Origin of the sequence: Kitasatospora sp. NPDC057904 (assembly GCF_042887925.1) — a bacterium.
Taxonomy (GTDB): Bacteria; Actinomycetota; Actinomycetes; order Streptomycetales; family Streptomycetaceae; genus Kitasatospora.
The window spans coordinates 1-87,945 of the sequence record NZ_JBHVOL010000010.1 but is presented as its reverse complement, the minus strand read 5'-3'; the positions used below and the strand labels follow the sequence as shown (position 1 = coordinate 87,945).

Genomic DNA, 87,945 nt, shown 5'->3' with positions numbered 1-87,945 from the left:
TGAGTGGAGGCGCCCGCACAGGAAGTCGGCCAATTCGACCTCCCACGCACCCTGCACACCCACCCCAACCGGCGGCCGCGCGCACGCAAGCCAGCAGGCACAGCCACGCAGGCCAACAGTTGGAAGCAACACGGTCGGAAAGCGGATCCTGCCGGACACAGGAAGTCGAGCCAACCGACTTCCTGTGTCCGGCGGTTGGGAGCTGGGCGAATCGACGCGGCACCGCTAGCGGCCGGGTGACGCGCGGAAGATCGGGCCCGTCGACTCCTCGTGCCCGGCCGTTGAGGGGGCAGGCGAAGCAACGCAGCACCACCTGGGGCAGGGGCACGCAGGAAGTCGAGCCCGCCGACTTCTCGCGCCCGGCGATAAGGGGCCCATGAGCGGAGCGCTGACGAAAGGTCGGCCTCATCGACTTTTCGTCAGAGCGTGCAGAGTAGGTGGAACCGACACCGCCGGACGCGGAGCCGTTGGCGAGGTGGGACGCAGGAAGTCGGGCACGTCGACTTCTCACGCCCGGCGATAAGGGCACGGGCGAAGCGACGCGGGGCCGGCTGGGGCTGAGGCGCGTAGGAAGTCGAGGCGGCCGACTTCTCACGCCTGGTGATATGGGGGCGGACGAAACGACGCGGGGCCGGCTGGGGCTGAGGCGCGTAGGAAGTCGAGGCGGCCGACTTCTCGTGCCCGGCCATAAGGGCACGGGTGAAGCGACGTGGGGCCGGCTGGGGCTGCGGCGTGGGCGATGTTTTGCGGGTGGGGTGTCCATTGGGTGGGCGGGGGTGGCCGGGGTGGGGGTGGTCGGGTTGGGTGGGCGGTATGGGTGATGGGCGGCGGTGGGTGGTGTTGGTCGTCGGGATGGTGGCGATGGCCTCGGGGTGTGCGTTCCAGTTCGGGTTGCCGTACCTCATTCCGGCCTTGCGGGCGGGCGGGTTGTCCCTGGGGCAGGCGGGGTTGGTGGCGGCCTGTCCCACCATCGGGTTGGTGTTGACGCTCGCGGCCTGGGGTGCGGCGGCGGACCGCTGGGGGGAGCGGTGGGTGCTGGCGTCGGGGCTCGGGGTGGGGGGCCTGGTGCTGCTGGGGGCGTCGGCGGTGCACGGGACGGTCGGGTTGGCGGTGTGCTTCCTGGTCGCGGGGGCGGCCGGGGCGTCGGCGCACGCGTCGAGCGGGCGGTTGATCCTCGGGTGGTTCCCGGCGCGGGAGCGCGGGTTGGCGATGGGGCTGCGGCAGACGTCGCTGCCGTTGGGAGTCGCGCTGGCGGCCCTCCTGCTGCCACCGTTGGCCGCACACGGACGGTCCTTGGCGCTGGCGGTGCTCGGCGCGTTGAGCGTGGCCGCGGCACTGCTGGTCGTCGTGCTGGTGCGGGACCCGGCGCGGCTCGGGGGCGGCTCCGGGGAGAAGCGCGGGAACCCGTACCGGACGCCGGTGTTGTGGCGGCTGCACGGTGCGGCGACCCTGCTGGTCGTGCCGCAGTTCACGGTGTCCGTGTTCGCGTTCGTGTTCCTGGTGGAGGAGCGCGGCTGGTCGCCGTCGACGGCCGGTCCGGTGCTGGCGGGTGTGCAGGTGGCGGGGGCCGGGGCGCGGTTGGCGGCCGGGTGGTGGTCGGACCGGGCGGGGAGCCGGACGGTGCCGATGCGGCGTCTGGCGCTGACGGCGGCCGGCGTACTGGCGGTGCTGGCGGCGGGGGCGTTCGCGCGCTCGGCGGCGGCGACGGTGGCGTTGATGGCCGCGGGCGTGGTGACGGTGTCGACGAACGGGCTGTCGTTCACGGCGGTGGCCGAGTACGCGGGCGGTTCGTGGGCGGGCCGCGCGCTGGGGGTGCACACGACGGTGCAGAACGCGGTGGCGGCGGGCGTCGCTCCGACGGCCGGTGCGTTGATCGGCGTGACGGGCTACGCGTGGGCGTACGCGGCGGTGGTGGCGTTCCCGCTGGTCGCGGCGCTGGTGGTGCCGGGGCCGGACTCCTTGCGCGGGACGGCACTTGACCTCAAGGGCGCTTGAGCTCATCGAATGGTCGCATCCGATCCGTCGATGCGACGGGCGAGAGGCGAGAGGTCAGGTCATGACGAACGACGTGCTGGTGGTGGGGTCCGTCCCGGAGGACGTGCGGCGGGCCGCGACCGGGGTGGTGAAGGCGCTGGAGCGGGCGTTCAACGAGAAGGACGGGGACGCGCTGGCCGCGCAGTTCGCGCGGCGGACGTCGTGGTCGAACGCCCGCGGCCTGCGGCTGGACGACCGCGCGTCGATCGCCGAGTTCAGCGGGCCCGCGCTGAAGGGGTTCCTCGCGGACTTCTACGCGCGCTACGACGTCGTCAAGCTGCTGGAGATCGCGCCCGACGTCATCGCGGTGAACGTCGCCCAGCAGCCGACCGACCGGGCGGGCAACCCGGTCGACGGCGTGCGCGGGGCGACGCTCTACATCGTCGCGCGGCAGGACGAAGGCTGGCGGATCGTCGCCGGCCAGAACACGGCCGTCGAGCCGCCCGCCGCCGAGCCGCCCGCCAGCAACTGACGTGAGGCGCCAGGGCCCCGACCGGGAGGACCAACCCGGCCGGGGCCCCGACGTGTTGTGTGGACGGTCTCCATACTGTTGCGGAACTCCCCTCCGAATGTTGATAGAAGGCGTCGCTACGCGCATGGACGTGCCCTGACCTGCCCGCTTTTGGAGTTCGCTACGGTACGGCTGGGTTTCCTTTGCTCCCGATCTCGTTGACCCGCTTTCAGCGGCTCTGCTTTGCTTCGGGCCACCCTTTCGGCCCCATGAACCGCCGGCGCACCCCACACCTCCGCGCCGGCGGCAGAGAGGAACCCTCACGATGGGCATGTCCCCCACCTCCAGAGTCCTGACCGGCCTCTCCTCGCTGGTGCTGGCCGCCGCCGGCTTCGCCGGTGCCGCACCCGCGCAGGCGGACCAGCCCGGCAGCGAGTTCGCCGGGCACACCCACCCGTACCGGCACGGCGTCGTCCCCACCAAGGAGGCCGGCGCCGCCGCGGCCGGGAAGCGCACGTCGAACCTCAACTACGGCGGCGGTGTCGACGGCATCGGCGTCACCACCGGCGCTCCCAGGGTGTACCTGGTCTTCTGGGGCTCCCAGTGGGGCACCCAGGGCACCGACGCCAACGGCTACACCACGCTCTCGGGTGACCCGAGCGGCATCGCCGTCCGCGCGCAGCAGTTGTTCAAGGGCCTGGGCACGAACAACGAGACCTGGTCCGGCGTCATGACGCAGTACTGCGAGGGCATCACCAAGGGCGCGACCTCCTGCCCGTCCACCGCCGCCCACGTCGGCTACCCGACCGGCGGCGCGCTGGCCGGCGTCTGGGTCGACCCGTCGGCCGCCGCCCCGGGCCAGGCCACCGGCAACCAGATCGCCAACGAGGCGATCAAGGCCGCCGGGCACTTCGGCAACACCACCGGTGCGGCCAACCGCAACGTCCAGTACGTGGTGCTCTCCCCCACCGGCACCCACCCGGACGGCTTCAACACCACCTCCGGCAGCTTCTGCGCCTGGCACGACTGGAACGGCGACTCCACCCTGAGCGGCGGCGCGGCCTCCTCCCCGTACGGCGACATCGCGTTCACCAACGACCCGTACGTCACCGACATGGGCACCTCGTGCGGCCAGAACTACGTCAACACCGGCACCGCGGGCCTGCTGGACGGCGTGACGATGGTGTACGGCCACGAGTACTCCGAGACCATCACCGACCAGAACCCGGCCGGCGGCTGGACCGACTCGTCCGGCTCCGAGAACGCCGACAAGTGCGCCTGGAAGGGCACCGGCGGCGTGGGCGGCGCGCAGAACGTGACGCTCGCGACGGGCTCGTTCGCGATGCAGGGCACCTGGGCGAACGACTACAACGGCGGCGCGGGCGGCTGCGAGATCTCGCACCCGGTCGTTCCCTGAACTGTCCGGGCACCCGTCCGGGCACCCGTCCGGGCAACCATCCGGGCAACCGTCTGAGCACCACGTGAGAACCATCTGAAGGCCGCCGGAAAACAGGCGCCGGGGCGGGCAGTGCGGGCCCGCCCCGGCGCTTTGCCGTGCCCGGGGGGATAGGGGCGCGGAGCCGCCGTCGGGACCTACGGTGCGACGAGGCCGAACTCGTAGGCCTGGATGACCAGGTGGACCCGGTCGCGGGCGTCGAGTTTGGCGAAGAGCCGGGCGACGTGCGCCTTCGCCGTGGCCACGCTGATGACGAGTTCCGCGGCGATCTCGGCGTTCGACAGCCCCCGCCCGACCAGCGTGAGCACCTCGCGTTCGCGTTCGGTGACGATCGAGGCGACGGGCCGGCGCGGGGTCGGCGCGGACTGCGGGCGGGCGGCGAACTCGCCGATCAGACGGCGGGTGACGCTCGGCGCGATGAGGGCGTCCCCGGCGGCGACGACGCGGATGCCGTCGAGGATGGTCTCCAGGGCGAGGTCCTTGACGAGGAACCCGCTCGCGCCGGCGCGCAGCGCGCCGTACACGTAGTCGTCGTCGTCGAAGGTGGTGAGGACGAGCACGTGGGTGTCCACGCCGGGGTCGGCGGCGATGCGGCGGGTGGCCTCGATGCCGTCGACGCCGGGCATGCGGATGTCCATGACGGCGACGTCCGGGCGCAGCCGGGTGACGAGGTCGACGGCCTCGGCGCCGTCGCCGGCCTCGCCGACGACCTCCAGGTCGGGGGTGTCGGCGATGAGCACGCGCAGGCCGGTGCGGATGAGCGGCTGGTCGTCGACCAGGACGACTCGGATCACGGTCCCACCTCCAGGGGGAAGTCCGCGGGGAGCGGTAGTCGGGCGGCGACGCGGAAGCCGCCTTCGGGGCGCGGGCCGGCGCTGAACTCGCCGTTCAGCAGGCTGACCCGTTCGCGCATGCCGGCGATGCCGTAGCCGGTGCCGGATCCGCGCCCCGGGCCCGAGCCGTGGCCCGGGCCGGCTCCGGAGCCGCCGCCCGCGCCGGCACCGACGCCCAGGTCGACGACGGTGACCTCGACCTCGTCCGGGCGGTGGTCGACGGTGACGTGGCAGTCCCTCGTCCCGGAGTGCTTGACCACGTTGGTCACCGCCTCCTGGACGATCCGGAAGGCGGCGAGGTCGACGTCGGCGGGCAGGTGGCGCGGCTCGCCGGTGCGGGTGAGTGCGACGCGGACGCCGGCGACCGCGGTGTTCGCCACGAGCCGGTCCAACTCGGCCAGTCCGGGCGCGACTTCGAGCGGCGCGGACTCGCCCTCGCCCTGCCGCAGCGCGCCGAGCATGCGGCGCAGTCCGGCGAGGGTCTCGCGGCTGGTGGCCTCGATGGCATCGAGCGCGTTGCGGGTCTCGGCGGGCTGGGTGTCCATGACGCGGCGGCCCATGCCGGCCTGGATCGCGATGATGCCGATGTTGTGGGCGACCATGTCGTGCAACTCGCGGGCGATGCGCAACCGTTCGGCGGTGACGGCCTGTTCGGTGGCGCGCCCGCGCAGGGCTTCGGTGTGGCGGCGGCTCTGGTGGATCGTGTTGCCGACGAGCCAGGCGATGGCAACGGTCGCGCCGATGCCGCCGTAGGCCATCGGGTTGACGGGGTAGCCGTTGAGGGCGCCCCAGAGGAACAGTCCGAGGAGCATGGCGAGCGGCATCCCGGCGGCGCAGAGGGAGACGAGCCGGGTGCGGGTGGCGGCGCAGTAGCCGACGACGGCGTCGGCGATCAGGAACTGGAGGACGGTCGTCTCGGGGACCTTCCACATGCCGAGCGAGAAGAGGCCGCCCGCGAGCGCCACCGCGATGGCGGCGAGCGGCAGGCGCACCAGCAGCGCGGCGACGGACGTGGTGACGACCGCCGTGACGACGAGCGGCATGTCCTCGGGGTTGCCGTCATAGGTGAGGAGGTGGCGCAGTTCGTCGGCGCGCGTGAAGAACCGGAAGACGACGACGGCCGCCCAGAACGCCGCCACCCACACGCCCGGGGGCAGGCGCCGGAGCAGCGGCGGGCGGGCTTCGATGATCATCGCCCGATCGTATCGATCATCCGTGCGCCGCACAGTGGCCCACGGGCCTAATCCCCGGGGCCACTGCACCGGTCGCGCGGTGTGTCCCGTGGGCCGCGCGGTGTGTCCCGTCGCCCGATGCCCGTGCACGGCTCCGACCGGCACCGTTGTCCCCGTGATCGAGATCGAGCGACTCAACAAGCGGTACGGCGACAAGCTCGCCGTCGACGACCTGTCCTTCACCGTCCGGCCGGGCACCGTCACCGGCTTCCTCGGCCCCAACGGCGCCGGCAAGTCCACCACCCTCAGGATGGTCCTGGGGCTCAACACGCCCACCGGCGGCACCGTCACCGTCGACGGCGTCCCGTTCGCCGGGCGCCCGCGCGGCCTGCGGCACGTCGGCGCCCTGCTGGACGCGCAGGACGTGCACGGCGGGCGCAGCGCCCGGGCGCACCTCGCGGCGCTGGCCCGCAGCAACCGGATCCCGCTCGGGCGGGTGGACGAGGTGCTGGCGGAGGTCGGGCTCGGCAAGGCCGCCGGGCGCCGGATCGGCGGGTACTCGCTGGGCATGAAGCAGCGGCTGGGCATCGCCGGCGCGCTGCTGGGCGATCCGCCGGTGCTGCTCTTCGACGAGCCGCTCAACGGGCTGGACCCGGAGGGCGTGCTGTGGGTGCGCGGGCTGTTCCGGCGGCTCGCGGAGGAGGGGCGGACGGTCTTCGTCTCCAGCCACATGATGGCCGAGATGGAGCACACCGCCGACCGGCTGATCGTGATCGGCCGGGGCCGGCTGATCGCCGACGAGAGCCTCGCGGACTTCTCGGCCCGGCACGCGGTGGCGGGCGTGGCCGTGCGGACGCCCGAACTCGCCTCACTGGTACCGGTCTTGACGGACGCGGGCGCCGAGGTGCGGCGCGAAGGCCCGGAGGCCGGCCTGGTGACCGGCCTGCCCGCCGCCCGGATCGGCGAACTGGCCCTGCGGCACGGCGTGGTGCTGCACGAGCTCGCCCCCCGTACGTCCTCCCTGGAGTCGGCGTTCATGTCCCTGACCGCCGACAGCGTCGAGTACCTGGCCGGAGATGCCCGATGAGTACCGTGACCGTTCAGCCCGCAGCCCCGCTCCAGCCCGCGGCGCCGCTTCACCCCGAGGCGCCGCTGCACCGCTTCACCGACCTGCTCGCCGCCGAGTGGATCAAGCTCCGCTCGCTGCGGTCCACCTACTGGGTGCTCGCGCTGGCCTCGCTGGTGGCGATCGCGGTCAACATCAACGCCGTCCACACCGACCTGACGTACATCGACCACCCGCCCGCGCGGATGCCCGGCATGCCGCCGTACCGGTACGACCCGCTGTACCACGGGCTCGGCAGCATTTCGAGCGCGCTGATGGCCGTCGCGGCGGGCAGCCTCGGGGCGATCACCGTCTTCGGCGAGTACACCACCGGGCTGATCCGCACCACGTTCGCCGCCGTGCCCGACCGGCGCGGGGTGATCGGCGCCAAGGTGCTGCTGATCGGCGGGATCACCACGCTCGCCGGGGCGGTGGTGTCGGTGGTCTCCTTCTTCGCCACCAACGCGATGCTGGCCTCCCGGCACGTCGGGCTGTCCATCACCGACGACGGCTGCCTGCGGGCGGTCCTCGGGTACGCGGCGATCGTGCCGGTCTGCGCGCTGATCGGGATGGCGCTGGGGGCGCTGCTGCGGCACGCGACCGCGTCGATCGTCTCGCTGGTGATGCTGCTGTTCATCCTGCCGATGATGTTCGGCGGGGACCGCTACCGGTGGCTCAAGGAGATCGGCACCCACCTGCCGCTGGCCACCGTGCAGCGGCTCGCCATCAACCCGAACTCGACGACCACGATGGGGAAGTACGCGCCGAGCGTGCTGGACTCGTGGATCACCATGGGGGTGTGGGGCGTGGCCGCGGTGGCGGTGACGGTCGTCCTGGTACGGCGGCGGGACGTGTGAGGACGGGCCGGGGCGGCGGGACCCGCGGAGGTCAGTCCGCTCCCAGGCGGCGGGCGATCGCGGCCGGCAGCGGGTACGGGCGCTCGGGCGGCAGCAGGCGCTCGGCCTGTGCCGCCCGGCCGGCCCGGACCAGGTCGGCGATCCGGTGCACCCGCGGCGTGAGGTCCGTGAGGCCGACCACCCACTCGTCGGCGAACGTCCGGATCAGCGAACGGCCCACCCCCACCTGGATGCTGTAGTGGTTGAGCGCTCCCCCGCGCAGCGTCCGCTCCGGGTCCCACTGGACGTGCACGGCCGCATCCGCGACCTCGTCCGGGTGCGCCGTCGTCAGGACCGCCCGGGCCAGGGCCTCCTCCCAGCCCTCGCGGGTGATCCGGACCGCCAGCACCCGCGTCTGGCCGGGCTTGCGGGCCCAGTTGCTGCGGTGCATGAGCCAGCGGAACGACGGCTTGATCCAGGTCATCCGCCGGAACGAGAACGGCGCCACGAACCGGCCCGCCGCGAGCGCCGGGTCGGCGACGGCGGGGGCGTACGCCTGGTAGAGGACGATCGTCCGCTCGTCGTGGTCGGCCCGGATCCCGTACAGCGCGGTCATGCCGACGCACGTTGCCAGGAGGGGCGGGCGGCGGCAACGGGATTTGCGGGCTCCCGGGCCTCAGCCTGCGGCGGGCTCCACGACGCCGGCACTGACGGCGGCATCGGCGGCGGCACCGGCTGAGGCATCGGCGGAGGCCTTGGCGGAGGCATCGGCGGAGGCCTTGGTGCGGAACGCGGCCAGCGTCTCCGCGCTCACGCCGCAGGCCGGGAGGAAGGCGGCGGCGCCGCCGTGGCGGGTGCGGACCAGGTCGAGGAACACGGCCATCGCCTCGGCCGGGGCCTGCAGCAGCGGGGCCGGGATGTGCAGGTCGGGCCGCTCGTTGAGGGCGGTGCGGTGGCGGTCGGCGAGACCGGCGAAGATCTGCGGCAGCGCGTCGGCGGTGCGGACGTAGTCGGCGACGATGAGCTCGGCCGGGACGCCCAGCAGGTCGAGCAGCAGCGCGGTGAGCAGCCCGGTGCGGTCCTTGCCGGCCGCGCAGTGCAGCAGGACGGCGCCCGGACGGGCCGCGGCCTCGACGGCGGCGGCGACGGCGGCCGGGGCGGACTCGGCCATCAGCACGTAGAAGTCGCCGAGGTCGGCGGCGGTGGTCATGGTGCGCAAGCGCTCGGCGAGGCCGTCGGTGGCCGGGTTCACCGGGGCCGCGACGACGGCTATCCCGGCGGACTCGGCGGCGGCCCAGTCGGCCGGGTCGGTCTCGGAGCCGTCGCGCAGGTCGACGATGGTGCGGATGTCGCAGGCCCGCAGCTGCTCGACGGTGGCGGCGTCGGCGGCCGGGAACGGCTGGGCGGAGCGGTAGAGCACACCGGGGCGCACCCGCAGGCCCTCGGGGTCGCCGAGGACGGCGGAGTCGCGGAAGTTGACCAGGGACATGCGCGGCCTATGCCTTTCGAGAGGACATCTAGACATCTAGATGTGTCGTCCAGATGTCTAACCGCTCCGGGGGGTCGCGGGCAAGCCGCCATCCCCCGGGGCTACCTTCCATGGCACCGCTCCGGGGCCGGATCGTCGAGCCGGGGCCCGCGCCGGACGGGAATCGTCGGGCCGGGAGCTTCGTAGGATCGTGCCCGTGGCGACCAACCCTCCCAGCACCCCCCTCTACCGCCGCCTGGCGCGACAGCTCCAGGAGCGGATCGACGCCGGCGCGTACCCGGCGGGCGCCCGGCTGCCCAGCGAACCGGAGCTGAGCGCCGAGTTCGGTGTGAACCGGCTCACCGTCCGGCAGGCGGTGGCGGAGCTGGAGCGCGCGGCCGTCGTCGAGATCCGGCGCGGGGTCGGCACGTTCGTCCGGCCGCCGGCGGTGCGCGTCTCGATCACGGTGGACCCGCGCAGCCAGCGGTTCGACCTCGGGAGCGTGCACAGCGCGCTGCCGGGCGCCCCGGAGGGCGGGGACGGGGAGTTCGTGCTGGGCGCGCGGCCGGTGGCCGGCTCGGCGGAGGACGAGGAGGCCGCCCGGCAGCTGGGCCGCGGGCCGGGCGAGCTGTCCCGCGTCGACACGGTGATCCGCCTCGGCGGGCGGGCCCGGGCGGCGTGCAGCTACTGGGTGCCGTTCGGGCCGCTGCCCGCGGAGCTCGTCCGGCCCGGCCGGCCCGGCAACCTGGTGCTCGACCTCGCCCGCGCCGCCGGGGTCGAGCTGGAGTACGACTGGCGGGCGTTCGGCGCGATCGGCGCCGACCTCGCCGACGCCGAACTCCTCGGCGTCCCGGCGGGCACGCCGCTGCTCGTGCGCGAGGGCGTCAGCTGCACCCCGGACGGCGCCCCGGCGCTGTACGTGCGGCGGCGGATCGACGGCAGCAGCGCGCGCTTCGTCCTGCACTTCCGCGAGCCGCTGGGAGCGGAGCCGGGCGACTCGGCGGCGGGCGGGCCTGGGACGGGTGGGCCTGGGCCTGGCGACTCGGCGGCGGGCGGGCCCGAGCCGGACGGGCCTGGGCCCGGCGACTCGGCGGCGGGCAGGCCTGGGCCGGACGGGCCGTAGCGGTCCTGCTAGGGTTCCGCGCCGGTAGCGGCACGAACGAAGAGCGGGGCGGAACACGATGACGGCGGGGAACGAACCCGGACCCGACCCCGGCATACCCGCCGAACTGGCCACCGCCTGCACGGACTTGCTCGCCCAGGTCGCCCGCACCGGCCGGCTCCCGCGCCGCGCCGAACTGGAGCACCTGCGCACCCTCGGCGAGCACTGCGCCGAAGCCGGCTACGGCCTGCGCGAGGTGGTCGCCCACGGCCTGGCCGCCACCCGCCGGGCCTGGCACACCCTGCCGGACGTCACCGCCGCGAGCGGCGTCGGCGACCTGCGACGCACCGGCGACGCCGTCCTCGCCGCGACCGAGGCCGCCCTCGCCGCCCTCGGCGAGGGCCACGAACGCGCCCAGCGCATGGCGGTGCGCCAGGAGGAGTCCGCACGGCGGGAGTTCATCGACGACCTGCTGCACGGCCGCACCGACCTCGGCGCCCTCGCCGAACGCGCCGACCGCTTCGGCCTGCGGCTCGCCAGCGCCTACGCCGTCGCGGTGGCCGCCGTCGACGGGCCCGCGGCGGACGCGCACCACGTGCACCACCTGGTGAGCCGGGTCGAACGGGAACTGGTCGGGCGCTTCGGCGAACGGGGCGTCCTGCTGACCGGCAAGGACGGTCGGCTGGTGTGCATCGCCCCGGACAGCGAACGCGTGGTGCTGGAGGCGTTCACCGAACTGGCTCTGCGCCCCGGCACCGGCTACCGCCCGGTCCGGCGGGTGGCGACGGGCCGCCGCCACTCGGGCGCGAGCGGGGTGCTGCGCAGCTACGAGGAGGCACTGGGGGCACTCGACTACGCGGAGCGGCTCGCCCTCCCCGCACGGCAGTTGAAGGCGGAGGAGCTGCTCGTCTTCCCGGTGCTGATGCGCGACCGCGCGGCCATGGCGGACCTCGTACGGACGGTCCTGGGCCCGCTGACGGAGGCGAGGGGCGGGGCCCGCCCGCTGCTGGACACGATCGTGGTCCAGTCGGAGACGGCCTACGTCAACGCGGAGGCCGCCCGCCGCCTGGGCCTGAGCGTCCGGACCCTGGGCTACCGCCTGGAGCGGATCAAGGCCCTGACCGGCTACGACCCGTCCGACGCCCTCCAGCGCTTCACGCTGGAGACGGCGGCCATGGGGGCCCGGCTCCTGAACTGGCCGGAGCAGCCGCTGTAGCGACGCCGGCCGGCGGGCGCGCATGAACGCGGGCGGGCGTGCTTGGGCACACGCGCGTTTCCGGGTGTCAAAGGGGCGTCAAGATTGCCGGGTCCTGGCAATGTGCGGAGGGCCTCCGCACTGTCACGATCTCCGTGGCGCCGAGGTGTGCGGTGCCACCGGAACGCGCTCGGGGGCGCGGCCCACGACGGGGGGACGTCGCGGCCGCGGCGGGCTGTCCGGTGGTGCGGGCGGCCCGGTGCCAACGGTCGTCGCCGGGTTCGGACCGACGGCCGTGGGCCGGCGCCCGACAGGGGGTGGCGCCGGCCGCAGTGGGGGTGCCGGGCACCGTGCCGGGGGGGCACGAGCCGGTGGGCACCCCGGGGGGTATGCCGGTCACGTCGGTCACGGTGTCGGGGGACACGGTGCCGACGCGACCGGCCGCCGCGCGCCGCAGCGGCCCCGAAGCCCGTCCCGCCCCCGGAGAGCCGGTCCCCTAACCGCAGCCGAACACGTCGTCCACCAGTTCCAGCCACAGGTCGAGCCTCGGCGCCACGTTCTTGAACATGTGCTTCGCACCCCGCCGCCGCTCGTAGGACACCACCAGCAGGTGGGCCACACGCTCCGTTTCGGCCGGGAGCTGACCGTGGATGATCTCCGTCCAGCGCGGCGAGTTCCGCCCCCCGTCGTGCAGCGTTGCGCGCGGCAGCATCCGGCAGGCGCCCCAGATCACCAGTTCGGGCGCGTACTCGAGCAGCTTGTAGTGGCCCGTGCTGTGGCGCTTCCGGAGCCGGGCGAGCGCTTTCTGCGCCTCCCTCCGCGCCTCGACGGCCCGTTGGACGCTGATCGCGTGCACGTCCTCGTGCACGATGCTCCGGTAGGCGTCGCTGCCGAGGTCCGACCAGAGCGCGTCCAGGCCCTCGTCGGTCTGCAGCCGATTGCTCAGCCGGGGGCTCGACCCGCGGGAGAGCGCCGCCAGGGACCTGAACACGTCCGCGATCGTGAAGCCCACCGGGTGCGGCCCGGACACGACACCCCGGCGGGTGTCGAAATAGCTCCCCTCTGCCGCAAATTCCTACCGCACGGCCCGGAGGTGCGGGCAACTGCCCAGATTGTCCTGCGGAACGGCCGGACTGACGCACCGGTCCGCCGTGTCGCACAGGTCCCGGGTCCGCCGGCGGTCCTCACCGGTGACCACGACCACCCACAGCACGGCCTTGACCAGTTCCGGCGGCGGCAACTCGCGGGCGACGTGGGCCATAATCACCAGCCGCTGGAACCCGTCGTAGCACTCCAGCCCCGAAACCCAGAGCCGGCCGCCCCCGCGCACCCGGTCGGCCTCCCACTGGAGGCTCTCCGCTCCGAGGACGATCGGTCCGCCGACGAGGCCGAAGTCCTGCGGACGCCGGCGGAGCATCTCGGCGAGCGCCTGGTTCCCGGGGCTCTCCGGCAGGTAGCCGCGCCTGCTGCGCAACGCGATCGCCGCGTCCGGCATGGCCGCCAAGGCGGCCAGGGCGATCGCGTCGACCTGCACGAGCCAGCGATCACCGAGCGGTACGGCGTGGAGCACCGGAAGGACATGCCGATTGGCCGACGGGCGGGTGTCGGCCTTCCGTGAGATTCCTTGCCAAGCATCAAGCGGTGCAGCGTAGTTGTTCATGGCTGGTTCAACGCAGGGTGGGCCCGCGGGTTGCGGAGCCCGGGGCGGGACCGGCTCCGCGCGTCCCGCCTTCCGGGCGTCTTCCCCACCCCCGCCGGATGGAGCCCTGCCGAGGCGGCCTGCCGGTCGCGGCGCCGCCGGCACGGCCGACGTCAGTCCACCTCATGGCCGCCCCGGGCCTTCCCTGCACGTCCCGCAGCACGACACCCTGGTCTTCACCGGGCACTGCGCAATCTCGAAGATGGGCGAGGCGATGGAGCTCATCACGGCGTGGCTGCGGAAGACGATGGTCGGCTGATCATCTCGTCGCAACGAATTCGCACGACTTCGAACGAACGAGCCCCGCGCGTGGCGCGCGAGTCCGCGCCTCACGTGCGGGGCTAGCTTGTCTGCATGATCGCTCAGGAACCCGATCTCGCCGGGTTGCGCCGGGTCTACGGGCGTACGGGCAGCCGGCTGTTCTACAGCCGGGTGGCGCGCAACGCCCGGCACTGGGGGTGGACCGAGCCCGGGCAGTCGAAGTGGCGCCTGTGGCGGGCGCAGCGGCAGCTGGAGGACGTGCTCGGCCGCAGGCTCGCGCTCCCGCCGGGCGCCGAGGTGCTGGACGCGGGCGCCGGGGCGGGCGTGGTGGCGCGGGCGATGGCGGTGCGGTTCGGGCTCGCGGTCACCGGCGTCGACCTGCTGGACTTCCACGTCGACGAGGCGAACCGGCTGAGCGCCCGCGCGGGACTGTCCGACCGCACCACCTTCTCGTGCGGCGACTTCCACCGACTCCCGTTCCGCGACGGCACGTTCGACGGCGCGTACTCGATGGAGACGCTCGTCCACTCCTACGACCCGCCGCGCGCCCTCGCCGAGCTCCACCGGGTGCTGCGCCCGGGCGGGCGGCTGGTGCTGCTCGGTCCGATGAGCACCGTCCCGTTGAACGAAATGGCGCCGGACGCACGGGCGTTGCTCGAACCCTACCTGGACGCGATGGTGATGACGGGCGCCAAGGTCTACCACGCCCGCAACCTCCCGCACCTGCTCGCCGAGGCAGGGTTCGAGGTCGAGGAGGCACTGGACGCGACGCCGTACTACGCGCCGACGACGGAGGCCGTGTACGCGTACTTCCGGCTGCCCTGGGCGGTGCTGCGCCGGTTCGGCGATCCGGCGCGCTGGCTCAACCTCCGTTCCACGGTGGAGATGTACGCCGTGCGGGCATACGTCGCCTGGTACGTCCACACCGCCGTCAAGCCGAATGCCGTCAAGCCGCTCTCCCCCGCTTCCGCCGCCGAGCCCCCGAGGTGAACCGCATGACGAACGCCGCCCCACTGCCGTACCCGAGCGGCTGGTTCTGCGTCGGCCTCGCCCGGGACGTCCCGCCCGGCCGGGTGCGGACGGCCCGCCTGATGGGCGAGGACGTGGTGCTGTACCGCACCCGGCGCGGCACGCTGCGCGCGGTGGGCCCGCACTGCCCGCACCTGGGCGCGCACTTCGGGGCGGGCGGGACCGTCCGGGGCGAGGACCTGGTCTGCCCGTTCCACGGCTTCGCGTTCGGGCCGGACGGCTCGTGCACGGGCGCACCGGACGGCACCCGGCTGCGGGCGGGCCTGACGCACAACCACCTCGCCGAGCGGGACGGCATCCTGTACGTCTGGCGGGGGATCGCCGACGAACCGCCCACGTGGGAACTCCCACCGCCGGTCGGGGCGGTGCCGCTCGCGTGGTGGCGCGGGGAGGTGCTGTCGCACCCGCAGGAGGTGGCGGAGAACAGCGTCGACTTCCGGCACACCGCCGTCCTGCACGGCCTGGACACCCGGGAGACCGCCCCGCCGGAGATCGCCGGCCCGCTGTTCACCGTCCACCAGCGCACGACCACCCGCTTCCCCGGCCTCGGCGCGGTCAGCCTGGAGCAGCCGGTCACGCTGGCCGGACTCGGCTCGATCCAGGTGGTGGCGGAACTGCCGGGACTGGGCCGCCGGCTGCGGGTGTGGGTGCTGTCCACACCGGTCGCGCCGTGGCGGACGGCGGTGCTGATCGCCGTGGCGGTCGGCCGGCCGGCACCGGGGGTGCCGGGGGCGCCGAGGGTGCCGGGGCTGCCGGGGCTGCCCGGGCTGCCCGGGGTGCTCGCCTCGGCGGCGGACCGGGCGGCGGACCGGGCGGCGGCGTGGGTGGCGCTGCGGGGCACCGTGCGCGTCGTCAAGCAGGACCGCCCGGTGCTCGCCCACAAGCGCTACCTGGCGCAGCCGCGCCTGGTCCCCGGGGAACGCTCGATCGGGCTGCTCCGGCGCTGGGCGCGCCAGTTCTACGGCGAGGAGATCGGCGGAGCGGTCCGGCCCGAGCCGTTCGCCGACGGGGCGCCGACGGAGGGGGCGCTGGCGGACTGACGGGTCGACGGACCAGCGCCTCCGCCGCTCAGCTCCGCGCCGCCTTCCCGTCCGCCGCGAGCGCGACCAGGCCCTTGTCCGTCGGCCCGTAGACCCTTCCGCCGCCCGCCCAGAACGGCACCAGGGCGGTCGTCTCGGTGCTCGGCGTGAAGTCGAAACTCCACCGGGCGTCGCCGGTGTCCGGGTCGAGCGCCCACACCTGTCCGTGCGCCCACACGTACACGTTGCCGTCCGCGCAGAACACCTCGATCCGGTTGACCGAGCCGATCGGCAGCGACCCCGACCAACGGACCGCGCCGCTCTTCGCGTCGAAGGCCTGCACGACCACCGCCGGTCCCTCGAACTGCGACGCGGCCGCGTAGACGGCGGTGCCGTCCGGACTCGCCGCCGCGGCCTGGAAGACCGGCCGGCCGGGCGACTGCCACGCCACCGCGCCGCCCTCCGGGTCGAGGGCGTAGAGGTGGTCGGTGAGGAACAGGAACCGGCCGCCGGCCGAAGCGTGCGGGCCGTCGGAGAAGGCGGGGAGGGTGGTGAGCGAGGTGATCGTGGTCCCGGCTCCGGGGGCGGGCTGCTCCCACACCGTCTTCCCGGCGGCGGTGGTGTCGAGCGCGGTCAGCTTGGAGATCGTGCGGTCGGCGGTGGCAGTGTTGTACAGCACGCGGGTGCCGGAGGACGGCACCAGGAGCCGCCCGTACACCGGCTGGGTGTGGGGGTAGGTGGTCTCCCAGCGGACCGCCTGCGTCGCCGGGTCGATCGCCTGGACGAAGGTGGCCTGCTGGTACTGCGGCGGCGCCGGCGGGGCGACATGGGTGACGGTCCCGTCCCCGTGGACGTACAGGACCCCGTCGAGCAGGCCCGCGAGGGAGACGTTCGTGAGGCCGACGGCCTTCCGGGTGATCGACCAGGCGACGGTGCCGGTGGCGAGGTCGACGGCCTTGATCGCGTAGTTGAGGTTGAGGGGGTCGGTCAGGCTCACGAACCCGCCGGCGTAGGCCTTGCCGCCACCGACCACCAACGCGCCGGAACCGAGCCCGGTCCACGAACGGGCCATCTGGTTCGACAGCGGGCCCCAGAGGGGACGGCCGGACTGGTCGAAGGCGCGGACGCCGGTCATCCCGGCGACCAGGACGGTGCCGCCCTCGCCGGCCAACTGGATCGCGGGCTCGTCGAGTTGGGCGGTCCAGAGGGGAGTGGCGGCGGTCTTGGTGTCGATCGGGCGGGTGAGGTCGGTGGGGGCGGGGCGTCCGGGGGCGGCGGTCGAGGGCTTCGCTCCGTCGCCGGAGGCCCGGTCCGAGGAGGACGGGAGCGCGTAGTACAGCGCGGCGCCGCCCCCGGCCAACGCCACGGCTCCCCCGGCCAGGCCCAGGAGGAGCTTGCGGCGGGAGGGCCTGGGCTGATCGGTCGGCCCGCCCGGCTCGTGGGCTGGTTGGGGCTGCGGCGGTGCGGCGGGCGGCGCCGCGGGCGGTGCGAAAGGGGGCGCCGCGGGCGGCGCCGCGGGCGGTGGCGGGACGGACGGCGCGAGCACAGCCGCCGCCCGCTCGATCTGCGTCACCAACGACGGGTGCAGCCAAGGACCTTGGGCCACCGCCCCCGCACCGCCCTGCGCGAGCGCGGCCACGACCTGCTCCGGCGTCGGACGGTCCGCCGGCTCCTTCGCCAGGCAGGCCGCGATCAGCAGCCGCAGCCCGCCGGGCACCGCCGACAGGTCGGGCTCCTCGCCCGCCACCTTCTGCAGCACCGCCAGCGGGTGCCCGCCGTCGAACGGCCCGCGCCCGCCGGAGGCCGCGTACACCAGCGTCGCGCCGAGCGAGAACACGTCGCTCGCCGGGCCCGCCGTCCGGCCCAGCGCCTGCTCCGGGGACATGTACGCGGGCGTGCCGAAGATCGCGCCCTCGGCGGTGAGCGCGGTGCCGTCGGCCGCCCGCGCGATGCCGAAGTCGATGACGTGCGGGCCGTCCAGCGCCAGCAGGACGTTGCTCGGCTTGAGGTCGCGGTGGGTGAGCCGGGCCGCGTGGATGGCGCGCAGCTCCTCGGCGATCCCGGCCGCGACGATGCGCAGCACGTGCTCGGGGAACGGCCCGACCAGCATCACCGCCTCGTCCAGGCCGATGCCCGGCACGAAGGCGGTCGCCAGCCACGGGACGGGCCCGTCCGGGTCGGCGTCCACGACCGGCGCGGTGAACGCCGACGACGCGGCGCGCGCGGCGGCGACCTCGCGCCGGAACCGGGCGCGGAAGCCCTGGTCCCCGGCGAGTTCGGGTCGCACCACCTTGACGGCGACCGTCCGTCCGCCCGCCGACCGGCCCAGGTACACGACGCCCATGCCGCCCGCCCCGAGCCGGCCGAGCAGCGCGTACGGGCCGATCCTGGGCGGGTCGGCGGGGTCCAGCTGCCGCATCATCGGGTTCCGTTCGGTTCGGGGGCGGGGGCGGGTTCAGGGGCGGGGGCGGGTTCAGGGGCGGGGTGGTCGTGCACGGTCGTGCTCACGCTCCGTTCGCGTGCAGGGCGGTCACCGTGGACGTGCTCGGGTCGGACACGCACAGCCGCCCGTCGCCGGCCGTCCAGGCCAGGGTGGTCGGGTCCTTGCCCTTCAACCCCGAGTACTTCCAGCGGGGTTTGCCGTCCGCCGGGTCGAGCGCCCACAGGACGGTGTCCGGGCCCATCCGGTAGAGGTTGCCGTCGGCGAGCAGGAGGCGGGCGCCCAGGTACGCGGCGTCCGGCGGGTCGGGCGGCAGCGGGGTGCGGTGGCGGGGGCGGCCGTTGCCGGTGTCGAGGGCGGCGACCGAGACGCCTCCGTCCGCGTCCTTCATCAGGCAGTGCACCGTGCCGCCGTCCGCCGAGGCCGCGAAGCCGTCGCCGCGCAGGGAGGCGCCGATGACGCCGTCCGTCGTCCACGTCGGGTTGCCGGTGGCCGGGTCGAGGGCGGTCAGGGTGCCCCGGACGGCGTCGGGCACGAGGTAGTGGCCGCCGGCGGCGGTCAGGCCGAGGGAGGGCATCCTCCGCTCCCACGCGACCTCGCCCTTGGCGTCCAGCATCTTCAGGGTGTCCTGGGTGCTCAGCGCCGCGTGGTCGTCGCCGGGCAGGAGCGCGAGTTCGAGCAGCTGCGCCTGGTCGCCGTGGAGCCAGGCGGTACGGCGGCCGGCCAGGTCCACCGCCCACACGTGGAAGCCGGTGTCCGCGATCCCCCGGTCCGCGCCGTCGCCGAGGCCGATCAGGTAGGCCCGGCCGGCGCGGACCCCGGCGAACAGCAGCTCGCCCACGGCGTGCGGGTGGTCCTGCTGGAGCCGCCAGTCGACCGAACCGTCGGCCGGGTTCACGCTCACCAGCTCGCTCCTCGGCGCGGCTCCGACCATCGCCATTCCGACGGTGTAGAGGCGGTCGCCGCCCAGGGCCGAGAAGTTCCGGGGCATGCCGCCCATCGCGTAGCCGGCGTCCGCCGTCCACTTGGTGTGCCCGGCGTCGTCCACGCCCCAGATGTGGCCGAGCCCGATGCAGGCCGTCACGCCGGGGGCGGAGAGGAGCTGGGGGCAGGCGGACGGCAGGTTCACCTTCCAGGCGAGGGACGCCTCGGGGACGGAGGCGACGGCGGGGCGGGTGGTCGTGGCGCCCGTGGTGGCGGCGGCTCCGGGCGGCGCGTGGACGTCGCGGACGTCCTGCTCGTGGACGTCCTGCTCGCGGAGGAGAGCGACGGTGGTGGCCGCGCCCGCTGCGGTGAGCACGCCGCCGCCGATGGCCAGCAGGACGCGACGGCGCGGGAGCCGGCGACGCGGGGGTTGGCGGGGTGGGGCGTCGGCCGGGGGCGGCGTGTATGCCGGGGGCGGGTATGCCGGCGGCGGGTATGCCGGTGACTCCGGTGGCTCCGGGGACTCCGGTCTCTCCGATGGCTCGGGTGCCGCGGTGAGGACGCCCCGCATCGCGAGCACGTCCGCCGTGACGGCCTGCGGGAGCCAGCCGCCCGCCGTGTCGGGACGGCCGATCCGCTCGACCAGCTCGACGAGCTGCCGCGGGGCCGGCCGGTGCACCGGGTTCCTCGCGAGGCAGGCGCCCACCAGGTACCGGAGGCCGTCCGGCAGACCGCTCAGGTCCGGCTCGGTGTTGACCACGCGGAACAGCACGGCCGCAGCGGCACCCTCGCCGAACAGGTGCCGTCCGAGTGCCGCGTACGCGACCGTCGACCCGAGCGCGAACACGTCGCTCGCCGGGGCGAGCGGCTCGCCCAGCGCCTGCTCCGGCGACATGTACGGCGCCGAACCGATCACCGAACCGGTCGTCGTCAGCCCGGTGCCGTCGGCGGCGCGCGAGATGCCGAAGTCGATGACGTGCGGACCGTCCAGCGCCAGCAGCACGTTGCCGGGCTTGAGGTCCCGGTGGATCAGCCCGGCACGGTGCACCTCGTGCAAGGCCTCGGCGAGCCCGGCGGCCAGCGTGCGGACCGTCCCCTCGGGTAACGGGCCGTGCCGCGCCACGGCCTCCTGCAGCGGGACGCCCACGACGAAGGCCGTGGCCATCCAGGGGGTGACGGCCTCCGGGTCGGCGTCGACGACGGGCGCGGTGAACGCCCCCGACACCCGGCGCGCCGCCGCGACCTCCTGCCGGAACCGCGCGCGGAAGCCCGGGTCCCCGGCCAGCTCCGGCCGCACGACCTTGACGGCCACGGTCCGCCCACCGGCCGACCGGCCCAGGTACACGGCCCCCATGCCACCGGCCCCGAGCCGTCCGACCAATGCGTACGGCCCGACCTGTCGCGGATCCGCAGGCCCGAGTTGCTCCACCGTCTCCCCCTCCCCGCGAGCCCTCAAAGGCTAGGGCCAACCGCGGTGCGGTGACAGTGGATCATCCGGGTTTTATCGACCCGGCACTGCCCGGCACCCACCCCGGTGGCGGAGCCGCCAAACTCTCCCACACCGGATCCACCACCCCCGGCACCGCCCGCCCGGCCGCCCACCAGAGCCGCACCAACTCGGCATAGATCGGCACCCCGGCGACGTCCCGCAGAATCGTTTCCTCGCCCAGCGACGCAACACAATCACTCACGCCCCGCCCAACGCCCCCACCCCACCGGAGACACGCCCCCACCACCCCTTCACCCCGAATCCCCACCCCACTTCGCACAGAAAGTCGACCCAGCCGACTTCCTGTGCGCCCACCCCCAACCGCCCTCCCCTACAACGCCCTACGAGCCACCCCTGCACAGGAAGTCGGCGAGCTCGACTTCCCGTGCGCTCACGCGAGGGCCAACCGGAGCCGCCGCGCTCGCACAGAAAGTCGGCGAGCCCGACTTCTCACGCACCACTCACTCACTCGGAGACCCCACCCCACACGCCACCCACCAGCCGACACACAGAAAGTCGACGTGGCCGACTTCTTGCACGCTCACCCTCGAAATCCACCTCAAGCCCGCACACGAGGTCGACCAACCCGACTTCTCACACACCCACTCACTCACTCGAAACTCCACCCTGCACACCACCCAGCAGCCAATACGCGAGAAGTCGGCAGGCCCGACTTCTCGCGTGGGCTGCACAAGAGTTGGGGCGTTGGGATTGGTGCGTCAAAAGTCGGGTCGGCCGACTTCCCATGCGGGTTGGGTGCGCCGCCCGTACAAGCCAGCGGGCGAGGAAGGCGCCAGCTGCGTACAGGAAGTCGAGCAGACCGACTTCCCACGCGGGACCGGCGCGAGGGGCGGTGGGTGCCAAGGAATCACTAGCGCTGGTTCGTCGGCGGCGTGAGGGATGACGCCGCCAACGCCGGCCGGCGAGCCTCGCGCAAGAGGCGGTCGGCGGGCGAGCGCGCAGGAAGTCGAGCAGACCGACTTCTCGTGCGGGGTCAGCCGGTGCCTGGCGTCCGGCTCAGTGCACCCCCAAAGCACAGGGATCGCCGCTGCATAGGAAGTCGGGCGGGCCGACTTCTCACGTAGGTGCTGGCATGCGAAGAGTAGCGCCGTCAGATGGTGCGTTAGCGAACGATGTGGACGCCGATGCGCAAAGAGTCGGGCGGGCCGACTCCTCGCGCAGGCGCTGCAACGCGACGAGCAGCACCGGCGGCCGCCGCGTGCGGGTGCACGAAGGGGTCGCCAATGCACAGGAAGTCGAGCTGGCCGACTTCTCGTGCGCAGCTCGATGGGCGAAATAGCGCAGGGGGCGGCGGTGCACAGGAAGTCGGGCTGGCCGACTACCTGCGCGTGGCCGCCGGGTGGGGCGGCGATGCTCAGGAAGTCAGGCGGGCCGACTTCCCGCGCGGGTGCTGGGGCGCGACGAGCAGCACCGGCGGGCGCCGCGCGCGGGTGCACGAAGGGGGCGGCGGTGCACAGGAAGTCGGACGGGCCGACTTCCCGCGCGGGCGCTGCGGCGCGACGAGCAGCACCGGCGGGCGCCGCGCGCGGGTGCACGAAGGGGTCGCCGATGCGCAGGAAGTCGAGCTGGCCGACTACCTGCGCGTGGCCGCCGGGTGGGGCGGCGATGCTCAGGAAGTCAGGCGGGCCGACTTCTCGCGCGGGTGCTGGGGTGCGACGAGTAGCGCCGACGGGCGCCGCGCGCGGGTGCACGAAGGGGTCGCCGATGCGCAGGAAGTCGGGCTGGGCGACTACCTGTGCGTGGTCGGTGGGTGGGGCGGCGATGTGCAGGACGTCGGGTGGGGTGAGGTGGGGTTAGGGCTTGGAGCGGGCGGCGGCGAGGAGGGCTGGGACGGTGGCCAGCTTTACGCGGGGGCGGCCTTCGGCTTCGCCTCGGGTCCGTTCGGCGCGGTCCACGGCTCGTAGTTCCTTCAGGCCCACCGTGTCGGGGCGCCGGGAGCGGATGAGGTGGTCGAGGTCCTTGCGGGTGGCGGCCGGGGTGGGGAGGGTGCGGGCGGTGGCGTCGTCGAGGAGGGCGTCGACGGTTTCGCGGGCGCAGGCGCGGTTGGCGCCGATGCCGCCGGACGGGCCGCGTTTGGCCCAGCCGACGACGTAGGTGCCGGGGAGGCCGTCGACGCGGCCGCCGTGGTGGGCGACGGTCTCCGTCGTCTCGTCGAACGGGAGGCCGGGGATCGGGACGCCCCGGTGGCCGATGGAGCGCACGACCAGGCCGGCCCGGATCACCTCCTGCTCCCCCGTGGCCCGCCGGACCGCGACCCCCGTCACTCCCCCGTCGTCCCCGGTCAGAGCCGTGGGGGTGGAAAAGAAGCGGAGCACCAAGCGGCGAGCCCCCTCGGGCTCCGCCGAGCCGTCGAAGCGCACCAGCGGCAGCCCGTCCAGCAGAGGCGCGGGGGCGGACCCGGACGAGTCCACCACCACCTCCACCCCCGGCAGTTGGCGCAGCGCGAGGAACTCCGACCGCGTCCACGCCGCCTCCGCCGGCCCGCGCCGCGCGAGCAGGACGACCTCCCGCACCCGGCTGCCGCGCAGGGCGGCGAGCGCGTGGTCGGCGATGTCGGTGGTGGCGAGCCGGTCGGGGTCGGTGAGCAGGATGCGCGCGATGTCGACGGCGACGTTCCCGTTGCCGATCACGACGACCCGACCGCACGAGGACGAGGACAGCGTCACCGCGTCGGCCGGCACGGTCGGTTCGGCGTTGTACCAGCGCACGAAGGTGGTGGCGGGGAGGCTGCCGGGCAGGTCCTCGCCGGGTATGCCGAGCCGCCGGTCGGCCGCCGCGCCGACGGCGTAGACCACCGCGTGGTGGTGGGCGGCGAGTTCGTCGTGGGTGAGGTCCGTGCCGGCCTCGACGTTGAGGTACATCCGCAGCCGCGGATCGTGGAAGACGCCGGCGAAGCTCTCGGCGATGCGCTTGGTCGACTGGTGGTCGGGGGCGACGCCGTGCCGCAGGAGGCCGCCGGCGACGGGCAGCCGGTCGATCATGGTGATCTCGGCGCCGGTGGTGCGCAGCAGTTCCTGCGCGGTGTACCCGGCGGAGGGCCCGGTGCCGACGACGGCGACCCGCAGCGGCCCGAGCCCGTCGGGCAGGCTGCGGGGGAAGGTGGGCGCGCCCCACGCGTGGTCGTTGGGGTGGTCGCGGTACCAGTCCCGGTTGAGGTCGCCGTACACGGTGTCGGGCCCGCGGAGCCGGTCGACGGGGAAGACGGCGTCGACCGGGCAGGCGTCCGCGCACGCGCCGCAGTCGATGCAGGCCGCCGGGTCGATGTACAGCATGTCGGTCGTGCCGAACTCCGGTTCGTCCGGGGTCGGGTGGATGCAGTTGACCGGGCAGACGGACACGCAGGAGGCGTCGTTGCAGCAGGTGCGGGTGATCGCGTAGGCCATGGCCGGGGGTGGGTCCTCACTGAGTGGGGGGGAGGAGGGGGACGTCAGAGCATGTCGATGCGCCGGTAGATGGCCGCGGAGCGCTGCGTGAGGAGCCCGGTCTCGGCGAGGAAGGCCATCAGGTGCCGGGAGCTGGTGCGCATCATGGCCTTGCGGTGCTCGTTGCCCCGGACTTCGGCGAGGGCCCGCGCGACGTCGAGTCCGGTGGCCTTGTACACCCCGGGGTGCACCATGCTGGTGACGATGACGTACGCGCCCATGGCGATGCCCGTCGCGGAGGTGCGCCGCCGGGCGGGGCCGGCGTGCCGCATGCGTTCGCGGATCTCCTGGCGGGCGAACTTCATGTGCCGGGATTCCTCGACGACGTGGATGCGGGAGGTGCCGCGGACGATGTCGAGGACGTTCTCGCCGCGCATCCAGTCGCGCTGCATGACGTCGAGCACCTCCTCGGCCACGAGGATGCCGCCGTAGGCGAGTTCGCCCTTCGCGAGGGACTTGAAGGCGCGGCCGGCGTTGGCGACCACCTTGTTCGGCCGGTACGCGGGCACGCCCATCTTCTGGCAGGCGCGCGCGAACATGATCGAGTGCCGACACTCGTCGGCGATCTCGGTGAGCGCGAACTGGAACTCGGAGCCGGCCGGGTTCTTGAGGTACTGATCGCGGAGCACCATCTGCTGGAGGATCATCTCGAACCAGATGCCGGTGTTCATGATCGAGCAGACCTCGTGCCGGGTGAGGGTCACGCGCTGCTGCTCGGTCATCTCGTCCCAGAGGCGGGTGCCGTAGAGCGTGCTCCACTCCGGATTGAGGCCGTAGTGCTCGTCGGGGAGGGGGGCGTCCCAGTCGATCTCGGTCGACGGGTCGTACGAGAGCATGGCGGCCGAGTCCAGCAGCCGTTTCGAGACGTCGTCGTCGGCAACGGTGTGCTGGTCGTTCCTCCGCCGCGCCGCCGGGTCGGTGAGAGCCATGGCTGCCTCCAGGTGCCTGCTCCTGCGGGTTCCCGCTGACCCGCTTATTAGACGGACAGTACAATAAGAGCCCGCCGCCGAGAACCCCCCGCGCGACGGGCCGGGGGCGCACAGCGAAAGGCCCGCGCCCCGGGAGCGAATCCCGGGGCGCGGGCCGGATCAAAGAAACGCGGGCCGTCTCAAAGAAACGCGGGCCGCCTCAAAGGAACGCGGGCCGGATCAAAGAAACGCGGGCCGCCTCAAAGAACCGAAGCCCTACCGCAGCGCCTTCCGCAGCGCCTCCGCCGCCTCCGCCGTCGCCTCGCGGAACCGGTGCCCGATCCCGATGTAGTTGGCGTACCCGTGGATCAGGTCCGGCTGCCGGCTCAGCTCCACCTCGACCCCCGCCGCCCGCAGCGCCTCCGCGTACGCCTCGCCCTCGTCGCGCAGCGGGTCGTAGCCGGCCGTGCCGACGTACGCGGGCGGCAGGGCGGTGAGGTCGGCGGCGCGCAGCGGTGAGACGCCCGGGTCGGCGCGGTCGACCGGCTCGGGGGCGTAGCGGTCCGCGAACCAGTCCATGTCGGCGCTGGTGAGGAAGAAGCCGTCGGCGAAGAGGTCCCGGGACGGCCGCCGGACGGACGCGTCCGTCGCCGGGTACAGCAGCAGCTGGAAGACGGGCGCGGGCCCGCCCCGGCGCACGGCCCGCTGCGCGGCGACGGCGGCGAGGTTGCCGCCCGCGCTGTCGCCGCCGACAGCTATCCGTGCCGGGTCCGCGCCGAGGTCGCCCGCCTTGGCGAGGGCGAAGTCGACGGCGGCGAGGGCGTCGTCGGCCGCCGCCGGGTACGCGTGCTCGGGCGCCAGGCGGTACTCCACCGACAGCACCCGCACCCCGGCCCGCTGGGCCAGGAACCGCGAGACGTGGTCGTGGCTCGCCCGGGAGCCCACCACCCAGCCGCCGCCGTGGAAGTACACGAGCAGCCCGGACCGCTCCCCCAGCCCGGCCGGGCTGTACAGCGTCGCCGCCAACTCGCCGCCGCCGGAGGGGATTCCGACCTCCCGGACGGCCACCGGCCCGATCGTCGGCCCGCCCACCAGGTACCGCGCGTACTCCATCGCCGTCCGCGAGGGCCCGACCCCGCCCGGCAGGACGAGGGCCGCCTTCGACAGCCGCTGCAGCTTGAGGATCAGCTGCGCGTCCAGGGCGAGCGTCTGCCCGTCCCGCACGACCGGCGCCCCCGCGATCGCCCGCCGCACCCCCTCCGGCAGCGCGAACGCGCCCCGGACGACGGCGGCCTGGATCCGGACGGGGAATGGAATCGACATCGCTGCCTCCTGGGGGGCTCTCCTGGGGAGCCCCATGATGGGGCCGCCCCGCCGGTCGGGGGAACCCCGCCTCGACGCCCGCTCAAGGCGGTCGCGAGCCTGCACCGCGGGCACCCGGGCGGCACCGTCAGCCCACCTTCCGGATCACCTCCGGCGCGGAACCCGTGTCGTTGCTCGGGTTCGAGGCATCCCGCTGCCCTTGGAATCCCACGTAGAGCGGCTGGACGCTCTCCGGCACGAGGTAGATCTCACACGTGATGACGGTCCCGCCGTCGGTGAGGTGCATCTCGTCGTCCGAAGGCTCCTGGCACGGCGCGAACTTGACGCCCCAGGACGGGGCGAAGAAGTACGCCCGCTTCGGGTCGGTACGGTGCAGGAGCAACGTCCTCGACGGCCGTCTCACCCGGGAGGCGGCGGACGAGTGGGCCGTGCAGCAGATGCACCTGACCGAGGACGACACCGGCGAGTCGGCCGCCCGGGCCCTCGCCCTACTCGCCGGGATCGACCTGCGCCACGGCCCCGGAGCCCCCTACCTGCACAGCGAAGAGCAGGTCAGCGGCCGGCTCGACGAGCTCCGGGCCCGCCGGGCGACGTCATGACGCCACCCGGCCGGCCCGCTCCGCGAGGTACCGCCGCCCGGGCGCGCTGACCGTACGGGCCGCGTCCTCGCGGTAGGCGGCGGCAGCCTCCGCCGACTGCCCCAGCAGCTCCAGCAGATGCCCGCGCACCGCGAAGAGCCGGTGGTGGCGCGCCGGCCGCCGGTCCGCCTCCAGCTCCGTGAGCGGCGCGAGTCCGGCCGCCGGCCCGTGCACCATGGCCACCGCCACCACCGGCCGGCGAGAAATGTCGGCACCGGCCGTGGTCGGTGGGTATTGGTAGGTTCCCGCGCATGGCTGACTTCACCAATCGCCGCCCGGTCACGTCGGCGGACTCGCTCACCCCGCTCCACGCGGCGCAGGTCGCCCTGAGCGGCAGGCTCTACGACGGCGAGGACCTGCCCGCCGAGCGGCGGCTGTCCGCGGACGTGGACGGGAACGCGGACGGCGACGCGGACGGGGACGGCGACGACGAGGGCGTGCTGCACTTCTGCGAGCTCTGGGACGTGGTGGCCGACGGAGTACCGCGCTACGAGGCCTGGTTCTACCAGGTGGACAGCGGTTCGATCTTCCTGGCCGGGACGACGGAGGTGGTCGCGGAGGTCATCCAGTGCGGGCTGGAGTGCGACGACCCCGAGCGGCGGCTGGAGCTCGGCGCGGCGATGGTCCGGGCCGGCCTGCTGCCCGCCTCGGACTCGGCCTACCGGGAGTTCGGCGAGGCGGCGGCGATGTGAGAAAAAAGGCCGGTGGGCCCGACGTCCGTGACGTCGGGCCCACCGGCCTTCCTGCCGAGCGGTTCAGGACGAGAAGTACCCGACCAGGTCGGCGACCACGTCGGTGCTCCCCCACTGGTTGACGAACGACACCCGGCCGTCCACCACGGGGGCCACCACCAGCGCGGAGACGACCTGCCCCGGCCGGTAGTTGATGCTCGAAGCGTCCGGGCGGGCCGTCCCGTGCGGGAAGACCGTCAGGAAGCTGGTGTTCGTCGGCCAGACCGCCGTCACGTTCATGACGACGGCGGTGACCCCGGTCGCGGGCATGCCCTCGACGCCGGCCACCCGCAGGCTCACCAGGTCGCCCGAGCCGCCCAGGGCGCCCACGCGGGCGCCCTCGCCGTCGCGGGTGTCCATCAGCCGCACCAGTGAGGACGGCGTGTAGGTGGAGCCCGAGTCGGTGTAGTAGCCGGTGATGTCGACGCCGAGGTCGACGTCGCCCCAGGCGTTGCGGATGTCCACGACGCCGTTGACGACCGGGACGGTCACCAGGTTGGTCACGTTCTGCCCGGCGGCGAAGTTGACCGCCGAGGCGTCGGGCACCGGCTGGCCGTCCGGGTAGACCGTGAGGTAGCTGGTCTGCGACGGGTTGACGGCCGTCACGCTCATGACGACCGCGGTGACGCCGGTCTCCGGGACGCCGCCCACACCCGTGACCTTGAGCGGCACGACGCCACCGGCGCCGACCCGCCCGGCCGGGGCGCCGACGCCCCACACGGTGTTCAGGATGCGCGACGGGGCGACCGGGCGCAGCAGGGAGCCGGCACCGCCGTCGGTGTAGTAGCCGAGGATGTCGACCCCGAGATCGACGTCGCCCCAGGCGTTGCGGATGTCCACCTTGCCGTTGGAGAGCGGCACCGTCACCAGGTTGGTGACGATCTGCCCGGCGGCGAAGCTGACGGTCGGCAGGTCGGGCACCTTCTGTCCGCTCGGGTACACCGATACGGCGCTGTTGCTGCTGGGGTTGACGGCCGTCACGTTCATGACGACGGACGTGACGCCGGTCGTCGGGACGCCGCCGACGCCCGCCACCTGGAGCGAGAGCACGCCGCCCTGGCCGAGGCGCCCGGCGGGCGCGCCGACACCGGAGACGGTGTTGAGGATGCGGTTGGGGGTGAGCGGGACGAGCTTGCCCTTGGTGGCCGGCGCGGCGGCGGTCACCGTGAAGGCCTTGGGGAAGTAGTTCGGGGAGGGCACGCCGGTGGTGTAGCCGATCCCGTCGAGGACGACGTCGTAGGTGCCCGGCGTCATCCCGTTGGTGTCGGCCATGACGTGGAGCGAGGTGCCGTCGGGGCTGACGGAGACCGGCCGCATCGGGTACATGGCGCCGCCGAACTTCACCTTGGTCCCCAGGGTGAGGTTCGTGCCCCGGATCTCGATCTGGGTCTGGGTCCCGGCCGCGCCGGTCGTCCCGTTGATCGCGGTGAGGGACGGTCCGTTCTGACCGGTGCAGGTGGGGTACTCGCACACGGCCTGCATGCTGTACTCCGTCGGGGTCACCGTGCCGCCGGCGCTGAGCAGCAGGACGGCCTTGCCGGGAACCGCGTTGTTGGTGGCCTGGCAGCGGGCGCCGAACTGGCCCCAGTTCCCGCCGCACTGGTACGTGTAGTCGTAGTCGTCCCAGGTGGCCGGGGTCAGGAAGGTCAGCACCGGCTGAGCGATGTTGGTGGCGCTGCTGGTGCCGACGACGTTGAAGGACTGCGACGGCTTCATGTCGACGACGGCGCAGTAGCCGGTCGAGGACTCCGTGAGCAGTCCGCTGCGGAGCGGGAAGCCCTGTACCGAGACCGGGTTGGCGGTGCACTCCGGTGCCCAGCCGTCGGGCGTGCCGACCTTCCAGGTGTCCACGGCGGCGTGGATGTTCTGGCCCCGGTACCCGGAGGCGAGCACCGCCATGGTGTAGGAGGTCGAGCCGGTGACCTTGCAGTAGGTGCCGTTGGCGCCGCAGAGGCTCTTGCCGTTCGCGTCGATCACCAGCGGCGTCGCCGTGCCCTGGGCCCCGTTGCCGACGGTGGTCGTCCGCACGCTGAGCCAGAACTTGTCCGTGGCCGCGGCGGTGACCCGCACGCAGCGGGCGTCGAGGACCGAGCCCAGGTCCAGCTGGACGGACTGGCCGCCGACGGCGGTCGAGTTGGGCGTGAGGCAGTTCGCGGTGGGCGAGATGTCCCGCCGGACGAGCTTGTAACTGTCGCCCCGGGCCGAGTTGGTCAGCAGCGCGGTGTACGGGGCGCCGGCCGTGAGGGCGCAGGTGAAGGCGGTGTTGAGGAAGGTCGAGCACGCCACGTTGCCCTGCGGGTCGACGACCTGCAGCGAGGCGTTGAGCTGGTTCGCCGTGTTGGTGTAGTCGGCCTGTTCGGCGGTGGCGTGCTGGTCCGCCGGAAGGGCCAGGCAGGCCTGCTTCACGTCGGCGGTCAGCGTGACCTCCGCGCCCCAGGTGCCGTCGAACCCGCTCTGCGGCCAGGCGGCACAGCCTGCCGTCTCGCCGGTCCGGTGGATCACCAGCGCGTAGGACTTGTTCACTTCGCCGCTCAGAACCGCGCGGAACGGCGCGGTACCGGCCAGCTTGCAGACGGCGGACGGGGTGTTGGCGCCGCCGTTGTCGCACTGCTTGGCGCCGGCCGCGTCGTAGACGGCGGCGAAGGCGCCGGTACCGCCGGTGGGCGGCCGGTTGAGCAGGTAGACACCGCTCCCGGTGGCCGTCGGCAGCGTGAGACAGAACTGCTGCCCGCGCGCGCCGAAGGTACCGGTGGCCGGGCCGGACGTCAGCCCGGTGTCGTTGGTGGCGGTGCAACCCCGGGTCTCCTTGCCCGAGTGGAAGGCCATGCCGAACGCTCCGGCGTTGACGTTCCGCGCCTCGACCACCCAGGTGTAGTCACCGGGCGCCAGGTCGCAGCCTTCGCCCTTAGCGCAGCCGCCGTAGAGCTGGGTGCCGTCGGGGCCGTACAGCCCGCCGTTAAGGGTGGAGCCGTCGGCGGTGACCGGGGCGAAGGAGTACTGGGCCTGCTCGGTGACCCGGAGGGTCCGGCAACGCTGCGCCAGGGTCAGGTCCGGGCCCGTACCGAACGCCTGCGGTTCGACGATCGTGCAGCCGTCCGGATGCGTGAGCCGGGCCAGTGTGAGGTCGTACGTCTGGGCCGCGCCGGAGATCTGCTGCGCGGTCATCCGGAACGGCGCCTGGCCGGTGAGCTTGCAGTCGATCTCGGTGTTCTGGTTCGACCGGGTGTTGCAGACCTCCTTTCCGGTGGCGTCGTAGACGATCTGGATGATCTGGAACGCGGACACGTGGGTCCGCAGCACGTCACCGGTGGTCAGGTCGCCGAGCGCGTAGCAGTCGCCCGTGGAACCGACCGGGAGCGAGCCGTGCAGCAGGGTCGGGCTGCCGAGCGCGAGGTCGGTGGCGCTCATCGTCCGACAGGCCGTGGTCGACAGCAGCGGCAGGTAGGAGACGGACAGGCCGTTGGTCCGGCCGCTGCCGTCCCGGACCTGGAGCGTGTAGGTGCCGGCCTGGGCGATGGCGCAACGCAACATCCCGTCGCCCCAGCCGCCGCCCATCGGCTGGGTGCAGGCCACGGCGGCACCGCCCGGCCCGGCCACGGTCGGGTAGACCGGGTTGTTCGTCGCCACGGCCTGGACGAGGAGCACGTCCGCGGCCTGCGGGAGCGTGAGCGCGAAGGAGGCCGTCTTGCCCCCGTCGATCGAGCAGGTGGAGACGGCCCCCGGGACCAGGCCGGCCGGACACGGGTTGGTCGGGTCGGCCTGCTGGACCTCGCGGGCCGCCTTCTCGTGCTCGGCCTTCGGGTCCGGAACCGGCGCCGTCGACGGCCCGGCGGTGGGCGCGGCGGCCGGGGCCGGGGTGGTGGTCGGCGCCGCGGTCGGGCTCGCGGACGACGTGGCCGCGGGCGGCGCGGCGGCGGCAGCCGGGTTGGCCTGGCCCACGAACGTGGCCAGGACGGCGAGCAGCAGGGCGCCGGGAGCCGCGAGTGAGGCTCTCCTCCCCCTGTGTCGCGTTCGTCTGTCGGTGGACAGGAACGTCACACTTTCCCCCCATGTCGGAAACGCCTGACTCCCGTGACCGTCACAGGAGTTCACAGGCGGGCGGAGTCTAGCGAGCGCAAAGGACAAGCTGAGAAGCACCCTCGACCCCGCGCGAGGGTCCCACGGCGGGCCCGTCGAGCGCGATGAGTTTTTTGGGCAGCTCTTGACCATGCGGGCGCAAGGCCCGGGAACGACAAAACGGCCGGTCGATCCGAAGATCGACCGGCCGTTCGCTGTGCGCGAGGGGGGAGTTGAACCCCCACGCCCTTTCGGGCACTGGAACCTGAATCCAGCGCGTCTGCCTATTCCGCCACCCGCGCATCTGGGTGATGAGGAATATCGTAGCCCATCCGCGCGGGTGCTCCGGACCAGGCCGGAAGGGGTGGAGGGTCAGTGGGCGAGCTGCCCGACGATCCAGTCGACCAGTGCGCGGGACAGGTGGCCGTGCTCGGAGTTGGCCTCGTCGAACGTGACCTCGTCCAGGTGGCCCCGGTCCAGGGCGTCGTCGGTGATCGGGGCGGCCGGGTCGACGTCCCACTTCGCCGGGTCGAAGTCCAGCGCCGCCGCGCTGACGGCCGGCACGAAGGCGCCGCTGCGGTAGTCGTCGGAGATCTTGGCCTTGAGCGCGTCCGCGACCTTGCCGAAGGAGTCCAGGGTGCCGCCGGGCACGGCGTCCAGCCCCGGGACCTCGGTGGTGGCGCTGCGGCGCACGGCGAGGCCGAGGTGCATGCCGCCGATCCGCTGCTTCTCGCCCTTGTCCGGCTGGAACCGGGCCGTGGCACTGGCGACGAGCGCCTGCCAGTCGAACGCCACCTCGCCCACCGGCAGCGGGAGGCCCACCCCGTCACGCCGGCCGTTGGAGATGCCGAGCTTGCGCGGGATCTGCGGGAAGTTGCCGACCCGGGCGAGGTCGTCGAGGAACTCCTTGCGCAGCGGGCTGGCGGTGGCCACCGGGCCGGAGTACTTCGAGTTCTCGACCCACGCCCACAGCAGTTGCTGAGCGGCGGCGCTGCGGATCAGATCGGCCTGCTTGGCGCCGTCCGGACCGGCCGGGGTGAAGTCCTCGAAGAAGTAGGCCATCTGCTGGAGGATCAACGGGATCCAGGCGCCGTTGTGCGGCGAGTCGAACGAGAGGTACGTCGACGTCTGGTGGTCCATCCGCTGGGTCTCCAGCTTGGCGAGCGCGTAGCGGGTGACGATGCCGCCCATGCTCACCCCGCCGACGGTCAGCCGCTCGTCGCCCACGCGCTCCACGATGGCACGGAGGATGGCGTCGATCACGACTCCGGCGTTGGCCTGGATGTGGGTGTGCCGCTCGGTGAAGCCGATCAGGACGATGTCGTAGCCCCGGCTCAGCAGCTCGTCGAAGAGGCCGGGCCGGCCGTCGGCGACGGTGTTGAAGTACGCGAACAGGCCGGGCAGGTCGCTCGGGCCGTAGCTGAAGCCGTCCGCGAAGAGGAAGGGCTTCCGCAGGCCGATCTTCGGGTTGGCGTAGTAGACCGCCGCCTGTCCGGTCGCCGTCTGCCCCTTGTACGGCGCGCCGGTCAGCTCCCAGACCACGTCGGCGTCGCGGCTGCGCTCGCCCGACAGGTCGTTGGCGAACCAGACTCCGGGCTTGAGCGAGTCGGCGATCTCCGCCAACTCGGCCTTGGTGGGCTCCACCTGGCCCTCCTTGAGGGCCGTCAGCGCTACGTCGATACGGGGTTCCTGTGCCATGAGGTACCGCCTCGGTCGATGCGAGCAGGGTCACGTGCGCACAGTGATCGACCGTAACTGTTCGGTTACTCACGGCACCAGGGTCGCGTCGGAACTGATTGAAATCGTTCGGATGTGACCGAGGCTGATCGGCTAAACCGGGAAGTCGCCGGCACGGACGGCGGCGAGGAAGGACTCCCAGGCGGGGGCGGGGAAGACGAGGGCCGGGCCGTGGGGGTCCTTGGAGTCACGCACCGGGACGGTGTTGGGGATGGAGTCGAGGGCCACCTCAATGCAGAGGCCGCCGTCATTGGCGCTGTGACTGCTCTTACGCCAGGCGAGGGCAACCTCGACGCAGTTGCCGCCGTCGTCTCCGCTGTAGTTGCTCTTGTGCCAGGTCAGCTTCATACAGAAAAGTCTCCCGCCCTGACGGCAGCGACGAAAGAGCGCCACGCCCCGGTCGAGAAGACGAGGGCCGGGCCACTGGGGTCCTTGGAGTCACGCACTGGGACGGCGCCGGGACGGGATTCGAGGGCCACCTCGATGCAGGCTCCGCCGTTGTCCCCGCTGTAGCTGCTCTTGCGCCAGGCGACTGTGTCGAGCCTGCTGCTCTTCATCTCTGAAACCCTCCAGCACCTCGGCGATGAGCCGAAGCGACTCGCTCTCTGACAGGCACTCAGAACGGAGCTGATCATAGCGACGGTGGTGCTTGGCCAGAGTTTCAGGATCACTGCTCAGGTACCCCCGATCGAGGTTCTCCGAGTAGACCCAATGCTCCTCGCCTGGCAGCTCCAGCAACACCATAGCCGTGACGGTGACAGTCCGCCGATACGCAAACGGTGCCACGTGAATGACGACGTTGGGGAGTTGGGCCACGCGCAGGAGGTGCTCCAGCTGGCATCTCATCACGGTCGCCCCGCCGATGACCGTGCGGATCACGCCCTCATCGAGAATGACGACCAACAGTGGTCCGTCAGGGGCGAGATAGCGGGTCTGCCGACTGAGTCGAGCCCTGAGCAGTTCCTCGATCTCCTCCGGCTTGCCAGCTGAATCGCCAGTCTCGAAGAGCGCACGTGCGTACTGCCAGCACTGCAGCAGGCCGTACATCATGTTGGTCTGATACACCCGGTGCCCGATCGCGATCGCCTCCAGGTCCACGTACTCCTGGAACCAATCCGGGTGCTCAACGGAGGCATTCCAGTCGACCCGGCCGTACAGCCGCATCAGCAGGTCGCCGGTGTTCAACAGCCGACCGAACTCTTCGACTTCCTCGACCGAGGGCTTCCGCCTGCCGCCCTCGGTCCGCGTGATGACCGTCCGGTCGCAGTGCAGGAGCTTGCCCAACTCCTCCTGCGTGAAGCCCGCCGCCTTGCGCGCGTGCCGGAGCTCCTCGCCGAACAGGACCGCCGAGCTCGCGGTCGGCGCTCGCTTGGCCTTTGGTGTCATCGCAGCTCCCGGATGTGCAGCGCACGGCAAACACGTGGTTTTGGTCGCCACCGTAACTCCGGCACCGGGACCATTGAGGCCAGAACGCAATCATTCGCACGCACAGCGTGATTGTGCGCTCCCGTCGCACCACCCCCATCCGCCCCCGAGGTGCCTCGCCATGCTCAGAACCACCCGCCGGCCCCGAACCTTCGCCGCGCGCCTCGACTCCCGCCCCTACTCCACCCCCATCGCGCGCCACTTGCTCCGCGCCTACCTCTCCGCCCTCCCCTCCGGCGACCGGTACTCCGACATCGCCGAACTGCTCCTCTCCGAGCTGTTCTCCAACGCCGTCCAGCACTCCGACGCCCCCGATGACCGCCTCATCGAGGTCCGCTTCGCCCTCATCGGCAACCGTCTCCGCCTCGAAGTGCACGACGCCGGCACCGGTCGCCCGTCCCTCCTCGCGACCACCCCCGCCGACGAGCACGGCCGTGGACTGCACCTCGTCAACGAACTCGCAGAACGCTGGGGTTGCTGCCCCCGGGCGGGCGGCATCGGCAAGTTCGTCTGGGCCCTCGTCGCACCCGCCCCCGCCCCCGCTCCCGTCCTCCTCACCGCCTGAAGGCCGCCCGATGCCGTTCTCCACCCTCGCCCGGCACCTGTTCGACACCGGCGCCACCCCCGCCGACGCCTACGCCGCCCTCGCCCGCCGCACCCGCGAGCCGGCCACCGCCGCCCGCGCCGTCTGCCACGCCCTCGGCATCGCCGCCGACGAGACGACCCGCCGCATCGACGAGTGCTACGACGCCCTCCTCGCCGACCCCCGCCCCAACTCGGAGGCCGACACCGGCGAACTCCTCGAAGCGCTCGGGGTGTTCGACGTCCCCAAGCCCCTCGACGCCCGCGGCCTCGCCGTCGTCGACCAGTTCCTCCTCGCCATCGACGCCCTCGGCGCCCTCCGCGCCGGCCACCAGCACGGCCTCACCCGCTGGTTCGTCACCGGCAACCTCACCGCCGCCTACCTCTCCCTCGCGGCCACCCAACCCCGCCCGGGCGTCGGCGACGCGGCCCACTACTGGACCGCCCTCGTCACCGCCGGCGAGCTCCTCGCCGCCGCCCCCACCCCGGACCCCCGCGTCAAACCCGCCCTCGCCCGCTGCCGGGCCCGCGCGGAGGCCGTCGCCCGGTGATGTACTGAACCCCAACGACCAGTCACCACGGACCTGTTGGGGGAAGACGTGTTCCGCAATGTCGTCGCCGAGTGGGACGCCCCGATCGCCGACCTCCGAGATCGGCCTCCCGGCTGGATACCCATCTACAGCGGGCAGGAAGCTGACGGGTGCCTCTGGTGCATCGACGTCAACTACCACCGCCACGGCCACGGCCTCGCCGCAACCGTCCAGACCGCGCGCCCCCTCTCGGAGCACCACCGCATGCACCCGAACACCACGCCGGAGACCGAGCTGTGGACGTTCCTCGCCAACTCCGGCCGGATCGAGCCCGTCCCCCCGGACTTCGACATCACCACCGGCTACACGAGCCGGGACGTCGAGTTCGAGGGCCTGACCTTCCCCGTCCACGTCCACCGCGCCCACGGGTGCAGCAGCGCCCGCTTCCCGCTCGCCCTCGTCGACGGCGGCTACGTGATCGTCACCGCCGTCGACGAGCACTGGGCCACCGCCACCGACCTCGTCCTCCGTCACCCGGAGGCCCGCTGAGTCCACCCCAAGGTGGGGTTTGGCTCAACGGACCCCGAGCCGGGTGCCGAAAGGCCAACGGGGCGGCGGAGCTGAGGGCCGCCGCCCCGCCCTCCACCCGTCACACCGTGGCGAGGAACTCCCGCACCACGCGGTGGAATTCGTCCGCCGCGCCGGTGACCAGCATGTGGTCCGCGTCCAGCTCCGCCAGGACCGTCCCCGGACGGCGCGCGATCATCTGCGCGACCTGCTCGGCGGGGATGGCACCCCTCGTACCGCTCACCACCAGGGCCGGGCAGGTGGTGGCCGTCCAGTCCGCCCAGTGGTCGCCGTGGACGTCCGCCTCGGAGGCGTACATGTCCTGCGGGTGGAAGGGCAGGCGCCAGCTGCCGTCGGCGTTCTCGCGCAGCCGGTCCTCGAAGTACGGCGCGGCGGCGCCGAGGGCGGTGACGAGGGCGTCCCGGCTGGAGGCGTCGTAGGGCAGGTGGAGCAGGAAGGCCAGCGGGTGGCTCCCGTCCAGCCCGAGCGCGGCCGGGCCCTCGGCGTTGACGATCGCCGTCACGCGCTCGGGGTGCCGGGCCGCGAACTGGTAGGCGTTGACGGCGCCGAGGGAGTGGCCGAGCAGCACGGCGCTCTCCAGCCCGAGGTGGTCGAGCAGGGCCTCGACGTCGGCGAGGTAGCCCTCCCGCGCGTAGTCGGCGGCCCGGTCCGACTCGCCCTGCCCGCGCTGGTCGGGGGCGATGACCCGCCACTCCGGGCCCAGTGCGGCGGCGAGCGGCACGAAGACGGTGCCCTCCGCGAGGTGGCCGTGCAGGGCGAGCAGCGGGCGGCCGGTGCCGCCGAAGTCGAGGTAGGAGAGCCGGCGGCCGTCGATGACGAGCTCGGAGCGGATGGCGTCGTTCATGGTGGTCGTTCCCCCCGTGGAGCGGTTGATGGGATGACCGTACCCAGGAGTTAGACGTTTGTGCAACACATTCGTCTGACACGCCCGTGCGGATCTTGGAACCGTCCCGGCCGGGGCTCAGATCAGCGGCTTGTAGGCGCAGCCCTCCACCGCGTTCAGGAGGACGTAGGCGCGGCCGGGGCCGGTGGCCGTGTCGCGGAGGCGGGTGAGTGCCTCGAGTTCGGTGGGGAGGGTGAGGCCCAGGGCTCGCGCCGCGGCGGCGCGGTCGGCGGGGAGGTCGGGGTCGTCCTCCAGGTAGTCTTCGGCGGCCTCGGCGCTCTCCTCCGCCGTGAACGTGCGGCAGTCCTGCCACCACGGCACGGTGATCAGCAGCTCGACCAGTTCGCGGAGGTTCAGCGCCATGAGGGCCGCGCCGCCCTCCGAGTCGGCGAACAGGACCGGGCGGTCCTCGCCCAGCTCGCTCGGCCCGCAGAAGAAGTACGTGCCGCCGCCGCCCTCCTTCGCGAGGAGTTCGAGCGGTTCGCCGGAGGCCAGCACGACGTCCTCGACGTGCGGGTAGGCGTCGAGGCTGAAGTCGCCCGGCCACGCGAGGAAGTCCTCGGCGGCGGGGTCGGCGCGGATGGCGGCGATCAGGGAAGTCCCGGCGGAAGCGGAGGTCCCTGCGGTCACGGCGGTCATGGCGGTCACCCTAGACCCGGGGTCCGACGTTCCCGCGGGAGCGGCTAGGTTGCCAGTGCTGCAGCTTCAACCAGCGGGCCAACGGGGACGAGGAAAAATACGGTGAATCAGAAGACCGCACCTGCCGACCAGTTCGAGGAGCACCGGCCCCACCTGCGCGCCGTCGCCTACCGGATGCTCGGCTCGATCGCGGAGGCCGACGACGCCGTCCAGGAGACGTGGCTGCGCTACGACCGCACCGAGACCGGCGAGGTCTCGAACCTCGGCGCCTGGCTGACCACGGTGGTCTCCCGCGTGTGCCTGAACCTGCTGCGCTCGCGCGCGCAGCGGCGGGAGGAGCCGCTGGAGACGGGCGAGGACGGCACGGCGGGCGCGCCGCGCATCCCGGACCCGATCCTCGGGCGGGCGGGCGTGGTCGACCCGGAGCAGGAGGTGATGCTCGCGGACTCCGTCGGCCTGGCGCTGATGGTGGTGATGGAGTCGCTGGCGCCCGCCGAACGGGTCGCGTTCGTGCTGCACGACATGTTCGCGGTGCCGTTCGAGGAGATCGCGCCGCTGATCGAGAAGACCGCCGCCGCGACCCGCCAGCTGGCCAGCCGGGCGCGCCGCAAGGTGCAGGGGCAGGCGCCCGCGCCGGACAAGGACCTGAGCCGGCAGCGGGTGGCGGTGGACGCGTTCTTCGCGGCCGCGCGCGAGGGCGACCTCGACGCGCTGGTGGCCGTGCTCGACCCGGACGTCGTGCTGCGCTCGGACGGCGGCGCGGTGCGGGCCCGGCACTCGGTGGTGTTCACGGGGGCGTCGACGGTGGCCGGGCAGGCGGTGCTGTGGGGCAAGCTGGCGCCGTTCGCGCGGCCGGCGCTGGTCAACGGCACGGCGGGCGCGGTGGTCATCGGCCCCAACGGCAAGCCGATGTCCGTCATGGCGTTCACGGTGGTCGCGGGCGCGATCGTCGCGATCGACGTGCTGAACGACCCGGAGCGGCTCGCCGCGCTGGACCTGTCGCTCTTCGACTGAACCGGGAGGGGTGGGCTCCGGTCCACATGAGCCCACCCCGCCTCAGCGCCCGGTCGCGCCGTCCAGCTGCTCGCGGATGATGTCCGCGTGCCCGGCGTGCCGGCCGGTCTCCTCGATCATGTGGACGAGCACCCAGCGCAGCGACGGCGCCTCGCCGTCCGGCCGCAGGGAGCGCGCGCCCGGCCGGTCGAGGTCGGCGCCGACCTGTGCGGCGACGGCGTTCGACCGGGCGATCGCGGCCCGGTAGGCGGCGATCTCGCCGGCCACCGTCACGTCGCCGAGCGGGACTTCGTCCGTTTCCAGCGGCTGCTCGCCGACGCCCCGGTAGGCCCACTCGAACCAGTTGTGCTCGACCACCGCGAGGTGGCGGACCAGCCAGAGCAGGCTCGTCCCGGAGGCGACCCCGGGGCGGCGGGCGTCGTCGTCCGGCAGCCCGGCGAGCTTGGCGATCACCGCCTCGCGCAGGTAGTCGAGGAAGGTGAGCAGCGTGGTCGGCTCGTCGGCGTTGACGCCGGGCGGGCGGACGTCGGGGCGCGGGGAGGGCGCGGTGTTCTCGGTCACCGCGCCACCCTAGTCAGACCCGAAACACCGTCACCAGCCCTGCGCCGTCACCGTCCCCGCTCCCGTCACCGTCCCCGCTGCCCTCACCAGCCCCGCTGCCGTCACCAGCCCTGCGCCGCGACCCACTCCGCGAGGTGCCGGGCGCAGTCGTCGACCGACTCCTGCCACGAGCGGACGGCCCCCTCGCCGGCCTCGTCGCTCACGTGCTTGACCAGGCGCACCGGCAGGCCGGCCCGGTGGGCGACGGTGGCGACCGCGTAGCCCTCCATGTCGACGAGGTCGGCGTGCTCGGCGAGGCGGTCGCGGGCGGCCGGGTCGGAGACGAAGAGGTCGCCGGTGGCGAGGACCGGGCCCTCGCCCTTGCCGACCACGAGCGGCGCACCGTAGCTGCGGCCGGTGAGGGCCAGCAGGGCGGGCGAGTCGAGGTCGTGCTGGATCACCTGGGTGACGTGGTGGGTGCCCTCCCAGCCGGGGCGCAGCGCGCCGGCCGTGCCGAGGTTGATCACCTCGGAGGGCTTGTCGCCCCGGGCGAGGACGGTGGCGAGCGCCGCGGCGGCGTTGACCTTCCCTATCCCGGTGAGCAGCACGGGCAGCCGGTCGTCCAGGTGGGCGGCCTCCTCGCGGACGGCGACGACGAGCAGCGGGCGGTCGGGGGCGATCGTTCCAAGCAGGCGCATGGCCCCATCGTACGGAGCAGGGGCGCGGGAGCCCCGGCGGCGACGGCCGGACGACGTACGGGCCGGAGCTCCCGGACCGGGCGTCCGGGAACCGCGCGGGCCCCGATCCGCGTCGCAGCGGTCGCCGCCCGCCTCCGCCCGACGGGTCCGTACGGGAATACGTATGAAGAATTCGCGGAGGCGGCGGGCCCCAATCGTGCACGGCGAAGCTCAAGATCGGCGCAACTCGGGTGTGGCCGGGGGGAGTCACGGCCATACTGCTGGCATCGGCCGGGCACCGGAGGACGGGCCGGGCCCCAGGGGAGGATGAGGCGGGTGGCGACACCAAGAGGTAGCGGCGCGGCGGGCGCCGTGGTTCCGGCACGGCCGAACCGTCCGCCGGCGGCACCGGGCCGGGCGGGCGCCCCGGCGCCGCGGCCCGGCGGGGAGCCCGCCGGGCGGCGGCCGTCGGCGCTGTCGCCGGCGGGCGCGAAGGCCCGGCTGGCGCGGGCCGCGCGGACCGCGCCGGGCCGGCTGCGGCTGGCCGGGGCGGTGCTGGCGGTGCTGACCGTGGCGTTCGGGGGGCTGAGCGCCTGGCAGCTGGAGACGCGGGCGCAGGCCGCCGAGCGGGTGGTGTCGTACAGCCAGCCGCTGAGCGAGGCGGCCGCGGACATCCACCGTTCGCTCGCGGACGCGGACACCACCGCGGCCACCGGCTTCCTGCTCGCGGGCGCGGAGCCGAAGGCCGTCCGGGACCGCTACGAGCAGGACCTCTCGACGGCCGCCCGGCTGATCGCCGAGGCCGCCGCCCGGACGACGTCCTCCTCCCCCGCACAGGGCTCGCTGGCCCGGCTGAACCAGCAACTGCCCGTCTATGCGGGCCTGGTGGAGAGCGCGCGGGCGGACAACCGGCAGGGCTTCCCGCTCGGCGGCGCCTACCTGCGCTACGCCTCGGAGCAGATGCGCAACGTGCTGCTGCCGGCCGCCGCCGAGCTGACGGCGTTCGAGGACAAGGAGCTCTCGAACGACTACGACGAGGCGAAGTCCGCGCCCTGGGGCGCCTACGCGCTCGGGGTGCTGACCCTCGGCGCGCTGGTCTGGGTGCAGGTGGTGCTGTTCCGCCGCACCAACCGGGTGTTCAACGTCGGCCTGCTGGGCGCCACCGCCGCCGTCCTCGCGGGCTCGCTCTGGCTGGCCGTCACCGGCGCCACCACGAGCGCCGCGCTGGACGACAGCGACCGCCTCGGCGCCACCCCGCTGCGCGCCCTCAACACCGCGCGGGTGGACGTGCTGACGGCCCGCCTGGCGGAGAACCTGCACTACGTCGCCCGCGGTTCGACCACCAAGTACGCGGAACTGTGGTCCGCGACGACGACGCACCTGTCGCAGGCCGTGCCCGCGGGCACCCCGGAGGCGTCCCGCCCCGGCTCGCTGCCGGAGGCGTTCCGGCTGGCGCCGGCGTCCGCCCGGGACGCCGTCGGCGAGGCGGCCCAGCAGTTCGACTCGTGGTCCTCCCGGCACGACACGGCGAAGATGCTGGAGACGGACACCGCGGACTACCAGGGCGCCCTGGACGCGACGGTGACGGCCGACCCGGCCAAGGCGCCGAACACCGCCGACGCCGCGTTCAACGCGACCGACCAGCAGCTCGCGAAGGCCGCCGACGCCGAGCAGCAGCAGTTCCACAAGGCCGCCGACGGCACCGACGGCGACCTGCGCACCACCGCCGCCGCGGTCGCCGTCCTCGGCCTGCTGGCCGCGGCGGCGGCGCTGCGCGGCCTCGGCCGCCGACTGGCCGAGTACCGGTAGAGGGGGGACGGACACATGCGCAAGGGGACAGTACGGACCCGCACGGTGACGGCGCTGGCACTGCTGGCGTCCTGCGCCGCCGTGCTCGGCGGGGGCGGCCCGTCCGGCGCCGCACCGCTGGCGGCGGAGGCGGCACCGCTGTCGCCGCCGGCACCACAGGCCGCGCAGGCCGGACCCTGCGACATCTACGGCAGCGTCCCGCCGAGCACCGAGGACGGCCCGGCGGTGAAGGCCGTCAAGGCCAAGCGCAGCCTGGTGATCGGCGTGGACCAGAACAGCTTCCGCTGGGGCGCCCGCAACCCGAACACCGGCCAGATCGAGGGCTTCGACATCGACCTCGCCCGCGCGATCGGTGCGGCGATCATGGGCGACCCGAACAGGGTCGTCCTCAAGCCGGTGGCGACGGCCGACCGGGTCGACGCCATCCAGAAGGGCCGGGTCGACCTGATCGTCCGCACCATGACGATCAACTGCCAGCGGATGGAGCAGGTGGCCTTCTCCAAGCCGTACTTCAACATCACCCAGCGGGTGCTGGTGCCCCGGTCGTCCCCGGCGAAGAACCTCGACGACGCGATCACCGGCAAGACCGTGTGCGCCGCCAACGGCTCCACGGCCGCGACGGTGCTGAAGGACGTCAAGAAGACCGCCAAGCAGGTCGTCCCGGTGGAGAACCAGCTGGACTGCCTGGTCCTCATGCAGCTCGGCAAGGTCGACGCCACGATGACCGACGACGGCCTCGCGGCCGGCCAGGCCGCCCAGGACCAGACCGTGCGGATCGTGGACGGCGAGGCGCAGCCCGAGGTCATCGGCGTCGCGATGCTCAAGAGCAGCCCCGATCTCACCGCGCGGGTCAACCAGGTGCTGGCCGACTACTACGCGAGCGGCGCCTGGCGCAGCTCGTACGAGCGGTGGCTCAAGCCGTACATGCTCAACGACGCCGACCACTACTGGCCCGGCGCGACGGCCCACTAGGAACGGCCGCCGACGGCCCTCCGGCGGCCCTCCGGAGGGCCGCCGGGCGGCCACGGCCCGCACGCGGGCCGTTGACGCCGTCTTGACGCCCCGCGCCCGCTCCGCCCGAAGGAGCACCGGCTAGGGTTCGGGACGATCACCACGGGGAGACCCGTCGTGCACGGGGAGATCCGCAGCCCGTCAGGGCCGGGTCGGTGAAGGAAGGATGGACGGCGGTGGCATCTGCTGGCCCGGTACTGAACCGGGAGGAGGTGGACCGCGCGCTCGCGCGCCTCGGCGCAGAGCGCGACGCGGTCGAGTCGGCGCTGCTGGCCCTGCAGGACCACCCGGGCCTGCGGCTGCTGGACGGCGCCGAGCTGTCCGGGCGGACGCAGGAGCGCTGGGCCGTCGCCGGGAAGGGCCTGCCGCTGCTGTGGGCGCTGTTCGACCGGTACTCCGAGGCGCTCGCCTCCGCGCGCGCCGTGCGGGCCCGCAAGGCCAAGCCGGGCTCGGCCGAACTCGCCGAGCTGAGCGAGCTGTTGACCGGGGACGCGGTGACCGTCCCGGGCGGCGCGCTGCCGGACGGGCCGCAGCTGCTCGGCGCACCCGCCAAGCTGGTCGAGCGGGTCAGCCTGGACGCGCTGATGGCCAGGATGAACTCCTGGTACGCCACCGTCCTGGAGGTGGTCAGCGCCGCCGACGCGGTGTGGTCCGCGCTGCCGGCCAGGATCGACCTGCTGCTCGCCGAACTGCACCGGGTGCGCACGCTCGCCGCCTCGCTCGGCGTCCACGCCGCCACCCACCCGCTGGGCGACGACCTGGCCGGACTGGAAGCCGACCTGACGGCCCTGCGCACCGAGGTGCGCGGCGACCCGCTCGCGCTGTGGCGCCCGGCCCGGGTGCCCGCCCAGCGCGGCACCGTGCCGGAGGGCGGCGCGTTCGCCTCCCCGTCCGGGGTGGTGGACACCGAGCGCTTCGACCGGGCCGGGCGGGCGCTGGACGGCGTGCGGCTGGAGCTGGAGAACCTGCTGCGGCTGCGCGACGACGCCGAGGAGCGCCTCCAGGGCGTCGGCGACCTGCTCCAGCGGGCCGACGCGACGCTCGGCGAGGCCCGCCGGGCGCGCGGCGAGGTGCTGGCGAAGATAGCCGCCAGCGACGTCCCCGCGGTACCGGGCCCGGCCTCGGCGCTGCGCGAACGTATCGTCGTGGCACTGGAGTTGCGGCAGGCCGGGCAGTGGGGCCGGCTGGCGCCGCTGCTGGACGCGCTGGAGGACGCGGCCGCCAAGGAGCTGGCCCGCGCCCGCCAGTCGCTGACCGAGGTCACCCAGCCGCTCGCCGTGCGGGCGGAACTGCGCGGCCGGCTGGACGCCTACAAGGCGATGGCCGCCCGGCTGCGGGTGTCCGAGGACCCGGAAGTGATCGAGCGGTACGAGAAGGCGCGCTGGCTGCTGTGGAGCGCGCCCTGCGACCTGCGGGCGGCGGCCGCCGCGGTGGCCCGCTTCCAGCAGTCGCTGCGGCCGGCGCACGCCGAGTCCGCACACGAGGAGGCCGGCCAGACGCCGGTCGACGGACAGGTACAGGGGGGCTGAGGTTGATGGGCGAGGCGTGCACACGGCCGGATTGCACCGGCAACGGGACGATCGACGCCGACGGCTACTGCGACGAGTGCGGGCTGGCCCCGGTGGCCGGCACCACCTCCGCGAAGGCCGCCGCGCCCCCGAAGGCGGCGGCGGGCCCCGGCGCCCCCTGCCCGCGCGACTGCTCCGGCACGATCGACGCGGACGGCTACTGCGACGAGTGCGGCCTCACCGCGCCCGGCGGCGAGACCGGCACCACCCAGCCGTACGTGCCCTCGGCCCGGGTCGCCCCGGACACCGGCAACTCCGTCCGCTCGGCCCGCACCGGCTCCGCCCGCTCGATGTCCGGCCGCTCCCGCTCGCACCGCTCGACCCGCACCGGCAGCAGCCGCTCGGTCTCGGTGCGCAGCACCCGCGGCAGCGTCAGCGCGGGCACCCGCAGCCGGCTCGGCGCCGGCCTGGTGACCGTCCCGACCGTGGAGACGGCCGACCCGTCCCTCGCGGTGCTGGAGAACCCCGAGGTGCCCGAGCGCAAGCGCTTCTGCGCCAAGTGCGAGGCGCCGGTGGGCCGGGAGAAGGACGGCCGTCCGGGCCGCCCGGACGGCTTCTGCACCAAGTGCGGCACGCCGTACTCGTTCACGCCCAAGCTGCGCCGCGGGGACCTCGTCGGCGGCCAGTACGAGGTCGTGGGCTGCCTGGCGCACGGCGGCCTCGGCTGGATCTACCTCGCGGTGGACCGCCGGGTCAACGACAAGTGGGTCGTCCTCAAGGGCCTGCTGAACACCGGCGACGAGGACGCGCTGGCCGCGGCCGTCGCCGAGCGGCGCTTCCTCGCCGAGGTGGACCACCCGAACATCGTCCGGATCATCAACTTCGCCGAGCACCTGGACATCGGCTCCGGCTCCACCGACGGCTACATCGTCATGGAGTACGTCGGCGGCAAGTCGCTCAAGGACATCGCCAACGACCGCCGCACCGCGGACGGCCGGCGCGAGCCGCTGCCCGTCGAGGTGGGGATCGCGTACGCGCTGGAGGCGCTGCCGGCGCTCGGGTACCTGCACGCCCGGGGCCTGATCTACTGCGACTTCAAGATCGACAACGTGATCCAGAGCGGCGACGCGCTCAAGATCATCGACATGGGCGCGGTCTGCCGCCTCGACCACGACGGCCCGATCTACGGCACCGTCGGCTACCAGGCCCCCGAGATCGCGAGCCTCGGCCCCTCCCCCGCCTCCGACCTCTACACCGTCGCCCGCACCCTCGCGGTGCTCACCTTCGACTTCCAGGGCTACAGCACCACCTACCGCGACACGCTGCCCGGCCCCGAGGACGTCGAGGTCTTCGCGACGTACGAGTCGTACTACCGCTTCCTGGTCCGCGCCACCGACCCCGACCCGGCCCGCCGCTTCGCCTCCGCCGAGGAGATGGCCGACCAGCTCACCGGCGTGCTGCGGGAGGTCCTGGCCCTCCAGGACGGCCGGGCCCGGCCCGCGCTCTCCACCCTGTTCGGGCCCGAACTGCGCGTCGTCGACACCGAGCTGGTGCTGCCCACCGAGCAGACCGGGCAGCTCCGGGTGGCCGAGCTCGACCCGGCCGCCGCCGCCCTCGCGCTGCCCGTCCCCCGGGTCGACCCCGGCGACCCCAACGCGGGCTTCCTCGCGACCCTGCTCGCCACCGACCCCCAGGAGGCGCTCGCCGCACTGGCCGGCGCCCCCGCCGACTCCGCCGAACGCCGCCTGCGCGAACTGCGCGCCCTGCTCGAACTCGGCCGCCACAGCGAGGCCCTGGCCGCGCTCGCGACCCTGGAGCAGGACCACTCCGACGACTGGCGGGTCGTCTGGTACCGCGGCCTCACCGCCCTCGTCGGCGCCACCGCCGGAGCCGACGCGAGCGCGGGCGAGCCGGACGAGGCCTCCCTGCGGGCCGCCGCCGAGGCCTTCGACGCGGTCTACGACGCCTTCCCCGGCGAGAGCGCCCCCAAGCTGGCCCTCGCCATCTGCGCCGAACTGCTCGGCGACGGCGGCGACGCGGCCGAGTTCTACCGGCTCGTCTGGACCACCGACCAGTCCTACCTCAGCGCCGCCTTCGGCCTCGCCCGGGTCCGCCTCGACGACGGGATGCGGCCGGACGCCGTCCGCGTCCTGGAGTCCGTCCCGGCCACCTCCAGCCAGTACACCGCCGCCCGCATCGCCGCCGTCCGCGCCCGGCTGCGCGAGCGCGCCGCGACCGAGCCGATCGGCGCCGACCTCGCGGCCGGCTCTGACCAGCTGACGGCCCTGCGGCTGGACGACCGGCGGCGCGAGGAACTGTCCGTCGAGGTGCTCCAGGCCGCCCTCGGCTGGGTCACCGCCGGCTCCGCCGGGGCCGGCCAGGGCGGACGGCCGACGGTGCTGGGACGACCCGCCGACGAGCGGGAACTGCGCTTCGCCCTGGAACAGTCCTACCGGGTACTCGCCCGGTTGGCAGACCGGGCCGAGACCAGGATCGAGATGGTGGAACGGGCCAACCGCGCCCGCCCCAGGACGTGGGTGTAACCGATGCCGCAGCAGACCGTGTGCCCGAGCTGTTCCGAACCGCTGGCCCCGGAGGACGCCTTCTGCGGCGCCTGCGGGACCGGCCGGGACAGCCGGCCCGCCCCGGGCGCGATGCCCGCGGGCTGGGCCTCCCCCCGCGCCGAGTCCGTCCCCGCGCAGCAGCACGGGCCGGTCTGCGTCCACTGCGCCCTGCCGCAGGTCGGCGCCGACGGCTACTGCGAGGCCTGCGGCGGCGCCCAGCCGCGCCCGCGCGACCACATGGAGAAGGCCCTCGCGGGCGTCGCCGGGGTCAGCGACCGCGGCGTGCGCCACCACCGCAACGAGGACTCCTTCACCGTCGCCGCGACCTCGCTGCCCGGCGGCGAGCCCGTCGTCGTCGCCGTCGTGTGCGACGGCGTCTCCTCCTCGGACCGCCCGGACCAGGCCTCCGAGACCGCCGTCGACGCCGCCTCCGAGTCGCTGCTCAGCGCCCTGGAGGCCGGCACCGACCCGGACGCCGCGATGCGCCGGGCCATCGCCGACGCCGCCAAGGCCGTCGCCGACCTCGCCGGGGCCGGCGCCGGGCCCGCCCGGCCCGACCTCAACGCGCCCGCCTGCACCTACGTCAGCGCCATCGCGGCCGGCGGCCGGGTCACCATCGGCTGGGTCGGCGACACCCGCGCCTACTGGATCCCGGACGACCGGGCCGCCGCCGAGCCCTTCCGGCTCACCCAGGACGACTCCTGGGCGGCCCGGATGGTCGAGGCCGGCCTGATGGGCGAGGCCGAGGCCTACGCCGACCCGCGCGCCCACGCGATCACCGGCTGGCTCGGCGCCGACGCCGAGGAGGTCGTCCCGCACACGCTGGACTTCACCCCGCACGTCCCCGGGGTGCTGCTGGTCTGCACCGACGGCCTGTGGAACTACGCCGAGGCCGCCACCGACCTCGCCTACTACGTCCGGCCGGACGCCCGGACCGAACCGCTCGCGGCGGCCCAGGCCCTGGTCAGGTTCGCGGTCGCGGCCGGCGGCCACGACAACATCACCGTCGCCGTCCTGCCGATCGACCCGCCCGCCCGGCCCGACCCCGAGGAGGTCGAGCAGACCCCGACCGCCCTCGACCTGCCGGTGATCACCCCGGCCGGGGCGCGGCCGGACCCGGAGGACGACCCGGACTACGAACCGACGCTGCCGGACCTCCCGGTGATCGGTTCCCCGGCCGCCCCGCTGCCGCCGCAGGTCCCGCCGGCGCCGTCCGCCCCGCCGGCACCGCCCGCGCCGCCGGCCGGCCCGCCGGGCGCCCCCGGGGTGCCGCCCGTCCCGCCGCAGCCGCCGCACCCGCCGACCGCCTGACGTCCCGACGGTCCGTCCCGCCCGCCCCGCCCGGCCCGAGCGCCGGGCGGGTGCACCGACCGATCCCGCATCAACCCTTCATCCCGACGGGAGCCACCGGCCCATGGCAACACTGGCTAAGCCGAACCTGCCCAGGTTCGACGTGGACATCTTCCAGAACGAGTTCCTCGCCGACGGTGCCCGCGAGGTCAACGCCATCGTCACCGTCACCGCGACCGGCGGCGGCACCACCGGCGGCCGCCCGCTCGGCGTCGCCGACGCCGGGACGCAGGGGGCCGCCGGCACCGCCGCCGTGGTCATCCTGGTCGACTGCTCCGGCTCGATGGACTACCCCAAGAGCAAGATCAACGGCGCCCGCGAGGCCACCGCCGCCGCCATCGACGCCCTGCGCGACGGCACCGCCTTCGCGGTCGTCGCCGGCACCCACGAGGCCCGCGACATCTACCCCGGCGACGGCACCCTCGCGACCGCCTCCGCCACCACCCGCGAACACGCCAAGGAGTCCCTGCGCCGCCTCACCGCGGCCGGCGGCACCGCCATGGGCACCTGGCTCGCCAAGGCCGACAAGCTCTTCCTGACCCGCCGCGACATCTCCATCCGGCACGCCATCCTGCTCACCGACGGCAACAACGAGCACGAGTCGGCGCAGGACCTCGCCCGCAACATCGAGCGCGTCACCGGCCACTTCACCGCCGACTGCCGCGGCGTCGGCACCGACTGGCGGATCGACGAGCTGCGCACGATCTCCTCCGCGCTGCTCGGCACCGTCGACATCGTCGCCGAACCGGGCGGCCTCGCCGACGACTTCCGCTCGATGATGGCCGGTGCCATGGGCAAGCAGGTCGCCGACGTCGCGCTGCGGATCTGGACCCCGGCCAATGCCTCGGTCAAGTTCGTCAAGCAGGTCGCCCCGAGCGTCGAGGACCTCACCGCCCGGCGCGCCGAGGCCGGGCCGCGGGCCGGCGACTACCCGACCGGCTCCTGGGGCGACGAGAGCCGCGACTACCACGTGTGCGTCGAGGTCCCGGCCGCCTCGGTCGGCAACGAGATGCTCGCCGCCCGGGTCAGCCTGGTGCTGCCCCCGCAGGCCGCCGGCGGCACCCCCGAGGTGCTCTCCCAGGGCCTGGTCAAGGCCGTCTGGACGGACGACCTCGCCTCCTCCACCCGGATCAGCCCGCAGGTCGCCCACTACACCGGCCAGGCCGAGCTCGCCTCCTCCATCCAGGAGGGCCTGGAGGCGCACCGCGCCGGGGACGTCGACACCGCGACCGCCAAGCTCGGCGCCGCCGTCCGGATCGCCCACGCGACCGGCAACGAGGGCACCTACAAGCTGCTCCAGAAGGTGGTGGACGTCGTCGACGCCAAGGAGGGTACGGTTCGGTTCCGTAAGAACGTGAGCGAGGCCGACTCGATGACCCTCGAGACCCGGTCGACGAAGACCGTACGTGTGAAGAAGTGACCGCTACCGCTGAAGACGTGACCGGGCCGCCGCCCGGCGCGACCGCCGCCCCAAGCCGGCACGAACTGAGGGGGACCTGATGCCGATCTGCCCGAGGGGCCATGAGTCGCAGGCCGAGGACTGGTGCGACTTCTGCGGCTTTCCGATGACTCCGCCGCCCCCGGCCCCGCCCGGAGCCCACCCGGGGGCGTACGGAGCCGCACCCGTGCCCGGCGCACCCGCCGGGCACCCGGAGCACGGGGGTGCACCGTACGGGGCGCCGATGCCGCCGATGCCGCCGGGCGCGGTGCCGCCGCCCCCGCCCGCCCCGGCGCCGCAGGGCCTGACCGAGGGCCTGACGGTCTGCCCGATCTGCCGCAGCCCGCAGACCGGCCGGTTCTGCGAGGAGTGCGGGTACGACTACGACCTGTCCACCCCCTCGCGCCGGCAGGCCCCGGCCGGGCACGCCCCGGTGCCCCCGCCCGCGCAGGCGCCCGCGCCGCTGAACATCCCGGCGGCGTACGGCGGCCCGGCACCGGCCCCGGTGCAGCCGCCCGTCCAGCAGCACGCGCCGGCCCAGCAGCACGCTCCGGCCCAGCCCATGCCGTCGCAGCCGATGCCGTCGCAGCCGCAGCCGCCCGTGCAGCCGCACACCTACGGCTACCCTCCGCCCGAGAACGGCTACCCCGAGGCCGCCTTCCCGGAGGCCCCGGTGCGCGAGGACTCCGGCCCGGTCTACGCCGACCCGGGCAACCGCGACTTCGGCACGTCGTTCAACCTGGCCCCGCCGATGCCGGCGCAGCCGGATCCGCAGCAGCACGCCGCCGTCCCGCCGCAGCCGGTGCGGACCAACTGGATCGCCGTCGTCGCGGCCGACCGCGAGTACTTCACCGAGATGATGGCCCGCAGCGGCCCCGAGGCGGCCGGCCTGTTCTTCCCGCCGTACTGCCCCGAGCGGCGCGTCCCGCTGACCGGCCGCGGCCAGCTGCGGATCGGCCGGCGCAGCCAGCACCGCGGCACCGTCCCGGAGATCGACCTGTCGGTGCCGCCGGAGGACCCGGGCGCCTCGCACCAGCACGCGCTGCTCGCCGAGCAGGCGGACGGCAGCTGGGTGCTGGTCGACCAGGACTCGACCAACGGCACGACGGTGAACGGCGGCTCCGAGCCGATCGCGCCGCACGTCGCCGTGCCGCTGAACGACGGTGACCGGATCCACATCGGCGCCTGGACGACCATCACCGTGCACCGCGCCTGACCAACGGTCAACAGGGCCGGGCGGATTGGAAAATCCGCCCGGCCCTGCGTTTTCCCGGTTCCTCAAACAATGCACAAATCTCTGGTCGCCGATGTGCATATTTTCAGACGAAAGCCCTACGCTCTGGGCTCATGACTGCAGCTATATCCGCTGACGGCATCCGTCAGCGGTACGGGGACGTGCAGGCTGTCGACGGGGTGTCACTCACGGTCGAAGCCGGCGAATTCTACGGAATCCTGGGGCCCAACGGCGCCGGGAAGACCACCACGCTGGAGATCCTGGAAGGGATCCGCAAGCCCGACGAGGGCCGGATCGAGCTGCTGGGGATGGCCCCCTGGCCGCGCAACCCGCAGCTGCTGCCGCGCATCGGCGTGCAGTTCCAGGCCTCCGCCTTCTTCCGCAAGCTCACCGCCCGGGAGACCATCCGCACCTTCGCGTCGTTCTACGGGGTCGGCCCCAAGCGGGCCGACGCGATGCTGGAGCGGGTCGGCCTCGCCGACAAGGCCGGGGTGATGACCGAGCAGATGTCCGGCGGCCAGGCCCAGCGCCTGTCCATCGCCTGCGCGCTCGCCCACGACCCGGAGCTCGTCTTCCTCGACGAGCCCACCACCGGCCTCGACCCGCAGGCCCGGCGCAACCTCTGGGACCTCCTGCGGGACATCAACCGCGAGGGCCGCACCGTCGTCCTGACCACCCACTACCTGGACGAGGCCGAGATCCTCTGCGACCGGGTCTCGATCATGGACCACGGCAAGATCCTGCACACCGGCGCCCCCGCGGCACTGATCCGCGAGATCGACGACACCGTCCGGATCAGCGTCGAGTCCGGCCAGCTCGCCCTCGACCGGGCGCGCGACCTGCTCGCCGCGGCCGGCGCCGACATCGCCTCCCTGGAGGACGACGGCACCACGCTGTCCCTCTCCACCCGCCTCCCGGCCCCCATCCTGGCCGTCCTCGCCGAGCACAACGCCCTGCGCGGCCTCGAAGTGCGCGGCGCCACCCTGGAGGACGTCTTCCTCCAGCTGACCGGACGGGAGTACCGGGCATGACCGCCACCCAGTCCACCGAGCCGAAGGTGCCCGCCCAGCGCGGCGGTGCGGCCGACGCCGCCGCGGACAACGAGCGGGTCAGCGCCTTCTGGAGCCTGTCGCGCTCGATGCTGCTGTCGTTCAAGCGCGACCGCAGCGCCGTCTTCTTCGTCATGCTGTTCCCGCTGATGTTCCTGCTGCTGTTCGGCACCCTGCTCAAGGGCGCCACCAGCCCGCACGCCAAGGTCGCCCAGGTCGGCGCCGTGCAGGTGCTGGACTCGGTGCAGGGCGAGGGCCGCGCGGAGCTCGACAAGGTCCTGGAGATCACCAGGACCGACGACGAGGCGGCCGCGCTCACCAAGGTGCGCAAGGGCGACCTCGACGCGCTGATCGAGCAGGGCCCGGACGGCAGGATCGAGCTGCACTTCAGCGCGGCCGACCAGGTCCGCGCCGGCTCCGTCCAGGGCATCCTCAACGCGATCGTCCAGCAGGCCAACCAGGCCGCCTACCAGCAGGCCACCGGCAAGCCGCCGGCGTTCTCGCTGGACGCGACCCAGGTCGAGGACCAGTCGCTCAAGCCGATCCAGTTCCTCACCCCCGGCCTGCTCGGCTGGGCCGTCGCCACCGGCGCCGTGTTCGGCGCCTCGCTGACCCTGGTCGGCTGGCGCAAGCAGAAGGTGCTCCGCCGGCTGCGGCTCGCCCCGGTCAGCGCCTTCTCGGTCATCGCCTCCCGGGTCGTGGTGTCGGTGGTCACCGCCCTCGCCCAGACGGCGATCTTCCTGGTCGTCGCCACCACGCCGTACTTCGGGCTCAAGCTCAGCGGCGACTGGTGGCTGATCATCCCGCTGGTGGTCTGCGCGACCATCGCCTTCATGTCGATCGGCCTGCTGGCCGGCTCGATCGCCAAGACCGAGGAGGCGGCCAACGGCATCTCGCAGATCATCGTGCTGCCGATGTCGTTCCTCTCCGGCTCCTTCTTCAAGATGGACGACGCCCCGGGCTGGCTGAAGACCATCTCCGAGGTGCTGCCGCTGCGGCACCTGGTCGACGCCGCCGGGTCCGTGCTCAGCCGCGGCGGCGGCGTCATGGACGCACTGCCCGCCATGGGCATCCTGCTGGGCTTCGCCGTCGTGCTGACGCTCATCTCGGCGAAGCTGTTCAAGTGGGACGACGTCTGACCGTCGCTCCCCGGCAGTGCCACGGCACTGGCCCAACCCCGCGGGGTCGTACGCCTTTGGTCCCGGTGTACGGCCCCGTCGGCGTCTGCGACCATGGTCGGGTGAATGAGATCCGGCGTGGCACGCTCAGCGAGGAGAGCTTCTTCGACAAGGTCGGCGGCGAGCCGACCTTCCGGCGGTTGGTCCACCGGTTCTACCAGGGCGTCGCCGAGGACGAGTTGCTGCGCCCGATGTACCCCGAGGCGGACCTCGGCCCGGCCGAGGAGCGCCTGGTCCTCTTCCTCATGCAGTACTGGGGCGGCCCGCGCACCTACAGCGAGCACCGCGGCCACCCGCGGCTGCGCATGCGGCACGTGCCGTTCAAGGTCGACCGCGCGGCCCACGACGCCTGGCTCACGCACATGCGCGCGGGCGTCGACGAACTCGCCCTCCCCGCCGAGGACGAGCAGCAGCTGTGGGACTACCTCACCTACGCCGCCGCCTCGATGATCAACACCGAGGGCTGATCAACGCCGAGGGCTGATCGGCCCCTGCGGCCCTGCCCGAGCGGACCTACCCGAGCGGACCTACCTGAGCGGGCTGAGCCCCAGCCCCGCACCCGGCGCGGCCGCCGTGCGGACCGCCACCGACCCGGCCGGGGCGCTCAGCCGCAGCCAGCCGCCGGCCCGGTGCACGGTCAACGGGGCGTCCGGCTTCAGGAAGCCGATCACGTACGCCGCGTGGACCGCCCGCAGCGGCAGCTCCGGCAGCGCCGCCACCGGGCGGGACCAGATCTCGTCGGCCAGTTCGTCCAGCACCGCGCGGCTGCGGTGGTGCTCCGGGACGGCCTCGCTGCGCTCGCGGAACTCCCGCACGCCGGCCATCAGTTCCGGGTACACCCGGGCCACCGCCGGCTCCCCGACCGGCCGCCAGCCGGTGCGCGGCGGCAGCAGCCCGGCCCAGGCCGGGCCGGTCACCGGCGCGGGCAGCGCGACCGCGCCCGTCCCCGCGTCGACGGCGTCCAGCAGTTGGCCCGCCGAGACGGTCCGGTCGACCGGCTCGCCGAGGCCGGTCAGCCGCGCGGTGCGGATCGCCAGCGCGCCCGAACCGCCCAGCGGCAGCCGCCCGAAGACCGCCAGCACGCCCTCGCCCCCGGCCGGGGCCACCGCCTGCAACCGCACCGACGCCGCCTTGTCGAAGCGCAGCAGGCGCAGCAGGAAGGCGGACAGGTCGGCGGCCTCGCCGGCGTCGGTCAGCGCGAGGCGGTCGGTGGTGGTCAACGCGGTTCGGCTCTCATCGGTATCGGTAGGAGGTTTCTGCGCTCAGGTTCTGCGCTCAGGCGACGGCGACGGCCGCTTCGGCCTTCAGCTCGCCCTGCTGCGCCGGGACGGACTCGTCCACGAAGCGGGACAGGAACTGCCGCTCCACCGCGGAGATCCGGCGCGGGCGCTGCTCGGCCAGGTCGTAGGGCACGACCACGGTGGAGGCGCGGACGTACACGATGTCGCCGCCGTCCTCGGCGGTGTCCTTGATCTCGTACGCCACGGTCAGCGAGGCGACACCGATCTTGGTCACCCAGGTCTCGATGGTCACCGGCTCCGGGCGGTGCACCAACGGCCGCTTGTAGTCGATCTCGTGGCGCGCCACGACCGACCCGCCCGCGAACTCCCCGGCACCGGCCGCGGCGGCCTGGGTGAACATGAAGTCGATCCGGGCCTCCTCCAGGTAGCGCAGGAAGACCACGTTGTTGACGTGCCCGAAGGCGTCCATGTCGGACCAGCGCAGCGGGCAGGCGTAGATGTGGCGGGCCACAGGTGTTCTCCTCGGTGTCCGGTCGCCCGCCGCGGTTCGGCGGCGGCGGGCCGCGGCCCGGCAGGCCGCCCCCGGGGGCAGTCTGCCGGGCCGTCGTGACAGCTGGGTGTCAGCCGCGGGTCAGCTTCTTGTAGGTGGCCCGGTGCGGACGGGCGGCGTCGGCGCCCAGTCGCTCGATCTTGTTCTTCTCGTACGACTCGAAGTTGCCCTCGAACCAGAACCACTTGCTCTCGCCCTCGTAGGCGAGGATGTGGGTGGCCACCCGGTCCAGGAACCAGCGGTCGTGGGAGATGACCACGGCGCAGCCGGGGAACTCCAGCAGGGCGTTCTCCAGCGAGGAGAGCGTCTCGACGTCGAGGTCGTTGGTGGGCTCGTCGAGGAGCAGCAGGTTGCCGCCCTGCTTGAGGGTGAGCGCCAGGTTCAGGCGGTTGCGCTCACCGCCGGAGAGCACGCCGGCCGGCTTCTGCTGGTCCGGGCCCTTGAAGCCGAAGGCCGACACGTAGGCGCGGGACGGCATCTCGACCTGGCCGACGTTGATCCAGTCCATACCGTCGGAGACGACCTCCCAGAGGGTCTTCTTCGGGTCGATGTTGGAGCGGGTCTGGTCGACGTAGCTGATCTTGACGGTCTCGCCGACCTTGACCGTGCCGCTGTCCGGGGTCTCCAGGTCCTGGAGCATCTTGAACAGGGTGGTCTTGCCGGCGCCGTTCGGGCCGATGATGCCGACGATGCCGTTGCGCGGCAGCGTGAAGCTCAGGTCGTCGATCAGGACCTTCTCGCCGAAGGCCTTGTTGAGGTTCTCGACCTCGATGACGACGCTGCCCAGGCGCGGGCCCGGCGGGATCTGGATCTCCTCGAAGTCCAGCTTCCGCATCTTGTCCGCCTCGGCCGCCATCTCCTCGTAGCGGGCCAGACGGGCCTTGGACTTCGCCTGGCGGCCCTTGGCGTTGGAGCGGACCCACTCGAGCTCTTCCTTGAGGCGCTTGGCGCGCTTGGCGTCCTTCTGCCCCTCGACCTTGAGACGGGACTGCTTGGTCTCCAGGTAGGTGGAGTAGTTGCCCTCGTACGGGTAGGCGCGGCCGCGGTCGAGCTCCAGGATCCACTGGGCGACGTTGTCCAGGAAGTACCGGTCGTGGGTGACGGCGACGACGGTGCCCTTGTACTTCTCCAGGTGCTGCTCCAGCCAGTTCACCGACTCGGCGTCCAGGTGGTTGGTGGGCTCGTCGAGGAGCAGCAGGTCGGGCGCCTCCAGCAGCAGCTTGCAGAGCGCCACGCGGCGCTTCTCGCCACCGGAGAGCTTGGTGACCGGCCAGTCGCCGGGCGGGCAGCCCAGGGCGTCCATGGCCTGCTCCAGCTGGGCGTCCAGGTCCCAGGCCTCGGCGTGGTCCAGGTCCTCCTGGAGCTTGCCCATCTCGTCGAGCAGGGCGTCCGAGTAGTCGGTCGCCATCAGCTCGGCGATCTCGTTGAAGCGGTTGAGCTTCCCCTTGATCTCCTTGACGCCGTCCTCGACGTTCTCCAGGACCGTCTTGGACTCGTCGAGCGGCGGCTCCTGGAGGAGCATGCCGACGGTGAAACCGGGCGAGAGGAAGGCGTCGCCGTTGGAGGGCTGCTCCAGGCCGGCCATCATCTTCAGCACGGTGGACTTACCGGCACCGTTGGGGCCCACGACGCCGATCTTCGCCCCGGGGAGGAAGCTGAGCGTCACGTCGTCAAGGATGACCTTGTCTCCGTGCGCCTTGCGCACCTTGCGCATCGTGTAGATGTATTCCGCCACGTGAGATCGCTCCGGCGTCGTCGGGAGTAATTCGGCTTGCAGCCTTCCATTGTGCCGCACCGGCCGGGAGCCCCGAACCGCCCGGGTGACCCCACCGGGGTATACCGGACGGCCCGGCGGGCTCGCGCCGGGCCCACCTGCGGCGCACCCGCTCCGGCCCGACCGCTCCAGCCGGCCGGAACGCCTCGCGGAACGCCTCCCCCGATGCCTCCCGCGATGCCTCCCGGAACGCCGACGGCCCGGCTCCCCGCAGCTGGTGCGGGGAGCCGGGCCGTCGCGCTACCGAGCCGTGCGGCTAGTGCGTACTACCGGTTCAGGCGGCGCTGCCACCGTGGCGGCCACGGCGACGCAGGAAGAAGACCGCGGCACCACCGGCGATGACCAGGGCGCCGGCGACGCCGGCCAGGATCGGGGTGTTGCTGCTGGCACCGGTCTGGGCCAGACCGCCGGTGCCCGGGGCCGAGCTGGTGACGGCCGGGGCCGGGTGGGCGGCGGTGCTCACCGAGGCGGACGGGGTGCCGGCCGGGGTGGACGGCTTGCCGGTGGCGGCCGGGGTGGACGGGCCGGAGCTCGGGGTCACCGGGGTGGTGCCGGTGCCCTTGCAGTCCAGGATGCCCTTGAAGTTGTTGGTGTAGCCGTTCGGGCCGGTGACGGTGATGTCGTAGGCGGCCTTGTTGGTGACCGGGACGACCAGGCTCTCGGTCTTGCCGGGCTGGACGACCAGGTCCTTGCCCACCGGCTTCACGTTGACGGTGCCGGCCTCGTCACCGCCGTTGGCGACGGTGACCCGCACGCCGTTGCTGTCGCACTCGACCTGGGCGATGCTGTCGAGCAGCGCGCCCTTGCCCTGCTTCCAGGTGGCCTTGGCGGTGGCGCTGACGCTCAGCTTGCTGGAGCCGGCCAGGATCATGGTCTGGCTGTGCTTCTCGGGGGTGTAGCCCTCGCTGAGGAAGACGCGGCCGCTCGGGACGACGGTCTCGGCCGAGGCGGTGAGGGTGGCCCCACCGTCCGGGGTGCCGGCCGGGACGTCGAGGAAGAGCTGGGTGTCCTTGGCGATCGGGCCGTTCAGGACGCCGTTGACCTGCTTGCCGTCCTTGTCGAGGACCTTGATCTTGTCGGCGGCCGAACCGGCCACCGCCAGCTTCACCTGGGCGGCGCTGGAGTTGAGCGTGAACGGGCCGAGCTTGCCGCCCGACTTCCCGGAGACGGACTCCGGGGCGAGGGTGAGCGAGGGCTTCGGCTCGGCCGCGACACCCTTGTTCTTGTCGCCGATCAGGTAGTCGCGCAGCTGCTTGGCCTTGGAGTCCTGCGGGGTGGCGTTCTTGCCGTCCGAGAACTTCCAGATCGCGGCCTGGGTGCCGGCCGCGGCGTCCTCCGGGGAGAGCTGACCGGTGACGCCGGCGTCCGTGGACAGCTTGGCGAGGTCGGTGACCTGCGGGTAGGAGTTCTCCAGGATCCAGCGGATCTTGGAGGCGTCCTGCGCCTTGTCCTTGCGGCCGAGCGAGCTCGACTTCCAGTCCGACTCCTGGTACTGCGCCCCGCTGTCGAGGTACACGGGGTTGCCGAAGTCGATGCAGTAGGTCTTGAGCTCGCCACTGTCCGTCTTGAGCGTGAACAGACCGCCGTTGACGGTGTCGCCGCCCTCGATGTCGATCCGCTCGCCGAGCATCGTGTCCTGGACGATGGCGGTCACGCCCGAGCCAGGTGCGGCCGCAGCCGCCGCACCGGCCGCGAACAGACCTCCGCCCAGCGCAATGCTGGTCGTGAGCATGACACTAGCTATGCGGGGAAGACTCCGCCCCTGCATCTGAACCATCTGGTTTCCCTCCGGGCCGGGCCGTGCCGATGGGCAGCCCGCCGACTTGCCTTGCCGCGCGCGCCCCCTGTGGCGCCGCTGCGGGGTATGAACCAGATGAATCCTATTGACCCCCAGAGGTCCGGAAACCTCCATGCGAAATCAGGACGATTCCGTATCTGTATCGTTATCAACCCTCCCAGTTTCCACACAAGCTGACGATCGGCCAGAAACTCTCCGCCACTTTCTGTTATCCGGCGGAGATTGCGCGTGCGGGCGCAACAACCGCCTCGATCTACATATTTGTCGACACTTTTGATCGACCCGGCGTCAGATCAGCAGCCCCTGGACGTCACCTCCGCTTCCTTTTCCGGACACCTCGCCACCGTCACCGGACGCCCCCTCGGACGCCGCATCCGTCCCATCCGCCCCATCCGCCCCACCGTCAGGCGGCGCCGCGACCGCCGCGGAGGCCGCCGCCGAGGCCTTCCGCGCGGCCAGGGCGTCCGCGATCCACCCCGGCACCGCCTCGCCCGCGGGCGACCCGCCGGACTCGCCGCCCGCCGCGACGACCGCCGCCGGCGGGTGCCCCCGCGCACCCGCCGCCCAACGGAACGCCGAGGTACCGCGGTTGAGATCGTGTCCGACCGATCTGGCGTCGACCTCCACCCGGCCGCGCTTGCCCTCGCCCTCGGCCCACTCCCGCACCCGGAGCCGACCGCTCACCACCACCGGATCCCCCTTGGAGAGCGAGCCGATCAGGTTCACCGCCAGCGCCCGCCAGGCCGTCACCGTCACCCACTGCGTCTCGCCGTCCACCCAGCACTGGCGCTCGCGGTCGTACCGCCGCTCGGTGGACGCGAGCCGGAAGTTGGCCATCGGCACGCCGCTGCCCGTTTCGCCGTAGCTCACCTCCGTCGCGACATTGCCGATCACCGTCACCTGAGTCTCGTTCACAACGCACTCTCCGTTCTCGCCGATGCACCGTACGGAATCGACCGGTGCGGGACGAGAGTGCGCTTCACGGGAAATCCCCGCCAGGAAGTTCCGAAATCCTGTGGACAACTCGGCCTTGTGGAAAACTCTTGTCACTCGCAGGGGTGAATTTCGCCCTTCCGCTCCCCTGCGGACCCCCGACTCTTCGCGAGCATGACAACAATCGGGACCCTTCCCGGCCCTCCCCTCCGCCGGGGAACGCGGACCGCCCGCCGTCCGCCCACGTCATCCGACCGAAGGAAGCCGAATAGGGTCCCCCACCCGCGCCGCACGCGGTAGTTTCTCCGTGCCGAATCCATAACGGGTGAGGCGGCAGCCCCGTAACGACTGCACAACGTCCGGCGCGGAACGCTGCCAGAACGCTGCACACACGGCGTTCACCTGCGATTATCGGACCGCTCCACCGGAGCCGACACACCAACGGCGGTGCCGTCGAACCCGGCCGAGGAACTGGACACCCTTATCCTGTCCCCGACAGGGCGAGGGCTTGCCAACCCCCACCCCCAACCCTCAGGTACGGGGACGGACCCGGGCGCCCCACGCGCCCGCCGCCCGATCCCGGCAACGGTCACGCCCACCCGGGCGCCGCCCGTCCCGCCCCCATAGCTCAGCGGATAGAGCACCCGCCTTCTAAGCGGTAGGTCGCAGGTTCGAATCCTGCTGGGGGCACCACCTGCCAATTCGCGGGCCGCCGTCGCGGCCGCCGGGAAATCACCCGCACACGCACCGCTCATAACCCGTGACAATGCGTGTCATGGGCATCGCGAGAAACTCACTCCGGCATTCGGCGCCACTGAGGACCAAACGCACGACGCCCGCCGAACGACGGAAATCCGGCGAATCCGCCCTCTCGGTGCGGATTCGGCCGTTCCGGCGCACGACCGGCCCCGGGCCCCGCCCCGGAGTTCAGCCCGCGTCCGGCACCGAAGGCCCGGAAGGCGCAGGAGGCCCGGAAGGCCCGGAAGGCGCAGGAGACCCCGCCAGCCCCGCCAGGTGGGCGTCCAGGAGCGCGACCTGCCGCTCCGGCGGGAACTCCCCCGGCGAGAACAGCGCCTGCACCACCAGCCCCAGCACGAAGGCCTGCGCGCCCGCCGCGAGCTCCCCGGCGTCCGTCCCGGCCGGGAGCTCCCCGAGCCGCTGCGCGTCCGCCACGTGCCCCGCCAGGGCCTCGCGCGAGCGCCCGTAGCGGCCCGCGTGGGCGGCCGTCAGCTCGGCGTCGGCCAGGGCGACGTCCCAGGAGCCGACCCAGATCCGGTTGCCGGCCACGGCGGCCTCGTCCAGCGGCAGGACGTCGAGCAGCGCGGCCCGCAGCCGGGCCAGCCCGGCGGGCGGCGGCGGGGTGCCGTCGGCCGGGGCGGTGCGCCGGGGCCGGGAGAGCGAGCGCCGGTCCAGCTCCTCCAGCGCGTGGCCCAGCAGGGCCCGCTTGTTGGGGAAGTAGTGCGTCAGCAGACCGGTGGAGGCGCCCAGTTCGGCGGCCACCGCGCGCAGCGTCAGCCCTTCGAAGCCGCGGGTCGAGAGCACCCGCCAGACTCCCTCGGAGACTGCGAGGCGGCGGGCGTCATGGTCTCCACGGGCCGGTGTCATGGGGGCTATCGTACATACCAAACGTTTGTTATGAATGATGCTCCAGGCGGAACGCCCGTCCCGCGCCCTCCCCGGAAAGGCCCCACCCTTGTTTGCCGTACCGCTCGCCGAGAACGCCGAACTGCGCCCGCTGGAGCCGTGGCAGGCCCCCGAGTTCCTCGCCCACATCGACCGCGCCCGGGCCCACACCGACCCGTGGATCCCGTGGGCCGGCTACTCCACCGACCTCGACTCGGCCCGCGCCACCCTGCAGCGCTACGCCGACAAGCAGGCCGCCGACGCCGGCCGGATCTTCGGCATCTGGCGCGACGGCACGCTCGTCGGCGGCGTGATGTTCGTGAGCTTCAGCACCCAGAACGGCGTCTGCGAGATCGGCGCCTGGACCGAGCCGGCCGGCGAGGGCGGCGGGCTGATCACCGCCGCCGTCCGGCACCTGCTCGACTACGCCTTCGCCACCCGGGGCCTGCACCGCGCCGAGTGGTGGTGCTCCGCCGGGAACGCCCGCAGCCGCGCCGTCGCCGAGCGGCTCGGCATGACGCTGGACGGCACCCTGCGCGAGTGGTACCCGCACAACGGCGTCCGCCACGACAAGCAGATCTGGGGGATCCTGGCGACCGAGTGGAAGCCGCAGGCCTGACGGCCGGGCCGCGCGAAGAGCGGGACCCGGTGGATTCCCCACGTTCCACCGGGCCCCGCTCCTCGACGCACCGACCGCGCACGGGCCCCGCTCAGGCCGCCAGCACCGGCCGGTCCGCCGCGTCGGCCGCCACCTCCGCGGCCGGCGTCCGCAGCCGCAGCGCGAGCAGCAGCACCAGCCCCATCACCCCGGCCGCCGACAGGAAGACGACGTCGACCGCGTCCGTGAAGCTGCGCACCGCGTGGTCCCGGGCCGCCCCGGTCAGCGTCCGGAGCGCGCCCATCGACCGGCCGGGCTCGCCCTCCGCGAAGACCCGGGCCAGCAGCGTGCCGAAGAGCGCCGCGCCGAGCGCGTTGCCGAGGGTCTGGAAGAACCGGATGCCGGTGGTCGCCACGCCGAGCTGGTGCCGCGGGGCGGCGTCCTGGACCAGCGGGATCAGCTGGCCGATCAGCTGGCCGAACCCGGCGCCGAGCAGGGCGAGTTCGAGGCCGACCGCCCACAGGCCGGTGTCCGGGCCGCTGAGCCCCAGCAGGGCGAGGGCGAGCGCGCCGAAGGCGGCCCCGGCCACCAGGAAGGTGCGCGGCGCGTGGCCCCGGGCGGTCAGCCGGCCGACCAGCACGCCGGACGCGGTCATCCCGGCGGCCATCGGGATCAGGTAGAGGCTGGCCGAGGTCGGGGCGACCCCCCGGGCGATCTGCAGGTAGATCATCACGTACACGATCGCGCCCATCATGCCCATCCCGGCGAGGCCCTGGACGGCAAAGCCGATCCGCACGACCGGGATCCGGAACAGCGAGAGCGGCAGCACCGGTTCGGCGGCGGTGGCCTGGCGCCACAGGAAGAGGCCGAGCGCGGCGAGGGTGGCGGCGGCGGTCCCGAGGATCACCGGGGAGGTCCAGGCGTAGTCCTTGCCGCCCCACTCGGTGACCAGCAGCAGGCCGGTGGCGAAAGCGGCCGCGAGGGCGGCGCCGAGGAAGTCCAGGCCGCGGCGGCCGACCGTCCGCGGCAGCTTGAGCACCAGGGCGGTGCCGACCAGGACGAGCAGGCCGAGCGGCAGGTTCACGTAGAAGATCCAGCGCCAGCCGACGTGGTCGGTGAACAGCGCGCCCACCAGCGGACCGACGGCCATGCCGACGCCCGCGAAGATGCCGCCCATGGCGCCGCCCTTGCCGGCACCGCGCTCCGCCGGGTCCTTGAGGTGGGCGATGACGACCATCGTGACGCTCATCAGCCCGCCGCCGCCGATGCCCTGGACGGCCCGGAAGGCGATCAGCTGACCCATCGTCTGCGCCGCGCCGCAGGCCGCCGAGCCGAGCAGGAAGGTGCCGACCGCCCCGAGCAGCACGCGCTTGGCGCCGTAGACGTCGCAGAGCTTGCCGTAGAGCGGCAGGAGGGCGGTCGCGGCCAGCGAGAACGCGCTGATCAGCCAGGGCAGCCGGTCGACGCCGTGGACCGGGTCGAGGTCGCGGACGATCGGCACGGTGGCCGCGGACACGATGTTCGAGTCGAGGATGGCCAGCACGATCGTGACCATGCAGAGCAGCATGCCCAGTCTGCGCTGGGCGGGTGTCATCGGGCTTTCGGATGCCATCGGTAAGTCCCCCCGGAGACGGTGGAGTTCGGAGCCGGACCGGTGCGGCCCGGCGGCACGTCCACCACGATGGCAGCCAATATGTACCGAGTCAATTCTTTAGCCCGATCGATTCTTCGGCCGAGACAAAACTTCATCCCGGACCATCTTTGAGCCTGGTACAGTCGGGCCATGGCGACGAACCACGGCTTGGACCTCGGCCCCGGCCGCGACCTCGACGCGCTCCCGCTGCGCGAGCGCAAGAAGATCCAGACCGGCATCCGGATCTTCCGCGCGGCCATCGGGCTGTTCGCCGAACGCGGCTTCGACCAGGTGTCCGTGGCCGAGATCGCGGCCGCCGCCGAGGTGTCCAAGATGACCGTCTTCAACTACTTCCCCACCAAGGAAGACCTGGTCATGGGCCCGATGGAGCAGCACCTCGACGAGCCGGCCCGGGTGGTGCGCGACCGCGCCCCGGGCGCCTCGGCGGTGACGGCCCTGCGCGACCACTTCCTGGCCGCACTGGAACGGCTCGACCCGGCCACCGGCCTCAACGACGACCGGGTCGTGCTCGACGTGGTCCGGCTGGTGCACGGCACCCCCGCCCTCGCGACGCGCGCCACCGCCGGCTTCGGCCGCGAGGCCCAGGCACTGCTCACCGCCGAGCTGCTCGCCCAGGACCCGGCCCACGACGAGCTCACCGCCCGGGTCGCCGGGGCCCAGCTGCTGGCCGTCCGGGTGACCCTGACCACCGAGAACCAGCTCCGCGTGCTGGCCGGCGAGCGCGCCGCCGAGGCCCTGCCCGCCGCCCTCGACCGCGCCCACCGCGCGTTCGCCCTCGTCGAGCGGGGCCTCGGCGACTACTGCGCCGGCGCCGCCTGAGAGAGTGGGCGCACCACGAGACCCGGAGGTGCCGCCCGCATGGACCCCACGGACCACGGCGACCACAAGGACCGCACGGACCACGAGGACCGCACGGACCGGTCGCTGCTGACGCGGGAGCGCACCACCCTGCCCGCCCGCGCCGACGGGCTGCACGCCCACGTCGGCGAGGACGGCGTCGCGGTGCTGGAGTTCGCCCGCCCGCACCGGCGCAACGCGGTCACCCTGGCGATCTGGCGGGCGCTGCCCGGGGTGCTGCGGGAGCTCGCCGAGCACGCGGGCGTCCGCGCCCTGCTGCTGACCGGCGCCGGCGGCACCTTCAGCGCGGGCGCGGACATCGCCGAACTCGCCGAGGTGTACGGCGATCCGGAGCGCGCGGACGCCTACCACGCGGTCAACGTCGCCGCCGAGGAGGCGCTGGCCGCCTTCCCGCACCCGACGATCGCCGCCGTCCGGGGTGCCTGCGTCGGCGGCGGCTGCCAGCTGGCCGTCGCGTGCGACCTGCGGTTCGTCGCCGAGGACGCCCGGCTCGGGATCACCCCGGCCAAGCTCGGCGTGGTCTACCCGGCGGTGCCGACCCTGCGGCTGGCCCGGCTGGTCGGCCCGGCGCGCGCCAAGTACCTGCTGTTCTCCGGCGAGTTGGTGCGGGGCCGGGACGCGCTCGCGCTCGGCCTCGCCGAGCAGGCCCTGCCGGACGCCGAACTGGACGCCGCCGCGCTGGAGTTCGCCCGGCTGCTGACCAGGCGCTCGCCGCAGACGATCGGCGCGGTGAAGGCCGCCCTGGCCGTCCCGGAGGAGCGGGCGGCGGCGGCCCTGGAGCCGTGGGAGCGGCGCTCCCGGGAGGCCTCGGACGTGCACGAGGGGCTGGCCGCGTTCCTGGAGGGCCGCCCGGCCCGGTTCTGACCGGCCTGTTTCCTACCGGCGCATGTGCGACCGGCCCGCTTCCCACCGGCCCGTTTCCCACCGGCCCGACCGCGGGCCGGCGGCCGCGCGCACGTACGATCATCCGGCCCGACCGCCCCACGACCACCCGGGCCGCCCAGAGCGACCAGACCGATCCCCGGAGCAGCGACCCCGATGACCGAAGCCGCGACCGCCCCCGCCCCCCACACGCTCTGGGCCCGGCGGATCACCGACGGCGTCGAGCCGAAGAACGTGATCATCGTGCTGCTGCCGCTGCTCGGCGGCCTGCGCTACGGCTGGAAGGGCATCGCCTGGGCGGCCTTCGCCGCGCTGTTCGCGGCCGTGATCCCGACCCTGTTCATCCAGCGCGCCATGCGCCGGGGCACCGTCGGGGACCGGCACGTCGGCCACCGGCAGAGCCGGCTGACGGTCCTGCCGTTCATCATGGGCTCGGTCGCGATCGCCTTCGCGGTGATGCTGTGGCTCGCCGCCCCGGCCGACCTGACCGCGCTGGTGGCCGCGATGTTCGCGTCGCTGATCCCGATCCTGGTGATCACCGTGTGGTGGAAGGTCTCCGTGCACACCGCCGTCACCAGCGGCGCGGTGGTCTGCCTGGCGATCGCGCTCGGCCCGTGGTGGCTCGCGCTCTCCCCGCTGGTCGCCGTCGTCGGCTGGTCCCGGACGGTGCTGCGGGACCACACCACCGCGCAGACCGTCGTCGGCACGGTGGTGGGCGCCCTCAGCGCCGGGCTCACCTTCTGGCTGGCCCGTTGAGGCCCGGCTAGCGGATCGGCATCCCCGAGATCGCGCGGGCGATCACCAGCCGCTGGATCTCGCTGGTCCCCTCGAAGATCGAGTAGATCGCGCTGTCCCGGTGCATCCGCTCCACCGGGTACTCCCGGGTGAAGCCGTTGCCGCCGAGGATCTGCATCGCCTGCGCGGTGACCCACTTGGCCGTCTCGCCCGCGTACAGCTTGGACATCGAGCCCTCGGCCGCGGTGAACGGCCGGTTGTTGACGGCCATCCAGGAGGCCCGCCACACCAGGAGCCGGGCGGCGTCGATCCGGGTCCGCATGTCGGCCAGCTGGAAGGCGACCCCCTGGTTGTCGATGATCGGGCGGCCGAACTGCTCACGCGTCTTCGCGTAGTCCAGCGCGACCTCGTACGCGGCCCGCGCGATGCCGATCGCCTGCGCGCCGACGGCCGGGCGGGAGGCCTCGAAGGTGGCCATGGCCGCGTTGCCCCGGCCGCTCTTGCGCACGCCCTCGCGGGCGCGGGCCAGCCGCTCGTCCAGCTTCTCCTTGCCGCCGAGCAGGCAGCTGCCGGGCACCCGGACGCCGTCCAGGACGACCTCGGCCGTGTGCGAGGCCCGGATGCCGTGCTTCTTGAACTTCTGGCCCTGGCTCAGTCCGGGGGTGCCCGGCGGGACGACGAAGGAGGCGTGGCCGCGGGCGCCGAGCTCCGCGTCGACGGTGGCGACGACGACGTGGACGGCGGCGATCCCGCCGTTGGTGGCCCAGGTCTTGGTGCCGTTGAGCACCCACTCGTCCTTGGCCTCGTCGTAGACGGCCCGGGTGCGCAGCGCGGAGACGTCGGAGCCGGCGTCCGGCTCGGAGGAGCAGAAGGCGGCCACCTTGACGTCGTCGGGGGTGCCGAACATCTGCGGCGTCCAGGTGCCGATCTGCTCGTCGGTGCCGTTGGCGAGCACGGCGACGGCGGCCAGCGTGGTGCCGACGATGGACAGGCCGATGCCCGCGTCGCCCCAGAACAGCTCCTCCATGACGATCGGGATGCCGACGCCGGAGGGGTCGAAGTACTGCTGGGCGTAGAAGTCGAGCGAGTAGATGCCGAGCTTGGCGGCCTCCTGGATGACCGGCCAGGGGGTCTCCTCGCGCTCGTCCCACTCGGCCGCGGCGGGCCGCACCACGTCGGCGGCGAAGCCGTGCAGCCAGTCGCGCACGGCGAGCTGGTCCGCACCCGGGTCCATCGAGAACGTGCTGCTCATGGTGCTTGCCTCCGCAGAAGGGGTACGGCCGACCGGGGTGTTACCCGGGGTAACATCGTCGGAGTCTGCTACTGATTGGTAACCGGTGTCAACGCCCCGCACCGCCCGGCGCCCCCCGCGCCGGCCCACCCGACCCGAGGAGCAGCGCATGTCCCGAGAGCCCCGCCGCGAGCAGCTGCTCAACGCCGCCGACCGGGTCATCCAGCGCGAGGGCCCGGCCGCGAGCATGAACGCCATCGCCGCCGAGGCCGGCATCACCAAGCCGATCCTCTACCGGCACTTCGGCGACCGGAACGGCCTCATCCGGGCCCTGACCGAGCGCCACACCGGCGGCCTGCTGGCCGCCGTGCGGGCCGCGCTCGCCGCACCGCTGGAGCGCCGCGACCGGGTCGAGCACGTCCTGGACACCTACCTGGCCGGCATCGAGGCCCGCCCGCAGGTCTACCGGCTGCTCACCCACCCCGAGCCCGGCGACCCGACCGGCGCGGGCAACGCGCTCGCCCCCGCGCTGCGCCAGATCGCCGAGGAGATCACCCGGGCCGTGCAGAGCCAGGTCGACCTCGGCGCCGACCGCGACCTGCTCGCCGAGGCCTGGGGCCGGGGCATCACCGGCATGGTGCTGGCGGCCGGCGACTGGTGGCTGGAGTCCAAGCCGTGCTCGCGCACCCGCATGGTCCAGGCCCTCGCCGACCTGCTCTGGGGCCGCCTCGCCGCCGCCGCGGACCTGCCGACCGCCGTCCTGCCGGCCGCGCCCGCCGAACCGGCCGAGGCGAACGGCGCCGTCTGAAGCCTTTCGTCCGGCCCCTTGTGCCGGCCCCGGCAGCGCGGGCATCATCGGGCCCCACCCACCGCCGTGCGAGGTCCGAATGCGCCTACGCCGCACCGCCGTTGCCCTGCTGCTCGCCGCCACCGCCGTCCTGGCCGGCGCCCCCGGCGCGTCCGCCGGAGAGGCCGCCGGAGCCACGGCGGCCACGGCGGCCCGCTTCCCGACCGGCACCGCCACCGGCCCGGACGGCCACACCGCGCTCACCGACGCCCGGGGCCGCCGGCTCCAGCTGCGCGGCTTCAACCTCGACAAGTACGCCGAGGCCACCGAGGCGGACGTCAGGTCCGTCGCGGCCCAGGGCTTCACCCTGATCCGCGTGGCGGTCTCCTGGAACCGGCTGGAGCCCGAGCGAGGCCGCCTCGACCCGGCCGAACTCGACCGCCTCCAGCGGCTCCTCGGCTGGGCCGACCGCTACGGCGTGCTCGCCCTCGTCGACTTCCACCAGGACGTCTACGGGCCCGCGTTCGGCGGCGGCGACCGCGGCATCCCGCGCTGGGCCACCCGGGACGACGGCCTGCCGTTCACCCCCGATCCGAACGACTGGTTCGCCGGCTACTTCCAGCCCGCCGTCCAGGCCGCCTTCCGCCACCTCTACGACGACCCCGACCTTCGCGCCTGGCAGGCCGACTTCTACACCCGGCTCGCCCGCGAACTGCACGGCCACCGCTCGCTGCTGGGCTACGACCTGTTCAACGAGCCCTTCGGCCCGGTGGACGGCGACCCCACCGACCCGGCCGTCCTCGCCGCCGCCTCCGCCGCCCTCGAACAGGGCCGGCTCGCCGACATGTACCGCCGCCTGATCGCCGCCGTCCGCCAGGTCGACCGCCGCGCCTGGCTGTTCGTCGAACCGACCGTCCTGGTCGGCCAGGGCGTGCCCACCCGGCTGCCGGGCTTCGACGACCCCCGGCCCGGCGCGCCCCGGCTCGGCTACGCACCGCACTTCTACGACACCGCCGTCGAGAACGGCGCCGACTGGGACCCGTCCGACGGCTTCGTCGAGCACTACACCGCCGCGATCACCGCCTACCCGGCCGCGCACCGGCTGCCCGTCCTGGTCGGCGAGTGGGGCCCGCCCGACTCCCGCACACCGGGCAACACCCGACTGGTCCGGGAGCAGGTCGCGGCGATGGACGGCTTCGCCGCGGGCTGGACGATGTGGTACTGGTGCCGCGGCGACGGCGGCTACTGCGCGCTCGACCCGGCCGGGCGGCCCGCCCCCGGCGACGGGCCCGCGTTCGGCCCGTACCCCGCGGCCGTCGCCGGGACGGACGTGCGCACCGGCCCGGACACCGTCCGCTGGGACGCCGACGGCACCGGGCGCGGCAGCGAACTCGTCCTGCCGCCCGCCGCGTTCCCGCGCGGCGCGCAGGTCGCCGTCTCGCCCGCCGACGCCCGGGTCGAGGTCCGCCCGCCCGCGGACGGGCGCGCGGGCAGCGTCCGGATCCGGCTCCCGCACGCCCGCCCGGGCACCCCGGTGACGGTCACGCTCACCCCGAACTGACCGGGGCGATCAGGCCAGCCCCCGGCGCGCCAGCAGCGGCCCGGTCTCCGGCGCCCGCCCGACCACCGCGCGGAACGACTCCAGCGGGTCGCGGCTGAACCCGCGCGACAGCAGCTCGCGCCGGAACTCCTCGCCGCTCTCCCGCACCGAGCGGCCGTTCTCCCCGAACCACCGCACGGTGTCCGCGTCCAGCACCTCCGACCAGATGTACGCGTAGTACCCGGCGCTGTAACCGCCCGCGAAGACGTGCTGGAAGTAGGCCGACCGGTAGCGCGGCGGGATCGCCGGCACCGCGAGCCCGGCCTCCTCCAGCACCCGTGCCTCGAACTCCCCTGCGTCGGCGACCTCCCGGCCCCGCGGCAGGGTGTGCCAGGCCCAGTCCAGCAGCGTCGCCGCCAGGTACTCCACCGTCCGGAAGCCCTGGCCGAAACCCTCGGCCGCGACCATCCGCTCGACCAGCTCGGCCGGCAGCGGCTCCCCCGTCACGTGGTGGCGGGCGTAGTTGGCCAACACCTCGGGCCGGACCATCCACATCTCGTTGACCTGCGACGGGAACTCGACGAAGTCCCGGGGCACGGCCGTGCCCGCGAACAGCGGGTAGCGCACGTCCGAGAACAGCCCGTGCAGCGCGTGCCCGAACTCGTGGAAGAGGACGCGCACCTCGTCCCAGGTCAGCAGCACCGGCTCGCCCGGAGCCGGCTTCGGGACGTTCAGGTTGTTCATCACCACGGCCCGCCGGCCGGTCAGCGCGGACTGCGACACCAGCTCGTCCATCCACGCGCCGCCGCGCTTGGACGCGCGCGCGTGGAAGTCCCCGACGAACAGGCCCAGCGGGGTGCCGTCCTCCTCGGCGACCTCGAAGACCCGGGCGTCCGGGTGGTAGGCCGTCAGGTCCGGCCGCTCGGTGAAGCTGATCCCGTACGCGAGCCCGGCGGCGAAGAACGCGCCGTCGTGCAGCACCCGCTCCAGCTCGAAGTACGGGCGCAGCGCGGCCGCGTCGACCTCGTACGAGGCCTGCCGGACCTTCTCCGAGTAGTACGCCCAGTCGTGCGCGGCGAGCTCCTCGATCCCGTCCGCCGCGGCCGCCTCCGCCAGTTCGGCGGCCTCCCGGCGGGCGATCGCCACCGCCGGCTCGACCAGCCGCGACAACAGCCCGGACACCGCCTCGACCGAACCCGCGGTCTCGTCGGCCACGACGTACGCGGCGTGGGTCGGGTGGCCGAGCAGCCCGGCCCGCTCGGCGCGAAGGGAAGCCATCCGGATCGCGACCGGGCCGTTGACGTCCGCGGCCCGGCCGAGGGAGGCGGCGAGCAGGCGCTCGCGCACCGACCGGTCGGTCAGCAGCGCCAGTTCGGGCTGGCCCGAGGTGCTGCGCAGGCTCAGCACGTACTTTCCGTCGTGGCCGAGCACCCTGGCGTTCTCGGCGGCCGCGGCGACGGCGTCGGCCGACAGGCCGTCGAGCTCGTCCGCGGAGTCCAGGACCAGCGCGGCGGCCTTGGTGGCGGCGTTCACGTTCTGCTGGAAGGTCGTGGCGAGGGCGGCGAGTTCGGCGTTCAGCTCGCGCAGCCGCTCCTGCTCGGCCGCGCCCAGCCGGGCGCCGGAGCGGACGAACGCGGTGTGCCGGCGCTCCAGCAGCCGCAGCGACTCCGGGTCCAGGCCGAGCTCGGCGCGGCGCCCGTACAGGTCCTCGATCCGGGCGAACAGGGCCCGGTCCAGGTGGATCGCGTCGTGGTGCGCGGCCAGCAGCGGGCTCACCTTCGCGTCCACCTCGTCGACGACGTCGTTGGTGTCCACCGACACCTGGTTGCGGAAGACCACCCCCACCCGGCGCAGCACCTCGCCGGAACGCTCCAGGGCCACCAGCGTGTTGGCGAAGGTCGGCGGCTGCGGATCGGCCGTGATCGCGGCGATCTCGGCCAGCTGCTCGGCCATCCCGCGCTCGTAGGCCGGCAGGTAGTGCTCCTCACGGATCTCGGCGAAGGGCGGCAGTTCGAAGACCAGGGTGCTGGCCTTGAAGAACGGGTTCTCGGTCATTTCACGGACCCTACGCCGTGTCCCGCGCGCTGCCTACGCGATTCCGGCCCCGCGTCGTCCGCCGTTGTCGTACCCACCGGCTACCGTCGATCCCGGACCCCCGCAGGTCCGCACACGCGTACCCGACCCGTACACCGGCGCCGCCGCCGGCACCGCCACCGACGACCGCCACCGACACCGAGAGCCGCCCCCGCGCCCCGAGAGGAGGAGCCCCCGTGGCCCCCAGAACCGCCCTGGTCCCCGATCCGCACGGCCGCGGCGGCCGGCTCCAGCCGCTCGACGACGCCGGCGCCCCGCTCGGCCCGCCCGAGACCGTCCCCGACCTCGCCGCCGCGGTCGCCGCCCGGGAGGCCGCCGGAGGCGACTCCCGGCCGGGGCCCCGCTGGGTCTGGGCCGCCGCCGACAGCGCCTACGCCCCGCTGCTGCCCCGACTGCCCGACCGGGTCGGCCGCTGCCACGACCTGCGACTCGTCGAGGCCCTCCTGCTCGCCCACGAGGGCCGCTTCGGCGCGCCCCGCTCGCTCGGCGCCGCCTGGTCCCGGCTGCGCGGCCTGCCCGTCCCGGACGACCTGCCCGAGCCGGGCTCCGCCGAGACGGACGACGGCCAGGACACCCTCTTCGCCCCCGACCGGCTCCAACTGCCGCCCGGCGCCGACCCGCTGGCCGCCGTCGTCGCCGTCCACGCCGAACAGCAGCGCCGGATCGCCGCGATCACCGACCCGGCCGCCCGGCACCGCTTCCGCGTGCTGGTCGCCGCCGAGTCCGCCGGCGCCCTGGTCGCCGCCGAGATGGCCCACGACGGCCTGCCCTGGCGCGCCGACGTCCACGACGCCCTGCTCACCGAACTCCTCGGCCCCCGCCCCACCGTGCCCGGGGCCCAGCCCAAACTGCTCGCCGACCTCGCCGCCGAACTCCAGCGCTCCCTCGGCGGACGCCCGTTCAACCCCGACTCGCACACCCAGGTGCTGCGCGCCTTCGCCGACCGGGGCATCCAGCTGAGCTCCACCCGGTCCTGGGAGCTCAAACGCGTCGACCACCCGGCCGCGCAGCTGCTCATCCGCTACAAGGAGCTCGCCCGGATCCACGCCGCCCACGGCTGGGCCTGGCAGGACGCCTGGGCCCGCGGCGGCCGGTTCCGGCCCGAGTACGTCGTCGGCGGCGTCGTCTCCGGCCGCTGGGCCAGCCGCGGCGGCGGCGCCCTCCAGATCCCGCGCATCCTGCGCCGCGCCGTCGTCGCCGACCCCGGCTGGCTGCTCGTCGTCGCCGACGCCGCCCAGTTGGAGCCCCGGGTGCTCGCCGCGCTCTCCCAGGACGCCGGCCTCGCCCGCACCGCCGCCGGCGGCGACCTCTACGAGGCCCTCGCCGCCAGCGCCTTCCGCGGCGACCGCGACAAGGCCAAGCTCGGCCTGCTCGGCGCCATGTACGGGCAGACCAGCGGCGACATCGGCCCCCTCCTCAACACCCTGCGCCACCGCTACCCCGCCGCGATGGGCTACGTCGAGGCCGCCGCCCGCACCGGCGAGGACGGCGGCGTGGTCGTCTCCCGGCTCGGCCGGGCCTGCCCGCCCGCCTCCGCCGACTTCCTCGACCTCACCGAGGCGCCCGACACCGCCGCCGAGGCCGGCGGCCGCTGGGCCCGCGCCCGCGGCCGCTTCACCCGCAACTTCGTCATCCAGGCCAGCGCCGCCGACTGGGCCCTCGCCCTGCTCGCGGCGCTGCGCCGGCGGCTGAACACCCTGCCCGCGGCCGTCCCGGAGGACCGCCCGCACCTGGTGTTCTTCCAGCACGACGAGGTCATCGTGCACACCCCGGCCAACCTCGCCGACGAGGTCGCCGCCGCCGTCGCCGAGGCCGCCGACGAGGCCCGGCTGCTGGTCTTCGGCGACACCCCGGTCCGCTTCCCGCTCACCACCGCCGTCGTCGACTGCTACGCGGACGCGAAGTAGGAGTAGGAGTAGGAGTAGGAGCGGAAGTAGGAGCAGCGGCCGGCCGTCACAGCTTGCGGAAGGCGCGCGCCTCCTCGGCCGCCGCGACCACCTCGGCCAGCCCCGCCCCGGTCGAGGCGGTCACCGCGGCGGCCACCGCGCCCTCCACGAACGGCGCGTCCACCAGCCGCACGCCCGGCCGCGGCGCGTCCTCCAGCACGGTCACCGCGGTCAGCACCGAGCTGCCGAGGTCGGGCAGCACGACCACGCCCGCCCCGCCGTCCGCCTCGCCGACGGCCCGGGCGATCAGGTCGTAGCTGGTGCCGAGCCCGCCGTCCTCCGTCCCGGCGGCGACCACCACCCGCACCCCGTCCGGGGCCAGCTCGCCGAGCAGCTCCCGCAGCCCGGCGGCGAGTTGGGCGCTGTGCGAGACCAGGACGATACCCACGTGTTCGGTCATGCCCCGACCCTACGACCCGCCGCGCCGCTCCGAAAGGCACTCCGGAAGCCGCGCCGCAGGCCGCTCCGGAAGCCGCGCCGCGGGCCCCTCCGGGAGCCGCTCCGGGCGGGCGGCAGGGGCCGCGCGTGTCGCATCCCGTGCCGTCGCGCCCCCGGCTGGCATAGCGTCGGGGCGACAGCAATCACGGCAGCAGCGTCCTGACCGAGGGAGCGAAGAACGTTGAAGAAGCTGATCAACACCCCGGAGAGCGTCCTGGAGGACGCGCTGACCGGATTCGCCGCCGCCCACCCCGAGTTGACGGTGGACGTCGCCAACCGCGTGGTCACCCGGGCCGCCCGCCCCGGCGCGCCGAAGGTCGCGCTGGTCTCCGGCGGCGGCTCCGGGCACGAGCCGCTGCACGCCGGCTACGTCGGCCGCGGCATGCTCGACGCCGCCTGCCCCGGCGAGGTGTTCACCTCCCCCGTGCCCGACCAGGTGCTGGCCGCGGTCAAGGCCGTCGACTCCGGCGCGGGCGTCGTCCTCGTCGTCAAGAACTACACCGGCGACGTCATGAACTTCGAGCTCGCCGCCGAACTCGCCGCCGAGGAGGGCGTCGAGGTCCGCACCGTCCTGGTCGACGACGACGTCGCGGTCGAGGACTCCACCTGGACGGCCGGGCGCCGCGGCACCGGCGCGACCGTCATCGTCGAGAAGACCGCCGGCGCCCTCGCCGAACGCGGCGCCCCGCTCGACGACGTCGCCGCCCTCGGCGAGCGCGTCAACGCCGCCTCCCGCTCCTTCGCGATCGCGCTCACCGCCGCCACCGTCCCCGCCGCCGGAAAACCCGGCTTCGACCTGCCGGAGGACGAGATCGAGGTCGGCGTCGGCATCCACGGCGAACCCGGCCGCCGCCGCGAGAAGCTGCGCCCGGCCCGCGACCTGGCCGCCGAGGTCGTCGGGACGATCCTCGCCGACCACCACCTCGCCCCCGGCGACGAGGTCATCGCCCTGCTCAACGGCCTGGGCGGCACCCCGCTGCTGGAGCTGTACGTCGTCTACGGCGAGGTCGCCGCCCGGCTCGCCGAGCGCGGCATCACGGTGGCCCGCAGCCTCGTCGGCAACTACGTCACCAGCCTCGACATGGCGGGCTTCTCGCTCACCCTCACCAAGGCGGACGAACAGCTGCTGGACCTCTGGGACGCCCCCGTCGACACCCCCGCCCTCAAGCGGGCCTGAGCCCTGAGCGAGGAGACGCACGTGGACTTCGACACCCCGCTGGCCGAGGCCTGGATCCGCGCGATCGCCGCCGCCGTCGAGAAGGAGCAGGGCCGGCTCACCGAGCTGGACTCCGCGATCGGCGACGGCGACCACGGCAGCAACCTCCAGCGCGGATTCGCCGCCGTCCTGGCCGCCCTGGCCGCACTCGACGGCCCCCGGCCGGCCGGCCCCGGCGTGGTGCTCACCAAGACCGGCAGCACGCTGATCTCCAAGGTCGGCGGCGCCTCCGGCCCGCTGTACGGCAAGGCCTTCCGCGCGATCGGCGCCGCCCTGCCCGCACCGGCGGGCCCGGCCGCCCTCGCCGAGGCCCTCGCGGCCGGCCTCGACGCCGTCCGCGCCCTCGGCAAGGCCGAACCCGGCGACAAGACCATCGTCGACGCGTACACCCCGGCCGTGGCCGCCTTCCGCACCGCCGCGGCCGCGGGCGCCGACCTGCCCGAGGCCGCCGCGGCGGCGGCCGACGCCGCCGAACAGGGCGCCCGCGACACAACCGCCCTGCAGGCCCGCAAGGGCCGGGCCTCCTACCTGGGCGAGCGCAGCAAGGGCCACCAGGATCCGGGCGCCACCTCGACGGCCCTGATCTTCCGCACCCTGGCCGACGTCACGGCGGGCTAGCCGGGAGGGGGCGCGACCGCGGATCCCCGCCGTCGCGCCCCCTCCCGTCACACCCCTCCCGTCACGCCCCCTCCGCCGCCTGGTCATCCGTCCGAGTGATCAACAGCAACAAGGCGTCGTCCCCGAGCTTCCCGCCCGTGTGCGCCAGGAGATCCCCGTACACCCGCTCCACCGCCGCCTCCAGCTCCCCCGCCGAGCGCGCGGCCCCCTGCACCAGGTCCCCGACCCGCTCCGCCAGCGGATAGAACTCCCCGCTCCTGCGGTGCCGGGCCTCGATCACGCCGTCCGTGTAGAGCACGAGGACGTCGTCCACCCCGAAGTCCCGCCCCCAGCTGACCGGCTCCCCCGCCGCGAGCCGCCCGAGCCCGAGCGGCACCCACGGGTCCGGCGAGTCCAGCACGTGCGCCTTGCCCTCCCCGTCCACCCGGATCGGCGGCACGTGGCCGTACTGCAGCAGTTCGATCACCCCCGCCGTGCGGAACTCCACGAACAGCGCCGTCGTGAACTCCCCGTCCGGCACGTGCCGCTCGACGCTCGCCTCGACCCGCGCCGCGACGCCCCGCAGCCCGGTCTCGTCGTACGCGGCCTCGCGGAACGCGCCGAGCACGACCGCCGCCGTCTGCACGGCCGCGAGCCCCTTGCCCCGGACGTCCCCGACCGCGACCCGGGTGCCGTGCGGGGTCTCCAGCACCGAGTAGAGGTCCCCGCCGATGCGCGAGGCGTCCGCCGCCGACACGTACCGCACCGCCAGCCGCAGCGGTCCGACGACCGGCCCCGGCAGCCGCAGGATCGCCCGCTGGGCGGCCTCCGCCACGGAGCTGACGGCCGCGAACGCCGCCGCGCGCCGCATCCTGATCCTGGCGACCCAGGCGGAGAAGAGCGTCAGCACGATGTAGCTGAGCATCGCCCCGTAGACGAACCGCGCGTCGTTGATGTTGACGACCTCGTCGTAGCGGCTGAGCCCGAACACCGCGAGCAGCCCGACCGCGCAGACCGCGAACAGCTCGCCGGGCCTGAGCGTCAGCGCGGCGATCACCGGGACGACGGTCATCAGCGGCGCGAGGTAGCGGTCCTTGCCGGAGAGCAGGTCGGCCAGGCCGACCACGACGATCGCGGCGACCGCCGGGGTGGCCCGCCGCCAGAACGGGACGTCCTGGAGGTCCGCGGCCAGCAGGGCGTCGCGCTGCCGGTCCGGTGGCAGCCCGGCGGCCGTGGGGGCCGCGGGCGACTGGGCGCGGCGGATCGGGAACACATATCGAACATATCGGACGATCAAGGCGCCCACCCTCCCCAGCCCGCGGCAGCCCGACCGGCCGCCCCGCACGGACCCTCCGCGACCCCTTCCCGGACCAGGACGGACCGTACCGAAACACCCTATTTGTCATACAGTGCGACCACGGCAGCCGGGCGACCGGCCGAGCGAGCAACCGACCAGACCAGCCACGCAGATGGAGGCCACGACCGGTGTCCGGGTACCGCAACACCTCGCGCATCTCCGACCGCCGGACCGGCCCGGCGGCGCAGCCGGTGCACTGGCCGCGGGTCCTCCTCGCCGGTTCGGCCCTGTGGGTCGCCACGGTCGTCGTCACGTTCTTCACGGCCGACAGCAACCTCGTCCCGACGATCGTGCTGCTCGGCAGCTTCCTCGTGCCGGCCACCGTGGTCGTGTGGGCGTACGAGCGCCACGCGGCCGACCTCGGCCCGGACCGGATCCTCGCCTGCTTCGGCCTCGGCGGAATCATCGGCGTCCTCGGCGCCTCCGTCCTGGAGACGTACCTGCTCTCGCCGTCGGTCTGTATGTACGTGGGCGTCGGCCTGATCGAGGAGGCGGTCAAGCTCGCCGCGCTGGTCCTGGTCTGCCGGCGGCTACGGGTGAGCGGCCTGCGGTACGGGCTGGTGCTGGGCGCGACGGTCGGCGCGGGCTTCGCGGCCTTCGAGAGCGCCGGATACGCGTTCAACGCCGTGCTGAGCGTCCAGGGACTCTCCCTCAGAGACCTGGTCGAGACGGAGATCCTGCGCGGGCTGGTGGCACCGGTCGGCCACGTCCTGTGGACGGCGATCGCCGGCGGCGTGCTGTTCCGCGAGCGGCGCGCCGGCCGCTTCCGGGTCACCACCCCGGTCGTCGTCACCTACCTGGGCGTATCGCTGCTGCACGCGCTCTGGGACAGCATGGGCGGGATCGCCGTCTGGCTGGTCGCGAGGACCACCGCGAGCGACTGGCAGCGCGCCCTGTTCGACCTCGGCCACATGCCGGACCCGACCACCGGGCAGGTCCACCTCTACACCTTCTACGACACGGCCGGCCTGGTCGTGGTCTCCTTGGGTGGACTGCTGTGGCTGAGGGTGCTGGCCCGGCGGGACCGGGCGGCGCCGATCCCGGCCCAGTTCCCGTCCGCCCCGGCGTGAGCGCCCCGCCGCGCACCGCCGCGCACCGCCGAACCGCCCGGACGGCGGTGCGATCCGCATCACCACACCCCTCCACGAAATACCCCGCAGGGGTATGGTGTGATGAGCATGAGAACCCGGGCACTGCCCGGGGCCGCACAGACCTCCCGGAGGCCCGGATGTCCAGCACCATCACCTACACCGTCACCGGCATGAGCTGCGGCCACTGCGAGAACGCGATCAGCGAGGAACTGTCCGCCCTGACCGGCGTCACCGAGGTGGCCGCCGACGCCAAGGCCGGCACCGTGACCGTCTCCTCCGCCGCCCCGTTGGACGACGAGCAGGTCCGCGCGGCCGTCGACGAGGCCGGCTACGAGCTGGTCGGCCGCAGCGCCTGAGCCCGTCCGGCACGGCGGGCCCGGGCAGCGGGCCCGCCGGCCGCCCCACGCCACACCGTCCCTAGGAGCAGCATGAGTACGACGGCACCCGGGATCGAGGGCGCCACCGGCACGGGGGGCCGGGAGCACGCCCCGGACCGGGTCGAGCTGTCGATCGGCGGGATGACCTGCGCCGCGTGCGCGGCCCGGGTCGAGAAGAAGCTCAACCGGATGGACGGCGTCGAGGCTACCGTCAACTTCGCCACCGAGCGGGCCCGGATCGACTACGGCCCCGGCGTCTCGGTCGAGGACCTGATCGCCACGGTGGAGCGCACCGGCTACACCGCCGAACTCCCGGCGCCCCCGGCGGCCGCCGCGCCCGAGCCGGCCGAGGCCGCCACGCCGGAGCCGCCCGCCGACCCCCTGCTCGACCGCTTGCGGACCAGCACCCTCCTCGGCATCCCCGTCGTGCTGCTGTCGATGGTCCCGGCCCTGCAGTTCGCCAACTGGCAGTGGCTGGCCTTCGCCCTCACCGGCCCGGTCGTCGTGTACGGCGGCCTGCCGTTCCACCGCGCCGCCTGGACGAACCTCAAGCACGGCGCCGCGACGATGGACACCCTCGTGTCGCTCGGCACCCTGGCCGCCTTCGGCTGGTCGTTCTGGGCGCTGTTCTGGGGCCACGCCGGGGTGCCGGGGATGCACCACCCGTTCTCGCTCACGGTCGGCGACACCGACGCCTCGTCCACGCTGTACCTGGAGACGGCCGCCGCCGTCACCGTGCTGATCCTGCTCGGCCGCCACCTGGAGGCCCGCTCCAAGCGCCGGGCCGGCGCCGCCCTGCACGCCCTGCTGGACCTCGGCGCCCGGGACGTGGCGGTGCTCCGGGCCGGCCGCGAGGTGCGGGTCCCGATCGCCGAACTCGCGGTGGGGGACCGGTTCGTGGTCCGTCCCGGCGAGAAGATCGCCACCGACGGCGTCGTCGTCGAGGGCACCTCCGCCGTGGACGCCTCGATGCTCACCGGCGAGTCCGCCCCGGTCGAGGTCGCCGCCGGCGACGCCGTCACCGGCGCCACCGTCAACGCGGGCGGCCGGCTCGTCGTCGAGGCCACCAGAGTCGGCACCGACACCCGCCTCGCCCGCGTGGCCAAGCTCGTGGAGGACGCCCAGAACGGCAAGGCCGCCGCCCAGCGCCTCGCCGACCGGATCTCCGCCGTCTTCGTCCCGGTCGTCGTGCTGATCGCGCTCGCCGCCCTGGTCGGCCGGCTCCTCGCCACCGACAGCCCGACCGCGGCGTTCACCTCCGCCGTCGCCGTGCTGATCATCGCCTGCCCGTGCGCCCTCGGCCTCGCCACGCCGACCGCCCTCATGGTCGGCACCGGCCGCGGCGCCCAGCTCGGCATCCTGATCAAGGGCCCGGAGGTGCTGGAGACGACCCGCAAGGTCGACACCATCGTCCTCGACAAGACCGGCACCGTCACCACCGGCCGGATGACCCTGCTCGCCGTCCACACCGCCGACGGCGTCACCGAGACCGAGGCCCTGCGCCTCGCGGGCGCCGTGGAACACGCCTCCGAGCACCCGATCGCCGCCGCCATCGCCGGCGCCGCGGCCGAGCGGACCGGCGGGCTGCCGCCCGTCGACGGCTTCGAGAGCATCCCGGGCCTCGGCGTCCGGGGCGTCGTCGACGGCCACGCGGTGGTCGCCGGCCGGGAGGAACTCCTCGCGGAGCACGCCCGGCCCCTGCCCGAACGCCTGGCCGCGGCCAAGCGGACCGCCGAGGCGGCCGGGCGGACGGCGATCGCGGTCGGCTGGGACGGCGAGGCCCGGGCCGTCCTGGAGGTCGCCGACGCGGTCCGGCCGACCAGCGCCCGGGCCGTCGCCGAACTGCGCGCGCTCGGCCTGCACCCGGTCCTGCTGACCGGTGACCACCGGGCCGTCGCCGAGGCCGTCGCCGCCGAGGTCGGCATCGCCCCCGAGGACGTGATCGCCGGCGTCCTGCCCGAGGAGAAGGTCGCCGTCGTCGAACGCCTCCAGGCCGAGGGCCGCTCGGTCGCCATGGTCGGCGACGGCGTCAACGACGCCGCCGCGCTCGCCCGGGCCGACCTCGGCCTCGCCATGGGCACCGGCACCGACGCCGCCATCGAGGCGAGCGACCTCACCCTGGTCCGCGCCGACCTGCGCTCCGCCGCCGACGCCATCCGGCTCTCCCGCCGGACCCTCGGCACCATCCGGGGCAACCTCTGCTGGGCCTTCGGCTACAACGCCGCCGCGATCCCGCTGGCCGCCGCCGGACTGCTCAACCCGATGATCGCCGGGGCCACGATGGCCTTCTCCTCGGTCTTCGTCGTCACCAACAGCCTCCGGCTGCGCCGCTTCGAGGCCGCCGCCTGACGGCCGTCCCCAGCGGCCCGGCCCGAAAGGCCGTCCCGAAACGAGCGCGGGCCCGAACCGGTCGAACCGGTCCGGGCCCGCCGCCGTCCGGAGCTCAACGCCGTCCGGGGCTCGACACCGTCAGGGGCTCAACGCCCGAGCAGCTCGCCGCCGTTGCAGTGCAGGATCTCGCCGGTGATGAACCCGGCCTCGGGCGAGGCGAGGAAGTACACGGCCCCCGCGACCTCCCCCGTCTCCCCGATCCGGCCGAGCAGCGTGCGCGCCGCGCGGCGGGCCACCTCGGCCTCGTCCAGCCGCGGTCCGAAGAACTCGGTGCCCGCCACCGTGCCCGGGGCGACGATGTTCGCGGTGATGCCCGAGGTGCCCAACTGGGCGGCCAGGAAGTGGTTCCAGGCGTGCAGCGAGGCCTTCGCCGCGCCGTAGGAGCCGGCCCCGCGCAGGGCGGCGATCGAGCTGATCGTGACGACCCGGCCGGAGCCCGGGGTGAGCCGGTCGCGGATCGACTCGGTGAGCAGCACCACGGTCAGCACGTTGCGCTCGAAGTCGCCGCGCCAGCGCGCCAGCAGCGCGTGCGGGCCGGCGCCGATCACGGTCTCGCGGCTGCCGGCGTTGTTCACCAGCACGTCGACGCGCTCGGGCAGTTCGGCGAGCGCGGCCTCGACGGCGTCCGGGTCGGCGAGGTCGCAGACCAGCGGGGTGACGTTCGGCCCGAGCTCGGCCGCGGACTTCTCCAGCACCGCCCGGCGGCGGCCGACGATCACGACCCGTTCGCCCGCCTCGGCGAACCGCCGCGCCACTTCGAACCCGATTCCCGTGCCACCGCCGGTGACTACGACGTTCCTGGCCATCTGCGCACTCCCTCCCCAGTTCCGCCGCCACGCTGCGAGGGTGCGGGACGGTCCGTACCGGAATGCCACGATTCCTATCACGCTCGGTTGCCGTGACTGCGGGGAGGGTGACGTCGCCCGCGCCGGAACGTGTGGTATGGGCCCGGTACGACGCGCACACGGAGCGTGGCGAGAGGCAGCTCACACCCCCCGGGCGTAACTTCTCGCACCCTGATACGTCTTAGGTTGGTAGTGCGGCAGTTTTCCGAGGGACGGAGACGCGACGAACGGCAACGCGTCCCCGTGCCTCCACTGCCGCCGACGGGGCTCCGGCGGGCCCCGGGTCGGCCGTCGAATCGACGGCCTTCGCGCACGGCGCCGGGGTTGTGGCGGGCCAGGGACGCTTTGAGCGGCCGTCCCGGGCTGCGGCCGGCCCCGGAGTCGTGCGCCGTACGATCCCGTCCCCGCGGGAACGATCCGCACGGCTCCACCGCGCGGGGACGCACGAGGGCCCGGCCGCACACGTGCGGCCGGGCCCTTCGGGGTTCTGCGTCAGCGCTCGCCGAGGGCGACGTAGTCGCGGATGGCGGTGCCGGTGTAGATCTGGCGCGGACGGCCGATGCGGCTCGTCGGGTCGTTGATCATCTCGTGCCAGTGGGCGATCCAGCCGGGCAGCCGGCCCAGGGCGAACAGCACGGTGAACATGCTGGTCGGGAAGCCCATGGCGCGGTAGATCAGGCCCGTGTAGAAGTCCACGTTCGGGTAGAGCTTGCGCGAGACGAAGAAGTCGTCCTTGAGCGCGTGCTCCTCCAGCTTGAGCGCGATCTCCAGCAGCTGGTCCTGCTTGCCCAGCTGGCCGAGGACCTCGTGCGCCAGCAGCTTGACCTGCGCGGCGCGCGGGTCGAACGCCTTGTAGACGCGGTGGCCGAAGCCCATCAGCTTGACGCCGGCCTCGCGGTTCTTGACCTTCGTGATGAAGGCGTCGACGTCGCCGCCGTCCTTCTGGATGCTCTCCAGCATCTCCAGCACGGCCTGGTTGGCGCCGCCGTGCAGCGGGCCCCAGAGCGCCGAGATGCCGGCCGAGATCGAGGCGAACAGGTTGGCGTGGCTGGAGCCGACCAGGCGCACGGTGGAGGTGGAGCAGTTCTGCTCGTGGTCCGCGTGCAGGATCAGCAGCTTGTCCAGCGCGTTCACGATGACCGGGTTGAGCTCGTAGTCCTCGGCCGGGACCGCGAAGGTCATCCGGAGGAAGTTCTCGACGTAGCTCAGGTCGTTGCGCGGGTAGACGAAGGGCTGGCCCATCGACTTCTTGTAGGCGTAGGCCGCGATGGTGGGCAGCTTGGCCAGCAGGCGCACGGTCGACAGGTGGCGCTGGGCCGCGTCGAACGGGTTGTGGCTCTCCGGGTAGAAGGTGGAGAGCGCACCGACCACCGAGGACAGCATGGCCATCGGGTGGGCGTCGCGCGGGAAGCCCTGGAAGAACCGCTTGACGTCCTCGTGCAGGAGCGTGTGCTGGGTGATCTCGCGGTTGAACTCGGAGAGCTGGTCCGCGTTCGGCAGCTCGCCGTTGATCAGGAGGTACGCGGTCTCGACGAAGCCGCCCTGCGCTGCGAGCTGCTCGATCGGGTAGCCGCGGTACCGCAGGATGCCGTTGTCGCCGTCCACGAAGGTGATCGCGGACTTGTAGGCGGCGGTGTTGCCGAAGCCGTTGTCCAGGGTGACCAGGCCGGTCTGCGGGAGCAGCTTCGAGATGTCGAAGCCGGCGTTGCCCGCAGTGCTCTCGACGACGGGGTACTCGTACTCGCCGTCCTGGTACCGCAGTACTACCGAGTTGTCGCTCACGTCTTCCTCACCGACGAAATGAATCCTCTTCCAAGGTGCCCTGACTGTCTCTACCATCCCCCATCTGGAGGACAGCCGCGCACCCGGGGTGGCCCGAAAGGGCCCTCCCCTACAAAACCTGCCGCCGCAGCCGGTACGAACCGGACAAGATCGGCGCCATCCTAGGCTCTGCCGTAAATCTCTTCACGTCAAGAGAACATTAGAGGCAACCATCCTGTTGGATAATCATCCAGTGGCAAGTCGATGATCGAGCGCGGCGTGCCTCCGACCTGCGCTGACGGCCCGGACGGCCTGCGCGATCGCCTTGCGTGACCCCACCAGCACCACGAGTTTCCGTGCCCTGGTCACGGCGGTGTACAGGAGGTTTCGCTGGAGCATCGTCCAGGCGGACATGGTGACCGGAATCACCACCACCGGATACTCGCTGCCCTGCGAACGGTGGATCGTCACCGCGTACGCGTGGGCCAGCTCGTCCAGCTCGTCGAAGTCGTAGGGCACCTCCTCGTCCTCGTCGGTGAGCACCGTCAGCCGCTGGTCGTCCACACTGAGGGCGGTCACCACACCCACTGTGCCGTTGAAGACCCCGTTCCGCCCCTTGTCGTAGTTGTTGCGCACCTGCGTGACCTTGTCCCCCACGCGGAACGTCCGCCCGCCGAACCGCCGCTCCGCCACCCCCTCCCTCGCCGGCGTCACCGCCGCCTGCAACAGCGTGTTCAGGTTCCCCGCACCGGCCGGACCCCGGTGCATCGGCGCCAGCACCTGGACGTCCCGCCGCGGATCGAACCCGAACCTCTGCGGGATCCGCCGCGCCACCACGTCCACCGTCAGACCCGCCGCCCGCTCCGCGTCGTCCTCCGCGAACAGGAAGAAGTCCGGCAGACCGTCCGTCAGCGGCGGCCTGCCCTCGTTGATCCGGTGCGCGTTCGTCACCACGCCCGACTGCTGCGCCTGCCGGAAGATCCGGGTCAGCCGCACCGACGGGACCGGGCCGCCGTCCGCCAGCAGGTCCCGCAGCACCTCGCCCGCGCCGACCGACGGCAGCTGGTCCACGTCCCCGACGAACAGCAGGTGCGCCCCCGGCGGCACCGCCTTGACCAGCTTGTTCGCCAGGATCAGGTCCAGCATCGAGGCCTCGTCGACCACCACCAGGTCCGCCTCCAGCGGCCGGTCCCGGTCGTACGCGGCGTCCCCGCCGGGCTTCAGCTCCAGCAGCCGGTGCACCGTCGACGCCTCCGCCCCGGTCAGCTCCGCGAGCCGCTTCGCCGCCCGGCCGGTCGGCGCCGCCAGCACCACCTTCGCCCGCTTCGCCAGCGCCAGCGTCACGATCGACTTCACCGTGAACGACTTGCCGCAGCCCGGACCGCCCGTCAGCACCGCGACCTTCTCCGTCAGCGCCAGCCGCACCGCCTGCTCCTGCTCCGGCGCCAGCTCCGCCCCCGTCCGCTTCGCGAGCCACTCCAGCGCCACCGGCCAGTCCACCCCCGCGAACCAGGGCATCCGGTCCGCGTCCGAACGCAGCAGCCGCAGCACCTGGTTGGCCAGCGAAATCTCCGCCCGGTGGAACGGCACCAGGTACACCGCGGTGATCGGCTCGCCGCCCTCCCCCGGCACCGACTCGCGCACCACCCCCTCCAGCGCCACCAGCTCCGCCAGGCAGTCGATCACCAGCCCCACGTCCACCTGGAGCAGCTTCACGCCGTCCGCGATCAACCGCTCCTCCGGCAGGTAGCAGTGCCCCTGGTCGGTGCTCTGCGACAGCGCGTACTGCAGCCCCGCCTTCACCCGCTCCGGGCTGTCGTGCGGGATCCCCACCGCCTGCGCGATCCGGTCCGCCGTCAGGAAACCGATGCCCCACACGTCCGAGGCCAGCCGGTACGGCTCGTTCCGCACCACCCCGATCGAGCCGTCGCCGTACTGCTTGTAGATGCGCACGGCCAGCGAGGTCGACACCCCCACTCCCTGCAGGAAGACCATCACCTCCTTGATGGCCTTCTGCTCCTCCCACGCCGCCGCGATCTTCTTCGTCCGCTTCGGCCCCAGCCCCGGCACCTCGATCAGCCGGCCCGGCTCGTTCTCGATCACCTCCAGGGTGTCCACCCCGAACCGCTCCACGATCCGCTCGGCGAACCGCGGACCGATCCCCTTGATCAGCCCCGACCCCAGGTACCGCTGGATGCCCTGGATCGTGGCCGGCAGCACCGTCGTGTAGTTCTCCACCGTGAACTGCCGCCCGTACTGCGGGTGCGAGCCCCACCGCCCGTGCAGCCGCAGCGACTCCCCGACCTGCGCGCCCAGCAGCGCCCCCACCACGGTCAGCAGGTCGTTCGCACCCCGGCCGGTGTCCACCCGAGCCACCGTGTACCCGGTCTCCTCGTTGGCGTACGTGATCCGCTCCAGCACCCCCTCCACCTGGGCGAGCTGGCGCTGCGCGGGTTCCTGTCCCGCCTGCGGCTGCCTGGCCACCGGGACCCCCTTCGACCGGTACGGGCGGACCATTCCGCTACGCACCGTACCGTCCCGGTCGGACACGTCCGGACCGCTCCCGGACGGCACCCCTCCGGCCGCCGTCCGACCTCCGGCCGACCTCCAGCCGCCCCGGTCACGGCCCGTCACGGCCGTGACCGCCTGCCGTGCGGCCCACCGGTGCAGGTGCCAGGCTGGGAGGGGCGGGGGGCCACCGACCGCACCCGTGCCCGCACGGGCCCCGTCCGAGGAGCAGTGCCGCCATGCTCACCACCGACTACCGGCCCGGCGCCCCGATCTGGCTCGACCTCGGCAGCCCCGACACCCGGGCCTCCGCGGACTTCTACACCGCCCTGTTCGGCTGGTCCACCGACTCCGCCGGACCCGAGGCCGGCGGCTACGGCTTCTTCCGGCTCGACGCCCGGACGGTCGCCGCCTTCGGCCCGCTCGTCGAGGAGGGCTCGCTGCCCACGTGGACGGTGTACTTCGCCACCCCCGACGCCGACCGCACCACCGAACTCGTCCGCCAGGCGGGCGGACGCGTCCGGTTCGCGCCCTTCGACGTCTTCACCGCGGGCCGGATGGCCGGCTACACCGACCCGACCGGCGCCGACTTCGCGGTCTGGCAGCCGCACGACACCCGCGGCCTCGACGTGGTCACCGCGGAAGGCAGCCTCTGCTGGACGGAGTGCTACAGCGTCGACGCCGAACGCGCGAAGTCCTTCTACCGCGCGGTCTTCGACTGGCAGGAGCAGGACGTCCCGTTCGGCGAGGCGCTCTACACCGTCCTCACCCCGGCCGGCGGCGGCACCGACGACGCCCACGGCGGCATCATGCAGCTCGGCCCCGAGCACACCGCCCGCGGCACCTCGTCCCACTGGCTCCCCTACTTCGAGGTCCCCAACGTCGACGCCGCCCTCGCCATCGCGACCACCCTCGGCGCGACGGTCCGGATCCCCGCCATGGACGTCCACGGCGTCGGCCGGCTTGCCCAGCTCCAGGACCCGCACGGAGCGGTGTTCGCCGTCATCACCAGTGCCAAGCCCGGCGAGTGACACGGAATCACCCCGAGAAGGGCCGTGAAGGGGTGCTACGGGCGTAGACAGGGGGTGGTGCGGGAGATCGGGGCCCCTATTCTCTGATCATGACCGAGACGACCGTTCTGACGATCCGCCGGGTGACGGAGGCCGATCTGCCGGCCATCGTGGCGATGCTCGCCGACGACCCGCTGGGCGCGACGCGCGAGAGCCCCGACGACCTCACCCCGTACCGCACCGCCCTCGCCCGCATCACCGACGACCCGAACCAGCACCTGGTCGTCGCCGAACGCGCCGGCCGAGCCGTCGGCACGCTGCAGCTGACGCTCGTCCCCGGCCTCTCCCGGAAGGGCTCCACCCGCGCGATCATCGAGGGCGTCCGCATCCACGCCGACGAACGCGGCAGCGGCCTCGGCACCGAACTGATCGAGTGGGCGATCCACCGCTCCCGCGAACTCGGCGCCGACCTCGTCCAGCTCACCTCGGACGCCACCCGCACCGACGCCCACCGCTTCTACGAGCGCCTCGGCTTCGTACGGTCGCACTACGGTTTCAAGTACCGGCTCTGACGTCCGAGGAACCGCCCTGAAAAGCCCCTGGAAACGCGAAAAGCCCCTGATCCGAATGGATCAGGGGCTTCTCTTGAATGATTGTTCGGCGGCGTCCTACTCTCCCACAGGGTCCCCCCTGCAGTACCATCGGCGCTGTGAGGCTTAGCTTCCGGGTTCGGAATGTAACC

Annotated in this window: 77 protein-coding genes, 2 tRNA genes and 1 rRNA gene; 42 read left to right on the top strand and 38 right to left on the bottom strand. The window is 73.5% G+C overall.

Features of this window, described 5'->3' with window-relative positions; genetic code table 11:
- The first annotated feature begins 813 nt into the window (after positions 1-813).
- The 3 genes from ACFVSN_RS24915 to ACFVSN_RS24905 all read left to right on the top strand — a co-directional run bounded on the left by ACFVSN_RS24915 (position 814) and on the right by ACFVSN_RS24905 (position 3,902).
- A complete protein-coding gene (locus tag ACFVSN_RS24915) occupies positions 814-1,995 on the top strand; it encodes an MFS transporter (protein WP_387956603.1) in 1,182 nt (393 codons plus the stop codon).
- A 61-nt stretch (positions 1,996-2,056) separates the two neighbouring features.
- Complete coding sequence (locus ACFVSN_RS24910; protein ID WP_387956602.1) at positions 2,057-2,506, top strand: SgcJ/EcaC family oxidoreductase; 450 nt, start codon at positions 2,057-2,059, stop codon at positions 2,504-2,506.
- A gap of 304 nt (positions 2,507-2,810) precedes the next feature.
- Complete coding sequence (locus tag ACFVSN_RS24905) at positions 2,811-3,902, top strand: hypothetical protein (protein ID WP_387599718.1); 1,092 nt, start codon at positions 2,811-2,813, stop codon at positions 3,900-3,902.
- 176 nt (positions 3,903-4,078) lie between these two features.
- On the opposite strand, the gene ACFVSN_RS24900 is transcribed toward ACFVSN_RS24905, so the two are convergent.
- Together ACFVSN_RS24900 and ACFVSN_RS24895 are read right to left on the bottom strand one after the other, a co-directional pair.
- Positions 4,079-4,735 (bottom strand): response regulator, encoded by a 657-nt coding sequence (locus ACFVSN_RS24900; RefSeq protein ID WP_380441947.1) that lies wholly within the window; start codon positions 4,733-4,735, stop codon positions 4,079-4,081.
- Entirely contained in the window at positions 4,732-5,967 is a 1,236-nt protein-coding gene (locus ACFVSN_RS24895) for a sensor histidine kinase (protein WP_380441945.1), read from the bottom strand. The genes ACFVSN_RS24900 and ACFVSN_RS24895 overlap by 4 nt, the downstream gene beginning before the upstream one ends.
- Positions 5,968-6,121: 154 nt before the next feature.
- On the opposite strand from ACFVSN_RS24895, the gene ACFVSN_RS24890 reads away from it, so the two are divergent.
- Together ACFVSN_RS24890 and ACFVSN_RS24885 are read left to right on the top strand one after the other, a co-directional pair.
- The gene (locus ACFVSN_RS24890) at positions 6,122-7,033 is read left to right on the top strand and encodes an ABC transporter ATP-binding protein (protein WP_380506906.1); all 912 of its coding nucleotides are present in this window, start codon (positions 6,122-6,124) and stop codon (positions 7,031-7,033) included.
- Entirely contained in the window at positions 7,030-7,908 is an 879-nt protein-coding gene (locus tag ACFVSN_RS24885) for an ABC transporter permease (protein ID WP_387599722.1), read from the top strand. The genes ACFVSN_RS24890 and ACFVSN_RS24885 overlap by 4 nt, the downstream gene beginning before the upstream one ends.
- 31 nt (positions 7,909-7,939) lie before the next feature.
- Here the strand turns inward: ACFVSN_RS24885 and ACFVSN_RS24880 are convergent, their stop codons facing one another.
- Together ACFVSN_RS24880 and ACFVSN_RS24875 are read right to left on the bottom strand one after the other, a co-directional pair.
- A complete protein-coding gene (locus tag ACFVSN_RS24880) occupies positions 7,940-8,503 on the bottom strand; it encodes a DUF4291 domain-containing protein (protein WP_387599724.1) in 564 nt (187 codons plus the stop codon).
- Positions 8,504-8,563: 60 nt separating this feature from the next.
- Complete coding sequence (locus ACFVSN_RS24875) at positions 8,564-9,376, bottom strand: tyrosine-protein phosphatase (protein WP_387599727.1); 813 nt, start codon at positions 9,374-9,376, stop codon at positions 8,564-8,566.
- A gap of 196 nt (positions 9,377-9,572) precedes the next feature.
- Here ACFVSN_RS24875 and ACFVSN_RS24870 point away from each other — a divergent pair, with 196 nt between their 5' ends.
- Positions 9,573-10,478 carry a GntR family transcriptional regulator gene (locus tag ACFVSN_RS24870; protein WP_387599730.1) on the top strand — a complete coding sequence of 302 codons (906 nt, stop codon included), beginning with the start codon at positions 9,573-9,575 and terminating at the stop codon, positions 10,476-10,478.
- A 58-nt stretch (positions 10,479-10,536) separates the two neighbouring features.
- A complete protein-coding gene (locus tag ACFVSN_RS24865; RefSeq protein ID WP_387599734.1) occupies positions 10,537-11,673 on the top strand; it encodes a PucR family transcriptional regulator in 1,137 nt (378 codons plus the stop codon).
- A 475-nt stretch (positions 11,674-12,148) separates the two neighbouring features.
- Here ACFVSN_RS24865 and ACFVSN_RS24860 read toward each other — a convergent pair whose 3' ends face one another.
- Positions 12,149-12,643 (bottom strand): hypothetical protein, encoded by a 495-nt coding sequence (locus tag ACFVSN_RS24860; protein WP_380441931.1) that lies wholly within the window; start codon positions 12,641-12,643, stop codon positions 12,149-12,151.
- 84 nt (positions 12,644-12,727) lie between these two features.
- The gene (locus ACFVSN_RS24855; RefSeq protein ID WP_387956601.1) at positions 12,728-13,222 is read right to left on the bottom strand and encodes a hypothetical protein; all 495 of its coding nucleotides are present in this window, start codon (positions 13,220-13,222) and stop codon (positions 12,728-12,730) included.
- 483 nt (positions 13,223-13,705) lie between these two features.
- On the opposite strand from ACFVSN_RS24855, the gene ACFVSN_RS24850 reads away from it, so the two are divergent.
- Positions 13,706-14,602: a methyltransferase domain-containing protein gene (locus tag ACFVSN_RS24850; RefSeq protein WP_387956600.1), complete on the top strand. Its 897-nt coding sequence runs from the start codon at positions 13,706-13,708 to the stop codon at positions 14,600-14,602.
- 5 nt (positions 14,603-14,607) lie between these two features.
- On the top strand, positions 14,608-15,681 hold the full coding sequence (locus tag ACFVSN_RS24845; RefSeq protein ID WP_387956599.1) for a Rieske 2Fe-2S domain-containing protein: 1,074 nt from the start codon (positions 14,608-14,610) through the stop codon (positions 15,679-15,681).
- Positions 15,682-15,709: 28 nt separating this feature from the next.
- On the opposite strand, the gene ACFVSN_RS24840 is transcribed toward ACFVSN_RS24845, so the two are convergent.
- Both ACFVSN_RS24840 and ACFVSN_RS24835 read right to left on the bottom strand, forming a co-directional pair.
- Complete coding sequence (locus ACFVSN_RS24840) at positions 15,710-18,082, bottom strand: PQQ-binding-like beta-propeller repeat protein (protein WP_387956598.1); 2,373 nt, start codon at positions 18,080-18,082, stop codon at positions 15,710-15,712.
- Positions 18,083-18,164: 82 nt separating this feature from the next.
- Positions 18,165-20,453, bottom strand: coding sequence for a PQQ-binding-like beta-propeller repeat protein (locus tag ACFVSN_RS24835; RefSeq protein ID WP_387956597.1), 2,289 nt, complete (start codon positions 20,451-20,453; stop codon positions 18,165-18,167).
- A 50-nt stretch (positions 20,454-20,503) separates the two neighbouring features.
- On the opposite strand from ACFVSN_RS24835, the gene ACFVSN_RS24830 reads away from it, so the two are divergent.
- Together ACFVSN_RS24830 and ACFVSN_RS24825 are read left to right on the top strand one after the other, a co-directional pair.
- Positions 20,504-20,650, top strand: coding sequence for a hypothetical protein (locus ACFVSN_RS24830; RefSeq protein ID WP_380506873.1), 147 nt, complete (start codon positions 20,504-20,506; stop codon positions 20,648-20,650).
- Between the two features lie 1,107 nt (positions 20,651-21,757).
- Complete coding sequence (locus tag ACFVSN_RS24825; protein ID WP_387956596.1) at positions 21,758-22,438, top strand: hypothetical protein; 681 nt, start codon at positions 21,758-21,760, stop codon at positions 22,436-22,438.
- Here ACFVSN_RS24825 and ACFVSN_RS24820 read toward each other — a convergent pair.
- The 4 genes from ACFVSN_RS24820 to ACFVSN_RS24805 form a co-directional block, all read right to left on the bottom strand.
- Positions 22,328-23,917 carry an FAD-dependent oxidoreductase gene (locus tag ACFVSN_RS24820; RefSeq protein WP_387956595.1) on the bottom strand — a complete coding sequence of 530 codons (1,590 nt, stop codon included), beginning with the start codon at positions 23,915-23,917 and terminating at the stop codon, positions 22,328-22,330. The two genes, ACFVSN_RS24825 and ACFVSN_RS24820, sit on opposite strands and share 111 nt — an antisense overlap.
- Positions 23,918-23,961: 44 nt before the next feature.
- Positions 23,962-24,885, bottom strand: a complete 924-nt coding sequence (locus tag ACFVSN_RS24815) for a diiron oxygenase (protein ID WP_387956594.1) — start codon at positions 24,883-24,885, stop codon at positions 23,962-23,964.
- 255 nt (positions 24,886-25,140) lie between these two features.
- Positions 25,141-26,187 carry an alpha/beta hydrolase gene (locus tag ACFVSN_RS24810; RefSeq protein WP_380441914.1) on the bottom strand — a complete coding sequence of 349 codons (1,047 nt, stop codon included), beginning with the start codon at positions 26,185-26,187 and terminating at the stop codon, positions 25,141-25,143.
- Positions 26,188-26,314: 127 nt separating this feature from the next.
- On the bottom strand, positions 26,315-26,569 hold the full coding sequence (locus ACFVSN_RS24805) for a hypothetical protein (protein WP_387956593.1): 255 nt from the start codon (positions 26,567-26,569) through the stop codon (positions 26,315-26,317).
- Positions 26,570-26,615: 46 nt separating this feature from the next.
- Between ACFVSN_RS24805 and ACFVSN_RS24800 the strand changes: the two genes are divergently transcribed.
- Complete coding sequence (locus tag ACFVSN_RS24800; RefSeq protein ID WP_387956592.1) at positions 26,616-26,786, top strand: hypothetical protein; 171 nt, start codon at positions 26,616-26,618, stop codon at positions 26,784-26,786.
- On the opposite strand, the gene ACFVSN_RS24795 is transcribed toward ACFVSN_RS24800, so the two are convergent.
- Complete coding sequence (locus ACFVSN_RS24795) at positions 26,781-27,002, bottom strand: hypothetical protein (RefSeq protein ID WP_387956591.1); 222 nt, start codon at positions 27,000-27,002, stop codon at positions 26,781-26,783. The genes ACFVSN_RS24800 and ACFVSN_RS24795 overlap by 6 nt on opposite strands.
- A gap of 74 nt (positions 27,003-27,076) precedes the next feature.
- Here ACFVSN_RS24795 and ACFVSN_RS24790 point away from each other — a divergent pair, with 74 nt between their 5' ends.
- On the top strand, positions 27,077-27,517 hold the full coding sequence (locus ACFVSN_RS24790; RefSeq protein ID WP_387956590.1) for a hypothetical protein: 441 nt from the start codon (positions 27,077-27,079) through the stop codon (positions 27,515-27,517).
- A gap of 63 nt (positions 27,518-27,580) precedes the next feature.
- Here ACFVSN_RS24790 and ACFVSN_RS24785 read toward each other — a convergent pair whose 3' ends face one another.
- The 6 genes from ACFVSN_RS24785 to ACFVSN_RS24760 all read right to left on the bottom strand — a co-directional run bounded on the left by ACFVSN_RS24785 (position 27,581) and on the right by ACFVSN_RS24760 (position 34,735).
- Entirely contained in the window at positions 27,581-31,594 is a 4,014-nt protein-coding gene (locus tag ACFVSN_RS24785; RefSeq protein WP_387956589.1) for a hypothetical protein, read from the bottom strand.
- A gap of 236 nt (positions 31,595-31,830) precedes the next feature.
- Positions 31,831-31,914, bottom strand: a tRNA-Leu gene (locus tag ACFVSN_RS24780).
- A gap of 70 nt (positions 31,915-31,984) precedes the next feature.
- A complete protein-coding gene (locus tag ACFVSN_RS24775; protein ID WP_387603459.1) occupies positions 31,985-33,310 on the bottom strand; it encodes a lipase family alpha/beta hydrolase in 1,326 nt (441 codons plus the stop codon).
- 132 nt (positions 33,311-33,442) lie between these two features.
- Positions 33,443-33,697 carry a DUF397 domain-containing protein gene (locus tag ACFVSN_RS24770; RefSeq protein ID WP_387603462.1) on the bottom strand — a complete coding sequence of 85 codons (255 nt, stop codon included), beginning with the start codon at positions 33,695-33,697 and terminating at the stop codon, positions 33,443-33,445.
- The gene (locus ACFVSN_RS24765; RefSeq protein WP_387603465.1) at positions 33,694-33,828 is read right to left on the bottom strand and encodes a DUF397 domain-containing protein; all 135 of its coding nucleotides are present in this window, start codon (positions 33,826-33,828) and stop codon (positions 33,694-33,696) included. Before ACFVSN_RS24765 ends, ACFVSN_RS24770 begins: the two co-directional genes overlap by 4 nt.
- Positions 33,788-34,735: a helix-turn-helix domain-containing protein gene (locus tag ACFVSN_RS24760; protein WP_387603468.1), complete on the bottom strand. Its 948-nt coding sequence runs from the start codon at positions 34,733-34,735 to the stop codon at positions 33,788-33,790. The genes ACFVSN_RS24765 and ACFVSN_RS24760 overlap by 41 nt, the downstream gene beginning before the upstream one ends.
- Positions 34,736-34,895: 160 nt before the next feature.
- Here ACFVSN_RS24760 and ACFVSN_RS24755 point away from each other — a divergent pair, with 160 nt between their 5' ends.
- Genes ACFVSN_RS24755 through ACFVSN_RS24745 form a run of 3 tightly spaced genes read left to right on the top strand, consistent with a single transcriptional unit; the run spans position 34,896 to position 36,435 of the window.
- Positions 34,896-35,339, top strand: a complete 444-nt coding sequence (locus ACFVSN_RS24755; RefSeq protein WP_380510414.1) for an ATP-binding protein — start codon at positions 34,896-34,898, stop codon at positions 35,337-35,339.
- Positions 35,340-35,349: 10 nt separating this feature from the next.
- Positions 35,350-35,907 carry a hypothetical protein gene (locus tag ACFVSN_RS24750; protein ID WP_380441894.1) on the top strand — a complete coding sequence of 186 codons (558 nt, stop codon included), beginning with the start codon at positions 35,350-35,352 and terminating at the stop codon, positions 35,905-35,907.
- 48 nt (positions 35,908-35,955) lie between these two features.
- A complete protein-coding gene (locus ACFVSN_RS24745) occupies positions 35,956-36,435 on the top strand; it encodes a hypothetical protein (protein ID WP_387603474.1) in 480 nt (159 codons plus the stop codon).
- Positions 36,436-36,535: 100 nt separating this feature from the next.
- Here the strand turns inward: ACFVSN_RS24745 and ACFVSN_RS24740 are convergent, their stop codons facing one another.
- Both ACFVSN_RS24740 and ACFVSN_RS24735 read right to left on the bottom strand, forming a co-directional pair.
- Complete coding sequence (locus tag ACFVSN_RS24740) at positions 36,536-37,318, bottom strand: alpha/beta fold hydrolase (RefSeq protein ID WP_387956588.1); 783 nt, start codon at positions 37,316-37,318, stop codon at positions 36,536-36,538.
- A gap of 117 nt (positions 37,319-37,435) precedes the next feature.
- A complete protein-coding gene (locus ACFVSN_RS24735; RefSeq protein WP_380510403.1) occupies positions 37,436-37,996 on the bottom strand; it encodes a hypothetical protein in 561 nt (186 codons plus the stop codon).
- 102 nt (positions 37,997-38,098) lie between these two features.
- Here ACFVSN_RS24735 and ACFVSN_RS24730 point away from each other — a divergent pair, with 102 nt between their 5' ends.
- The gene (locus ACFVSN_RS24730) at positions 38,099-39,010 is read left to right on the top strand and encodes a sigma-70 family RNA polymerase sigma factor (protein ID WP_380441885.1); all 912 of its coding nucleotides are present in this window, start codon (positions 38,099-38,101) and stop codon (positions 39,008-39,010) included.
- Between the two features lie 42 nt (positions 39,011-39,052).
- Here ACFVSN_RS24730 and ACFVSN_RS24725 read toward each other — a convergent pair whose 3' ends face one another.
- Both ACFVSN_RS24725 and ACFVSN_RS24720 read right to left on the bottom strand, forming a co-directional pair.
- The gene (locus tag ACFVSN_RS24725; protein ID WP_387603482.1) at positions 39,053-39,571 is read right to left on the bottom strand and encodes a DinB family protein; all 519 of its coding nucleotides are present in this window, start codon (positions 39,569-39,571) and stop codon (positions 39,053-39,055) included.
- Between the two features lie 101 nt (positions 39,572-39,672).
- Positions 39,673-40,248, bottom strand: a complete 576-nt coding sequence (locus ACFVSN_RS24720; RefSeq protein ID WP_387603485.1) for a nucleosidase — start codon at positions 40,246-40,248, stop codon at positions 39,673-39,675.
- A 315-nt stretch (positions 40,249-40,563) separates the two neighbouring features.
- Between ACFVSN_RS24720 and ACFVSN_RS24715 the strand changes: the two genes are divergently transcribed.
- The 10 genes from ACFVSN_RS24715 to ACFVSN_RS24670 all read left to right on the top strand — a co-directional run bounded on the left by ACFVSN_RS24715 (position 40,564) and on the right by ACFVSN_RS24670 (position 53,835).
- Entirely contained in the window at positions 40,564-42,036 is a 1,473-nt protein-coding gene (locus ACFVSN_RS24715) for a hypothetical protein (RefSeq protein WP_387956587.1), read from the top strand.
- Positions 42,037-42,051: 15 nt separating this feature from the next.
- Positions 42,052-43,008 carry a glutamate ABC transporter substrate-binding protein gene (locus tag ACFVSN_RS24710; protein ID WP_380448852.1) on the top strand — a complete coding sequence of 319 codons (957 nt, stop codon included), beginning with the start codon at positions 42,052-42,054 and terminating at the stop codon, positions 43,006-43,008.
- Between the two features lie 215 nt (positions 43,009-43,223).
- Positions 43,224-44,576 (top strand): hypothetical protein, encoded by a 1,353-nt coding sequence (locus tag ACFVSN_RS24705; RefSeq protein ID WP_380448849.1) that lies wholly within the window; start codon positions 43,224-43,226, stop codon positions 44,574-44,576.
- A gap of 5 nt (positions 44,577-44,581) precedes the next feature.
- Positions 44,582-47,098, top strand: a complete 2,517-nt coding sequence (locus tag ACFVSN_RS24700; protein WP_380448847.1) for a tetratricopeptide repeat protein — start codon at positions 44,582-44,584, stop codon at positions 47,096-47,098.
- Between the two features lie 3 nt (positions 47,099-47,101).
- Positions 47,102-48,430, top strand: coding sequence for a protein phosphatase 2C domain-containing protein (locus ACFVSN_RS24695; RefSeq protein WP_387956586.1), 1,329 nt, complete (start codon positions 47,102-47,104; stop codon positions 48,428-48,430).
- A gap of 103 nt (positions 48,431-48,533) precedes the next feature.
- Positions 48,534-49,889 (top strand): VWA domain-containing protein, encoded by a 1,356-nt coding sequence (locus ACFVSN_RS24690; protein WP_380436703.1) that lies wholly within the window; start codon positions 48,534-48,536, stop codon positions 49,887-49,889.
- Between the two features lie 205 nt (positions 49,890-50,094).
- On the top strand, positions 50,095-51,123 hold the full coding sequence (locus ACFVSN_RS24685; RefSeq protein WP_387956585.1) for an FHA domain-containing protein: 1,029 nt from the start codon (positions 50,095-50,097) through the stop codon (positions 51,121-51,123).
- A gap of 131 nt (positions 51,124-51,254) precedes the next feature.
- Positions 51,255-52,172 carry an ABC transporter ATP-binding protein gene (locus ACFVSN_RS24680; protein WP_380499428.1) on the top strand — a complete coding sequence of 306 codons (918 nt, stop codon included), beginning with the start codon at positions 51,255-51,257 and terminating at the stop codon, positions 52,170-52,172.
- Positions 52,169-53,329: an ABC transporter permease gene (locus tag ACFVSN_RS24675; RefSeq protein WP_380436698.1), complete on the top strand. Its 1,161-nt coding sequence runs from the start codon at positions 52,169-52,171 to the stop codon at positions 53,327-53,329. The genes ACFVSN_RS24680 and ACFVSN_RS24675 overlap by 4 nt, the downstream gene beginning before the upstream one ends.
- A gap of 101 nt (positions 53,330-53,430) precedes the next feature.
- On the top strand, positions 53,431-53,835 hold the full coding sequence (locus ACFVSN_RS24670) for a globin (protein WP_380436696.1): 405 nt from the start codon (positions 53,431-53,433) through the stop codon (positions 53,833-53,835).
- 60 nt (positions 53,836-53,895) lie between these two features.
- On the opposite strand, the gene ACFVSN_RS24665 is transcribed toward ACFVSN_RS24670, so the two are convergent.
- From ACFVSN_RS24665 to ACFVSN_RS24645, 5 genes are all read right to left on the bottom strand, one after another.
- Complete coding sequence (locus ACFVSN_RS24665) at positions 53,896-54,588, bottom strand: hypothetical protein (RefSeq protein WP_387956584.1); 693 nt, start codon at positions 54,586-54,588, stop codon at positions 53,896-53,898.
- Between the two features lie 55 nt (positions 54,589-54,643).
- A complete protein-coding gene (locus ACFVSN_RS24660; RefSeq protein WP_380499425.1) occupies positions 54,644-55,120 on the bottom strand; it encodes an acyl-CoA thioesterase in 477 nt (158 codons plus the stop codon).
- Between the two features lie 109 nt (positions 55,121-55,229).
- Entirely contained in the window at positions 55,230-56,894 is a 1,665-nt protein-coding gene (gene ettA / locus ACFVSN_RS24655) for an energy-dependent translational throttle protein EttA (protein WP_380499424.1), read from the bottom strand.
- 313 nt (positions 56,895-57,207) lie between these two features.
- Positions 57,208-58,665 carry a Cys-Gln thioester bond-forming surface protein gene (locus tag ACFVSN_RS24650; RefSeq protein WP_380436688.1) on the bottom strand — a complete coding sequence of 486 codons (1,458 nt, stop codon included), beginning with the start codon at positions 58,663-58,665 and terminating at the stop codon, positions 57,208-57,210.
- 354 nt (positions 58,666-59,019) lie between these two features.
- Positions 59,020-59,781: a single-stranded DNA-binding protein gene (locus ACFVSN_RS24645; protein ID WP_387956583.1), complete on the bottom strand. Its 762-nt coding sequence runs from the start codon at positions 59,779-59,781 to the stop codon at positions 59,020-59,022.
- Between the two features lie 500 nt (positions 59,782-60,281).
- Between ACFVSN_RS24645 and ACFVSN_RS24640 the strand changes: the two genes are divergently transcribed.
- A tRNA-Arg gene (locus ACFVSN_RS24640) sits at positions 60,282-60,357 on the top strand.
- Between the two features lie 234 nt (positions 60,358-60,591).
- Here the strand turns inward: ACFVSN_RS24640 and ACFVSN_RS24635 are convergent.
- The gene (locus tag ACFVSN_RS24635; RefSeq protein WP_387956582.1) at positions 60,592-61,269 is read right to left on the bottom strand and encodes a TetR/AcrR family transcriptional regulator; all 678 of its coding nucleotides are present in this window, start codon (positions 61,267-61,269) and stop codon (positions 60,592-60,594) included.
- 88 nt (positions 61,270-61,357) lie between these two features.
- Here ACFVSN_RS24635 and ACFVSN_RS24630 point away from each other — a divergent pair, with 88 nt between their 5' ends.
- Positions 61,358-61,906, top strand: a complete 549-nt coding sequence (locus tag ACFVSN_RS24630; protein WP_380436681.1) for a GNAT family N-acetyltransferase — start codon at positions 61,358-61,360, stop codon at positions 61,904-61,906.
- A 91-nt stretch (positions 61,907-61,997) separates the two neighbouring features.
- Here ACFVSN_RS24630 and ACFVSN_RS24625 read toward each other — a convergent pair whose 3' ends face one another.
- Positions 61,998-63,497, bottom strand: coding sequence for an MFS transporter (locus ACFVSN_RS24625; RefSeq protein WP_380493383.1), 1,500 nt, complete (start codon positions 63,495-63,497; stop codon positions 61,998-62,000).
- Positions 63,498-63,668: 171 nt separating this feature from the next.
- On the opposite strand from ACFVSN_RS24625, the gene ACFVSN_RS24620 reads away from it, so the two are divergent.
- From ACFVSN_RS24620 to ACFVSN_RS24610, 3 genes are all read left to right on the top strand, one after another.
- Positions 63,669-64,358: a TetR family transcriptional regulator gene (locus ACFVSN_RS24620; RefSeq protein WP_380436677.1), complete on the top strand. Its 690-nt coding sequence runs from the start codon at positions 63,669-63,671 to the stop codon at positions 64,356-64,358.
- Positions 64,359-64,397: 39 nt separating this feature from the next.
- Positions 64,398-65,261 carry an enoyl-CoA hydratase/isomerase family protein gene (locus tag ACFVSN_RS24615; RefSeq protein WP_380436675.1) on the top strand — a complete coding sequence of 288 codons (864 nt, stop codon included), beginning with the start codon at positions 64,398-64,400 and terminating at the stop codon, positions 65,259-65,261.
- 174 nt (positions 65,262-65,435) lie between these two features.
- A complete protein-coding gene (locus tag ACFVSN_RS24610; protein WP_380436673.1) occupies positions 65,436-66,035 on the top strand; it encodes a hypothetical protein in 600 nt (199 codons plus the stop codon).
- Between the two features lie 7 nt (positions 66,036-66,042).
- Here the strand turns inward: ACFVSN_RS24610 and ACFVSN_RS24605 are convergent, their stop codons facing one another.
- Complete coding sequence (locus ACFVSN_RS24605; protein ID WP_380436671.1) at positions 66,043-67,266, bottom strand: acyl-CoA dehydrogenase family protein; 1,224 nt, start codon at positions 67,264-67,266, stop codon at positions 66,043-66,045.
- 148 nt (positions 67,267-67,414) lie between these two features.
- Between ACFVSN_RS24605 and ACFVSN_RS24600 the strand changes: the two genes are divergently transcribed.
- Both ACFVSN_RS24600 and ACFVSN_RS24595 read left to right on the top strand, forming a co-directional pair.
- Positions 67,415-68,053, top strand: a complete 639-nt coding sequence (locus ACFVSN_RS24600) for a TetR family transcriptional regulator (protein WP_380507630.1) — start codon at positions 67,415-67,417, stop codon at positions 68,051-68,053.
- A 79-nt stretch (positions 68,054-68,132) separates the two neighbouring features.
- Positions 68,133-69,593 (top strand): cellulase family glycosylhydrolase, encoded by a 1,461-nt coding sequence (locus tag ACFVSN_RS24595; RefSeq protein WP_380436667.1) that lies wholly within the window; start codon positions 68,133-68,135, stop codon positions 69,591-69,593.
- A gap of 9 nt (positions 69,594-69,602) precedes the next feature.
- Here ACFVSN_RS24595 and ACFVSN_RS24590 read toward each other — a convergent pair whose 3' ends face one another.
- Positions 69,603-71,627 carry a M3 family metallopeptidase gene (locus tag ACFVSN_RS24590; RefSeq protein WP_387956581.1) on the bottom strand — a complete coding sequence of 675 codons (2,025 nt, stop codon included), beginning with the start codon at positions 71,625-71,627 and terminating at the stop codon, positions 69,603-69,605.
- A 215-nt stretch (positions 71,628-71,842) separates the two neighbouring features.
- Here ACFVSN_RS24590 and ACFVSN_RS24585 point away from each other — a divergent pair, with 215 nt between their 5' ends.
- Positions 71,843-73,573, top strand: coding sequence for a bifunctional 3'-5' exonuclease/DNA polymerase (locus ACFVSN_RS24585; RefSeq protein WP_387601309.1), 1,731 nt, complete (start codon positions 71,843-71,845; stop codon positions 73,571-73,573).
- 46 nt (positions 73,574-73,619) lie between these two features.
- Here ACFVSN_RS24585 and dhaM read toward each other — a convergent pair whose 3' ends face one another.
- Positions 73,620-74,012, bottom strand: coding sequence for a dihydroxyacetone kinase phosphoryl donor subunit DhaM (gene dhaM / locus ACFVSN_RS24580; protein ID WP_359966560.1), 393 nt, complete (start codon positions 74,010-74,012; stop codon positions 73,620-73,622).
- A gap of 219 nt (positions 74,013-74,231) precedes the next feature.
- On the opposite strand from dhaM, the gene dhaK reads away from it, so the two are divergent.
- On the top strand, positions 74,232-75,227 hold the full coding sequence (gene dhaK, locus ACFVSN_RS24575) for a dihydroxyacetone kinase subunit DhaK (RefSeq protein ID WP_380436663.1): 996 nt from the start codon (positions 74,232-74,234) through the stop codon (positions 75,225-75,227).
- A 21-nt stretch (positions 75,228-75,248) separates the two neighbouring features.
- On the top strand, positions 75,249-75,884 hold the full coding sequence (gene dhaL, locus ACFVSN_RS24570) for a dihydroxyacetone kinase subunit DhaL (RefSeq protein WP_380436660.1): 636 nt from the start codon (positions 75,249-75,251) through the stop codon (positions 75,882-75,884).
- Between the two features lie 61 nt (positions 75,885-75,945).
- Here dhaL and ACFVSN_RS24565 read toward each other — a convergent pair whose 3' ends face one another.
- Complete coding sequence (locus tag ACFVSN_RS24565) at positions 75,946-77,136, bottom strand: PP2C family protein-serine/threonine phosphatase (RefSeq protein ID WP_380436658.1); 1,191 nt, start codon at positions 77,134-77,136, stop codon at positions 75,946-75,948.
- Positions 77,137-77,348: 212 nt separating this feature from the next.
- On the opposite strand from ACFVSN_RS24565, the gene ACFVSN_RS24560 reads away from it, so the two are divergent.
- The 3 genes from ACFVSN_RS24560 to ACFVSN_RS24550 all read left to right on the top strand — a co-directional run bounded on the left by ACFVSN_RS24560 (position 77,349) and on the right by ACFVSN_RS24550 (position 81,037).
- Positions 77,349-78,290: a PrsW family intramembrane metalloprotease gene (locus ACFVSN_RS24560; RefSeq protein WP_387956580.1), complete on the top strand. Its 942-nt coding sequence runs from the start codon at positions 77,349-77,351 to the stop codon at positions 78,288-78,290.
- A gap of 158 nt (positions 78,291-78,448) precedes the next feature.
- The gene (locus ACFVSN_RS24555) at positions 78,449-78,667 is read left to right on the top strand and encodes a heavy-metal-associated domain-containing protein (RefSeq protein WP_380436654.1); all 219 of its coding nucleotides are present in this window, start codon (positions 78,449-78,451) and stop codon (positions 78,665-78,667) included.
- A 72-nt stretch (positions 78,668-78,739) separates the two neighbouring features.
- Complete coding sequence (locus ACFVSN_RS24550) at positions 78,740-81,037, top strand: heavy metal translocating P-type ATPase (RefSeq protein ID WP_387956579.1); 2,298 nt, start codon at positions 78,740-78,742, stop codon at positions 81,035-81,037.
- 128 nt (positions 81,038-81,165) lie between these two features.
- On the opposite strand, the gene ACFVSN_RS24545 is transcribed toward ACFVSN_RS24550, so the two are convergent.
- From ACFVSN_RS24545 to ACFVSN_RS24535, 3 genes are all read right to left on the bottom strand, one after another.
- Positions 81,166-81,885: an SDR family NAD(P)-dependent oxidoreductase gene (locus tag ACFVSN_RS24545; RefSeq protein WP_380449168.1), complete on the bottom strand. Its 720-nt coding sequence runs from the start codon at positions 81,883-81,885 to the stop codon at positions 81,166-81,168.
- A gap of 531 nt (positions 81,886-82,416) precedes the next feature.
- Positions 82,417-83,706: a citrate synthase gene (locus tag ACFVSN_RS24540; RefSeq protein WP_380448972.1), complete on the bottom strand. Its 1,290-nt coding sequence runs from the start codon at positions 83,704-83,706 to the stop codon at positions 82,417-82,419.
- A 225-nt stretch (positions 83,707-83,931) separates the two neighbouring features.
- Positions 83,932-86,202, bottom strand: a complete 2,271-nt coding sequence (locus ACFVSN_RS24535) for an ATP-dependent RecD-like DNA helicase (protein WP_387956578.1) — start codon at positions 86,200-86,202, stop codon at positions 83,932-83,934.
- A 230-nt stretch (positions 86,203-86,432) separates the two neighbouring features.
- Between ACFVSN_RS24535 and ACFVSN_RS24530 the strand changes: the two genes are divergently transcribed.
- Both ACFVSN_RS24530 and ACFVSN_RS24525 read left to right on the top strand, forming a co-directional pair.
- The gene (locus ACFVSN_RS24530; RefSeq protein ID WP_380499737.1) at positions 86,433-87,224 is read left to right on the top strand and encodes a VOC family protein; all 792 of its coding nucleotides are present in this window, start codon (positions 86,433-86,435) and stop codon (positions 87,222-87,224) included.
- An 89-nt stretch (positions 87,225-87,313) separates the two neighbouring features.
- Positions 87,314-87,775 (top strand): GNAT family N-acetyltransferase, encoded by a 462-nt coding sequence (locus ACFVSN_RS24525; RefSeq protein ID WP_380448978.1) that lies wholly within the window; start codon positions 87,314-87,316, stop codon positions 87,773-87,775.
- A gap of 83 nt (positions 87,776-87,858) precedes the next feature.
- Here ACFVSN_RS24525 and rrf read toward each other — a convergent pair.
- Positions 87,859-87,945: ribosomal RNA gene (rrf, locus tag ACFVSN_RS24520) — 5S ribosomal RNA — on the bottom strand; the annotation flags it as partial.

Excerpts from the sequence above, each read along its gene's own strand:
- ACFVSN_RS24915 (WP_387956603.1), top strand. The coding sequence starts at position 814 with ATGGGTGATGGGCGGCGGTGGGTGGTGTTGGTCGTCGGGATGGTGGCG.
- ACFVSN_RS24910 (WP_387956602.1), top strand. The coding sequence starts at position 2,057 with ATGACGAACGACGTGCTGGTGGTGGGGTCCGTCCCGGAGGACGTGCGG.
- ACFVSN_RS24905 (WP_387599718.1), top strand. The coding sequence starts at position 2,811 with ATGGGCATGTCCCCCACCTCCAGAGTCCTGACCGGCCTCTCCTCGCTG.
- ACFVSN_RS24895 (WP_380441945.1), bottom strand. The coding sequence starts at position 5,967 with ATGATCATCGAAGCCCGCCCGCCGCTGCTCCGGCGCCTGCCCCCGGGC.
- ACFVSN_RS24885 (WP_387599722.1), top strand. The coding sequence starts at position 7,030 with ATGAGTACCGTGACCGTTCAGCCCGCAGCCCCGCTCCAGCCCGCGGCG.
- ACFVSN_RS24880 (WP_387599724.1), bottom strand. The coding sequence starts at position 8,503 with ATGACCGCGCTGTACGGGATCCGGGCCGACCACGACGAGCGGACGATC.
- ACFVSN_RS24875 (WP_387599727.1), bottom strand. The coding sequence starts at position 9,376 with ATGTCCCTGGTCAACTTCCGCGACTCCGCCGTCCTCGGCGACCCCGAG.
- ACFVSN_RS24865 (WP_387599734.1), top strand. The coding sequence starts at position 10,537 with ATGACGGCGGGGAACGAACCCGGACCCGACCCCGGCATACCCGCCGAA.
- ACFVSN_RS24850 (WP_387956600.1), top strand. The coding sequence starts at position 13,706 with ATGATCGCTCAGGAACCCGATCTCGCCGGGTTGCGCCGGGTCTACGGG.
- ACFVSN_RS24845 (WP_387956599.1), top strand. The coding sequence starts at position 14,608 with ATGACGAACGCCGCCCCACTGCCGTACCCGAGCGGCTGGTTCTGCGTC.
- ACFVSN_RS24840 (WP_387956598.1), bottom strand. The coding sequence starts at position 18,082 with ATGATGCGGCAGCTGGACCCCGCCGACCCGCCCAGGATCGGCCCGTAC.
- ACFVSN_RS24825 (WP_387956596.1), top strand. The coding sequence starts at position 21,758 with ATGCACAGGAAGTCGAGCTGGCCGACTTCTCGTGCGCAGCTCGATGGG.
- ACFVSN_RS24820 (WP_387956595.1), bottom strand. The coding sequence starts at position 23,917 with ATGGCCTACGCGATCACCCGCACCTGCTGCAACGACGCCTCCTGCGTG.
- ACFVSN_RS24815 (WP_387956594.1), bottom strand. The coding sequence starts at position 24,885 with ATGGCTCTCACCGACCCGGCGGCGCGGCGGAGGAACGACCAGCACACC.
- ACFVSN_RS24810 (WP_380441914.1), bottom strand. The coding sequence starts at position 26,187 with ATGTCGATTCCATTCCCCGTCCGGATCCAGGCCGCCGTCGTCCGGGGC.
- ACFVSN_RS24795 (WP_387956591.1), bottom strand. The coding sequence starts at position 27,002 with ATGGTGCACGGGCCGGCGGCCGGACTCGCGCCGCTCACGGAGCTGGAG.
- ACFVSN_RS24790 (WP_387956590.1), top strand. The coding sequence starts at position 27,077 with ATGGCTGACTTCACCAATCGCCGCCCGGTCACGTCGGCGGACTCGCTC.
- ACFVSN_RS24775 (WP_387603459.1), bottom strand. The coding sequence starts at position 33,310 with ATGGCACAGGAACCCCGTATCGACGTAGCGCTGACGGCCCTCAAGGAG.
- ACFVSN_RS24770 (WP_387603462.1), bottom strand. The coding sequence starts at position 33,697 with ATGAAGCTGACCTGGCACAAGAGCAACTACAGCGGAGACGACGGCGGC.
- ACFVSN_RS24760 (WP_387603468.1), bottom strand. The coding sequence starts at position 34,735 with ATGACACCAAAGGCCAAGCGAGCGCCGACCGCGAGCTCGGCGGTCCTG.
- ACFVSN_RS24755 (WP_380510414.1), top strand. The coding sequence starts at position 34,896 with ATGCTCAGAACCACCCGCCGGCCCCGAACCTTCGCCGCGCGCCTCGAC.
- ACFVSN_RS24750 (WP_380441894.1), top strand. The coding sequence starts at position 35,350 with ATGCCGTTCTCCACCCTCGCCCGGCACCTGTTCGACACCGGCGCCACC.
- ACFVSN_RS24740 (WP_387956588.1), bottom strand. The coding sequence starts at position 37,318 with ATGAACGACGCCATCCGCTCCGAGCTCGTCATCGACGGCCGCCGGCTC.
- ACFVSN_RS24735 (WP_380510403.1), bottom strand. The coding sequence starts at position 37,996 with ATGACCGCCGTGACCGCAGGGACCTCCGCTTCCGCCGGGACTTCCCTG.
- ACFVSN_RS24720 (WP_387603485.1), bottom strand. The coding sequence starts at position 40,248 with ATGCGCCTGCTTGGAACGATCGCCCCCGACCGCCCGCTGCTCGTCGTC.
- ACFVSN_RS24710 (WP_380448852.1), top strand. The coding sequence starts at position 42,052 with ATGCGCAAGGGGACAGTACGGACCCGCACGGTGACGGCGCTGGCACTG.
- ACFVSN_RS24700 (WP_380448847.1), top strand. The coding sequence starts at position 44,582 with ATGGGCGAGGCGTGCACACGGCCGGATTGCACCGGCAACGGGACGATC.
- ACFVSN_RS24695 (WP_387956586.1), top strand. The coding sequence starts at position 47,102 with ATGCCGCAGCAGACCGTGTGCCCGAGCTGTTCCGAACCGCTGGCCCCG.
- ACFVSN_RS24690 (WP_380436703.1), top strand. The coding sequence starts at position 48,534 with ATGGCAACACTGGCTAAGCCGAACCTGCCCAGGTTCGACGTGGACATC.
- ACFVSN_RS24680 (WP_380499428.1), top strand. The coding sequence starts at position 51,255 with ATGACTGCAGCTATATCCGCTGACGGCATCCGTCAGCGGTACGGGGAC.
- ACFVSN_RS24675 (WP_380436698.1), top strand. The coding sequence starts at position 52,169 with ATGACCGCCACCCAGTCCACCGAGCCGAAGGTGCCCGCCCAGCGCGGC.
- ACFVSN_RS24650 (WP_380436688.1), bottom strand. The coding sequence starts at position 58,665 with ATGCTCACGACCAGCATTGCGCTGGGCGGAGGTCTGTTCGCGGCCGGT.
- ACFVSN_RS24635 (WP_387956582.1), bottom strand. The coding sequence starts at position 61,269 with ATGACACCGGCCCGTGGAGACCATGACGCCCGCCGCCTCGCAGTCTCC.
- ACFVSN_RS24625 (WP_380493383.1), bottom strand. The coding sequence starts at position 63,497 with ATGGCATCCGAAAGCCCGATGACACCCGCCCAGCGCAGACTGGGCATG.
- ACFVSN_RS24620 (WP_380436677.1), top strand. The coding sequence starts at position 63,669 with ATGGCGACGAACCACGGCTTGGACCTCGGCCCCGGCCGCGACCTCGAC.
- ACFVSN_RS24615 (WP_380436675.1), top strand. The coding sequence starts at position 64,398 with ATGGACCCCACGGACCACGGCGACCACAAGGACCGCACGGACCACGAG.
- ACFVSN_RS24610 (WP_380436673.1), top strand. The coding sequence starts at position 65,436 with ATGACCGAAGCCGCGACCGCCCCCGCCCCCCACACGCTCTGGGCCCGG.
- ACFVSN_RS24605 (WP_380436671.1), bottom strand. The coding sequence starts at position 67,266 with ATGAGCAGCACGTTCTCGATGGACCCGGGTGCGGACCAGCTCGCCGTG.
- ACFVSN_RS24600 (WP_380507630.1), top strand. The coding sequence starts at position 67,415 with ATGTCCCGAGAGCCCCGCCGCGAGCAGCTGCTCAACGCCGCCGACCGG.
- ACFVSN_RS24595 (WP_380436667.1), top strand. The coding sequence starts at position 68,133 with ATGCGCCTACGCCGCACCGCCGTTGCCCTGCTGCTCGCCGCCACCGCC.
- ACFVSN_RS24590 (WP_387956581.1), bottom strand. The coding sequence starts at position 71,627 with ATGACCGAGAACCCGTTCTTCAAGGCCAGCACCCTGGTCTTCGAACTG.
- dhaM (WP_359966560.1), bottom strand. The coding sequence starts at position 74,012 with ATGACCGAACACGTGGGTATCGTCCTGGTCTCGCACAGCGCCCAACTC.
- ACFVSN_RS24555 (WP_380436654.1), top strand. The coding sequence starts at position 78,449 with ATGTCCAGCACCATCACCTACACCGTCACCGGCATGAGCTGCGGCCAC.
- ACFVSN_RS24550 (WP_387956579.1), top strand. The coding sequence starts at position 78,740 with ATGAGTACGACGGCACCCGGGATCGAGGGCGCCACCGGCACGGGGGGC.
- ACFVSN_RS24545 (WP_380449168.1), bottom strand. The coding sequence starts at position 81,885 with ATGGCCAGGAACGTCGTAGTCACCGGCGGTGGCACGGGAATCGGGTTC.
- ACFVSN_RS24535 (WP_387956578.1), bottom strand. The coding sequence starts at position 86,202 with ATGGTCCGCCCGTACCGGTCGAAGGGGGTCCCGGTGGCCAGGCAGCCG.
- ACFVSN_RS24530 (WP_380499737.1), top strand. The coding sequence starts at position 86,433 with ATGCTCACCACCGACTACCGGCCCGGCGCCCCGATCTGGCTCGACCTC.
- ACFVSN_RS24525 (WP_380448978.1), top strand. The coding sequence starts at position 87,314 with ATGACCGAGACGACCGTTCTGACGATCCGCCGGGTGACGGAGGCCGAT.